Here is a 112520-nt window from a genome sequence, read left to right as displayed (position 1 = left end):
CCGAGTCCTTCGGCGACATCGACCCCAAGGTCGACGCCCGCGCGGACGGCCTGGAGGACGGTCAGAAGTGGACCGGCTGGCACCGGCTGGAGAAGTCCCTCTGGCAGGACGGGAAGATCGGCGCCGAGGACAAGAAGCTCGCCGCCGGCCTGGTCACCGACCTCAAGGACTGGCAGCACCGGGTCGGCGAGGCCGAGATCACCCCGACCTCCATGGCCAACGGCGCCAAGGAGCTGCTGGACGAGGTCGCCACCGGCAAGGTCACCGGCGAGGAGGACCGCTACGCGCACACCGACCTGGTCGACTTCAAGGGCAACGTCGAGGGCGCGCAGAAGGCGTACGAGCTGCTGAAGCCGGTCGCGGCCAAGAACGAACCGTCGCTCACCGGCGAGCTGGACAAGCAGTTCGCGGCGCTGGACAAGCTGCTGGACAAGTACCGTCCCGCGAAGGACTCCTACGACTTCGTCTCCTACGACAAGGTCGGCAAGGACCAGCGCAAGGAGCTGTCCGACGCGGTGAACGCCCTGGCCGAGCCGCTCTCCAAGCTCGCCGCCGCGGTCGTCAAGTAAGCACGGGAGCCAGGACGATGAGTGAGAAGGAGCGAGGCGCCCCCTCGCGGCGCGCGCTGATCGGCTGGGGTGGTGCCGGGCTCGCGCTCGGCGCCGCCGCGGCGGGTGGCGGTGTGGCGCTCTCCGACGGCGGCCTGAGCCCGGCGTCGGCGGCGCCGGACCGTGCCGTGGCGTTCCACGGCGCGCATCAGGCGGGCATCGCGACCCCGGTGCAGGACCGGCTGCACTTCGCCGCGTTCGACGTGAAGACGGACGACCGCGCCGAGTTCGTGCAGCTGCTCAAGGACTGGACGGCGGCGGCCCGGCTGATGACCGCGGGCAAGCCGGTCGGGGAGGGCGCGTACGGCGGGCTCGCCGAAGCGCCGCCGGACGACACCGGCGAGGCGCTGGGCCTCAGCCCCTCGCGGCTGACCCTCACCCTGGGCTTCGGGCCCTCCCTCTTCGAGCGGTTCGGCCTGGCCGGCCGGCGGCCGGACGCGCTCGCGGACCTGCCGAAGTTCCCCGGCGACAACCTGGACGCCTCCCGCACCGGGGGCGACCTCTGCGTGCAGGCGTGCGCGGACGATCCGCAGGTGGCGGTGCACGCCATCCGCAATCTCGCCCGCGTCGGCTTCGGCAAGGTCGCGGTGCGCTGGTCCCAGCTGGGGTTCGGCAAGACCTCCTCCACCACGCCGGACGCCCAGACCCCGCGCAACCTGATGGGCTTCAAGGACGGCACCCGCAACATCGCGGGCACCGAGACCGCCCGGCTGAACAAGCACGTCTGGGTGTCCGAGTCGGACGGTGACGCCAAGTCGGCCTGGATGACGGGGGGTTCGTATCTGGTCGCCCGCCGCATCCGGATGAACATCGAGACCTGGGACCGGGCTTCGCTCCAGGAGCAGGAGGACGTGTTCGGCCGGGACAAGGGCGAGGGAGCGCCCGCCGGGAAGGCGAAGGAGCACGACGCGCCGTTCCTCAAGGCGATGAAGCCGGACGCCCATGTGCGGCTGGCACACCCCGACTCCAACGGCGGGATCACCATCCTGCGCCGGGGCTACTCCTTCACCGACGGCACGGACGGCCTCGGCCGCCTGGACGCGGGGCTGTTCTTCCTGGCCTACCAGCGTGACGTGCGTGAGGGCTTCATCCCGCTCCAGCGGCGGCTCTCCGCGCACGACGCGCTCAACGATTACATCCAGCACGTGGGTTCGGCGGTCTTCGCGGTCCCGCCCGGTGTCCGTGACTCCCACGACTGGTGGGGCCGGACGCTGTTCTCCGAGGAGGCGTAGTCCGTGTTCTCCAACTATCTGATCGGTCTGCGCGAGGGCCTCGAGGCGTCGCTCGTCGTCTGCATCCTGATCGCCTACCTGGTCAAGACCGGCCGCCGCGAGGCGCTGCGGCCGATCTGGACCGGCATCGCCATCGCGGTCGCGCTGGCCCTGGGCTTCGGCTGCGCGCTCGAGTTCGGCTCGCAGGAGCTGACCTTCGAGGCGCAGGAGGCGCTGGGCGGCTCGCTGTCCATCATCGCGGTGGGCCTGGTGACGTGGATGGTGTTCTGGATGCGGCGCACCGCCCGGCACCTGAAGTCGGAGCTGCACGGCCGTCTCGACGCCGCCCTCGCGATGGGTACGGGGGCGCTGGTCGCCACCGCGTTCCTCGCCGTCGGCCGGGAGGGCCTGGAGACCGCTCTGTTCGTGTGGGCGTCGGTGCACGCGGCCAGCGACGGCACTCCGCGCCCGCTGATCGGCGTCGCCCTCGGTATCGCCACGGCGGTGCTGCTGGGGTGGCTGTTCTACCGGGGCGCGCTGCGCATCAACCTGGCGAAGTTCTTCACCTGGACCGGCGGGATGCTCGTCGTGGTCGCGGCGGGTGTCCTCGCGTACGGCGTCCACGACCTCCAGGAGGCGGGCTGGGTGCCGGGGCTGACGAACCTGGCCTTCGACATCAGCGACACGATTCCGCCGGACAGCTGGTACGGGACGCTGCTGAAGGGCGTCTTCAACTTCCAGCCCGACCCGACGGTGGTCCAGCTCACGGTGTGGCTGCTGTATCTGGTGCCGGTGCTGACGCTGTTCCTGCTCCCCTCCCGTGTCCCGCGCCGTACGGCCGGGCAGGTCGCCGGCGCGGCGAAGTAGGCGGCCCCTCGGGGGGCCTGGCGCTCCTCCCCTCCCGGTAGGGTTCGCCTCCGGGAAGGGGAAGGTGACATCGCCTGATGAGCACGAATCGCAGCGGTCGTGGTCCTCGCGGCCGGAACCGGAGGGCACGCATAGCGGCCTCACTGTCCGTCCTCGCACTGATGACCAGCGGGTGTGTCGTGGTGCACGGCGAGCGGGAGGTGCTGCCGGCGGCGAGCCGGGCGGAGGCGGCGCGCGCTCTGGACCGGTTCACGGACGCGTACAACGAGGCCGACCGGGCCTACGACTCCTCTCTCGACGCCGGGTACGTCACCGGGGCGTTCGCCGCGATCGACTCCGCGCGGCTGAAGGCCGCGCACACGAACAGTCCGGGCGGGAACCCCAGGCACACTCCGCTGACTCTGACCGACGCGAAGTTCACCATTCCGGCCAAGCCGGGCTGGCCTCGCTGGTTCGTCGCCGACGCCCGGGGCAACAAGGGGGGTTCCGCACGGTGGTTGATGGTGTTCGTGCGCAGCGGTCCGGGTGAGGCCTGGCGGGTGGCGTACCTGACGCTCGTCCCCGCCGAGCAGGTGCCCGGGTTCCGGGTGGGCGCGGACGGCTGGGCCGAGGCCGTGCCCGCCGAGGACCTCAGTTCGCGGTACGCGGAGTACCTGCGGGACGGGGGCAGCACGTTCGCCGACGGTCCGAGTACCAGTGGATGGCGGACGCTTCGCGCCCGGCAGGCCCGCAGACCGGGGCTGGTACGGCAGTACGTCGACGAGCCACTGACCCGCGACGCCTTCGCCCCCCTGGCCCTTCGGACGTCGGACGGCGGCACGCTCGTCTTCTTCGCCTCCCACCACTACGAGAAGCGCACGGCCGCCGCCGGCACGTCCGTGGCCGTACCCAACCGCGACGTCCAGGCCCTCACCAGGGGCGAGGTCAAACAGTCCCTGACCCTGGAGTTCGTCTCCAACCAGGCGGCGATCGACCCTGCGGACGGCGGGCCGGTGTCGGTGGTGGGACGAGTGCAGGGGCTGACCGCCGCGCAGGGCGAGTAGCGCCGGGCCCGTTCGGAGGCCTGGGGCCTCAGTGGCGGGAGGGCCAGGGTGCGGCCGCTTGGTGGTCGGGTTCCGTACCGATGTGGCGGGCACAGGCGTCCGTCAGGGATTCCAGCAGCGTCAGCGGCTCCGGCAGCGCATGTTCCGGGCCCCGGACCCAGCGCACCCCGCGGGACGGGGCGCCGGGGAGACGGGCCGGGGGGACCAGGACGTAGGAGCCGCGGCAGTGCCAGCGCAGACCGGGGTGCTCGTCCATCGTCTCGGGATGGCAGTCCAGCTCGCACGGCCACCACTCGTCCTCGTCCTCGGGCGTACCCCGGGTCAGGGTGAAGAAAAGCATGCGGCCTTCATCGCTCTCGGCGACGGGCCCGACCTCCACCCCCTCGCCGAGCAGCCGGTCGAGGGCGGCGCGTCCGGCGTCCAGCGGGACATCGAGCACGTCGTGGGTCATACCGGTCGCGGTGACGAAGTTGGCCTCGGGCTGATCACGCGCCCACCGCTCGATCTGGGCGCGGTCGGTCGTCGACTGGGTCTGCCAGGCGAAGGACACCGGGTGCCGGGCGGGGGTGGGACAGCCTACGCGGTCGCAGGAACAGCCGTAGCCGGGCGCGGGGTAGGCGGCGGGCGCCAGCGGCAGCCCCGCCCCGGCGGTGGCGAGCAGCATCGACTCGCGGCCACCGTCGTCGACGGTCTCGTCCTTGGGACGCCGTCCGCGCAGCCACTGGGAGATCCTGCTCTGCCGGCCGGACCGGCCGCCGAACGTCGCGCTCATCTGTCCCCTCGCCTCGCTGTGGTGCGGACAGCTTGCCTCATCGTCCCATCATCCTGCGCCACGGAGGGGCCGAGCGCGGATATGAAGGAAGCCAGCGAGACATACCTCACAATGAAGGGGTATGCACGATTTTCCCCCTTCTTTGCCAGGGAAAGCCGCGCGGTGGGGCTACTCGTCCCCCGGCGGTGGCCAGGCATCGCCCCAGTCGGCGTCACGGGCCGCCCGGTACAGCTCGCCGTGCCGCTTGGTGACGGTCGTCCGCCGCAACCGCTCGTCCGCCTCACAGAGATCGAGCAGAACCTGCCCCTTGCGGATCTGCGGCCGCCGGACGATGCGCGCGGGGGCCGGACCGGCGGGCAGCCGCGTCGCGGCGACGTAGCTGAACTTCTCGTCCTCGTACGCCAGTGAACCGCCCTTGACCTGCCGGTGCAGCGAGGAGCGGCTGACCCGCGCGGCGAAGTGGCACCAGTCGGCGCCGGGCACGATCGGGCAGGGCGCGCTGTGCGGGCAGGGCGCGGCGACCCGGAAACCGGCCGCGATCAGCCGGTCACGGGCCTCGATGACCCGCTCGTAGCCCGCCGGGGTCCCGGCCTCCACGATGACGACGGAATGCGCGGCAGCGGCGGCGGCCTCGACCAGGGCGGTCCGGTCGGGTGCGGACAGCTCGTTGAGGACGTAGGACACGGTGACCAGATCGGTCTCCGGCAGTTCGAGCGCCGCCCCGATCCGGGCCCGCCGCCACTCGGCGCCGCGCAGGGCGGGGTGCGAACCGGCGATCTCCCGCCCGAGGGCGAGTGCGGGCTCGGCCCAGTCCAGCACGGTCACCGGGCGCTCCCCGTCCCAGGTGGCGGCCACCGCCCAGGTCGCGGCACCGGTCCCGCCCCCGAGGTCCACGTGGCTCCCCGGCACCCACTGGGGCACCGCGTCGGCGAACGCCTCCAGCGCCGCCCGCACCGCCTCGAACGTCGCCGGCATCCGGTACGCGGCGTAGGCCGCCACATCGGCCCGGTCCCGCAGAATCGGCGCGTTCGTCGGGGTGTCCCCCCGGTAGTTGCTGATGAGCCGTTCGACGGCGGAGGCCGCCTGCCGGGGCGGCAACCCGTCCAGCATCCCGGCGAGGGTGGAGCGGAGCGTATCGGCGGCGGAGGCGGGGGCGTTCACCCGAGGATTCTCTCAGGTGCGGCGAGCCGCTCCTCAGGCGTCCCGTACCGCTTTCGCCAGGCGGGAGGCCAGGGCCGCTCGCGGGTGGCTGCCGGAGGGCCTGCGCACCGGGTGGACCGTGTTGGCCAGGAGGACGAGGAACGTGTCCGTCGACGGGTCGAGGACCAGGGACGTGCCCGTGAAGCCGGTGTGGCCGGCCGCGCCGTGGCCCGAGAGGGTGCCCATGAACCAGGGCTCGTCCAGGGCGAAGCCGAGGCCGGGCGGGGTGAGGAGGAGTTCGACGAAGTCGGGGCCGAGGATGCGCGCGGGCCCGTACGCGCCGCCCGTGAGGAGCGCGCGGCAGAAGACGGCGAGGTCGGGACCGGTGGAGAAGAGGCCCGCGTGGCCCGCGACCCCGCCGAGCGCCCAGGCGTTCTCGTCGTGCACGACGCCCCGCAGCATCCCCCGGTCGGCCTTCGCCCAGGGCCGCCGCTGGTCCTCGGTGGCCGCGGCGTCGGGGCGGGGCCCGTACGAGGTCGCCGTCATGCCCAGCGGGCGGGTGATGCCGTCGGCGATCAGCACGTCCAGGGGCCGCCCGGTGATCCGCTCCAGCACGAACTGCAGGAGCAGCATGCCGAGGTCGGAGTACAGGTACTCCCCCGGCTTCGACGTCGGCGGCTCCGCGCGGAGCCGGGCCAGGCGGGCGGTGAGGTCGGGGTGGTCGTACAGCGGGAGTTCGGGCGCGAGCCCGGCGGTGTGGGTGAGCAACTGCCGCACGGTGACACCGTGTTCGGCCGCCCCCGTGAACTCGGGCAGGTACGCGCCCACGCGGGCGTCGATCCCGAGGGTGCCCCGCTCTATCTGCTGGAGCGCCGCGACGGACGTGAACAGCTTGGTGAGCGAGGCGAGGTCGAAGGGGGTGTCGAGGATGACCGGCACCCGTTCGGCGGGCGGCAGTTCCACGCCGGCGCCGGCCGCGGGATCCCAGGCGGCGTACCGCACGGCCCACCCGGACGCCTCGGCGACCGCGATCACCGGCCCGCGCCCGGCCACCGCGACGGCCCCGGCCGCCCAGGGGTGGGCCCCGGCGGTGAGGGCGTGCAGGTCGTCGGTGAGGCGGGCCATGCCCGCGGGATCGAGCCCGGCCCGCTCGGGGGTTCCGCGACGGAGTCTCGGTGCGCTCAGCGGTCCGCTCCCTCCGGGTCCGCGCCCGCCTGCCAGGGACGGCACAGCCCTGTGAAGCAGACCCCCGCGACCAGCGCGGCCGCGAGCTGGACGAGGGCCATCGGGACGGCGGTGCGCTCCCCCGCGACGCCGACGAGCGGGGAGGCGACCGCGCCGATGAGGAAGGAGGTCGTACCGAGCAGCGCGGAGGCGGAACCGGCGGCGTGCCGGGTGCGCAGCAGGGCGAGCGCCTGGGTGTTGGGCAGGGTGAAGCCCATCGCGGACATCAGCACGAACAGGGCGGCGGCCACGGGCGCGAGCCCGGCCTCGCCGAACACCCCGGTGGCCATGAGCAGCAGCGCGGTCGCGGCCAGCACGATCACGGCGAGCCCGCAGGCGAGCACCCGGTCCAGCCGGACCCGGCCCACGAGCAGCTTGCCGTTGATCTGCCCCGCGACGACCAGCCCGACGGAGTTGAGCCCGAACAGCAGGCTGAAGGTCTGCGGGGAGGCGCCGTAGACCTCCTGGACGACGAACGGGGACGCCGAGACGTACGCGAACAGGGCCGCGAAGGCGAAGCCGCCCGCGAGGAGGTAGCCGGCGAAGGGCAGGTCGGCGAGGAGGCCGCGCATGGTGCGCAGGGACTCCTTCACCCCGCCCCGGTGCCGCTCGGCGGGGGGCAGCGTCTCGGGCAGCCGCAGCCAGACCAGCACGGTGAGCACGGCCCCGATAGCGGTGAGGACGGCGAACACGCCCCGCCAGTCGGTCACCCGCAGGATCTGCCCGCCGATCAGCGGGGCGACGATCGGGGCGACCCCGGATATCAGCATCAGGGTGGAGAAGAAGCGGGCCATCGCGACGCCGTCGTACAGGTCGCGTACGACGGCCCGCGCGATGACGATGCCGGCCGCGCCCGCGAGTCCCTGCGCCAGCCGGAAGGCGACCAGCGTCTCGACGGTGGGTGCGAACGCGCACAGGGCGGTGGCGACGAGGTACACCGCGAGCCCGGTCAGCAGCGGGCGGCGCCGACCCCACCGGTCGCTCATCGGGCCGACGACCAGTTGCCCGAGCGCCATGCCGGCCAGGCAGGCGGTGAGGGTGAGCTGCACGGTGGCGGCGGGCGCGTGCAGGGTGCGGGTGACCTCAGGCAGCGAGGGCAGGTACATGTCCATCGCCAGCGGTGTGGTGGCGGTCAGCGCCCCGAGCATGAAGGTGACGAGCACCCCGCGCGGCCGCTTCGCGACTCCGGCCGCCCCTCGTGCGGCCGCCACCCCCGGAGCCGTCACGACGTCCCGCTCACCCATACGACCCCTCCCAGCCGGAACCCCGGACGACGCCCACCATGGTCTCAGCTCCGCGGATGTGCGGGGGACGTGTGCGCGAAGGTAGCCGGCGGTTCGGCGGGGACGGCACGAGCGGCACCCCCGGTCCTGCCGGGGGCCGGCGTCAGCGGCGGTGACGGCCGCCCTGCTGCGGCACCGCCTCGGCGGGGGTGTCCGCCGTGCGGGCCCTGCGGCGGCGCAGCAGCGCCCAGGCACCGGCGCCGAGCAGCGCCGCCGTGCCCGCCGCGCCTTCGGCGAGACGGAGGGTGGAGGGGCCGGGCGGGGTGGCGGAGGCGTGGGCGGGGTGTGCGGAGGGAAGGGGGCTGACGGTCGGCCGGCTGCCGTTCGTCCCGCCGGGGGCGGCGAGCAGGCCGACCGGCCGGGCCGCGCGGCCCGCGCCGAAGCCCCAGTCGAGCAGTGCGGCGGCCTGCTCGTACACCGCGTTGCTGCCCTCGGCGGGGTGCATCACGGTGACCAGCAGCGTGCGCCCGCCCCGGGTGGCGGCGCCGGTGAAGGTGTTGCCCGCGTGGCTGGTGTAGCCGTTCTTGACCCCGAGCAGTCCCGCGTACGGCCGCAGCCCCCACGCACCGGTGAGCAGGCGGTCGGTGTTCTGGATCTGGAAGGTCCTCCTGCCGCCCGCCGGGAAGTCGGCGGTAGGCGTCCGGCAGTGGCGCCGGAAGTCGGGGTTGCGCAGCCCGGCGCGGGCGAACAGCGTGAGGTCGTACGCGGAGGAGGTCTGGCCCTTGTGGTCGAAGCCGTCCGGGCTGACCACGTGGGTGTCGAGGGCGTGCAGGTACTCGGCCCTGGCCTGCATCTCGGCGACCGTGCGGGTGATCCCGCCGTTCATGTGGGCCAGTACGTGCACGGCGTCGTTGCCGGAGCGCAGGAACACGCCCTGCCAGAGCTGCTCGACGGTGTACGTGGTTCCCGCCCGGACACCGACGAGGCTGGATCCGGACGGTATGTCGGCGAGGTCCGCCTCGGTGACCCGGTACCGCTGCCCGGGGGCGAACCTGGGCAGCACGGTGTCCGCGAACAGCATCTTCAGCGTGGACGCGGGCGCGAGCCGCCGGTGCGCGTCGTACGAGGCGAGCACCTCCCCGGTGTCCCGGTCGGCAACGAGCCACGCCCGCGCGGTGAGCTTTCCGGGCAGCCCGGCCGCCCGTACCTGGACCCCGCCGAGGCCGAGCCGCTCCCCGCCGACGACGCCCGTCCCCGCGGATCTCGCCCCGGCGGCGGAGGCGGGGGCGGTGACGGTCAGGGGGACGGCGGCCGCCGTGAGACCGAGAAGGGCACGTCGGCTGAGCGGGGAACATTCACGCACCCGGGGACCGTACACCGGCTCGGAACGGCCCTTGCCCGGGGGAGGTGTGTCCCCGGTCAGGACTTTGCCCCCTCATGAAGGTCCGATGGACCGATCGTGTGCAGGCCCCCGCCGAGCCCCCGTCCGGCTACGCCTGACCTGTCTCGAACCGCGAGATCCGCCCGTCGTCGGTCACGGTGAACGTCCACCGGGTCCGCATCTCGCCCCAGGTGTCGTTGCGGTACCGGGCGACGAGCGCGCGTCCGCCCCGGGACTCGTTGTCGACCTCCAGATGACCGTGGGTGGAGAAGATCTCCTGGTCGATCCAGACGGCGAGGTCGCGGTCGGCGCCGTCGTCGGCCATGGTCGCGCCGGGCGCGAGGAGGGACATGAAGCCTTCGCGGTCATGGGAGTTGACGGCGTGCACGAAGGCCCTGACGGCCGGGTCGCGCAGCTTGGCGGTCTGAATGGTCATGGCGTCAGGCTCACACCGCTGCCCGCGCCCTGCCACCGGGCGCACGCCCGCCCGCGCCACCCGGACGCCCGGTCCGGGAGGCCGGACGGGATACCCGGTGCGACGGTAGACGCGAGGGAAAGGGAGTCACCATGACCTGTTACGACCGACGTGACGTGGGCCTGCTGCTGCTCCGGCTGAGCACCGGCGGGGTACTGGCCGCGCACGGCGCGCAGAAGCTGTTCGGCTGGTTCGGCGGCCACGGGCTGGTCGGCACCGGCCAGTTCATGGAGTCCGTGGGCTTCGCTCCGGGCCGGGCGAGCGCGACGGCGGCGGGTGTGGCGGAGGCGGGCGGCGGTGTCCTGCTGGCCCTCGGCCTCGCCACCCCGGCCGCGGGCGCGGCGGCGGCCGGCGCGATGGCGGGCGCGGCGGCCCTGCACGTCCCCAACGGCTTCTTCGCCCAGGAGGGCGGTTACGAGTACGCCGCGAGCCTCGGCCTCGCCGCCGCGGGCCTCGCGGTGACCGGCCCCGGCCGCCTCTCCCTGGACCACGTCCTCGGCCACGTCCTCGACCGGAGCTGGATGGTCCCCACCGCCCTGGGCGTCACGGCGGCGGCCGCTGCCCTGGTCATCGGTGCCCGGAACCGCCGGCTGCGGGAGACGGCGGTCGCGGAGCAGGAAGTGCTGTTCGAGGAGTAGGGCACTCGCGGACTGGGGCCGGTCGTCGGGCCCCGGTCCGCGCGCGGGTGCCGAGGAGTGGCCACCCGCCTGTGCCGGTGCTGGGTGATCCGCAGCCGTTCCGTCCAGCGGGCCACGGACTCCTGGGCCTCGGCGTGGGACAGCCCGTGGAGCCCGCCGGGGCAGACCAGTTGCCGGGCGACGGTCATCTCGGGGTGGAGACCGCGCTCCTGAAGGCATGTGGCCGAACCGTGCGGACTCCTGCCGCCCGACCGGCGCCTCACCCCGGAGCACCTGTCCGCGGTCCGGGGCGGGCACCCCGACGCCGATGCGCACGGCGGTGGTCCGCCTGCTCCGTCGCCGCCCACGAAACCTGACATCTCCCCAGGTCGAACGGTCAACGTGTTTGACGCCAGAGCCTGTTGGGACACGAAACGCCTCGACACCTCCTCGAGTGCCAGAGGCTTCACGGGCCCTCCCCTTCCTTCTCCCGGCTGGTTGATCCGGGTGCAACCTCTACTTTTCCACCAGGAAAACACCTGCTACTTTCTCGATAGGAAAGTAGAAGTTGCACACAGGAGGTGCGAGACCCCGTGGCGCCTGACGACAAGCACGACAGGACCCCCTTGGACCGGCAGACCGTGACACCGTCCGCCGCCGGAGCCGCGCTCGAGGACATCCGCCGGCGCCAGGAGCAGTCGGGGGTGGCCGAGCTGCGGTTCGGCCTGTCCCGCCCGTCCCTGCTGCTCGCGGCGCTGCTGCTGTTCGCCTCCTTCGCCTCCTTCGACCTGCCCAATCCCTGGGGTGGCGCGGTGCTGGTTCCGGGACTGCTCCTGGTGGCGGCCATCGCGATCCGCCACACGTACGCCGCGCCGGTCCGCAACAGGCCGGGCACCAGGGCGGCGCTCGTGGGAGCGGTCTGCGGGATCGCCGCCTACCTGGTGTTCCGCGGTCTGGCCGCGGCTCTCTCCGCGGGCGGGGTGCCGGTCCCCCATGTCATCGCCGCCGCGGTGGTGGTGGGGGCCGCCCTGCTGGCGGCGCCCCGTGCCCGCGCCGCCGCCGAAGCCCGGCTGCGGCGCCGGGCGGAGCGGCGGTACTGATGGACGCGGACTTCGACGCCTTCCTCCACCCGGCGCCCCGGCTGACGATCGTCGCACTGCTGGCACCGGCGGGATGGACCGAGTTCGGGTTCATCCGCGACTCGGTCGGCACGAGCGACTCCGCCCTGTCCAAGCAGTTGTCGGCACTGGCGGCCGAGGAGTACGTCGAGGTGCGCAAGCAGGCGGGCGTGGGCGCCCGGCGCACCCTCGCGCGGCTCACGCCGAAGGGGCGCGAGGCGTTCGCGCGGCACGCGGCGGCGCTGGAGCGGATCGCGGCGATGGCGCGCGACGCCCGGCCGGCCGACTGAACGCCCGGCAGAAGCCGGCGGCCCCGGGGCACCGGCAACTCCACTCGCCGGGATGAGGCGGGCCCCGCGCGGTCCGGTCCGTCTCCTCCGCGCAGGTCCTCATCGACGGCAGGCGTGACGAGCAGCTGTCCCGCCCGCTCACCGCCGTGGGCGCGCTGCTCGACGGCCGGGCGGTGCACGGCGGCCGGAGCGTGCGGGGCCACCTGACGGATCCGGCCCGCACCATCCCGTTGCCACTGCGACGGGTCGACGAACTTCCGGAACTGGTCGGGCTCGCTCATAGCCTCACTTGAGGTAGGCGAGGACCGCGAGCACCCGCCGGTTGTCGGCCTGCGAGGGCGGCAGGTCGAGCTTGGTGAAGATGTTGGACGTGTGCTTGATCACGGCCCGCTCGGTGATCACCAGCTCCTGGGCGATCGCGGCGTTCGAGCGGCCCTCCGCCATCAGGCCCAGGACCTCGCGCTCGCGCGGGGTGAGCCGGGAGAGCGGGCCGTCGCGGTGGTACTCCTTCGCGAAGAGCTTGGCGACGACGTCGGGGTCCATCGCGGTGCCGCCGGCCGCGACGCGGCGCACCGCGTCCACGAAGCCGTCGGGGTCGAAGACCCGGTCCTTGAGGAGGTAGCCGATGCCGCCGCTGCCGTCGGCGAGGAGCTCCCGGGCGTAGAGCTGCTCGACGTACTGGGAGAGGACCAGGACCGGAAGGCCGGGTATACGCGACCGGGCCTTCAGAGCGGCCCGCAGACCCTCGTCGGTGAAGGTCGGCGGGAGCCGGACGTCGACGACCGCGACGTCCGGCTTGTGGTCGAGCAGGGCCTGGAGCAGTGCGGGCCCGGTGTCCACGGCGGCCACCACCTCGAACTCGTACGACTCCAGGAGCCGGACGAGGCCGTCCCGCAGCAGGAAGAGGTCTTCGGCTAGGACAACGCGCACGGCAGCTCCATGGTGAGGGTGGTCGGTCCGCCCGGCTTGCTGTGGACCGCCAGGAGGCCGTCGAAGGCGGCGAGCCGGCGCTCGATGCCGCGCAGACCGGTGCCGCGCGAGGGGTCGGCGCCGCCCCGGCCGTCGTCGACGACCTGCCCGCGCAGCGTGCCGGTCTCGTACCAGAGGTCGATGCTGACACGGTCCGGGTCGGCGTGCTTGGCGGCGTTGGTGAGGGCCTCCGCGACCGCGAAGTACATGGCGGACTCCACAGGCGCCTCGGGGCGGCCGGGCAGGTCGGCGTTGACGGTGACGTCGAGCGGGCTGTCCAGGGCGAGGGCGCGCACCGCGTCGGCCAGGCCGCGGTCGGCGAGCACCGGCGGGTGGATGCCGCGGACCAGGTCGCGCAGTTCGCTGAGGGCGGCCGCGGACGCCTTGCGGGTGTCGGCCAGGATGGCTCGGACGGCCTCCGGGTCCTTGCTGAGGAGCTGCTCGGCGACGCCCAGGTTCATGCCGAGGGCGACCAGCCGGGCCTGCGCCCCGTCGTGCAGGTCACGCTCGATGCGGCGCAGTTCGGCGGCGGAGCTGCTGACGGCGTCGCTGCGGCTGTCGGTGAGGCGGCGGACACGCTGGGCGTTGCGGCTGGGGGCGAGCAGGGTGCGGGCCAGCGAGGCGTGCGCGGAGAGCAGGGCGGGGCCGGTGGCGAGGCCGGCGGCGAGGACGAGGACGCCGAGGGCGGCGCAGTACCAGGCGGACGTGAGGTCGCTGACCTCGATCCACAGGTAGTAGTTGGTCCCCGCGTCGGCTATGGGGCCGTGGATCGCGGGCATCAGGATGCCGCCGATGCCGCAGGCGACCAGGGCGAGGGGCATCAGGGCGACGACCACGCCGACCACCGGGTTGACCAGCGTCCAGGCCAGGTCGCGCCAGGTCGCAGGGTCGGTGAGGACCCAGTGGGCGCGCTGCCAGTGGCCCTTGAGGCCGGGCTCGGCGGCGGGTGCGGGGAGGTAGGGCTGCTCGATCGCGCGGCCGGACCAGCGTTCGGCGGTCCGGCGGGAGGCGTTCACCACGCGGCGCAGGGCGACGGCGAGGGCCGGGACGAGGAGCACGCCCAGGCCGATGCCGACAAGGGAGACCGCCGTCACGAAGAGGCAGAAGAGGGCGAGTTCCGCGATCGCGAGGCCGAGGACGGGCAGTCCCCGGCCCACGGCGCGGAAACCGGCGCGGATGTTCAGGTTGGTCACGGTCGTCCTGTTCCCCTCGGTGCACGGCTCCCTGCCGTGATGATGTCCCGAGTCTGGCCGACCGGGGTGCGGTGCGCAGGGGACGTGAGTCCCGTCCGCGATGGTGTAGCCAGGTCCCCCTCGGGACGCCACCCAGGTGGCTGGGGGGCGCGGGCCGTGGCGCGTTGACTGAGGGCATGACGATGCGACTGCGCCTGCGGCACCTGCTCCTCCCGCTCTGCGTGCTGCTGCTGGCAGGTGGCACCGGCACCGCCTCGGCGGCGCCATCGGCCCACGCGGCGGCCGACCGACCCGCGCCGTCCGGTCTGGCCGGATCCGTCGACGCGCTGGTGCGCCGGCAGCTCGCCGCCCACCGCATCCCCGGGGCCTCCGTGGTGGTCGTGGAGAACGGCCGTCAGGTCCTGACGCGGGGTTACGGCGTCGCCGACGTCACCGCCGGGACCCCGGTGGACCCGGCCCGCACCGGCTTCTTCCTCGCCTCCGACGCCAAGCTGTTCACCGCGATCGCGGTCCTCCAGCAGGTCGAACGGGGCCGGCTCGACCTGGCGTCCGACGTCAACCGCTACCTCACGACCTTCAAGGTGAGGGACACGTATCCGGGGCACCCCGTGACGGTACGCGATCTCCTCACGCACACGGCGGGGTTCGACGACACCATCATCGGGCGCGCGGCGACCCGCCCCGAGGACGTGCGCCCGCTCGGCGAGAGCCTCGCCGCCCATCAGCCGCGCCGGGTGCGCCCGCCGGGCGAGGTCGCCAGCTACGACAACTACGGTGTGGCGTTGGCCGGTTACCTGGTCGAGGCGGTGACGGGCACCCCGTTCGCCGGCTATCTGGACCGCGAGGTGCTGCGACCGCTGGGCATGACGCGGACGAGCTTCGCGCAGCCGCACGCCCCCGCCGTCGCCGCCGGCCTGGCCCGCGGCTACCGGCCGGCGGGCGGGAGCCAGCGGGTCCAGGACGGGCAGTACGGCGACTGGTCGCCGACCGGCGCCGGGGCGGTCACCACCGCCACCGACATGGGGCGGCTGCTGCGCGCCCTGCTGGCGGGTGGCGGGCCGGTGCTGTCCGAGCGGTCCGTCCAGGCCCTGACGAAGCGGCAGTTCGGCAACGACGACCGGCTGCCGGGCCTCGGCTACATCCTGGAGGAGCGGGTGCGCGACGGCCGGCGGATGCTGGTCAAGGACGGCGACCTGCCCGGCTTCCACGGCAACCTGGCCCTGCTGCCCGACCGCGACGCCGCGGTGTACGTGGTCTACAACGGCGACGGCGAGGACGGCATCGCCGCCTGGGCGGGGCAGGAGGTCGTGGACCGCTTCGCCGACCACTTCGGGACCGCCTCCGTCGTGCGCCGCTCCGTCTCGCTCGTGGACGTCACCCCGTACCGGGGTGAGTACCGCTCCACCCGCACCAGTTCCACGGAGCTGACCCGGGTGAGCGCCCTCATCGGCTCGGTACGGGTGAGCGCGGGCGCCGGCGCGACGCTGACCACGACAGGCCTCTCGCGCGACCCGGAGGCCCCCGCCCGGCACTGGGTGCAGCTGAGCCCGGGGCTGTTCCAGGAGCGTGACGGGCAGGACCGGATCGCGTTCCGCGACGGGCGTCTCTCGGTCGCCTCCGACGCCTCCGTCTCGTACGAGCGGCTGCCCTGGTACCTCTCTCCCACTCTGCACCGGCGCGCGCTGCTCGGTTCGCTGGCCTACCTCGCCCTGACGGTGCTCGCGCTGCCGGTGCTGGCCCTCGTGCGGCGCCGCCGGCCCGGTGCTCCGGCCGGGGCGCGGGCCGCCAGGCTGCTGCTGTGGGCCTCGGGCGCTCTGATCAGCGCGGCGACAGTCTGCTTCGCGGTGCTGTCCGCCGACCCGAACGCCCTCAACCGCTCGGTCATCGTGGGCGATTCCCCGCTCCTGGAGGCGGTGCCTGCACTGATCGACGTCGCGCTCGCGACCACCGTCGCGACGGTGGTGTGCGCCGTCCTTTCCATGCGGCGGCGCTGGTGGCGGGTGACCGGCCGGGTGCACTACGCCTGCGGCGCGCTGGCGGCACTGGTCTTCCTCGGGGTGGCCGCCTCGTACCGGCTGGCGGGCTGAGGCCGCGGGCAGGACGCCTCGAAGTCGATCCGCTGGGCTTGCCGGGCGCGGGGAGCTCTCCCCACGCCCGGCAAACCGAGAGGAGCGGCAGACGAGTCGGGCTGTACGCCGGGTTCTGTTCCGGGGGCCCTCGCGGGCGTCCCGGTGACGGCCATCCATCTAGGGCCGGTGTTGCCACCGGCCTCGTGCGGTCTACCCGCGGACTCGGGCGGGCAGCCCTCGGTCGTCCGCGCAGAAGCACCGGGGTGCTTCCTTTTGACCTTGCTCCGGGTGGGGTTTACCTAGCTGCCCAGGTCACCCTGGGCACTGGTGGTCTCTTACACCACCGTTTCACCCTTACCCCGCGCCGAGGCGCGAGGCGGTCTGTTCTCTGTGGCACTGTCCCGCGAGTCGCCTCGGGTGGCCGTTAGCCACCACCCTGCCCTGTGGAGCCCGGACGTTCCTCGGGAAGCCCTGTCAAGGGGCTCCACGCGGCCGTCCGCCCGGCTCGTCTGCCGTGCCGACCATGGTACCGGGCCGGGCGGGCGGCACGGACCGGCGGGCGGGGCCCGTACGCTGGCGCGGAGGCCGAGAGAAGGAGTTGTCCGTGCTGGTCCTGCTGCCCCCGTCGGAGGGAAAGGCGTCCTCGGGCCGGGGCGCCCCACTGAAGCCCGGGTCGCTGTCCCTGCCCGGGCTCGCCGCCGCCCGGCGGGCCGTGCTCGCCGAGCTGGTCGAGCTGTGCGCCGGGGACGAGGAGAAGGCCCGCGAGGTGCTGGGACTGAGTGAGGGGCTGCGCGGCGAGGTCGCCAAGAACGCCGGCCTGCTCGACGCCGGCGCCCGCCCCGCGGGCGAGATCTACACCGGTGTCCTCTACGACGCCCTCGGCCTGGCCACCCTCGCCCCCGCCGCCAAGCGCCGCGCGGCCCGCTCGCTGCTGGTGTTCTCCGGTCTGTGGGGCGCGATCGGCGTCACCGACCGCATCCCCTCCTACCGCTGCTCTATGGGTGTCAAGCTGCCCGGTCTCGGCGCGCTGGCCGGGCACTGGCGGGCGCCGATGGCCGAGGTGCTGCCCGAGGCGGCCGGGGACGGGCTCGTGCTGGACCTGCGCTCGGCCGCGTACGCCGCCGCCTGGAAGCCCCGGGGCGAGGTCGCGGGGCGCACCGCGACCGTACGGGTGCTGCACGCGCCCACCCGCAAGGTGGTCAGCCACTTCAACAAGGCGACCAAGGGCCGTATCGTCCGCGCGCTGCTCACCGAGGGTGCCGCGCCGAAGGACCCCGCCGGGCTGGTCGTCGCGCTGCGGGACCTCGGGTACGAGGTGGAGGCGGCGGCGCCGGAGAAGGCCGGGAGACCGTGGGCGCTGGACGTGCTGGTGGACGACGTCCACTGAGCCTGCGTTGCATCATGCGCAACGCTCATTGCGCAGGCTGCCACCGCTGGGCACGATGGCGTCCATGACCTCACCCGCGCCCTCCTCCGCCTCCGTGCTGGACCTCGCGCCCGTCCTCCCCGTCGTCGTGCTGAGCGACGCCGCCGACGCCGTGCCGCTGGCGCGGGCGCTGGTCGCCGGGGGGCTGCCCGCGATCGAGGTCACGCTGCGCACACCGGCCGCGCTGGACGGCATCCGGGCCGTCGCCGGGCAGGTGCCCGAGGCGGTGGTGGGTGCCGGGACGGTGGTCACGCCGGAGCAGGTGGGCCGGTGTGTCGCGGCGGGGGCTCGGTTCCTGGTCTCCCCCGGCTGGACCGAGTCGCTGCTCGCCGCGATGCGGGAATCCGGAGTGCCGTTCCTGCCGGGGGTCTCGACCACCTCGGAGGTGGTGGCGCTGCTGGAGCGCGGGGTGCGCGAGATGAAGTTCTTCCCGGCCCAGGCGGCGGGCGGTACGGCGTATCTCAGGTCCCTGGCCGGGCCGTTGCCCGACGCCCGCTTCTGCCCCACGGGCGGGATCGCCGAGGCGAGTGCGCCGGAGTACCTGGCACTGCCCAACGTGGGCTGCGTGGGCGGCAGCTGGATGGTCCCGGCGGACGCGGTGGCCGCCGGGGACTGGGCCCGGATCGAGAGGCTGGCGCGGAGTGCGGCCGGGCTCAGGGACGCAGGTGGGACGTGTCGTTGAACAGCCGTACGCTCGCGTTGCCGTCGGCGTAGTACGCCACCGCCGACAGCGAGGCGGCCGACAGCTCCATCCGGAAGAGGGACTCGGGCGGGGCGCCCAGGGCGAGCCGCAGCAGGGTCTTGACCGGCGTGACGTGGGTGACCAGCAGGACCGTGCGCCCCGTGTACTCGGCGACCAGCCGGGCGCGGGTCTCCTCGATCCGCTCGGCGGTCTCCGCGAAGCTCTCGCCGCCGCCGGTGGGACGCGCCTCCGGGTCGCCGAGCCAGGCGGTCAGGTCGTCGGGGTGGCGCTCGCGGACCTCCCCGAAGGTCAGCCCCTCCCAGGCGCCGAAGTCCGTCTCCCGCAGTCCGTCGTCCACGCGCACGTCCAGCCCGAGCCGGGCCGCGACGATCCCGGCGGTCTCCCGCGTACGGGCCAGCGGCGAGGCGACGACCGCCTGCACGGTCCCCCGCCGCGCCAGCGCCCCCGCCGCCAGCCGCGCCTGCTCCCGCCCCACCTCGGACAGGGCGGGATCGCTCCCCCCGCTCCCGGAGAAGCGCTTCTGCGGAGTGAGCGGTGTCTCCCCGTGCCGCAGCAGCACGAAGGTCGCGGGCGCCCCGAGGTCGGGGGCCGCGCTCCAGCCGGGCGAGGAGACGGTGGCGGAGGCGACGGTACGGGCGGCACGGGCGTCGCTCCGGGCGGCGCCGGCCGGCTCCACCGGCTCAAAGCCGGGTCCGGGCCGCCCCTGGGCCAGGGCCGCCCGCGCGGCCGCCGCCCCCGCCCGGGCGTCCCCGGGAGGACCCTCGGGCTCGGGCACGGCGGGGGCGCGAGGCGTCCACGCCTCTCCCCTCGCCCCCGCGTCCATCGCCTCGTTCGCCAGCCGGTCGGCGTGCTTGTTCCGCTCGCGCGGAATCCACTCGTAGGTGACCCTGCCGGGCGGGAAGACGCTGCGGGCCTCGGCGGCCAGGGGTTTCATGTCGGGGTGCTTGATCTTCCAGCGGCCCGACATCTGCTCGACGACCAGCTTGGAGTCCATCCGGACGGCGACCCGCGCCTCCGGGTCGAGGGCGTGGGCGGCGCGCAGGCCGGCGAGGAGCCCCCGGTACTCGGCGACGTTGTTGGTGGCGACGCCGATGAACTCGGCGGCTTCGGCCAGGGTCTCCCCCGTGGCCGCGTCACTCACGGCGGCACCGTACCCGGCCGGGCCCGGGTTGCCCCGTGACCCGCCGTCGGCCTCGACCACGAACTCCCGCACGCCCAGCGCTCCTTGCCGCCCGACTACAGACCGGACTCGGCCGTGCGCACCAGGATGCGGTGGCAGTTCTCGCAGCGCACCACGGCGTTGCGCGCGGCCGCGCGGATCTCGCTCAGCTCGGTGATCGCCAGCTCCTGGCGGCAGCCCTGGCAGGTACGGGCGTACAGCCTGGCCGCGCCGACCCCGCCGCCCTGGGCGCGCAGGCGGTCGTACAGCTTCAGCAGGTCGTCCGGGACGGAGGCGGAGACGACCTCGCGCTCCTTGGTCACCGCGGCGGCCTCGTCGTCCAGCTCGCGGAACGCGGCGTCGCGGCGCGCGGTGGCGTCGTCGGACTTGGCCTGCACGGAGGCGACCCGCCCGGTCAGCTCGGCGACCCGCGCCTGGGCGGCCTCGCGGCGCTCCATGACCTCCAGGACGACGTCCTCCAGGTCGCCCTGGCGCTTGGCGAGGGAGGCGATCTCGTGCTGGAGGCCGGTGAGGTCCTTGGGCGAGGTGACCGCGCCGGAGTCCAGACGCTGCTGGTCACGGGTGGCACGGCGGCGCACCTGCTCCACGTCCTGCTCGGCCTTGGTCTGGTCGCGGGCGCAGTCGCTCTCCTCGGTCTGCGCCGCCACCAGCAGGTCGCGGAGCTGGACGAGGTCCTTGCCCAGCGTCTCGATCTCGGCGTGCTCGGGGAGCGACTTCCGCTTGTGCGCGAGCTGCTGGAGGCGGACGTCGAGGGCCTGGACGTCGAGGAGTCGGATCTGGTCGGCGGGCTCGGCGTTCAGTTGGGGGCTCCCATGGGGCTAGTGGTGACGGGGGACGCCGCGTGGGCGGTCCAGGGGTCGGTGACCGTCGTGGACACGTGGACCCTGAGGCCCCAGCCGTGACGGTCGGAGATCTGGTCGAGTTCGGTCGCCGCCAGCTCGCACCAGGGCCACTCGGTGGCCCAGTGGGCCGCGTCGAGGAGGGCGAGGGGACGCTCCGCGGCGGACGCGGTGGCCGCGACGAACTCCGAGGCCGGGTGGTGGCGCAGGTCGGCGGTGAGGAACGCGTCCACGCCGGCCGCGCGGACCTGGTCGAAGAGGCTGTCGCCGGAGCCGCCGCTGACGGCGACCCTGCGGACGACGGCGTCGGGGTCGCCGGCCACCCGGATGCCCTGCGCGGTGGCGGGCAGCCGCTCGGCGGCGCGCTCGGCCAGCTCGCGCACGCTCAGCGGGAGGTCCAGCTCGCAGATCCGGCCCAGGCCCCGGCGTCCGGCCGGGTCGTCGGGGTCGGGGACGAGCGGGCCGGTGACCCGGAGGTCCAGCGCGCCGGCGAGGGCGTCGGAGACTCCGGGGTCGGCCTTGTCGGCGTTGGTGTGCGCGACGTGCAGGGCGACGTCGTTCTTGATCAGGGTGTGCACGACCCGGCCCTTGGGGGTGCCGGCCGCCACCGTGGTCGTCCCGCGCAGATAGAGCGGGTGGTGGGTGACGAGCAGGTCCGCGCCGAGCCGTACGGCCTCGTCGACGACCTCCTGCACCGGGTCCACGGCGAACAGGACGCGGGTGACCTCCTGGCCGGGGTCGCCCGTGACCGTGCCGACCGCGTCCCAGGACTCGGCCCGCTCGGCGGGCCACAGGGTCTCCAGCGCGGCGATGACTTCAGACAGACGGGGCACGGGGAAAGGCTACCTGTCCGTCCAGCGGGGCCGTACCGCGTACGGCCGCCCCGAGCCGGTACGCCCACACCCGCTCTTTCCTCAGACGAATCGCTTCTGCGCCACCCGTATGTGTGAAGCGGTCCGGACCCGGCCCCCGCCCGTGCGTACGAAAACTAGCTTCGTCGCCGGAGGTGACCGAACCATGACGGCCTGTGCGATCGAATCCCCGTCGACCGGCGCGGAACACGAGGCGCCCACGACGCGGTACGCCATCACGGCGGACGGCGCGTACGCGGCCCGGCTCGCGCTGGACGGGGAGAGCTGGTTCCCGGAGCGCTGGACGCTGGACGGCCCGGAGCCGTACGCGGTGCCGCTGCCCGGCGGGCAGCCGGAGGAGCCGGGCACCGAGGTGCATCCGATGGGCGACGGGCGGGTGCTGATCCACCGGCTGGTGGAGCGGCGGCACGTCTTCTCCCTGCTGTACCCGACCGGGCCGGGTACCGGTGAGCTGGCGGTCGGGGCGGTGGAGTGCGGGACCGGTACCTACGTCACCCTGCTGCCGCCGGCGCCGGGGGGCGAGCGGGCGTACGCGCTGGCGGTGTGCGAGACGTCCACGGCGGTGTGGCTGGTCGCGGGGGGTGCCGCCGGGCCGGAGCGGGTGGCCGAGCTGCCGGGGCGGTGCTCGGGCGGGGTCTGGCTGGAGCGGGCCGGGCGGATGCTGGCGCTCGACCGGGAGCTGGACGGCCGGACCAAGACGGTCGTGGTGGACCTGGGGCGGGACGGGGAGGTGTCGCCACTGCTGGAGATCACGCCCGGCAGCGACGACCGGCTGCTGCTGGCCGACCCGGACAGCGGGCTGGTGGTGATCTCCTCGGACGCGGCCTCGCCGGGGCAGGAACGACTGGGCTGGGGTGTGCTGGGCGGCACCCTGCCGGTCCGCTTCCCCGGCGCGCTCCGGCCGGCGGACTGCACGGTCACCCCGTTCGCCGTCCAGCCGGGCCAGGTCCTGACCCCGGAGACCTGCGCGGTGGCCCTGCGGGTGGACGGTCCCCTGGGCACCTGGATCGCCGCCTGGCGTCCGGCCGACCGCCGGCTACGCCATCTTCCGGCCCCGGAGGGCTGGCTGGCGGGTTCCGGCGTGTGGACCCCGGAGGGCGTCCTGCGCCTTCCGTACTCGACGCCCTCGACACCGTGCGGGGTGGCCGAACCGGCCTCCTGGGCCCCGGACCCCGTCCCCGCGAGGCCCGCGGAGGCGGCGGGACCGGAGGCTCCCCGGCCGGTACCGCTGCGGGAGGCACCGCTCGCCAAGGCAGCCGCGGAGTAGCGCCACCGGGGGCGGCACGACCGCCTGGACCCCTGCCTCCGGGGGTTGGTTAGACTCTCCCGGCTGCAAGACGATCATGTTGACGGGGTGAATGCTTCCGATGGCCGAGACCAGCACGACGCAGCCGCTGTCCGCGTCCGCGGATTCCGGGGTCCATCCGCGGGAATCCGTCTCCGCCGAGGCGGACGGGCACGGGCGGCACCGGGGACCGGTCGCCGACCGGGACGGGGAGAGCGCCCCCAGCGGGCGCCATCGCCGCCCGGGTGGCGGGACGGCCGGAACGGCTGCCTGACCGATGCGGCGAGGGGCGGGGTACGGGCCACACGGCCCGTACCCCGCCCCTTCGTCATGGGGCCGGCCGTGACATTCGTACTGCCGGAGTCCGTACGTACGCCTCTGCCCGTGGCGGCGCCCCGCTCCTACCGTCGTAGGCATGACACAGACGCGATCGGCCCGGCGCGGGCAGCGGCTCTCCCCTCCTGCCGTGGAACGTCGTCCCGCCGACCGGCGGGGCGCGGTGCGACAGGAGAAGCCGAGGGGTACCGGCATGACGTGGTGGGCGCGGCAGCAGGCTTGCCCGGAGGGCATGAGACGGGGTGCCGGGCAGGCCGGGCCGCCGGCGAGCGGCTTCACCCTGCTCCCCTGGTTGCTGCTGGGCCTCGGCTCCTTCGCCAACCTGATCCAGGGTGAGGCGAACCCCTGGGTCGGCGGCCTGGGCATGCTCACGTTCAACTCGCTCTACGTCCACGTCGTCTTCCGCGCCTTCGACCGCGCCGCGCGCGAGGCCCTCACCACCCGCCTCGCGCTGCTGGGCATGGGGCTGGTGACCACGGGGCTGGCCGCGGTCTATGGCGGAAGCTGGCTGATGTTCTTCCCCCTGCTCGGTCTCGCCGTCGGTGCGATCCTGCGCGGACGCGGCCTGGGTCTCACCGCGCTGCTGCTCGCGGCCTACGCGGCCGTCATCGCCGGGACGCGCGGCGGGTGGTCGCACGCGGCGGACATCGGATACGCGACCTTCCTGTCCTGCATGGTGACGGCGGCGATCCTGGGTCTGTCGGAGGCGGTGCGCGAACTGCGGGCCGCGCGGGAGGAGCTGGCACGGCGGGCGGTGGAGAAGGAGCGGCTGCGCTTCTCCCGCGATCTGCACGACCTGCTGGGCCACACCCTGTCGGTGATCGTGGTGAAGTCGGAGGCCGCGCGGCGGCTGGCCGGCCGGGACCTGGACGCGGCGCTGGCCCAGATCGGGGACATCGAGTCGGTGGGCCGGCAGGCGCTGACCGAGATCCGGGAGGCGGTGACCGGTTACCGCGAGGGCAGCCTGTCCACCGAGCTGACCCGCGCCCGCTCGGCACTGGCGGCGGCGGGCGTGGAGCCGGTGGTCCGGCAGTCGGGGGCGCCGCTGGCCCCGCAGACCGAGGCGCTGCTCGGCTGGGTGGTGCGCGAGGCGGTGACCAACGTGGTCCGGCACAGCCACGCCACCCGCTGCGAGATCACCGTGGAGAGCGCGGGGGAACGCGTCCGCCTCACCGTCACCGACAACGGCACCCCGGCGGCACCCGCGGCAACCGCTGCCGCCGGCGGCACCGGCCTGACGGGCCTCACCGAGCGCCTGGCCGCGGCGGGCGGCTCCCTGACGGCGGGTCCGGCCCCCGCGGGCGGCTTCACGGTGACGGCGAAGCTGCCGGCCGCCTGTGCGGACCAGGGCACCGAGGACGTGGTCCCGGTCGCGCTGGAGTCCTGACGGCCGGGCGCGCCCTCGCTACTCTGGCGCGGTGAACGAGATCCGGCTCCTGCTGGCAGAGGACCAGGGCATGATGCGTGGCGCCCTGGCCCTGCTGCTGGGCATGGAGGACGACATCGAGGTGGTCGCGCAGGTGTCGGCGGGGGACGCGATCGTGCCGGCCGCCGTGGAGCACCGGCCGGACGTGGCGCTGCTGGACATCGAACTGCCGGGACTCAGCGGGCTGGACGCGGCCGTGCTGCTGCGGGAGCGGGTGCCCGGGTGCCGGGTGCTGATCCTGACCACGTTCGGGCGGCCCGGCTATCTGCGCCGGGCGATGGAGGCGGGGGCGGCCGGGTTCCTGGTCAAGGACGGCCCGGTGGAGGAACTGGCCCGGGCGGTGCGCCGGGTGCTGGCCGGGGAGACGGTGGTCGACCCCGTACTGGCGGCGGCGGCGCTGAGCGCCGGGCCGAATCCGCTGACCGGCCGGGAGTGCGAGGTGCTGTCGGCCTCCGTGGACGGCGCGACGGTGGCCGACATCGCCGCCCGGCTGCACCTCTCGGAGTCGACGGTGCGCAACTACCTCTCCTCGGCGATCGGCAAGACCGGCACCCGCAACCGCGCGGAGGCCGTACGCGAGGCCCGGCGGCAGGGCTGGCTCTGAGGCCGGCGCGGGGCAAGCACTGACACCCGGTCAGAAACCCATGTCCCGGTCAAGGATTCGTTAGCGTCCCGAAGCAACGGAATAGTTTCCCGCGCATACGAGGTTCACCCTGCACGTATTCACCCGGGAGGACCCATTTCCATGACCCACACCACGCCCGACCACGCCACCAGGCGAGCAGGCGGGGCCGTCGTCCCGGTGCTCGCCTTCGCGGGCATCGTGGTCGCGGTGATGCAGACCCTGCTCGTGCCGGTCATCAAGGACCTGCCGCAACTGCTCGGCACCTCGCCGAGCAACGCGACCTGGGTCCTCACCTCCACCCTGCTCTCCGGTGCCGTCGCCACCCCGATCATGGGCCGCCTCGGCGACCTGTACGGCAAGCGGCGGATGCTGGTCCTCAGCCTGTCCGTGATGGTGGTCGGCGCGCTGGTCAGCGCGGTCACCAGCCAGTTGCTCCTGATGATCGTGGGCCGCACCCTCCAGGGCTTCGCCATGGGCGCGATCCCGCTGGGCATCGGCCTGATGCGGGACATGCTCCCGCGTGAGCGGCTCGCCTCCGCGATGGCGCTGATGAGCTCCTCGATCGGCGTCGGCGGCGGTCTCGCGCTGCCCGCCGCGGCCCTGGTCGCCCAGCACACCGACTGGCACGCCCTGTTCTACGGCGCCGCCGGCCTCGGCGTTCTCGCCATCGGGCTGACCCTGCTGACCGTCCCGGAGTCCCCGGCCCGCGCCACGGGCTCCTTCGACTACCCGGGCGCCGCCGGCCTCTCCGCCGGTCTGGTGCTGCTCCTGCTGCCCATCACCAAAGGCAGCGACTGGGGCTGGTCCTCCGGCACCACCCTCGGCCTCTTCGGCGCCGCGCTCGCGGTGCTTCTGCTGTGGGGCGTCTACGAGCTGCGCGTACCGGCCCCGCTGGTCGACCTGCGCACCACCGCCCGCCGCGAGGTGCTGCTCACCAACCTCGCCTCGATCATGGTCGGCGTCAGCTTCTACGTCGTCTCGCTGGTCCTCCCGCAGCTGCTCCAGCTCCCCACCGCCACCGGCTACGGCCTGGGCCAGTCGATGGTGGTCGCCGGTCTTTGCGTGGCCCCGCTGGGCCTGACGATGATGTTCACCGCTCCGGTCTACGCCCGCCTCTCGGCCCGCTACGGACCCCGGACGACCCTGATCATCGGCCTGCTGATCATCGCGGCCGGCTATGCGGGCGGGCTCGGCCTGATGCACGCCGCCTGGCAGACGATCATCACCTCGATGGTCCTCGGCGCCGGCATCGGCCTGGCGTACTCCTCGCTGCCCGCGCTGATCGTGGGCGCGGTCCCGGCCTCGGAGACGGGTGCCGCGAACGGTCTCAACACCCTGATGCGCTCGATCGGCACCTCGGTCTCCAGTGCCGTCATCGGCATGGTGCTCGCCAACACGGCGCACGACCTGGGCGGCGGGATCGCGGTGCCGACGATGCACGGCTTCCGGGTGTCGTTCCTGATCGCCACGGCCGCCGTGCTGGTCGGCCTGGCCCTCGCGGTGTTCCTGCCCCGCACCCCGCGTCCGGCGGCCGAGCACACCCGGTTGCGGGCCAGCAGCGAGGAGGACGCGGTGCTGGAGCGCGCGGAGGAGGTGCTGCGCGGCTTCCGGGGCCGGGTGCTGGACGCCCAGGGCGCCCCGGTGGCCCGCGCCAAGGTGACGCTGATCGACCGCCGGGGCCGCCAGGCCGGCTCCACGGTCTCCGGCGCCGACGGCGACTACGCCCTGCCGGTCCCGTCCGAGGGCCCGTACGTCCTGGCCGCCCGCGCCGCCGGGCACGGCCCGCTGGCCTCGGCGGCGACGCACGCCGGGGACGCGCGCCCGGTCGAGCTGGACCTTCCGCTGCCGGGTGAGACCGTCACCGCGTAGCTCCTGCGGCTCCCCGCCACCGCACCCCCCGTCGCTGCCCGGCGGGGGGTGCGGCAGCATGAGGCGCCCAGAAGGACGCAGTACGACCGAGAGGAACCCCATGTCCGCCGCACCCTCCCCCAGGCTCTCGGCTCCGGTCGGGCAGGGGGTACCCCCGTCGAAGGTCCTGGCCGCGTTCGAGGCCGCGAAGGGGTTCATGCCCGTGGACGAGGGGCTGGCGCTGTACGCGGCGGCGGTGGAGGCCGGGCGGCTCGGGCTGCCGCTGCTGGAGGTCGGGACCTACTGCGGGCGTTCCACGGTGCTGCTCGCGGACGCGGCCCGCCGGGCGGGGGTCACCGCGCTCACCGTCGACCACCACCGGGGCAGCGAGGAGCAGCAGCCGGGCTGGGACTACCACGACCCGGAGACCGTCGACCCCGAGGTCGGCCTGATGGACACTCTCCCCGCCTTCCGCCGAACCCTGCACCGGGCGGGCCTGGAGGACCACGTGATCGCGCTGGTCGGCCGCTCCCCGCAGGTCGCGAGGGTGTGGAACTCTCCCGTGGCGCTGGTGTTCGTCGACGGCGGCCACACCGACGAGCACGCGAACGCCGACTACGAGGGCTGGGCCCCGCACGTCGCACCCGGCGGCCTGCTGGTCATCCACGACGTGTTCCCCGATCCGGAGGACGAGTTCACCGGCCAGGCGCCGTACCGGGTGTACCTGCGGGCACTGGCGTCGGGCGCCTTCACGGAGGTCTCCGCGACGGGCTCGCTGCGGGTGCTGAAGCGCATCGGCGACGGAATCTGACGGACCGTCAGGGAAGCTGGGGCCGGGTCGGGCCTGCCGTTAGGGTGGCTGCGTGTCGTACGAAGGCCCGGAAGACGAAGTCCCCCAGCCGCGCTCCCGGCGCGCGCTGACCATCACGTCCGCCGCGCTGGTGCCGGTCGCCCTGCTCGGCTGGCTGGGCTGGTCGGCGCTCGGCGAGGAGCCGGACCGCCCGGCGGCCGGCGCGAGACCGCCGGCGTCCGCCGCGCCGGGCGGCACGCGCGGTCCCTCGCCGGGTGCGGGTTCCCTCGCCGGCAAGGTCGTCGTCGTCGACCCCGGCCACAACACGGGCAACTTCCGGCACACGGCCGCGATCAGCGAGCAGGTCGACGTCGGCAACGGCAAGAAGGAGTGCGACACCACCGGTACCGCCACCGACGCCGGTTACCCGGAGGCCGAGTTCACCCTGGACCTCGCCCACCGGTTGCGCGCGCTGCTGGAGAAGCAGGGTGCCACGGTGAAGCTGACGCACGACGGCGACCGGACGTGGGGGCCGTGCGTGGACGAGCGGGCCCGGATCGGCAACGCCGCCCACGCGGACGCGGCGATCTCGCTGCACGCGGACGGCTCGGCCGAGGGCAACCGGGGCTTCCATGTGATCATGCCGGGCGCGGTCCACGCGGGCGCGGCTGACACCCGGCCCATCGTCGCCCCCTCCAAGGAGCTGGGCGCCCGGGTGGCGGGGGGCTACCGGCACGCCACGGGTGAGCCCTTCTCCAACTACCTGGGCGACGGCACCGGAACGGTCACGCGCACCGACCTCGGCGGTCTCAATCTGTCAACGGTTCCGAAGGTGTTCATCGAGTGCGGGAACATGCGGGACAAGTCCGACGCGGCCCTGCTGACCAGCGGTCCCTGGCGGCAGAAGGCCGCGCAGGGGATCTCCGGGGGAATCGTGAGTTTCCTGCACGAGTCGTGACCGCCGGGCGGAACCGTCCGCACGGTGGATCACGCGGACGGTACTGTCTACCGACGACGAGACGACCTACGAAGGACCTGATGAAGTGAATATCCGATCCCTCACCAGAGGCGACGGCGTGGTGATCGGAGCGGCGCTGCTGCTGCTCATCGCGTCGTTCTTCGACAACTTTTCGTACGACGACCTTCCCGGCGACGTCGACATGCCGAACCTCTGGGAGAGCGGCCCGGTCCTGCTCAGTGTCGTCCTGGCAGGTCTGATCGCCGCCGCGCTCGTCGTCACCGCCCGTGCGCTGCCGCAGCCCCGCAAGGTCGCCGGTCTCGAACTGGGCGCCTTCGGTGTGGCGTTCGCGGTGTTCGCCGCGTGGAGCGCGCTGGGCAATGTGATCGACCCGGTCGGCGGCCTGGACAACATCACCGCCGGCTCCAAGTCGCCGAGCGCGGGCACCGGTCTGATCCTCGCGATGGTCGCCACGCTGATCCTGGCGGGCGCCGCCGTCGCCACCCCGCTGGTCCCGGCGCTCCAGGCCCCGCTGATCCCGGCGCCCAAGCCGGCCGCCCCGCAGCCCTACGGCGCCCAGCCGCCCCAGGGTTACGGCTACCCCGGCGCCCCGGCCGCGTCCTTCGGCGGTGGCCAGCCGCAGCCGCCCCAGGCGTTCGGCCAGGGTGCCCAGCAGGGCGTTCCGGCGCCGCAGCAGCAGGCTCCCGCCGCCGACTTCTCGCCGTTCTGGTTCGCCGTGCCGGTGACCCGTCCGCTGTTCGCGGAGGACGGCTCGCCCACCCCGGTCGCCGAACTGGCCCCCGGCACCTGGTACCTGGCGGTCGAGCAGCGCGGTGCCGCGCTGGTCGCGCAGACCCAGGACGGCCGTCGCGGCGTCCTCCAGGACACCTCGGGCATCCAGCGCGGCTGAGCCCGGCAACCGTCGTGCGCGGCCCCTCGCCCCTTTCCGGGCGGGGGGCCGCGGCCGTGTCAGCCCTTGGAGAGGTCCGAGGAGGACGGCACCTGGTCCTTGACCGGTGCGCCCGCGCTCGCCCCCGCGCTCTTCACCTTGCCGATGGTGTCCTCGAACGCGCCCATCGCGTCCGTGTCGCCGTCGCGCAGCTTGGACGGCAGGCTCTTCAGGCTCTCGATGCCCGCGGTGAGCGGGGCCAGCGCCTTGCTCAGGGCGGGGTCGCCCTGGGCGTTCTTCTGGGCGGCCTTGAGCCGGTTGTAGGCGAAGGCACCGGCGAGGCCGGCCTTGACGAGGGCCACCTTGCGGCCGTCGGCGCCCTTCTTGAAGGTGCCGGCCCGCCAGGGCTTCACGATCCACTGGTAGGTCGCCCCGGCCGCCAGGCCCGCGTTGGCGACGAACCTGCTCTTCGCGAACTTCTGGCGTTCCGCGGAGGTGCTGGGGCTCGGGGAGGCCGCGGCGGGGGTCTTGGTGCTGGTCCTGTCGTCCCCGCCGCAGGCGGCGGCACCGGCCAGCAGGGCGCAGCACAGGATGAGCGCCACCCAGGTGCGGCGCAGCGGAACGGGCACGCGGTCCTCCGGACGTGATTCCCCGAGCGGGTGTCTCTGGTCCGAAGCCTGGCCCGCCCTCCCGGCCGCCGCCAGCCGGGAGGCCCGTACGGGTCGTCAGGCCCGGTATTGCGGGCCTGTGGCCGGTTTCAGCGGGCGTCCGGCGGCAATTCGAACACCATGTCTCGACACCACTCAGGCACCAACCAGGCCGGCCGTGTCATCGCCGTCATAGCGGACGTCATGGCCTTCATCCTCGGCCTCTGGATCTTGATGTACCTGTTGGACGCGAACCGGGCCAACACCCTGGTCGACTTCGTCCATGACGCCGCGGCGTTCCTGGCGGGCTGGTCGCACGACCTGTTCACCTTCGACGAGGCGTGGGCCCGGGTGGTCGCCGGGTACGGCCTGGCCGCCGTGGTCTACCTCTTCATCGGCCACTTCATCGCGGGCCGCCTGCACCGCTGACGCGGAGGGGAGCCGGGAGGGCGACCCCGCCTGCCGCCAGGGGATGTCCCGCCGGCCGTGCCGCGCTCGCGGCACGGGGTGATCCGGACGGGACGCCCGGGTGTTCTGCCCACGAGCGTTGCCGACACTGGCGGGCAGAACACCTACGCGCAGCAGTCGGGGTCCAGGCCGCGGGGCAGCAGGTCGCCGCCGAAGACGGCGCCGGTCGCGTCGTGGCCGCCGAGGGCGGCGACCGCGAGGAGCAGCGAGCCGGCGGTCCAACTGGTGAGTTCCCGGGGCCAGATGGCGTCGTCGTCGAAGACGTAGCCGGTCCAGTACAGGCCGGACTCGTCGTCGCGCAGGTGCCGGATGGACTGGAGTATCTCCAGCGCGCGGTCGGACTCGCCCATCGCCCACAGGGCCAGGGCGAGTTCGCAGGACTCGCCGCCGGTCACCCAGGGGTTGGGCACGACGCAGCGCACGCCGAGACCGGGCACGACGAAGCGGTCCCACTCGGCCTCGACGCGCTCCTTGGCCTCCGCCCCGGTGACGGCGCCGCCGAGGACCGGGTAGTACCAGTCCATCGAGTAATGGTTCTTGTCGAGGAACCTCTCGGGGTGCCTGCGGATCGCGTGCCGCAGCGTGCCCACCGCCAGCTCCCAGTCGGGCTGCGCCTCTTCGCGCTGCTCGGCGATGGCCAGCGCGCAGCGCAGGGCGTGGTGGACCGAGGAACTGCCGGTGAGCAGGGCGTCGGCGGTGGGGGTGCCGTCCTCGGCGCGCCGCCAGCCGATCTGACCGCCCGCCTGCTGGAGCCGGAGCACCCATTCGACCGCCGCGTACACCGTGGGCCACATCCGGTCCAGGAACGTGTCGTCCCCGGTGGAGAGGTAGTGGTGCCAGACGCCGACGGCTATGTAGGCGACGAAGTTGGACTCGCGGGCGCGGTCGGTGACGTCGTCGTGGGCGCCGTCGGCGTAGGCGGCGTACCAGGAGCCGTCCTCGTTCTGGTGGTCGGCGAGCCAGCGGTAGGCGCGCTCGGCGGCCGCGTGCTCCCCGGCCGCGTCGAGGGCCATGGCGGCCTCGGTGTGGTCCCAGGGGTCGAGGTGGTGGCCGCGGAACCAGGGGATCGCGCCGTCGGGGCGCTGCACCGCGAGGAGGCCCCGGACGGTGTCGGCGGCCTGCTCGGCGGTGAGGACCCCGGGCAGCACGAGGTGGTCGGTCCGGGGCGTGGTCACGGGGCGTCCGTCCCGGCCTCGTCGAGGCGGGGCAGGTGCGGCTTGGTCGCGTAGGCGACGAAGCTCTTGCCGATCAGCGGGTTGAGCGCCTGCTCGGCCACCCGTGTGGCCAGCGGCTTCTTCATGATGTCCCAGACCAGCAGCTTGTGGTACGCCCGCACCGGCAGCGCCTTGTCGTTGTCGACGCCGAAGGCGCACTTGAGCCACCAGTACGGCGAGTGCAGCGCGTGCGCGTGGTGGGTGCCGTACGGCCTGAGGCCGGCGCCGCGCATCTTGGCGAGGAGCTCCTCGGCCCGGTAGATGCGGATGTGGCCGCCCTCGACCTCGTGGTAGGCGTCGGAGAGCGCCCAGCAGACCTTCTCGGGACCGTAACGGGGCACGGTGACGGCTATCCGGCCGCCGGGCCTGAGGACGCGGACCATCTCGGCGAGGACGCCCTTGTCGTCGGGGATGTGCTCCATCACCTCGGAGATGATGACGACGTCGAAGGACTCGTCGGGGAAGGGCAGCGCGAGCGCGTCGCCCTCCATCGCGGTGGCGGTGGCGCCCTCGGGGGCCTCGCCCGCCTCCTTCATCGCCGCGAACCACTTGGCGACCTCGCGGATCTCCTCGGCGTTCTGGTCCAGGGCCACGACCTGGGCGCCGCGCCGGTAGCACTCGAAGGCGTGCCGGCCGGCGCCGCAGCCGAGGTCCAGGACACGGTCGCCGGGGGCGAGCGGGAACCGGGAGAAGTCGACGGTCAGCACGTGGCCCTGCTTTCGGAGGATGCGGTGGTCAGGCCGGTGGCGGCCGGGGCGGGGCGGTCGAGTGCGCGGGCCGGTGGCGTCACGACGGCCGACGGGCCGGTACGGGTCCGGTCGATCTCCTCGCGGTAGCGGGCCACGGTGCCCTCGGCCGCGCGGGCCCAGGTGAAGCGGGCGAGCACCCGCTCGCGGCCGGCCGCGCCGAGCCGGACGCGCAGTCCGGGGTCGCCGAGCAGCCGGGTGAGGGCGGCGGCGAGGGCGCCCGCGTCGCCGGGGGGTACGGCCAGGCAGGTCTCGCCGTCGGTCCCGGCGACCTCGGGGATCGCGCCGCCGGTGGTGGCGACCAGCGGGGTGGCGGTGGCCATGGCCTCGGCCGCGGGCAGCGAGAACCCCTCGTACAGCGAGGGCACGCAGGCGACTTCGGCGGAGCGGATGAGGTCGACCAGTTCGGCGTCGGAGATGCCCTTGACGAACCGGACGGCTTCCTCCAGGCCGTACCGCTCGATCGCCTGGGCGACCGGACCCTCCTCGGGGCGCTTGCCGACGACCACGAGGTGGGCGTGCGGCTGTTCGGCGCGCACCTTGGCGAGGGCCTCGACGAGGAACACCAGGCCCTTGAGGGGCACGTCGGCGCTGGAGGTGGTGACGATCCGGCCCGGTACCTCGGGCACGGCCGGATCCGGCGCGAACAGGGTGGTGTCGGCGCCGATGTGGACGACGTGCACCCGGTCCCGGCGCACGCCGAGGTGGTCGACGATCTCCTGGCGGGAGCTGCCGGAGACGGTGAGCACGGAGGGCAGGCGGCGGGCGACCCGCTTCTGCATCCGGGTGAAGGCGTACCAGCGACGCACCGAGAGGCGGCGCTTGAGGTCCTCGGCGGCGTCGAGTTCGAGTTGCCGGTCGACGGTGATGGGGTGGTGGATGGTGGTGACCAGGGGGGCGCCGAGGTCGCCGAGCAGGCCGTAGCCGAGCGTCTGGTTGTCGTGGACCACGTCGAAGTCACCCCTGCGGGCGCGCAGTAGGCGTCCGGCGCGCAGGGAGAAGGTGAGGGGCTCGGGGAAGCCGCCGGTCCACATGGTGGCCACCTCCAGTGCGTCGACCCAGTCCCGGTACTCGCCCCGCCCAGGGGTGCGGAAGGGGTCGGGCTGGCGGTAGAGGTCGAGGCTGGGCAGCTCGGTGAGGCTCAACCGGCCCGCCCAGGGGCCGTTTTCGTCGTGCTCGTCGAGCACGGGGTAGGGCTGGGAGCCGATGACCTCCACCCGGTGGCCCAGGCGGGCGAGTTCACGGGAGAGGTGGCGGACGTAGACGCCCTGGCCGCCGCAGAACGGGTTGCCCTTGTAGGTGAGGAGCGCGATACGGAGCGGTCGCTCGCCGTCGGCCGCGGTGCCCGGGAGAGCCGCCTGACTGGCCTCAGCGGTCACTCTGGGCCCCCTTCTGCCTGCACGGTCCCGCGAGACTACGACGGGACGACAATCCGGAACAAGTTTCAGACTTGATCATCCAAGAAGCTCTGAATCTACCGGCAGGTAGGGGCGCAGTGAGCAGTGGATCAGGTGATTCACGCCACGACCGGCGGCTTTGCGGCCCCCGGTAAAGTGGCCGGGTCGTCACACACCCGTACGGGGGGAAGCCGGTGCGATTCCGGCGCTGACCCGCAACCGTGATCCGTCGCCCCCTGGGCCCGGTGAGCCGGAACACCCCGGCGGGAGGTTGATAGGCCAACGTGCTGGGCGCTGTGCCCGGTACGGCACCGTCGAGGCATACGGGGCCGGGCCGCAGGGGTGTCTCCCGTGCGCGTCGGCTCCTCGCAGGAGAGGCAGTCGCCGACCATGAACGTCCGCCGCAGTGCCGCGGCTCTCGCCGCCATAGGCGTGCTGGCCGCAGCCGCGCCCGCCACGGCCGCCCCGTCCCCGAAGGTGACGGTCCCTGCCGGGCTGTTCGGCAAGGGCGACCCCACGTACGACGGCGTCTGGCGCCAGTCCCTCGCCCTGCTCGCTCAGCACACCGCCGGGGAGAAGCCCGCGGACCGGGCGGTCGGTTGGCTGACCGGCCAGCAGTGCGCCGACGGCGGTTTCGCGGCCTTCCGCGCCGACACCGGCACGGCGTGCGGCGGCAAGGGCGCGCAGGCGGACACCAACAGCACGGCCGCCGCCGTCCAGGCGCTCGCCGCGCTCGGCGGCCACGGCGACGTGACCGGCAAGGCCGTCGCCTGGCTGAAGGCCCAGCAGAACAAGGACGGCGGCTGGGGTTACTCCCCCGGCGGCCCGAGCGACACCAACTCCACGTCCGTCGTGGTCGGCGCGCTGGCAGCCGCCGGTGAGAAGCCGGCCGGACTGCGCGGCAAGGGCAAGGCCCCCGGTGAGGCGCTGGCCTCGCTGGCCGTGCCCTGCGGCGGCGAGGACGGCGGCGCGTTCGCCTTCCAGCCCGACAAGAAGGGCAAGCTGGCGGCCAACGCGGACGCGACGGCCGCCGGTGTGCTCGGCGCCCTCGGCAAGGGATTCGTCGTGGAGCCCGGCAAGGCCCGCGGCAAGGCGCCCGCCTGCTCCTCGGGCGGCGAGGCGGCCCCGGCCCGCCTCGCCGACAACGCCTCCGCCTTCCTCGTCGGCGCCGTCGGCGGGTCGGGCCACCTCAAGTCCGCGATGCCCGGCGCCGAGAACCAGCCCGACTTCGGCAACACCGCCGACACCGTGGTGGCGCTGGCCGCCGACGGCTGGACCGAGCAGGCCAGGGCCCCGTACGCCTGGCTGGAGAAGAACGCCGCGAAGTGGGCGGAGCAGAGCGGCCCGGCCGCCTACGCCCAGCTCGTCCTGAGCGCGCACGCGGTCGGCGCCGACCCGCACGACTTCGGCGGGACCGACCTGGTCCGCGCCCTGGACAAGCTGGGCCCGGCCCCGGCGAAGCAGGCCGCCGCGACGGAGAAGAAGGCCACCGAGAAGTCCGGCGACAGCGTGTGGTGGATCATCGGCGTCGGCCTGGTCGCCGGTATCGGCGTCGGCTTCCTGCTCAGCGGCCGGAAGAAGAACCGCCCGTGACCTCGGTCCGCCGTGCCGCGGCCCTGCTGGTCGCGTCCCTGATCGTCCTGGCCGCCGCAGCGCAGGCCGAGGCCGCCGGATACCGGTACTGGTCCTTCTGGGAGCGCTCCGGCGACCGGTGGACGTACGCCACCCAGGGCCCGGCCTCCGAGCGGCCCGACGACGGCTCGGTGCGGGGCTTCCGGTTCGCGGTCAGCGCGGACTCCTCGGACGCGAACCGGCCGCGCGGCGCGGCGGACTTCGGCTCGATCTGCGCGAGGACGCCCGCGAAGGCGGGCAGCAAGCGGGTCGCCCTGGTCCTCGACTTCGGCACCCGGGCCGACGCCCCCTCGGGCGAGATCCCGCCCGCGACGCGAACGGTGTGCGCCCGCCTCGCCCCCGACGCGAGCACCGCCGAGGCGCTGGCCGAGGCGGCCGGGCCGCTTCGCTACGACAGCAACGCCCTGCTGTGCGCCATCGCCGGTTACCCCGCGCGGGGCTGCGGGGAGCAGGTGGCGGCGGACGAGAAGCCGTCGGGCGAGCGGGCCGCCCCCGAGGACGACGGCGGCCCCTCGCTGGGCCTGCCCCTCGGCGTCGGGGTGGTCGCGGTGCTCGGCGGGACGGCGTTCTGGCAGGCGCGGCGGCGCCGGAATGCCTGACACCGGCGTCCGCGCCGCCCGTACCACCGTGCCCGTCCGCAGGCGGGCCCGCTTCGAACTGCACCCCGGTGCCTGGTGGTTGTGGTCACTGGGGCTCGGGACCGCCGCGACCCGCACCACCAACCCGCTGCTGCTCGCCGTGCTGGTGGCGGTGGCGGGCCATGTGGTGGCCGTCCACCGCTCGGACGCGCCGTGGGCCCGCTCGTACACCGCGTTCGCCAAGCTGGCCGTCGCCGTGCTGCTGGTCCGGCTCGCCTTCACGGCCGTGCTCGGCTCGCCGGTGCCGGGTACGCACGTGCTGTTCACGCTGCCCGAGATCCCGCTGCCCGCCTGGGCGCAGGGCATCCGGCTGGGCGGGCCGGTGTCGGTGGAGGCGCTGCTGTTCTCCGGGTACAACGGCCTGAAACTGGCCGCGCTCCTGGTCTGCGTCGGCGCCGCGAACGCCCTGGCCAGTCCGGCCAAGCTGCTCAAGTCGCTGCCGGGCGCGCTGTACGAGGCGGGAGTGGCGGTGGTGGTCGCCCTGACCTTCGCCCCGCATCTCATCGCCGACGTGCACCGGCTGCGCGCCGCCCGTCGCCTCAGGGGGCGTCCGGACCGGGGGGTGCGGGGACTGCTCCAGGTCGGCCTGCCGGTGCTGGAGGGCGCGCTGGAGCGTTCGGTGGCACTGGCGGCCGCGATGGACGCCCGCGGCTACGGCCGCACCGCCGAGGTGCCCGCGCCGGTGCGCCGCACGACCACCGCGCTCACCCTGGGCGGGCTGCTCGGGGTGTGCGCGGGCACGTACGGACTGCTGACCGCCGAGGGCGGGCTGTACGGCATGCCGGTGCTGCTCGCCGGGGCGCTGGCCGCGCTGGGCGGGCTGCGCCTGGGCGGGCGGCGTTCGCCGCGCACCCGGTACCGGCCGGCGCCGTGGGGGGTGCGGGCGTGGCTGGTGGCGGGGTCGGGCGCGGCCGTAGCCGCGCTGCTCGCGCTGGCCTCCGTACGCGATCCGGGCGCGCTGCATCCCGGTGTCGTCCCGCTGGCCGCGCCCGCGCTGCCGCTGTGGCCTGCCGCCGCCATCCTGCTGGGCCTGCTGCCCGTGCTCGTCGTACCCCAGGACCGCAAGGAGCCGTCGTGATCCGCTTCGAGGACGTCACCGTCACCTACGACGGGGCGGCCGAACCAACCGTACGGGGCGTGGACTTCGAGGTCCCCGAGGGTGAACTCGTGCTGCTCGTCGGACCGTCCGGGGTGGGGAAGTCGACGATCCTGAACGCGGTCAGCGGGCTGGTCCCGCACTTCACCGGGGGCACCCTGCGCGGCCGGGTCACGGTGGCGGGCCGCGACACCCGCGCCCACAAGCCGCGCGAACTGGCCGACGTGGTCGGCACGGTGGGCCAGGACCCGCTCGCGCACTTCGTCACGGACACGGTGGAGGACGAACTCGCCTACGGGATGGAGTCGCTGGGCCTGGCTCCGGAGGTGATGCGGCGCCGGGTGGAGGAGACGCTCGACCTGCTGGGCCTGGCCGATCTGCGGGACCGCTCCATCGGCACCCTCTCCGGCGGCCAGCGCCAGCGGGTCGCCATCGGCTCGGTGCTCACCCCGCATCCCCGCGTGCTGGTCCTGGACGAGCCGACCTCGGCGCTGGACCCGGCCGCGGCGGAGGAGGTCCTCGCGGTCCTCCAGCGCCTGGTGCACGACCTGGGCACCACGGTCCTCATGGCGGAGCACCGGCTGGAGCGCGTCGTCCAGTACGCCGACCAGGTCGCCCTGCTCCCCGCCCCCGGCACTCCCCCGGTGCTCGGCGCCCCGGCCGAGATGATGGCGGTCTCCCCGGTGATCCCCCCGGTGGTCGAGCTGGGCCGGCTGGCCGGCTGGAGCCCGCTGCCGCTGACCATCCGGGACGCGCGGCGCAGGGCGGGCCGGCTGCGGGAGAGCCTTGCCGGTGCCGAGCCGGAGCCCCAGGGTCGGCCCCCGGCCACCGCCGCGCCGTCCCGCCGCCGTTTCCGGCGCACCGCTCCCGCCGAGCCGCAGGTGGCCGAGGTCCGGGGCCTCGCCGTGCGGCGGGGCAGGGTCGACGCGCTGCGGGGCGTCGACCTGACCGTCGGCCCCGGTGAGACCGTCGCCCTCATGGGCCGCAACGGTGCCGGGAAGTCGACCCTGCTGGGCTCCCTGGTCGGGCTGGTCGCGCCCACCTCCGGTTCCGTCCGGGTCGGCGGGGCCGCCCCGCACCGGCTGAGGCCGGCCGAACTGGTGCGGCGGGTCGGCCTGGTGCCGCAGGAGCCGCGCGACCTGCTGTACGCCGACACGGTGGGCGCCGAGTGCGTCGCCGCGGACAAGGACGCGGCGGCGGACCCCGGCACCTGCCGGGCCCTGGTGTCGGAGCTGCTGCCGGGCATCACCGACGACACCCACCCCCGCGACCTCTCCGAGGGCCAGCGCCTCGCCCTCGCCCTCGCCGTCGTGCTGACGGCGCGCCCCCCGCTGCTCCTGCTGGACGAGCCGACACGCGGTCTGGACTACGCGGCGAAGGCCCGCCTGGCCGCCGTGCTGCGCGGGCTGGCGGCCGAGGGGCACGCCCTGGTGCTGGCCACGCACGACGTGGAACTGGCCGCCGAGATCGCGCACCGGGTGGTGCTGCTGGCGGACGGCGAGGTGATGGCGGACGGCGCCACGGCCGACATCGTGGTGTCATCGCCCTCCTTCGCACCCCAGGTCACCAAGATCCTGGCCCCGCAGCCCTGGCTGACGGTGTCCGAGATACGGGAGGCGCTGGCATGAGCTCCCCCGCCGTACGGGCCGTCCGGCTCGGTCCGCGTTCCGTCGCCGCGCTCGTCCTGGTCGGCGCGGTCGGGGTGGCCGCCTTCGGCTGGCCGTTCCTCGCACCGCCGAACTCGCGGGTCAGCGCCCACGCCGAGGACGCGCCCTGGCTGTTCGCGGGGTTGCTGGTGCTGCTGGTCGCGGTGGTGGCGGCGACCATCTCGGAGTCGGGGCTCGGCCCCAAGGCCGTCGCCATGCTGGGGGTGCTCGCGGCGACGGGGGCGGCCCTGCGGCCGATCGGCGCGGGTACGGCAGGCATCGAGCCGATGTTCTTCCTGCTGGTGCTCAGCGGGCGCGTGCTCGGGCCCGGCTTCGGGTTCGTGCTGGGCTCGGTGACGATGTTCGCGTCCGCACTGCTGACCGGCGGGGTCGGGCCGTGGATGCCGTTCCAGATGCTGTCGATGGGCTGGTTCACCATGGGCGCGGGCCTGCTGCCGGGTGCCGTCCGCCTGCGCGGCCGGGCCGAACTGGCGCTGCTCGCCTGCTACGGCTTCCTCGCGGCCTTCGCCTACGGCACGCTCATGAATCTGGCCGGCTGGCCGTTCATGGGCACCATGGCGTCGAGCATCTCCTTCGACCCGCACGCGGCGGTCCCCGCCAACCTGGCCCGCTTCCTCGCGTACTGCCTGGCCACGTCCATGGGCTGGGACCTCGGGCGGGCCGTCTGCACGGTCGTCCTCACCCTGACGCTCGGCCCGGCCGTCCTGCGCGCCCTGCGCCGGGCCACCCGCCGGGCCGCCTTCGAGGCGCCGGTCGCCTTCGACGCGCCCGGCGCGTGAGGCACCCCATATGACCGAGGTCACCCACGACCTCGGGTAGTAGACCTGTGCGCCCTTTATGCACCTTCTTGCAACGCCTCCGACCTGCACATTGAGAGCCAGGTCACACGACGGGGCGTTCCCGGCGGTCCGGCCGCAACTAGTAAAAGGGGGGATTGCGGACGTTTCGGAAGCTTGCTTCTGTGGACGCCGTCGCCTGGCGCCACGGTCCTCGAAGGTCGCGGCGCCGACGCCTGCGGCCATCACGCGGAGCGTGCTGGAACGCGAACGGCGACCCGTCGTCCCCTACGTAAGAGGTTCTCGTGTCGTTCTCCGCCATCCGCCGCGTCGTCTCCCCGAAGAAGGCCGTCACCGTGGCCGCGCTGGCCGCCGGTGTCGCCGGTGTGGCCCTCGGCACCGCCCCCGCCCAGGCCGCGGCGGACCCGTCGCCGTCCTCGGCGCGGTCCGTCGCGCACAAGATGATCCCGGACGCCGCGCAGTACAACGCGTTCAGCAAGATCGTCGAGCACGAGAGCGGCTGGAACGTCTCCGCCAGGAACAGCTCCTCCGGGGCGTACGGTCTGGTGCAGGCCCTCCCCGCCTCCAAGATGTCCTCGGCCGGCTCCGACTGGAAGTCCAACCCCGCCACCCAGATCAAGTGGGGCCTGGACTACATGAACTCCCGCTACGGCAGCCCCGTCCAGGCGTGGAACTTCTGGCAGGCCAACGGCTGGTACTGAGCCGGCCCCGCGCGCGGGCCGCTCCCCCACCGGGCCGTGCCGCGGCCACCGGCGGCCGACGGCCCGCCTCCCTCTCCTTCCCGCACCCTCGCCACCGCTCGGCGAGGGTGCGCGCGCATGTCCGCACCCCCGTGGTCCACTGGTCCGGCCCCGCCCGCCCGACCGGAGGACGCCATGCCGACGACGATGCGGCTCCCGTGGGTCCTGCTCGTGCTGACCGTGGTGAGCGGACTGATCGACGCGGTCGGCTATCTGGGCCTCGGCCGCGTCTTCACGGCCAACATGACCGGCAACGTGGTCGTCCTCGGCCTCGCCACCGCCGGCGCCCCGGGTTTCTCCGTACCCCTCACGGCCACCTCGCTGGGCTGCTTCCTGGCCGGCGCGGCGGCGGGCGGCCGGCTCACCTCCCGCGTCCGGCGCGCGACCCGGCCGACGCTCGTCGCGGAAGCGGTGCTGGTCGCCGCCGCGGCGGCCATCGCCCTGGCCTGGCCCGGGCACCCCGGCACCCGCTACGCCCTGATCGCCCTCACCGCGCTGGCCATGGGCCTGCGCAACGCCACCGTCCGCGCCCTGGGCGTCCCCGACCTCACCACCACCGTCGTGACCATGACCCTGACCGGTCTGGCCGCCGAGTCCCGCCTGGGCAGCGGCACCGCCGGCCGCTCGCCCCGCCGGGCGGCCGCGGTCCTCAGCATGTTCGCCGGTGCCTGCCTGGGCGCCTGGCTGGTCCTCCACCACGGCCTGGGCATCCCACTGCTCCTCGCCGCCCTGGCCTCGGCAGTGCTGGCGGCCCTCGCGCCGGCCGGCGACTGAGCCGCGCCCGGCACACGGCCGCGGGCCGTCGGGGAGGCCCGGCCGGCCGCCCTCAGCCACCCCGGCAGCCCGCGCCCCGGACCGCGACCGCGCCGGGGTCCGGCTTCCGTACGTAGAGGACCACCTGGGCGCCCCACACCCGCACCCGCTCGCACTCCCGGAAGTACTCCCTCAGCGTGCGGCGCTTGACCTCCTCCCGGGGGAAGGGGTCCAGCGGCCGGCCGTCGGGGTCGGCCAGGGCGAGGACGCGGTGCGTGGACAGCAGGCGGGACCGGATGGCGGCCGGGGGCAGCTCCGTGCCCTGGAGGGTGCGGGAGGCGGCCGGTGAGCGGGCCAGGGCCAGGTCGTCCAGACGGGCGTGGAGGCCGGGGCGGGACATCAGCCACTCGCGGCGGCGGGACGGGAGGAACAGCACGCCGTCGCCGGGGTGGGACAGCTTCCCTACGGTCCGGGCGACCGCCACCACGTCGTCCTCGCGGCTCTCCGGGGCGCGCACCGCCAGGGAGGCGGGCAGCAGAGCCACGGCCAGCAGGCAGACGCCAGCCCGTCCCAGGTGCGCCGGCAGGCGGTCCAGCGCGAGACCGGCGAGCAGGGCCGGCCCGGCCAGTGCGTACAGGACGTAGCGGTCGACGTACCACGGCTGGATCAGGGAGGCGGTCATCAGAAGGCCGGGCGGGACGGTCAGCAGGGGCACGGCGAGTGCGGTCACCGTGCGGTCGGACAGGGACGGGACGCGGCTCAGCAGCACGCCCGCGGCGGATACGGCGAGGAACGCCAGCCACACGGCGGGGCCGGGGCGGCCCAGCCAGCCGAGCTGCCGGCCGGCCTGCGGGGCGCTGATCACCGCGAGGGGCGCCACCGCGACCAGGACCCCCGCCGCCGCCACTCCCCATCTGCGCCACGGCGCCCCCAGCAGCCGCAGCGTCACCGCGTGGGCGAACAGCACCAGCGCGGCGAACTCGTGCACCCAGCACGCGACCGCCAGCAGCACCCCGTACCCCACCCACCAGCCGCGCGCGGTGGAGCCGAGCCCGCGCAGGAAGAGGTAGGTCGCCCACACGACACCTGCGGTGACGAGGGCGTACGACCGCCCCTCCTGCGCGTAGTGCTGGGTCGCGGGGAGGAGGGCGAACAGCACGCCCGCCAGGACGCCGGTCCGGGGTCCCGCGAGCCGGGTGCCCAGTGCCCCGACCCCGGCGGCGGCGAGGGCGGTGGCCGGCACCGAGGGCAGGCGCAGGGCGAGGAGGCCGCCGTCCCAGAGAGCGAAGACACCGTGTATGAGCAGGTAGTAGAGGCCGTGCACGGCGTCGATGCGGTCCAGCAGCGCGAGGAGGTCGCCGAGCGACCGGTGCGCGACCTGGTAGGTGACGGACTCGTCGCGCCACATGCTGCCGTGCCGGGTGATCCCCCACAGCCCGAGGGCCGTGGCGAGCGAGGCGGGGACGAGCGGCGGCGCCCAGGTGCGCCCCGTCGGCACGCGGGGCGGCGCGGGCGGGCGCTCGAGGTCCCGCGTCGGGGTGTCCATCCGCCCGCCCCCGCTCAGCGGGAGGTGACCGGCCGGGGCCGCTCCTGCGGCCTGCGCTGTCCCGGCGGCCGTCCGACCTCGCCGGCGAGGACGGCCCCCCGGGGCCCGGTCAGCACGTGGGTGAGGGCGAGGCCCCCGCCCACCACCAGCGCCCCGCCGACCGCGTCGAGCACCCAGTGGTTGGCCGTGGCCACGATCGCCGTGACGGTGAACAGCGGATGCAGCAGTCCGACTGCCTTCGTCCATCGGCGCGGCGCCAGCACCGCGATCACCACCCCGCACCACAGCGACCACCCGAAGTGCAGCGAGGGCATCGCCGCGTACTGGTTGGTGATCGCGGTCATCGCGCCGTAGTCGGGGTCGGCGAGGTCCTGCGCGCCGTGCACGGTGTCGACGAAGCCGAGCCCCGGCATCAGACGCGGCGGCGCCAGGGGGAACAGCCAGAAGCCGGTCAGCGCGAGCAGGGTGGCGAAGCCGAGCGAGGCGCGGGCCCACCGGTAGTCGGCCGGGCGGCGCCAGTAGAGGACGGCGAGCACGGTCAGCGGCAGGACGAAGTGGAAGGACTCGTAGTAGAAGTCGAGGAACCCACGCAGCCATCCGACCCGGACGACCGCGTGGTTGACGGTGCGTTCGATGTCGATGTGCAGGAACCGCTCGGCGTCGAGCACCATCCGCCCGTGCCGCTCGGCGCTCTCGCGCCCGAGTTCGTTGCTGCCCCCGGTCGCCGCGAGCCGCACCCGGGCGTACGCGGCGTAGGTGACGCGGATGAGCAGCAGCTCCAGCAGCAGGTTGGGCCGGGTGAGCGAGCGCCGCAGGGCGGGCAGCAGCGGCACGCGTCCGGACCGGGCCGGGCCCTGGGGTGCGTACACGGTGGGCGCCGGGGTGCCGAAGTACGGGGAGCTGCGGGCCAGGAAGGGGACGGCGGTGGCGGCGGCGAGCGCGGTGAGGAGGACGAGGTTGTCCCGCAGCGGGTACATCACCGGCGTGTTCGGCAGCATCATCGTCGCCGGGAGCGTGGTCACCAGGACCACCGCGACCGGCCAGACCGTACGGTCGGCGGCCCGCTTCCCGACCCGGCCCACCGCGGCGAGGAGCACCCAGACGAGCTGGTGCCGCCAGGTCGTCGGGGAGACGGCGACGGCCGCGCACCCGGTGACGGCCACGGCGAGCAGGAGCTGCCCGTCCCGGGCGCAGCCCACGGCCCGGCGCAGTGCGAGGACGGCGACGGCCGCGCCGAGCAGCAGGAAGAGCGCGATCTCCGGCGGGCCGCTGAGCCCGAACCGGAGCAGGGCGCCGTGCAGGGACTGGTTGGCGAGCGCGTCGGCGCTGCCGCCGAGGCCGGCCCCGGCGATGTGGTGCACCCAGTAGGTGAAGGAGTCGCCCGGCATCGCGGCCCAGGCGAGCAGGGTGCCGCCGGAGAAGGTGGCGGCGGCGCCGAGGGCGGCCCGGCGGCGGCCGGTGAACCAGAGCAGCGGGACGAAGAGCAGGACCGTCGGCTGGAGGGCGGCGGCCAGGCCGACCAGCACGCCCGACGTGCGCCGGCCGCGCACGGTGAGGCAGCCCAGCAGGACCAGCAGCACCGGGATGACACTGGTCTGCCCGAGCCGGAGGGTGTTGCGGACCGGCAGCGACACCATGAGCAGACTGATGGCGACGGGGGCGGCGAGCAGGGCGGTGCGGCGCCCCACGGGCCGGGGCAGCGCGCGGGCGGCGACCAGTCCGAGGGCGACGACCAGGAGCAGGGTGCCGAAGGTCCAGCCCCAGCCGAGGGCCTGTTCGGCGGCGCGGGTGAGCGGCTTGAGGACCAGGCCGGCGAAGGGGGTGCCGGTGAACCGGGTGGAGTCGTAGAGGGAGCCGTCGACGTGCAGGACGCCCTCCGGGCCGGTCCAGGTCTCCAGGTCGGTGAGGCGCTGCCCGCCCGGGGTGGTGGGGACGAGGGCCATCTGCCGGGCCGCGAGGACCGCGGCCACCGCCCACAGGGCGAGCCGGGTGGCGCGCAGCCGCGCTCCGGGGCCGGGTCCGGCCGTCGTCGTGGTGTCCGCCGACCGTCCGCCGCGCTCCACGTCCACCACGCCTCGTGGCCTCCCGCCCCATCACGTCATCGGATGCCATTCACCCATTTGTCCGGATGACGATAGCCCGAAGGAGGTCCGGTTTCCGCTTCGGAGCGCGACATGGATCACATTTCTGTCGCGGATCACGCGCGGCGAACAGGGCAGACGTACCAGGGTAGAAGCGGTTTCTTTGCAGAAAGCAACGGTCCGCACACAAGACGTAAAGGGCCGAACCTCCCCTATCGTCTTATTTCTGCCTGACGCACGCCACCGCCGCCGTCCGTCCGGCGCTGCCCGTGTCCCCGTCGAAAGGCAGGCGAGTTCCGTTTTGGCCGCCACCGCTGTCAGTCCCCGCCCGAAGTCTCTTCGGACCTCGAAGGCCCAGGCAGAGCCCACGGTCACCGACCCCGCGCTCGTCAAGCGCGCCGTCAAGGCGGCGGCGCTCGGCAACGCCATGGAGTGGTTCGACTTCGGCGTCTACAGCTACATCGCCGTGACGCTGGGCAAAGTCTTCTTCCCTTCCGGGAACGCGACTGCACAGCTCCTCTCGACGTTCGGCGCCTTTGCCGCGGCCTTCCTGGTCCGCCCCCTCGGCGGTATGGTCTTCGGCCCGCTGGGCGACCGGGTGGGCCGCCAGAAGGTCCTCGCCGTCACGATGATCATGATGGCGGCGGGCACGTTCGCCATCGGCCTGATCCCGTCGTACGCCTCCATCGGCGTCGGCGCGCCGCTGCTGCTGCTCGCGGCCCGTCTGGTGCAGGGCTTCTCCACCGGCGGTGAGTACGCCGGCGCCTCGACCTTCATCGCCGAGTACGCCCCCGACAAGAAGCGCGGCTTCCTCGGGAGCTGGCTGGAGTTCGGCACGCTGGCCGGCTACATCGGCGGCGCGGGCCTGGTCACGCTGATGACGGCCCTGCTCTCCACCGACGACCTGCTCTCCTGGGGCTGGCGCGTCCCCTTCCTGATCGCCGGCCCGATGGGCATCATCGGCCTGTACCTGCGGATGCGGCTGGAGGAGACCCCGGCGTTCGCCGCCGAGGTCGAGAAGGCCGAGAACAGCCGGCCGAAGGTGCCGCTGCGCGAGATGCTCGCTGGTCAGTGGCACTCGCTGCTGCTCTGTGTCGGCCTGGTGCTGGTCTTCAACGTCACCGACTACATGCTGCTGTCGTACATGCCGAGCTTCCTCACCAGTGAGCTGAAGTACGACGAGACGCACGGTCTGCTGGTCGTCCTCGGTGTGATGGCCCTGATGATGATCGTCCAGCCGTTCGCGGGCGCCCTGACCGACCGTGTCGGCCGCCGTCCGGTGATCGCCGCCGGCTGTGCGGGCTTCCTGTTCCTGTCGATCCCGGCCCTGCTGCTGATCCGCCAGGGCAGCCTGCTGGCCGTCGCGCTCGGCATGGGCGCGCTGGGTCTGCTGCTGGTCTGCTTCACCGCCGCCATGCCGGCCGCGCTCCCGGCGCTGTTCCCGACCCGCGTCCGCTACGGCTCGCTGTCGATCGGCTTCAACGTCTCGGTGTCCCTGTTCGGCGGTACGACCCCGCTGGTGGTCACCGCGCTGATCGGGGCGACCGGCAACCTGATGATGCCCGCGTACTACATGATGGCGGCCGCCGTCATCGGTGGCTTCGCGGTGTGGCGCATGAGCGAGTCCGCGGGCCGTCCGCTGCCGGGCTCGCCGCCCGCGGTGGAGGCGAAGCAGTAGGAGTCCCTCTCCTGGCGAGGTGGGCGCGGGAACCGTACGCACGGTTCCCGCGCCCACTTCCGTCGTTCCGGGGGGCACCATGGACCCTGGCAGAGGCTTCGCGCAGACACTCGGGAAAGGCAGCACACGCATGAGCGAGTCGCAGCGGTGGGACGACGTCGACCTCTACTTCACCAGCCGGCTCGCACCGGACGACGACGTCCTGCGGGCCGCGCTGCGCGACTCGGACGCGGCCGGGCTGCCGTCCATCGCGGTGACCCCCACCCAGGGCAAGTTCCTCCAGCTCCTCGCGCAGATCCAGGGCGCCCGCACGGTGCTGGAGATCGGCACCCTCGGCGGGTACAGCACCATCTGGCTGGCCCGCGCCCTCCCCGGGGACGGGCGCGTCGTCACGCTGGAGCACAGCCCGGAACACGCCGACGTGGCCGTCCGCAACATCGCTCGCGCGGGCCTGGACCGGATGGTGGAGGTGCGGGTCGGCCCGGCCCTGGAGTCCCTCCCCCAACTGGCCGACGAGAACCCGGCCCCCTTCGACCTGGTCTTCATCGACGCCGACAAGGCGAACAACCCGCACTACGTCGAGTGGGCCCTCCGCCTCACCCGCACCGGCAGCCTCATCATCCTGGACAACGTGGTCCGCGACGGCCAGGTGGCCGACCCCGACAGCACCGACCCCGCCGTCACCGGCACGCGCACCGCGATCGACCTGATCGCCGACCACCCCCGCCTGACGGGCACGGCCCTCCAGACGGTGGGCGGCAAGGGCTACGACGGCTTCGCCCTGGCGCGGGTAGTGGGCTGACCCGGATCCCGCGGCGCACCCCGCCCGCCGGTCGCCGCCGGCGGACGGGGTGCCGGCCCGCCGGTGGGCCCGGCGGCTACACCTCGTGGTAGAAGCCCACGTTCACACCGCGGGGAGCCGTGCGGTCCTGGATGACGACCTCGCCGGAGGCTCCCCGGGGGAGTCGGACCGAGCCGCCGTAGGGGACGGTCTGGGCGTATTCGCCCACGGTGAGGCGGACCTCGGAGGAGGGGTCGGGCTGGGAGCCGCGGAGCCAGGAGAGCTGCCAGCCGCCGTCGGGGCCGCAGAGGAACTCCAGGTGGACGCGGGAGACGAAGAGCCAGTCCTCCGGGGTGACCAGCCGGCACACCGCGCCGTCGCGGCCCACGCGGAGCGCGGCGCCCGGTTCGCTGGGCGCCTCGGCCATCGTCATGCCGGCCGTGGCACCCGCTTCCTCGCTGGAGACGGCGGCCATGGTGAGTTCGAGCACGCGTGTTCCCCCTGAAGCCTCCTGGCGCGGCCCTGGTCGCCGCACCGCCGCCGCATGATAGAACGCCCGGCTCGTCCACGTCCGGCACAATGGGGGGCATGACCGAGCGAAAGCCACCGGGTGTCCCGTTCGAGTCCTGGGTCGACCACCAGATCGACGCGGCCCGGCGCCGCGGCGAGTTCGACGGTCTGCCCGGCACCGGCGAGCCCCTGCCCGCCGGACTGGAGAGCGGCTACGACGAACTCTGGTGGGTCAAACGGAAGATGGCCCGCGAGGGCCTGACCGTCCTGCCCCCGTCACTCGCCCTGCGCAAGGAGGCGGAGGACGCGCTCGCGGCGGCGTACGCGGCGCCCTCGGAGCGTGCCGTCCGGGAGATCATCACCGCGGTCAACGTCAAGATCCGGGACATGATGTTCCGTCCGCCGCCGGGTCCGCCGCTGGGCAGGAAGCCGTACGACGTGGACGAGGTCGTGGCCGAGTGGCGGCGCCTGAAGGGCACCGGAGCCTGAAACCCGCTTGCCCGCGCCCGGCGCACCCCGCTGGGATGTCCCGCATGACGACGTGGACCATCGCCCCGGAACCGTACGACTCCCCGGTGGCCGCGGCCCTGTGGCGGGCCTACTACACCGAGGTCAGCGACCGCTGGTACCTCCTGCGGGAGGGGCACCGCACCGACCCGGCCGAGCTGGAACGGGGGATCGCCGCCCACACCGGCACCGAACTCACCCCGCCGGCAGGCGAGTTGCTGGTGGCGCGGTACGCCGGTGAACCGGCCGGCTCGGCCGGCGTGCGCCTGCTCGCCCCGGACACCGCGGAACTGACCCGTGTCTTCCTGTACGGGCACCTGCGCGGCCGGGGCGGGGCCGCCCGGCTGGTGAACGCCGCCGAGGAGGCCGCGCGCGACCTCGGCGCGGCCCGGATGGTCCTGGACACCCGCACCGATCTCGTGGAGGCCCGCACCCTCTATGCCCGGCTCGGCTACACCGAGACGGAAGCGCACAACGAGGACCCGTACGCCGAGCACTGGTTCACCAAGGACCTCAGCCAGGCTTGCGCAGCTGGGGCTGCTCCCGCTCGGAGCCGCACAGCTCGGCGGTGAGTTCCTTCACCAACTGCACCAGGTCCGTGGGCCGTCCGGGGCCCCACCAGTCCCCCAGCAGTTCGGACAGCGAGTCCTCGCGGGCCCTCGCCAGCCGCTCGGCGACCTCCGCGCCGGCCGGGGTGAGCGTCAGCTCCAGCCCGTCGCGCGCGGCGAGCCGCCGTTCCTCGACCTGCCGGGCGGCGGCCAGCACCGTGCCGAGCGGCACGGGAACGCGCTCGGCGAGCACGTACGGTTCCACGGACCCGTACCTGCGCATGCGCAGCAGCATCCAGCTCGCGGCGGGCAACAGGTCGTACCCGGCGCGCGCGGTGATCTCCTCGTAGATCTCCCGCCGCCCCTCGCGGGTGCCGAGCGTGGACAGCGCGCGGCACACCTCCTCGTAGGAGGAGCGGTGGACCGGGTTGGGCGGGATGGTCTCGGAGGCGTCCGGCGCGGTGACCGAGCCGCGCAGCCGGTCCTCCTTCAGGAACCAGGCCAGGACGAAGCCGAGGAACGCCACCGGGGCCGCGTAGAGGAAGACGTCGGTGATGGACGAGGAGAAGGCGTGCAGCGCGGCCGGCCGCAGCGGGGGCGGCAGCGCGCCGATGCCGCGCGGGTCGGACTCCAGCGCGCCGGGCGAGATGCCGGCCGGCAGCCGGACGCCCCGGAATGCCTCCTCGAGCCTGTCGCCGAGGCGGCCCGAGAAGACGGTGCCGAAGACGGCGACGCCGAAGGACGCGCCGATGGAGCGGAAGAAGGTCGCGCCGGAGGTGGCGACGCCGAGGTCCTCGTAGGACACCGCGTTCTGGACGATGAGGACGAGCACCTGGAGGACGAGGCCCAGCCCGAGGCCGAGGACGAAGAAGTACAGGCTCATCTCCGGCGTGGAGCTGCGCTCGTCGAGCTGGTGCAGCAGGAGCAGGCCGAGGGCGGTGACGGCGGTGCCCGAGACCGGGAACACCTTCCAGCGGCCGGTGCGGCTGACGATCTGCCCGGAGACGGTGGAGGTCAGCAGCAGCCCGAACACCATCGGCAGCATGTGCACGCCGGACATGGTGGGCGAGATGCCGTGCACGACCTGGAGGAAGGTCGGCAGGTAGGTCATCGCGCCGAACATCGCGAAGCCGACGATGAAGCTGATCGCGGCGGCGAGGGTGAAGGTGCGGATGCCGAACAGCTTCAGCGGCAGCACCGGTTCGGCGGCCCGCCGCTCCACCGCGACGAACGCGAGGGCGAGCAGGACCCCCAGCACGGCGAGCCCGACGATCCGGCCGGACGCCCACGGCCAGGTCGTCCCGCCGAGCGAGGCGACCAGCACCAGACAGGTCGCGACGGAGGCGATCAGCAGGGTGCCGAGGTAGTCGATGGTGTGCCGGGAGGTGCGGCGCGGGATGTGCAGGGCGAGGGCGATGACGACGAGAGCGACGATCCCGACGGGCAGGTTGACGTAGAACACCCAGCGCCAGCTCAGGTGCTCGGTGAGCAACCCGCCGAGCAGCGGCCCGAGCACGCTGGTCGCGCCGAACACGGCCCCGAAGAGCCCCTGGTACCGGCCGCGTTCCCGGGGCGGGACGATGTCGCCGACGATCGCCATCGACAACACCATCAGCCCGCCTCCGCCGAGCCCCTGCAACGCCCGGAACCCGATGAGCTGCGGCATGTCCTGCGCCATGCCGCACAGCGCGGACCCGATCAGGAAGATCACGACGGCGAGCTGGAACAGCCGCTTCCGCCCGTACTGGTCCCCGAGCTTCCCCCACAGCGGCGTCGCCGCGGTGGACGCCAGCAGGTAGGCGGTGACGACCCAGGACAGATGCTCCAGGCCGCCCAGATCGCTCACGATCGTCGGCAGCGCCGTCGACACGATCGTCTGGTCCAGAGCGGCCAGCAACAGCCCGAGCAACAGGGCCCCGATGGAGACGAGCACGTTTCCGCTCACGTGCCCGTCCCGCCGTATCTCCTCGGCGGCGCCGTGCGTGTCCAAGGCCATGAAGACCTCCCAGCCGTCGGTTGCCTGCTCCCATGTTCGGCGGTCGTGGGGGGCACGGCCTGTCGAGGGCGGGGAGAGCCAGGCCCGGCTTGCGCGGGCGGTCAGCCGATGAGAAGGCGGATCGTGCCGTCCTCCCGGTGCTCCACACGCAGCTCGGTGAGGTCCTTCACCAGCGCGTCCGGCCCGTGCTGCCCGGCTCGCGGGCCGACACCCACCACGCGCATCCCGGCCGCGCGGCCCGCCGCGATGCCCGCGCCGGAGTCCTCGAAGACCACGCAGTCGGCGGGATCGACACCGAGTTCCGCGGCGCCCTTGAGGAAGCCCTCGGGGTCGGGCTTGCTGGCGCCGACCGACTCGGCGGTCACGCGGACCTCGGGGAGGGGCAGGCCGGCGGCGGCCATGCGGGCGGTGGAGAGGGCCACGTCGGCGGAGGTCACCAGGGCGTGCGGGGTGCCGTTGAGGGCGGCGAGGAAGGCGGTCGCGCCGGGGACCTCGACCACGCCGTCCATGTCGGCGGTCTCCTCGGCGAGCATGCGGGCGTTGTCCGCGAGATTCTCCTCCACGGGGCGCCCGGGCAGCAGCAGCGCCATGGAGGCGTGGCCCTGCCTGCCGTGCACGACGCTCATCGCCTGGTCGCCGTCGATCCCCCGGGCGGCGGCCCAGCGCCGCCAGATGCGCTCGACCACGGCGTCGGAGTTGACGAGGGTGCCGTCCATGTCGAGCAGGAGGGCGCGGGCGGTGAGAACGGCGGGCTCGGTGGCCATCGGCAGCTCCGGAGACGGGAGGGCCCCGGTCGAGGGGCCCTGGGGGGACCGGGCGCCCGGTGAGGGCCCCTGTGAGGGACAAGGCGGCCCCGCCCGCCGGTCAGGGGAAGCGGGCGGGAGCCACTTTGTTCCTCCACGGTACAAAACGCGGACGGCATCACGCCACCACGCCACGGGGAAGGGCCTTCAGAAGGAGCCCGGGGGACGTCCCGCAGGGGCCGTGCGGGGAGCGGGGGCCGGTGCCGCCCCTCGCCGCGTTGTCGCATCGCCCGGGTACATCCGGTACGCGGGCGATGCTCCGCCTTGCGATGCACCGCACCGGACGCCGCGAGCCTTCCGGCAGACCCTTCCAGTCACAGCACTAGCCGGCGATCGCCTCGTACAGGCTCCACACGCCGAGGCCGATCATCAGCAGCGCCGCGATCTGGGTGATCAGCCGCAGCGGCACGCGCTTCATCAGGGCCTTTCCACCGACGATGCCGAGTCCGGCGACCGCCCAGAGGCCGAGCACCGCACCGAGGCCGACGGAGAGCGGGTCGTCGTAGCGGGCGGCCAGGTTGGCGGTCATGATCTGGGTGAGGTCGCCGAACTCGGCGACCAGGATGAGCGTGAAGCCCGTACCCGCGACCTTCCAGAAGGACTGGTCGGCGGGCTTCTTGATCTCCTCCTCGTCGTCGTCCTTCTTCAGCAGCAGGACGGCCGCGCCACCGAGGAAGAGGACACCGGTGAGGGCGTGCACGATCTGCTGCGGCAGCAGGGTCAGTACGCTGCCCGCCGCGACGGCGAGCACGACGTGCACCAGGAAGGCCGCGGCGACACCGGCGAAGACGTACGACGCGCGGTACCGGGCGCCGAGGACGAGGCCGGCGAGCGCGGTCTTGTCCGGCAGTTCGGCGAGGAAGATGACGCCGAAGACGAGCGCCGTCACGGTAATACTGATCAAGGTTCCTCAATCGGTCGGGGCCGCCCCGCCGAGAGTGCGCGTTCCACGCGTGGGACACCTCGGCACGGCAGCACACTGGCACCCGCGCCTTGGGGCACGGGCGTGCACTGCTTGCCGAAGGTCTCGCTGGCGGGTCCCACGGGATTCCGCCTCCGGGCGCCGGCTCAGGCTCGCTGAGCAGTATGTCGACGGTCCGGCGAAGAGCTACTCCCCTTCTGCACCGCCCATCGTACGGGACGTGAAAGTTCCGTCGTGAACCTTGTCGTGTCATGGACGCGTCACTAGCTTCTTACCGGGCGCTCACCCCACCGCAACTCCGCCCGACGAGCATTCCCCTGCTCGTGCGCTCAACACCCCTACCCCACAAGGGAGTTCAGATGTTCCGCATGTCCCGATCGTCCCGGTTCTACGCGCGTCGACGACTCGGAGTCGTCGCCGCCGCCACCGGCCTGCTCGCCTCCGCCGCCCTGTTCAACTCGCCCAGCGCCTCGGCCGCCCTCCCCACCCCGGTCAGCGGCGCCACCGCCCGGAGCTACCTCTCGCAGCTCACCGTGGCCACCGAGAACCGCACCGGCTACAGCCGGGACCTGTTCCCGACCTGGATCACGATCAGCGGCACCTGCAACACCCGCGAGTACATACTCAAGCGCGACGGCACGAACGTCACCACCGACTCCGCCTGCGTGGCGACCGGCGGCAGCTGGTACTCCCCGTACGACGGCGCGACCTGGAGTGCGGCCTCCGACGTCGACATCGACCACCTCGTGCCGCTGGCCGAGGCGTGGGACTCCGGCGCGAGCAAGTGGACGACGGCGCAGCGGCAGGGCTTCGCCAACGACGTCACCCGGCCGCAGCTCCTCGCGGTCACGGACAACGTGAACCAGGCCAAGAGCGACCAGGACCCGGCGACCTGGATGCCGAGCCTCACGTCGTACCGGTGCACGTACGTCCGGGCGTGGGTGCAGGTGAAGTACTACTACAACCTCTCCGTGGACTCGGCGGAGAAGAGCGCGCTGACGAACTACCTCTCGGGCTGCTGACGGCGACCCGGCCTCCACGGCTCCGCGTCGGCGGCTCCCCGCGCACGGCTCGTCCCGGCCTCCCGGCCGGGGCGGGCCGTCGCCGTTTTCCGGCCATGCCTGAATGTTGAACTTGCAAGTAAGAGTGAGGCATACCTAACCTGGGCTCTCACTCGGCACCCGCCGCCCCACGTCCGGCCCCGAAAGAGGAGACCTCCCCCACATGTCCGCTCGTCTCGACGCCGCCCAGCCCTACGCGCTCGGGCTCTTCCGCATCGTCATCGGCCTGCTGTTCACCGCGCACGGCGCCGCCTCGCTCTTCGGCGTCCTCGGCGGCGCCGCGGGCACCCACGGCGGCACGATCGCCGCGGGCACCTGGCCGGGGTGGTACGCGGCGGTCATCCAGCTCGCCGCCGGCGCCCTGGTCCTCCTGGGCCTCGGGACCCGCGGCGCCGCCCTCATCGCCTCCGGCTCCATGGCGTTCGCCTACTTCGACGTCCACCAGCAGGCTGCCCTCTGGCCCATCCAGAACGGCGGCGAACTGCCGGTCCTGTTCTGCTGGGCCTTCCTCCTGCTGGTCTTCACGGGGTCGGGTGCGTTCGGCCTGGACCGGGTGGTGGCGTCCCGGCGGGCGGCCGCGCCCGAGGAGGGTGAGCGGGCGCGGGAGCCGATAGCGGCCTGAGGGACCGCCTCACGAGCGGCACCCGGATGCCCGGGGCGACGCTCCCGCGGCAGCGCGGGCGGATGCGCGAGGAGTCCGCGTGCCGCCCGCGCACCCGCGCCGGGCCGCCTGCCCCGTCACCCGGCCGAAAGGCACCGCGGAGCACGCGACGCGGGTCGCGCCGTCGCCCGGTCGGTCCTGGATCACCACCGAGGCGGCCTCGCCGCGCCGCAGCCCCCGGCCGTTCCGGTCGCTCGCGGCACCCCGGCCCCGGGCGTCGGTGGTGAAGTCGAGGCGGGCCTCGGTACGGCGGGACAGGGGTTCCGGCCGCCCCGTGCGCGTGCCGCACGGGTGAAAGGCGGCGTACGGGGCGTTGCGACCCGGCCGCCGTGAACATGTTGTGATGATCACTTGATCCCCCCATGAACCTCCTGCCACCGGCCAGGCGTACGCTGTACGGCTGTATTCGGGGGAACGACGGGGAGTAATCGTGCTGGAGAGCGTGGGGTCGCTTGCGGCCGGACCATGGATCTACGCCGTGGTGGTCGTCTCGGTCCTGCTCGACGTCTTCCTGCCGGTACTGCCGAGCGGCGTCCTGGTCGTCGCGGCGGCCACCGCGGCGGCGGCCGGTACGGGTGCGGCGGCCGGACAGGTCCCGCACGACGTGCCGGACGTCCTGGTACTGATCCTGCTGGCGACGACGGCCTCCGTGCTGGGCGACCTGGTCGCGTACCGGCTGGCCTGGCGCGGCGGCGAGCGGCTGGACCGGGCCATCGCCCGCTCCCGGCGCCTGACCAAGGCGCAGGAACGTCTCGGTGAGGCGCTCTCGCGCGGCGGCGGCGCCCTGGTCGTCCTCGCCCGCTTCGCCCCCGCCGGCCGCTCGGTCGTCTCCTTCTGCGCGGGCGCCGCCCACCGCCGCGCCCGCGACTTCGTCCCCTGGTCCGCCCTGGCCGGCCTCTCCTGGGCCGCCTACAGCGCCGCTCTCGGCTACTACGGCACCCGCTGGCTCGGCACGGCCTGGCTGGCCACGGCCGTCTCGATCGCCGCCCTCACCGGGACGGGCGCCGCTGCGGCCTATCTGATGCGCCGGCGGCCCGCGGAGTCCTGAACCCGCGTTCCCCGGCACGGCGCCGCCCGCGGAGCCGTGCCCGGGCCGGAGCTACTCCCGCTCGTGCGCGTGCTTCAGCTCGGCACGGGCCCGGACGCGGTCGGGTGCCGCCACCTCGGTCCAGTGGCGGTGGCCCGTGACGAAGACGGCCAGTTCGTGTTCGCGGCGGCGGAGTTTCTCCACCTCGGCCTGCTCGTCGGCGGTCCAGCCGGGGGACGCGGGGCGTTCGATCCTGCGCCAGCCGGTGTCGTCGGTGAAGCCGTCCAGCGGCTCGACCGACCAGGGCAGCCGCTTGAGCAGGGCCGACAGCTCGGCCCTGATCTGATGCAGCTCCTCCTGCCCGGCGAGCAGGTCACTGGGGAATTCATGGGACGCAGACACACGGCAATGGTACGCCTGTTCGATTTTTGGTGGCGAGCTTCGCCGGGCAGTTCATTCGAACGAGTGGCCTCGGCGGCCGGCGCCGCTCAGCTCCTTCACCAACCGCGCCGTCACCGGCACGGCCACCCCGTGCCGCTCCGCCGCGCGCAGCAACGCCCCTCCGATCGCGTCGAGTTCAAGGGCCCGGCCCGCCTCCGCGTCCCGCTGCATCGAGGACCTCGCGGCCGCCGGGAACAGGTCGTAGCGGGCGAGGGAGCCGACCGGGTCGGTCGGGGCGCCGCAGGCGCGGCCGACCTCCGCCGTCTCGGCGACCAGGGCCTCCAGCTGAGAGCGGTACCGCGTACGGGCCTCGCCGATCGGCACCCCGTACCGCGTCGTGAGCAGGGCGAACGGGGCCAGGAACGCCATCTTGGCCCAGAGGGCCGCCGTCTCGTCGTCCACCACGCGCGCCGTCGCGCCGGCCGCCGTGAGGGCCGAGGCCAGGGCGTCGAGGCGGGGCCGTACCGCCGCCGCGCCCGCGAGGTCGACCTCGGCGAAGGGGCTGCCGTGTTCGATCACCACGCCCTCCCCGTCCCCGGCCTGGACGCGGGTGGACTCCACCCGGATCGTCGCGGGGGCGACCAGCCCGGGCGCGTACCGCCTGCGCAGCGAGGCGGGGTGTTCGAGGCCGTTCAGCAGCGGCACCACCAGGGCGTCACCGAGCACGGCGGGCGGCACGCGGGTGAGGGCCGCGTCCAGCGTGGTGTGCTTGACGGTGATCAGGCAGGCGCCGACCGGCTCGCGCAGCTCGGTGTCCGCCTCCACGGCCGCGTGGAAGTCCCCGAACCGCCCGCTGTGCACCTGGATGCCGTTCCGGCGCAGCGCCTGAACCGTGCCGTCCCGCGCCAGGCAGATCACCCGGTGCCCGGACCGGGACAGCAGGGCGGCGAGCAGTCCGCCGACGCCGCCGGGGCCGAGTACCGCCACCGTGGGGGCGTTCGTCATGGACGTGTCCTCTCCAGCGGTCGGCCCCGACATCCGGTGGCCGCCTGCCGCAGATCATCGTCCACCCGGGGCCCCGGCGGAGGAGACTTGGGACATGTGCCGAAGCATCAAGACGTTGCGGCCGCCCGTGTTGCCCGGTGAGGCCACCGAGGACGACATCCGCGCCGCCGCGCTGCAGTACGTACGCAAGGTCTCGGGCTTCCGTGCCCCCGCCGCCCACAACCGGGAGGCGTTCGACCGCGCCGTGGACGCCGTCACGCGGGCCACGGCGGAACTGCTGGGCAGCCTGGAGGTGCGGGGGCGGCCTGCGAGAGAGGAGCCGGCCGGCGGGTGAACGCGGAAAACGGCCCCCCGGACACTCCCGGAGGGCCGTCGCAAGCCTTTGGCCCGCTCGTTCTCACTGTGGGCGCGGACGGTTTCGAACCGCCGACATCCTGCTTGTAAGGCAGGCGCTCTACCCCTGAGCTACGCACCCCTGGCCCGGGCACGGAGCCGGGACGAGTGGACAGCCTACCTTGCCTCGGGCGGTGCCCCGCAAACCCTGCAGGAGGGGCGGGCGGGAGTGAACTGACCGGGCCGTGTCTTCGTCCTGAGCGGGTGGGACAATGAACACCACCCAGGGCCAACCGCAGCACGGGAGAGGGATGTGACGGCGACACCGGGCACGTCAGCAGCGCAGACCCACCCGCACCCGCCGTCCCCCGTGCGCGACGTCCTCGCCCTGCTGGGCCTGCCCGTGCTGGCCGCGCTCACGCTGGCCGCCGCGTTCACCGGCGGTGGTACCCGGCGCTGGTTCGGCGGCCGGGCCGAGAGCCAGCGGGCCGGGGCGCAGGCGGCGAAGGACGCCGCGGCGGCCGCGTTCTACGAGCTGGACACCGCCCAGCGCGACCTGCGCATCTCCATCGAGACCATCTCCGCCGTCGACGACTCCCCCGCGGCCCGCCGCGCCGTGGCCGGCTTCGAGGCGCTCGGCCGGCGCATAGACGAGGCGAGCCAGAGGTACATCCAGGCCGTCGACGCCCAGGACCTCGACCGCGACGACCTCGACGCGGCCACCGCCGACCGGGCCCGCACCGAGCTGACCGCGGCCAAGGACGAGCTGGTCCGGGTCAAGGGTGAGCTGGACCGTTTCTCCAGTTCCCTCGGCCCCCTCCTCGACAGCGCCGAGACCAGGCTCGCCCGGCTCGCGCCCGCCGTGGAGCGCGCCCGGCAGGCCTTGCTCGGCGCTAGCAACGCCCTGGACGCCGTGCGCGGGAAGCGGCTGAGCGCCGACGATCTGGCCGCCCGCCTCGCCGCCCTCTCCCCCGAGCTGACCCGGCTGAACCAGGGCGCCGGACAGCACGGTGTCGCGGCCACGCTGGAGCGGGCCGAGCGGGTGCAGCGGGAGGCCGGGGCGATCCGGGCCGAGGCCGAGCGGCTGCCGGAGCGCGCCGCCGAGATCGACCGCCGCCTGGTCAGCCTCGGCACCCGCGCCCAGGCCCTGACCACCCGCAGCGGCCAGATCGAGCCGGTGCTGAGCGAACTGCGGCGCCGGTTCGCGGCCGCCTGCTGGCAGGACCTCCAGCACGTGCCCGAGCAGGCCGCCGAGAACGTCCGCCAGGCCGAGCGCAAACTGTCCGAGGCCCGTGCCGCGCGGGAGGCCCAGCGCTGGCCGGACGCCACCTCCCTGCTCTCGACCGTACGGGCCCTGCTGAACACGACGGACGAGGCCGTGTCGGCCGCCGGAGACCGGCTGATCCGGCTGAACGCCGTGCAGAAGGACCCCCGGCAGGAGATCGAGCGGACCCGGTTCGCGCTCCGGGACGCCCAGCGGCTCGCCATGACCGGCCGTACGGCGCCCGACCCCCGGCACGCCCGTCCGCTGGACGAGGCGGTGGACCGGCTGGACCGCGCGGTCGCCGCGCTGGACAGCGGCCGGCACCCCGACTACTGGCACTTCCTCACCGAGACCGAGGCGGTACGCGACACGGTCGCCCGGGTGGTCGCCCGGATCCGGGAGGAGCGCGGCGGCCCCGCGCGGTGAGCCCGGCCGGCGGCGTCCCTGTTGCCGGTGCGCGGGGTGCTGGTGAGTATGGAGGGGTACGGGACGGCCTCCGCACGCGCCCCCAAGGAGGCGACATGGCCGCACACGCAGTGCACTCACGCGACAAGCAGTCCACCCGGCACCGCACCGTGTTCGACGAGCACCTGCCCGTCGACCACAAGCTGAACCTGGTCTACCGGATAGGCGCGGGCCTGATCGGGCTGTTCCTGCTGATCTTCGGCATCCTCGGCCTGATCGGCCACATCGGCGCCTTCAACGTCGGCAGCGACACGGTCGCGGGCCTGAACACCAACGGCGCGCTGAGCGTGCTCTCCATCTGCGTCGGTCTGGTCCTGCTGACGGGGATGGTGGTCGGCGGCAACTTCGCCTCGACGCTGAACATGACCTTCGGTGTGCTGTTCATCCTGAGCGGCTTCCTCAACCTGGGTCTGCTGGACACCACGCACAACTTCCTGGCGTTCAGGATCCAGAACGTGTTCTTCACCTTCATCGTCGGCCTGCTGCTGATGACCTTCGGCATGTACGGCCGCGTCGGCTCGTCCCTCCCGCACGACAACCCCTACTGGCGATCCCGGCACCCCGATGCCGTGCGGCAGGAGCCGGCCCTCACCGCGCCGGACAAGCGTGCCGTCACCGGGCCGGACACGAAGCCCGAGTGACTCCCCCGCCCGCGGGGTCCGGCCGCTAACCTGAGCACATGCCTCGCTACGAGTACCGCTGCCGGACCTGCGGCGACACCTTCGAACTCAGCCGCCCCATGGCGGAGTCCGCCGCACCCGCCACCTGCCCCGAGGGCCACGACGACACGGTGAAGCTGCTGTCGGCGGTGGCCGTGGGCGGCTCCGTCGCCGCCCCGGCCCCCTCGGGCGGTGGCGGCGGTGGCTGCTGCGGGGGCGGCTGCTGCGGCTGAGCGTTCTGCTCCTCACGCCTCGTCAAAGACCCTGAGCAGGCGCTCGTACGCCGGCTTCGGCCGCAGGGCCGCGTCCCACGGCAGGGAATCGGCCGTGCGCGGAGGATAGATCGTGGTGTCGGCGGTGGAACCGTACCGGTCGGTGAATCCCCATGTGGAGAACGACGTGCAGTTCGGCTCCTCCAGGCAGACCCGCAGCTTGCCCGCCATCTCGTCAGCCTGGGTCTGCCGTCCGTCCTCCTCGTCCTCCCCTATGGGGACGTCCATCTCCGACACCCGCGCCTGAACCCCGAGCTCCGCCAGATCCCGCACATGGCTGCGGAAGGTCTCCGGGTCGACGCGGTCGCCGGGTGCGTACTCATGGTTCTGGAAACCCACGCCGTCGATCGGTACGCCGCGTTCCCTGAGCCGCTTGACCAGATCGTGAAGGGCGTCCCACCGCTCGCCTTCCTCCTCGACCCCGTACTCGTTGAGGAACAGCCGTGCCTTCGGATCGGCCCGGTGGGCGGCCCTGAACGCCTCGTCGATGTACTTCTCGCCCATGGCCTCGAACCACGGGCTCTGCTCGGAGCGCAGACCGAGATCCCCGTTGGTGTAGCTCTTCTCGTCGTCGGACATGGGCTCGTTGACCACATCCCATTCCGCGACTTCTCCCTTGAAGTGCCCAGCGACCACGGCGATGTGCCGGAGCATGGTCCGGCACACCTCCGCGGGGTCGTCGTCCTCCCGCATCCAGCGGGGCAGAGCCTCGTGCCAGACGAGGGTGTGCGCGTGCACCTTCATGTCGTTCGCGCGGGCGAAGCGTACGAGCAGGTCCGCGTCGCGGAAGTCGTAAACGCCCCGGCGCGGGTGGAGGAACTGCGGCTTGAACGCGTTCTCCGGAGTGAGCACGGAGAACTGGCTCCCCGCGAGCGCCCGGTAGCGTGAGTCGGTGAGCAGCGGGTTCTCGGCCAGGGCGGCGCCGACGTCGAACGGCCGGCCCACGTCTGCGGCCCGCGCACGCAGCGAGTCGTCGGACTGCTCCTGACGTAGCTGCGGCGCCTTGATCACTCGGAGCGGGTCACCGCTCTCCGCCCGCGCGACCAGCCGCGTCAGACGCCATCCCTCGCGGCGCTCGTCCTCACCCGGGTCCGCCTCCAGACCGAACCAGACAGTGCCCTCGGCGAACACCCCCGGGTCCTGCACGGTTCCCAGCCGCCGCCCGTCGGCTTCTACGCGAAATGTGTCCCCGATGCTCGACACGGCGAGCGTCACCGTTCCGGAGCAGCCGCAGTCGAAATCCTCGGAGATGGCCGGCTCATCGCCCTCGCCGTCCCATATCTGCACCTTCACTTGTCCGTCGGCGGTCACGCCGACGCGGAGTGAGGGCCGCTCCTGCCGCCACTCGTCGTAGATGACCGGTACCCGTCCGTACAGCCGCAGCCATGAGTCGCCGTCATCGTCACCCACACCGGACATGCGCGCGGTGACGGTGAAGTCGCCGTCGGACCTCAGATGCGGGCCGGCCAGGTTCAGCGGGGGGTTGGGCCGGCCGCCGGAGGAGTCCTGCTCCACGATGCGCCGATCCAATGCGCTGACCCGCAGGACGCCGTTCCGCGCGGTGATGCCGGGCATCTGCGTCCAGTCGTGGTTCCGCAGCAGGTCTTCGTCGTTTCCGCCGCCCGCGCCTTCGCCCTGCCCCGTACACCCGGCCGCCACCGCCATGACGAGCACCGCGGCGGTCAGCCGCTGCCACGTCCCCCCGCCAAGGTGCACGGTGCCTCCCACTCTCCTGTTCCGGACCGGATCAACGTCTCGAAGCCGGGCCACAGTTCATCACGCACAGGTACGGCGGCCTCGTGCGGCACGTCCCAGTTCGTGTGGCGGAGCGGGCCAGGATCGTTGCGGCCTGCGCGGAAGGCGCGTCGAACACGCCCGTGCCGGTGAACTTCAGGGTCTCCACGGAGACGGTACGCACGTGCGCTCACTGTTCGCCGGCCAACGGATGGCGGAACCGGCGGACGAGCGGCGACCGGGCCGCCACAGGTCAGCACCGGTACTCAGCGAGGCTGAGCGTACGGAGTCGACGCGCTGGTCGTGACAGGCGATGACGACCGGGCCGGGATCGGCGCCGGGGCTGTCGGGGCCGACGCAGGTGATGCACTGCCCGCGCCGCGCGCCGCCCGGAGGAACTCACGGGTGATCCGCTCCCCGGCCAGCACTCCCCGCTCGGCCACCGCACCGACCGTGGGCGCGGCCCAGTCGCTGTCGGCCAGCTCGCCGTGGCCGGGCCGCCAGCCGCGGTCGGCGGCCAGCAGCAGATCGGCGTCCAGGTGCGAGTCCCCGGCCGCGAGCGTCAGCTCCGCCCCGGTGCGCCGGGCCACCTCGCGCACCGCCGCGCCCTTGGTGAGCGGCTGCGGGACGGCGTAGATCTTGCGGCCCTGGAGCGACACCGTCCAGCCCCGTTCCCCGGCCCACCCGGCGAGCTCGCCCACCCAGTCGCCGGGCAGCAGCTCCCGCTCGACCACCAGGTAGGCGAACAGGTCCTCGGCCACCCGCTGCTTGCGCAGCCAGACCGGGTCGGAGGCCCGGCGCAGATGGTCGGTGATCTCGGCAAGCGGCGCGCACTCGTCGGCCAGCCGGCGCAGCACCGACGCGTGCCAGTCCCGGTCGGTGGCGCCGTCGACCAGGAGGTGGCCGCCGTTGGCGCAGATCGCGTACCGGGCGGGCGGCCCGGGCAGGTTGATCCGCCCGTACTGGGTGCGGGTGCGGGTGGTCGTCGGCACGAACACCGCGGCGTCCGCCAGCTCGGTCAGCAGGGAGGCCGCCGTCTCCGTCATGAAGGACAGCGGACTCGCCTCGTGCACCTCCACGCAGAGCAGCCGGGGTGCCCGCGCGTCCGGCATGGTGAGCGCGAGGGCGCCCGCCGAGTAGATCAGCGTGCGGTCGAGATCGCTGGCCACCAGTACCGTCATCGGACGCTCACCGCCCGGCCGTCGGCGCCGGTGGCTCCGCGCGTGTACCGGGGGTGGATCAGGCCGACGCAGGTGTACGGCAGGTCGTCGACCTCCTCGACCGGCACCCCGCGCTGTTCGGCGAGCAGCCGGACGTGGTCGAGGTCGGCGCCCGCTCCCGCCTTGGCGAGGATCTTCCAGGGCACCCGGCGCAGCAGCACCCGAGTGGTCTCGCCGACACCGGGCTTGACCAGGTTCACGTCGCGGATGCCGTACTCCTCGCTGATCCGCTCCACGGCCCGCCAGCCCTCCCAGGTCGGCGTGCGGTCCTCGGCGATCAGCTCCTTGACTGCCGCGTCCACCTCGTCGCGGACCTCGGTGAAGCGGGCGGAGACGGCGTCGAGGAAGTCCACCGAGACGTCGGCGTCGGCGAGTTCACGGTAGAACTTCGCGCCGTGGAAGTCGTCCCGGCCGACCAGGTCGGCACGGAGCACGGTGCGCGATATCAGCCCGGAGACCGTGGAGTTGAGACAGGCGGAGGGTATGAGGAAGTCGTCGCGGGTGCCGTAGGTGCGCACGCAGGAGCCGGGGTCGGCGAGGACGGCGATCTCCGGATCGAAGCCGGTGACGCCCTCGGCGCGCTCGAACTCCGCAACGGCGGTCGCGAGTTCACGGGTGATGGCGCCCTTGCCGGTCCAGCCGTCCACGAAGACGACGTCGCGCGGGTCGTGGTGCGCGGCCAGCCAGCGCAGGGCATTGGCGTCGATGCCCCGGCCCCGGACGATCGAGACGGCGTAGTGCGGGAGTTCGGACCCGTACCGCTGCTCGGCCCAGCGGCGCATGAGCACGCCGACCGGTGTTCCGGCGCGGGCGAGCGAGACCAGGACCGGGGTGCCGCCGCGCTCGGTGAGCACGGTCTCGGTGACCACGCCCACGGCACGGGCGATCCGGTCGGCCGAGGTCTCCAGGGCGGCGTGGAACAGGGCCTGGTAGCGCTCGCTGGGCTGGTACTCGACCGGCAGCGACTCCGCGTAGTGCGCGCCGCCGTTCTGCACGGCCTCCTCGCGCTCCTCGGTCGGCGCCTCCAGGCTGACCGCGGAGAGGTCCTGGAGCAGCCAGCCGACCTCGTCGGGCGCGTACGAGGAGAAGGCGGGGCCGCGGAGGGGTTCGGGCAGCATGGCCGGCCTTTCGGGGAGAGGGGGTTCGTGGGCGGGCACGACCGCGAGCAGGACGTGCGGGGCGTGCTCGGCCAGCCGGGCGAGCAGGCCGTCCGGGGCGTGCAGGGCGGGGGTGTCGGCGACGGAGTCCACCACGGCGACCACGGTGTCGAAACCCGCGCCCGCGACGTTGTACGCGTACCGCTCGCCGGGGCCGTCCGCCGGGTCGTCGTGGGCGGGGAAGGCCAGCCGGGTGCGTATCGCGTAGCCGGGGTCGTCCACGGCGAGGACGGGTGAGCGGGTGGTGGTGGAGTAGCGCACCTCGGCCGGAACGGTCCGCTCCAGCTCGGCGGCGAGCCGCAGCGGGGCGTACATCAGCTCCTCGAAGCCCAGCACCAGCACCCGGCGGGAGCCCTCGGGCAGCGCGTCGGCGATCCGGGCGGCCATGCCGGGCAGCGCGGCCTCCAGCCGGGCGCGGTGGGCCGGGGTGAAGCCGTGCCGTCCGCCGTCCGGCAGCCCGGCGGGCCAGTCCAGCGCGACCCGGCTCACCCTGCCGTCCGGCACCGGGCCGGGCGCGGCCTCGGCCCGCTCGTGCTCCGCGACCAGCGCCTGGCCCTTCTCCAGCACGCCCTCGGGCAGCCGTACGGTCCCCGAGGCGGCCGCCACCAGGTCGACGCGGGCTCCGATCTCGGCGGCGAACCGGTCCAGCCGGGCGGCGTCCTCGGCGGAGCGCATGTCGACCAGGGCGACGACCACGTACCGGCGCCGGGGGTGGCGGGCGTGCAGCTCGCGGATGGTGTTCAGGACGGTGTTGCCGGTGGAGAACTCGTCGTCCACCAGCACCAGCGGGCCGTCCCCGGCCAGCAGCGCCGGGTCCCCGGGGAGCAGCAGGTGGGAGGTGGCGTGGGAGTGGGACTCCTCGAAACCGCCGGCCGGGGTGACCCCGGCGACCGGGCGGCGGGTGGAGTGCAGGTACGGGGCGAGGGCGAGCCCGTCCGCGACCGAGTGGCCGAGGCCGGTGGCGGTCTCCGCGTACCCGAGGACGACCGCGCGGGCCGCCTCCGCGTCCCCGAGCAGGGCGCGGACCCGGTGGCCGAGGCGGACCCCGTGGCCGTGGACCGCGGCGGGCGACTGCGGGACGTGCTTGCCGAGCACGTTCGAGACCAGCAGATGGGCCCGCTTGGGGTTGCGGCGCAATGCCATCCCCAGCAGGTCGGTCAGGTGCTCGTCGCCCTCCAGCTCGACACCGAGTCGCCGTGCGACCCAGGTGCCGGACCAGACGCCGTCGTTCACTGCGTTCTTCATGCGTTCCTTGCGGCTCGGAGAGGTGAGATCAGGCTGTGTGCCGGGAGAGGCTTCCGGGCGGGGAGGGCTCAGCCGGTGAAGCCGGCGGTGAGCAGGTCCACGAAGCCGACGTCCTCGTTGGCCACCCCGAAGACCTCCGCGCGCAGCAGGGTCCGCTCGGCCCAGGCGCGGTGCGGCTTCACCTCGTTCATCTTGTTCGTGTACGCGGACCTGAGGACTCCGCCGCCGTCGCTGTCCGGCCGGAGGATGTCCACCGCGTCGCTGAACTCCTCGTGGCTGACGACGGAGAGCGCGTGCACGGGAAGCACGTGGGAGGGGTGGATGCAGGTCTTGCCGAGCAGACCGTTGGCCTGGTCCAGGGAGATCTCCCGCAGCAGGCCGTCCATGGCGTGTTCGATCAGCTTCTCGCGCAGTCCCACGGCGCGCACCTCCAGGAAGGGGCTGGTGCGCAGCTGCGGCTTGAAGACCCGCTCGGGGACCCGGAAGTACTCCCACACCGGCCCGGTCACGGTGAACCCGCTGCCGTCGGCCCGGCCCAGCATGTTGACCACGTCGCCGATGACGGAGGCGACGATCTGGACGTCGTACGCGGTCATGTCGGGGGCGCGGCGCAGACCGTAGGAGGAGCAGAAGTCGGTGACGCCCAGGCGCAGCGCCAGGACCCGGTCGCGGTACTTGCCGACCGCGCGGGCGATGCCCTCCAGGGTCTCCACGCGGGACTCGCGGTACAGCAGCTCGGGCGACTCCAGCACCGGCATGGCGAAGAGCCGACGTCCGCAGGCGGTCTCGGCCGCGCTCAGCGCCTCCAGGAAGGGGACTCCGCGCTCCTCGGTGAACTTGGGCAGCACGAAACCGGACAGCAGCCGGACGCCGGGGCCGAGGCGCCGCACGAGGTCGGGGATCTGGTCGGGCGTGCGCACCCGGACGAACAGCAGCGGCGGCTCGGTGCCGGTCCGGGCGCCGAGCGCGTCCAGCTCGGCGAACTGCCGGACCAGGTTCTCCTCACCGGCGGCCACGTCCTCGTCCGCGATGGAGTCCTCCAGGCACAGCACCATCGAGACGACTCCGCCGGCGGTCTGCTTGACGATGTCGGCGGCGAGCCGGGGCCGGGTCGCCGGGCTGTAGAGGGTGGCCCCGAGGGCCGCCGAGAGCAGCCTGGCCGGGGAGTCGGCGGTGAAGGCGCGCGGCTCCTGGTGGAAGAGACGCTCCCGCGCTTCGGGGGCGATGTGCCCGAAATGACGCATAGGACTCCCTCATGGCGCGCCGAGTCTGTGATTTCCGCAAAGGGTGGCCGGTAATAGTACGTAGAGACGCGTGTCCGGGGTTCCCGGCCGGCGTGAACTTCCGGTTACCCGCCCGTGTCGGGCGGAACACCCCCCGCATTGTCGTGGCCAGGACCGAGAAGGCAGGATGACCGCATGACGCACGCGATGCTGAAGGGGTCGAACGTCCCGCTGGACGCCGCCGCGGTACGGGCGGTGCTGCGCTGGACACCGGGGCAGGACGTCCCCGAGGTCGACGCCTCCGCGCTGCTGCTGGGCCCGGACGGCCGGGTGCGCTCGGACGAGGACTTCGTCTTCTACAACCAGCCCCGCCACCCTTCCGGCGCGGTGCGGGGGCTCGGCCGCAAACCGGTCCCCGGGGGCCTGACCGACTCGGTCCGGGTGGACCTGGCCGGGGTCGAGTCCGAGGTCGGCCGCATCCTGCTGGTGGCCTCCGCCGACGACGTCCCCTTCGACCGGGTCCCGGCACTGTGCGTGCTGGTGTACGACGCCTCGGTGAGCGACGCCGAGCCGCTGGCCCGGTTCGAGGTGAAACCGGAGACCGGCGCGGAGACGGCGCTGATCTGCGGCGAGCTGTACCGGCGCGGGGACGGCTGGAAGTTCCGCGCGCTGGGCGAGGGCTACTCCAACGGCCTGGAGGGACTCGCCACCGACTTCGGTATCTCGGTGGACGAGTCGGAGGCGCCGGACGAGGAGCCCGGCCGCCCCGAGTCCCGGTCGGTGCCGCTCCCCCCGGAGCAGCCCGCGCCGCTGCCGCCGCTGCCCGCCCAGCCGCCGGCCTACGGCTATCCGCAGCCCGTCTCCGCCCCGCAGCCCGCCTACGGCTACCCGCAGCCCGCCTCCGCGAGCCAGGCGACCTACGGCTACCCCCAGTCCGTCCAGACGCAGGCGCCGCCGGCCTACGGCTACCCCCAGTCCCAGCCGGCGCCCGCCGCGGCCCCGCTGGACCCGGACTTCCGGCTGCCGCCGCAGGGGCCGCAGTTCCTCGGACGCTGAGGGCCGTCCCGCAATCCTCAGCGGGCGCGCGGCGACAGCCACGGCGCCTCGCGGCGCTGTCGGGTCGTCCGGATACGCCCAGTACGCGGACGGCCCTCCGCCCTGCGATGCACCGCATCCGACGCCGCGCCCTGATCCGCCGGGGATCACGGGACAGCCCTCGGCGCTCAGCTCACCGCTCCGCCTTTGACTTGTAGCCCCGGCCCCAGGTCAGGCCCCAGCCGTAGAGCCGGTCCAGTTCGCCCTGGAAGCCGTAGACGAACTTCACCTCGCGGCGCACGACGAGTTCGCCCTTCACGTTCTCCATCAGCACCACCGCGCACGAGCGGGCCTGCGGATGGCGTTCGTCGAGGCTGATCTCGATGCGAGGGCCGTTGCTCGGGTAGAGGGTGACCACGGCGTGGGTGCGGTCGAAGGCCGGTGTCTGGTCGTAGATGTACACGAAGACCAGCAGGCGTTTGATGGCGTCCCGGTGGTCCAGGTTGACGTACATCGTCTCGCCCGAGGCGGAGCCGAACCGGTCGTCGCCGCTGAGCTTGACGTACGGCGGGGCGTTGACGTCCCCCAGGTAGCCCCCGAGGGGCTGGACGACGCCCTTGGTGCCGTCGGCGAGTTCGTAGAGGCAGCCGAGGTCCAGGTCGACGTTGACCATGCTCTGGCCGTGGCCCGTCACTTCCGGTGGTTTCAGTGCCTTGAAGGGATGCCGGAAGAGGCTGTCGCGCTGGGGGCCGCCGAAGTCGGAGGTGCGCATCCGCCAGGTCAGGTTGACCCGGAGGTTGCCGGTGGCCGCGCCCTGTCTGGTCAGGGACACCTGCTGGTGCCGTTTGGTCAGTTCGATCGCGTTGGACCCGGAGCTGCCCGAGTCGAAGTCGGCGGTGCGGCCGCCCAGCAGTCCGTCGAGAAATCCCATGTCCGCCCCCCTGGAAAAGTCGTCGGGGCGGCCGACCCGAGTCGGCCGCCCCATTCGAAGCGTTCCTCACCGAGCGGGATGCCACACCCCGCCGCGTCCCCGATCCTGCCCCGGGGAGATCCCCCAGGGGGTTGTCAGACCCCGGAGGTGATCTCCGTCTTCTCGCTCGACCCGGCGTCTCCCCCGGCCGCCGCGAGGGCTCGGTTGCGGCGGACCGAGGACCAGAAGGACCAGGCGATCAGGACGACGCCGACCAGTCCCGTGACGACCTCGTTGATCTCGTACTGGATGGTGACCATGAGGATCACGGCCAGGGCGCCGATCGCGTAGTGGGCGCCGTGCTCCAGGTAGACGTAGTCGTCGAGGGTGCCCTGGCGGACCAGGTAGACGGTCAGCGAACGGACGTACATCGCGCCGATGCCGAGGCCCAGCGCCATCAGGACGATGTCGTTGGTGATGGCGAAGGCGCCGATCACACCGTCGAAGGAGAAGGACGCGTCCAGGACCTCCAGGTAGAGGAACATGAAGAACGCGGCCTGGCCGGCCAGCTTCACCGCCGAGCGCGGCTTGCCGGAGCGGGCGGCCTCCTCCTCGGCCTCGTGCTCGGCCTCCTCCTCCGCCTCCAGCTTGTCCTCGAAGTACCCGGAGAGGCCGCCGACGACCATGTACGTGATCAGACCCGCGATGCCGGCGATCAGGACCGTCTGGGCCTTGTCGACGTGGGCGCCGCCGTGCTGATGGGCGTGGGTGGCGAAGGTGAAGGAGGTGATCAGCAGGACGATCATGGCGATGCAGACCGACAGCATGTCGACCTTGCCGAGCTTGGCCAGCGGCCGCTCGATCCAGCGCAGCCACTGGATGTCGCGGTCCTCGAAGATGAAGTCGAGGAAGATCATCAGAAGGAACATGCCACCGAACGCGGCGATGGCCGGGTGGGCGTCGGTGACGAGCTCCTGATACCGGTCCTTGTTGTTCAGCGCGAGATTGACGGCCTCGATCGGACCCATCTTGGCGCTGACGGCGACGATGACGACGGGGAAGACCAGCCGCATGCCGAAGACCGCGATGAGCACGCCGACGGTGAGGAAGATCTTCTGCCAGAAGGCATTCATCTTCTTCAGGATTCCGGCGTTGACCACCGCGTTGTCGAAGGACAGCGAGATCTCGAGGACGGAGAGGATCGCCACGATGCCGAAGCCCTGCCACCCCCCGTAGAAGACCGCCGCGACCAGGCCGATCGCGGTGATCACGAAAGACCAGCCGAAGGTTTTCAGAAGCACTGGCTACCCCATCATCTTCTGGGGGCCCCTCCCAGACCGCTGTCTGGGGGAGGTCTCCCCCCGCCGCCGTACCCGGCTTTACGAAACGTTGACTCCGAAGTCTAGAGCGATGCCCCGAAGTCCGGACGCGTACCCCTGTCCGACCGCGCGGAACTTCCACTCGCCCTGGTACCGGTAGAGCTCGCCGAAGATCATGGCCGTTTCCGTGGAGGCGTCCTCGCTGAGGTCGTAGCGTGCGAGTTCCTGGTCGTCGGACCGGTTGACCACCCGGATGAAAGCGTTGGCGACCTGTCCGAAGGACTGGTTTCGCTCGTCCGCCATATGGATCGAGACCGGGAAAATGATCTTCTCGCACTGCGGCGGAACCTTGGAAAGGTCCACCAGAATCGATTCGTCGTCGCCCTCGCCCTCACCGGTGAGGTTGTCACCGGTGTGCTCGACCGAGCCCTCGGGGCTGGTGAGCTGGTTGTAGAAGACGAAGTACTCGTCACCGAGCACCCGGTTCCCGGCGCCGCACAGCAGGGCGCTGGCGTCCAGGTCGAAGGGGGCGCCGGTGGTGGAGCGGGCGTCCCAGCCGAGTCCGATCGTGACGTTCGTGAGATTCGGCGCGGCCTTGGAGAGGGAGACATTGCCTCCCTTGGCGAGCGTGACACCCATGCTGATCCTCCCCTGTGGTGTTCTTGGTTCTCCTGCGCCACCGGCGCCGTCCGCAAACGCGGAACGGCGCCGGAGGAGGTGCGAGGCGTACGGCGTCAGACGTTGACGCCGAAGTCCTGGGCGATGCCGCGCAGACCCGAGGCGTACCCCTGGCCGATGGCGCGGAACTTCCACTCCGGCCCGTTGCGGTACAGCTCGCCGAAGACCATGGCGGTCTCGGTGGAGGCGTCCTCGCTGAGGTCGTAGCGCGCGAGTTCCTGGCCGCCGGCCTGGTTGACGACGCGGATGAAGGCGTTGCGGACCTGGCCGAAGGACTGCTGGCGGTTCTCGGCCTCGTAGATCGAGACCGGGAAGACGATCTTCTCCACGTCGGCCGGGACGGCGGCGAGGTCGACCTTGATCTGCTCGTCGTCGCCCTCGCCCTCACCGGTGAGGTTGTCGCCGGTGTGCTCGACCGAGCCGTCGGGGCTCTTGAGGTTGTTGAAGAAGACGAAGTTCTGGTCGCTGCCGACCTTGCCGGCGTTGTTCAGCAGCAGTGCGCTGGCATCGAGGTCGAAGTCGGTGCCGGTCGTGGTGCGCACGTCCCAGCCGAGACCGACGATGACGGCGGTCAGGCCGGGAGCCTCCTTGGTCAGCGAGACGTTGCCACCCTTGCTGAGGCTGACTCCCACGGGTCCTCCATGTGGTGTCCAGGGGCCGACAGCCCCGTAGTGCATCGGATACGGGATCAACGAGCCGATCCTAGTGACGGGTTCCCGCGGAGCGGGGGGCCGTTCACAGGGTGTCGAGCGCCTTGACGTACTCGGTCAGGTCACGGGCGTCGGGCAGGCCGTTGACGACGGTCCAGCGCACGGTGCCCGTCTTGTCCAGGATGAAGGTGCCGCGCACGGCGCACCCCTTGTCCTCGTCGAAGACGCCGTAGGCGCGGCTGACGTCGCCGTGCGGCCAGAAGTCGCTGAGCAGCGGGTACTCCAGGCCCTCCTGCTCGCCGAAGACGCGCAGGGTGTGCATGGAGTCGTTGGAGACGGCGAGCAACTGGGTCTCGCGGTCGGTGAACTGCGGAAGGTTGTCACGCAGTTCGCACAGCTCACCGGTGCAGACGCCGGTGAAGGCGAAGGGGTAGAAGAGCAGCACCACGTTCTTCTCGCCCCGGAAATCGGAGAGCCGCACGGTGCGGCCGTGGTTGTCCTTCAGTTCGAAGTCGGGTGCCTCGTCGCCGACCTGGAGCGCCATCGTCCTGCATCCCTTCGCTGAGCCGTACGGGTGAGCGGGTCACCCACCCGGTCCCACCCTACGCAGCGATCACGCCGGGACCGCCGGGCGGACCGGGGAGTCCCGGTCCGCCCGGCGCGGCGATGATGACGCGTTCTCTCTAACGCTTGCCGGACTTGGCGGCCTTCGGCGTCGCCAGACGCGAGCCGCTCCAGTCCTTGCCGACGCTGACGCTCTTCGAAGCGGTCAGCCCTGCGGTGGTTGCGGCCTCCGAGATGTCGCTCGGCTCCACGTACCCCGTACGGCCGGTCTTCGGCGTCAGAAGCAGGATGGCGCCGCCCTCTTCGATGTACGTGGTGGCATCCACGAGCACATCGGTGAGGTCTCCGTCGTCATCACGGAACCACAGCACAACGGCGTCGGCCACGTCGTCGTATTCCTCGTCCATCAGGTCGCCTTCGACGGCTTCCTCGATGGCCTCGCGGAGCTCCTGATCGACGTCCTCGTCGTAGCCGATCTCCTGGACCACCTGTCCGGGCTGGAACCCCAGCCTGGCGGCAGGGTTCGTCCGCTCCTCCGCGTGGTCCGCGGTCGCGCTCACGGGTTGCCTCCTGATCATGTCTTGGTGAATATCTGAGCCACGCGCGTGCGCGAAGCATTGGCCGTAGTCCACACGGGCGGGACGGATCGCGCAAGTACCCGGCCCTCCAGACCGCCGAAACGGTGACGTTCCGGGCCGCTTCGCCGCCACTCCTGGCACCGTATCCCGTTTCCCCGGGAACCACATCACACCGGTGTGCCCCATATGTGCACTTCGGAATCATCCGTCGTTACGCCCATCGGACAACTTTGCCATGCCCGTCACACCCCGGGCGTATCGTTGCGGTTTGACCGGGCGGCGATCCGGGTGGCCGACCGGGTGGCGAGCGGGAGGCGCGGGGGAACGGGCGCAGCCAGTGGATGACGTACCACGTTCCCCAGGTACACGATGGGGAACGTGGTAGGCAGGTCCCTCCGACAGGTAAGGAACAGCGTGGCTTCCGGTTCCGATCGCAATCCGATCATCATTGGCGGCCTTCCGAGTCAGGTTCCTGACTTCGATCCCGAGGAAACGCAGGAGTGGCTCGACTCCCTCGACGCCGCCGTCGACGAGCGTGGCCGGGAGCGGGCCAGGTATCTCATGCTGCGGCTGATCGAACGGGCGCGCGAGCGGCGCGTGGCCGTGCCCGAGATGCGCAGCACGGACTACGTCAACACGATCCCCACCAAGAGCGAGCCGTTCTTCCCCGGCAACGAGGAGATCGAGCGCCGCATCCTCAACGCCACCCGCTGGAACGCGGCCGTGATGGTCTCGCGGGCCCAGCGGCCCGGCATCGGCGTGGGCGGCCACATCGCCACCTTCGCGTCCTCCGCGTCCCTGTACGACGTGGGCTTCAACCACTTCTTCCGGGGCAAGGACGGCGGTGACGGCGGCGACCAGGTCTTCTTCCAGGGCCACGCCTCGCCGGGCATCTACGCCCGCGCGTACCTGCTGGACCGGCTCTCGGAGAAACAGCTCGACGGGTTCCGTCAGGAGCACTCGAAGTTCCCCGACGGGCTGTCCAGCTACCCCCACCCGCGCTCGATGCCGGACTTCTGGGAGTTCCCGACCGTCTCCATGGGCCTCGGCCCCCTCGGCGCGATCTACCAGGCCCGGATGAACCGGTACATGGAGGCTCGCGGCATCGCCGACACCTCCGGCTCGCACGTGTGGGCGTTCCTCGGCGACGGCGAGATGGACGAGCCGGAGTCGCTGGGCCAGCTCTCCATCGCCGCCCGCGAGGGGCTGGACAACCTGACCTTCGTGGTCAACTGCAACCTCCAGCGCCTCGACGGCCCGGTGCGCGGCAACGGCAAGATCATCCAGGAGCTGGAGTCGCAGTTCCGGGGCGCCGGCTGGAACGTGATCAAGCTGGTGTGGGACCGGAGCTGGGACCCGCTGCTGGCCCAGGACCGGGACGGCGTGCTGGTCAACCGGATGAACACCACCCCGGACGGCCAGTTCCAGACGTACGCCACCGAGTCCGGCGCCTACATCCGGGACCACTTCTTCGGCGACGACCACCGGCTGCGCGCCATGGTCGAGAACATGACCGACGACCAGATCCTGCACCTGGGCCGCGGCGGCCACGACCACCGCAAGATCTACGCGGCGTTCAAGGCGGCCAAGGAGCACAGGGGCCAGCCGACGGTGATCCTGGCCAAGACGGTCAAGGGCTGGACGCTGGGCCCCAACTTCGAGGGCCGCAACGCCACCCACCAGATGAAGAAGCTGACGGTCGACGACCTCAAGGGCTTCCGCGACCGGCTGCACCTGCCGATCTCCGACAAGGAGCTGGAGTCGGGCGCCCCGCCGTACTACCACCCGGGCCGGAACTCGGAGGAGATGCAGTACATGCACGACCGGCGCAAGTCGCTCGGGGGCTACGTGCCCACGCGCGTCGTGCGCTCCGAGCCGCTCGCACTCCCCGACGACAAGGCCTACGCGAGTGTGAAGAAGGGGTCGGGTCAGCAGTCCATCGCCACCACCATGGCGTTCGTGCGACTGCTGAAGGACCTCATGCGGGACAAGGAGATCGGCAAGCGGTTCGTGCTGATCGCACCGGACGAGTACCGCACCTTCGGCATGGACTCGTTCTTCCCGAGCGCGAAGATCTACAACCCGCTCGGCCAGCAGTACGAGTCGGTGGACCGCGAGCTGCTGCTCGCCTACAAGGAGTCCCCGACCGGCCAGATGCTGCACGACGGCATCTCCGAGGCGGGCTGCACGGCCTCCCTGATCGCGGCCGGCTCGGCCTACGCCACGCACGGCGAACCGCTGATCCCGGTCTACGTCTTCTACTCGATGTTCGGGTTCCAGCGCACCGGCGACCAGTTCTGGCAGATGGCCGACCAGCTCTCGCGCGGCTTCGTCCTGGGGGCGACCGCCGGGCGTACGACCCTGACCGGTGAGGGCCTCCAGCACGCGGACGGCCACTCCCAGCTCCTCGCCTCCACGAACCCGGCCTGCGTGGCCTACGACCCGGCGTACGGGTACGAGATCGCGCACATCGTCCAAGACGGGCTGCGGCGGATGTACGGCGGGGACGGCGAACACCCGCACGGCGAGGACGTCTTCTACTACCTCACCGTCTACAACGAGCCCATCCGGCACCCGGCCGAGCCGGCCGGCGTGGACGTCGAGGGCATCCTCAAGGGCATCCACCGGCTCAAGGAGGGCAACGGCGGCTCGGTCCCGGCGCAGATCATGGCGTCCGGCGTGGCGGTGCCGTGGGCGCTGGAGGCGCAGCAGATCCTCGCCGACGAGTGGGACGTGCGGGCGGACGTCTGGTCGGCGACCTCCTGGAGCGAGCTGCGCCGGGAGGCGGTGGCCTGCGAGGAGCACAACATGCTGCATCCCGAGGAGGAGCAGCGGGTGCCGTTCATGACGCGGAAGCTCGGTGACGCCGAGGGGCCGTTCGTCGCGGTGTCCGACTGGATGCGGTCGGTGCCGGACCAGATCGCGCGCTGGGTGCCGGGGCCCTACCAGTCGCTCGGGGCGGACGGGTTCGGCTTCGCGGACACGCGCGGGGCGGCTCGGCGGTTCTTCCACATCGACGCGCAGTCGATCGTGGTGGGAGTGCTGACGGAGCTGGCCAAGGAGGGGAAGGTCGACCGGTCGGTGCTGAAGCAGGCCATCGACCGCTACCAGCTGCTGGACGTGAAGGCCGCCGCGCCGGGAACCGCCGGCGGAGACGCGTAAGCGACCGGGAAGGGCCGGGCAGCCGTGCTGCCCTGCCCGGCCCTTCCCGGATGCGTCAGATGTGGCCCACCGCGGCGCCTGCCTCGGCGTTGACGCCTCGGCGGGTCATCAGGGCCACCAGGATCGCCAGCGCCGCCACGCCCGCCGCCACCAGCGACGCGAGGCTCATGCCGGAGATGAAGGTGTCGTGGGCGACGCCGGTGACCTTGGCGACGATCGCCGGGGGCATCTGCTTCGTCACCGGGGCGACTCCCACCTGGACGGCCTGGGACGCCTGGTCGAGCTGGGTGGGGGTCAGCGGGGGAAGGCCCGCGCCGGTCCAGTTGCCCGCCAGGTCGTTGTCGACCTTGGAGGCCATGACGGCGCCGAGCACGGCGGTGCCGAGGCTGCCGCCGATCTGCATGGCCGCCTGCTGGAGACCGCCCGCCACACCGGAGAGGGCCATCGGGGCGTTGCCGACGATGACCTCGGTGGCGCCCACCATGACCGGGGCGAGACCGAGACCGAGCAGTGCGAACCAGATCGACATGGTCGCGCTGCCGGTGTCCGCCTCCAGGGTGGACATGCCGTACATGGCGACCGCGGTGAGCGTCATGCCGCCCGCGAGCGGGAGGCGCGGGCCCAGCTTGGTGATGGCGAAGCCCGCCAGCGGGGAGCCGACGATCATCATGCCGGTGAGCGGGAGCAGGTGCAGACCTGCGTCGACCGGGCTGAGCCCGTGCACGTTCTGCAGGTAGAAGGTCACGAAGAACAGGCCGCCCATGAAGGCGATGGCCATCATGACCATCAGCACCACACCCGCCGACAGCGGGACCGAGCGGAACAGGGTGAGCGGGATCAGCGGTTCCGCGACCCGCGTCTCCCACCAGGCGAAGACCACGAAGAGCAGCACCGAGGCGCCGATGAAGCCCCAGGTGCGGCCGTCGCCCCAGCCCCAGGCCGGAGCCTTGATCAGCGCCCAGACCAGGCAGAACATGGCACCGGACAGCAGCGCGATGCCGAGCAGGTCGAAGGAGCGCGGAGCGTTCTCCGCGCGGTGGTCGAGCAGGATCAGCGTGCCGAGCAGCAGGGCGAGCAGGCCGACGGGCACGTTGATGAAGAACACCGACTGCCAGTTGACGTGCTGGACCAGCACACCGCCCAGGATCGGGCCGCCGGCGGTGGAGGCGCCGATGACCATGCCCCAGATGCCGATCGCCATGTTGAGCTTCTCGGCCGGGAAGGTGGCCCGCAGCAGGCCGAGCGCGGCCGGCATCAGCAGCGCGCCGAACAGGCCCTGCAGGACCCTGAAGGTGACGACCATCGGGATGCTGTCGGACAGCCCGATGGCGCCGGAGGCCAGCGCGAAACCGGTCACGCCGATGAGGAAGGTCTGCCGGTGCCCGAAGCGGTCGCCGAGCTTGCCCGCGGTGATCAGGGCCACGGCGAGGGCGAGGAAGTAGGCATTGGTGATCCACTGCACGTCGGAGAAGCTCGCGTGCAGGTCCTTGGCGATGGCCGGGTTGGCGATGGCCACGATGGTGCCGTCCAGGGCCACCATCATGACGCCCACGGCGACGGTGATCAGGGTGAACCAGGGGTGCCCGCGCAGTCCCGATGAGGGCCGCGGCGACGCATCGGCGGGTGCCCCGTCCCCCGATCCCGGCTTGTCGATGGTGGTCTGACTAGTCATGTAATGAGGCTAGTGACAGTCACTGACAGTTGACAAACGCATTCACAAGTCAGCGGCTGACATGTGACCGGCGTTCACCCGACCGCTTACTGTGATCTGGAAGGACGTAGAGGGAGAGGCCATGGAGACGCTGCGCGAGCGCAAGAAGCGGCGTACCCGCGAGGCTCTGGCGCGCGCCGCCCTCGAACTGTTCACCACCCGGGGCTACGAGCGGACGACGGTCGACGAGATCGCCGAGGCCGTCGACGTCTCGCAGCGGACCTTCTTCCGCTACTTCGCGGGCAAGGAGGACGCGGCCTTCGCGGTGCAGGAGATGACGGAGGCCCACTTCGTCGCGGCCGTCCGCGCCCGCCCGCCGCACGAGCCGCCGATGGAGGCGCTCAGGCAGGCCGTGCTGGAGGGCTGGGACGACATACGGGAGACCGTGGAGTCGGTCGTACCGGTCGAGCTGTACCTGCGGATGTACCGCACGATCGAGTCGACACCCGCGCTGCTCGCCGCGCATCTGCGCCGGTCGGCGGCGACCGAGCAGACCATCGCCGGGCTGCTCGCGGAGCGCGAGGGCGTCGACGTGGACGCCGACCCCCGGCCGCGGCTGGCGGTGGCGGTGTTCGCCGGGGTGATCCGGGTCACCGAACGGCAGTGGAGCACCGGGGACGATTTCAGCCTGGCCGCCATCCGGGGGCTCACGGCGGCGTACCTCGACCAGGTGGGCCCGGCGCTGACGGGGAACTGGCGCGCGGCCTGAAATCGTTGGCGGAGCGGACGAGATCGTTTGGAGAGATCGTTCCCGTCCCCCGCTCCGGCACACGAAACGTGATCCCCGCCACTCGTTTGACCCGAGACCCTTCCGTCCTCCTAGTGTGTCCTCCCAGTGACTTCCTTCGGCATCTCCCCCCAGCTCAGCGTTTGGCGCACCCTGCTCGCCCTGGCCGTCGTGCTCGTGATGCTCGCGACCACCGGCTGGACGGCGCAGCACACCCACCGTGAGTCGACCGCGCTGCGGTCCTCCCTGTCCGCGTGGGTGCGCGACAGCGTGCACGGCAAGCCCCTGCCGGATCCGGCCAAGACCGCCCCGGCGGGGCTGGCCCGCTTCTTCGGCTCGCTCACCCCCTACGACCGCCACGACCTGGCGACGCGCTACCCGCTGGCGGTGGGCAACATGAACGGTGCTCCCGTCACACTGCGCTACGAGGCCAACCGGGTGGCGCTGGAGCGGGAGCGGGACGTGGAAGCGCGCCGCGTGCACGACAACCGGCTCAGCACCGCCGGGCAGCAGGACGCGGCCCGCCGGATGCACCGGTACGAGGCGCTGCTGCGGCCCGAGCGGCACGTCCTCGCCTTCGACCCCGAGGGTTCGGGCCGGATCGCCGAGGTCTTCGGCGACCTGCGCCGGGCCGAACGGATCTCCGTGGTGGTGCCCGGTGTCGACACCGACCTGCTGACCTTCGAGAAGTCGTACCGCCCCTACAGCGCCCCGGTCGGCATGGCCAAGTCGCTGTACTCGGCCGAGCGGCAGGCCGCGCCCGAGGCCCGTACCGCCGTGATCGCCTGGGCCGACTACACCGCGCCCGCGGGGCTCGGAGTGGACGCGGCGACCGCGATGCGCGCGGTGGACGGTGCCGTACGGCTGAACGCGCTGCTGCGCGCGCTGCCCGGCCGGGCCGAGGTGTCGATGTTCTGCCACAGCTACGGCTCGGTGGTCTGCGGGGTCGCCGCGCCGGACATGCCCCGCCGGGTGAGCGACATCGCGGTGGCCGCGAGCCCCGGCATGCGGGCGGCCAGCGCGGCGCACCTGAACCGCACCGCGCGGGTGTGGGCGATGCGGGACGCCACCGACTGGGTGCAGGACGTGCCCTACCTGGAGGTCGGCGGACTCGGGCACGGCGCCGACCCGGTGTCCCGCGCCTTCGGCGCGCGGGTGCTGTCCTCGCGCGACGCGCAGGGTCACGCCGGTTACTTCCAGCCGGGCACCGACAGCCTGCGCAACCTCGCCGAGGTCGGCGTGGGGGCGTACGGCTCGGTGACGTGCGCCCGCGGGGACGACGCGTGCCGGGCCGGCGTGCCGGACGCGCCTGCCGCGGGACGCGCGTAGAAACAGCAGGAAGTGCGGTCCGCGCGGGTGGCGACGGAGGGACAAGTGCCGCATACGATGAGCCGCATGGGTGACGTGCTGGCGGGTTTTCATGCCGTCTGGGAGTTCGGGTCAGACTCCGTGCTCATCCGCTACGAACGGGGGATTCGCACACCGAAGCTCTTCCAGGCGCTCGGCGAACGGCGGGTGCCGCTCGCCGCGCTGGAGGGCGTGAGCCTGGCCGAGGGCAAGCGGGGCACGGTGGTGCTGCGGCTCCAGCCGCGGGCCGGAGCCGACCCCTTGCTGGAGGCCGCGGCCGGTCAGCTCCCCGAGGGCCTGGACCCGTACCGGCTGGTGATGCCCGCCGAGCGGGAGACGCTGGCCGAGTACTACGCCGACGAGCTGAGGGAGGCGCTGACCGCTTCCGGCCCCGCCGACCGGTACCTGATCGGCTCCCCCGGAGCACCGCTCCGTTTCAAGGCCTACGACGGGAAGGCGTCCTTCGACGGGACCTCGGTGCGTTTCCGCTGGTCGTGGACGGGGGCCTCGTCCGCGAAGTGGAAGGCGGGCGACCAGCGGTTCGCCGTCGCGGACCTCGGCGGGGTGGAGTGGCGCTCGCCCGAGGCGTTCGAGGGGTACCTCCGGCTGCTGCCGAAGGAACCGGCGGGCGCCGCGGAGGCGGTGCCGCCGGATCAGGACGCGGCGACCGTGGTCTTCGGGCTCGGCTACGGACCGGTGCACGAGTCCCTGCCGTTCGCGGCGGCGGTCCTCGCTGCGGTGCGGACGAGGGGCGCCGTGCCCGCGGTTCCGGCCGCCGCGACCCGGCGGGACCCGGCCGACATCGCCGAGCGCATCCGCCACCTGGGCGAGCTGCACCAGGCCGGTCTGGTGACGGACGAGGAGTTCTCGGCGAAGAAGGCCGAACTGCTGGCGGAGCTGTAGCCGTTACTCCTCCCGGCCCGCCGAGGTGAACGTCATGTCCGCGTACCGGTCCCCCGCCACCCGAGCGGCGATCGGCTCCAGCAGGGCCAGCTCCTCCTCGGTGAGGACGAGGTGCGCGGCTGCGGCGTTCTCGGTGACCCGGTCCGCCTTGCGGGTGCCCGGGATCGGGACCACGGCGAGGCCGTGCACCGCCGCCCGCTGGTGCACCCAGGCCAGCGCGACCTGGCCGAGGGTCGCCCCGTGCGCCTCGGCCACCCGGCGCACCGGCTCCAGCAGGGCCGCGTTGGCGGTCGCGTTGTCACCGGTGAAGCGGGGCTGGGAGCGGCGGAAGTCGCCGTCGGTCAGGTCCTTGGCGGCGTCCCGGAAGGCGCCGGTGAGGAATCCCCGGCCCAGCGGGGAGTAGGGCACCAGGCCGACGCCCAGCTCGCGGGCGGCCGGGACCACCTGCGCCTCGATGTCCCGGCTGAACAGGGACCACTCCGACTGCACGGCCGCGATCGGGTGGACGGCGTGCGCGGTGCGCAGTTCCCCGGCGGTGACCTCGCTCAGCCCCAGGTGCTTGACCTTGCCCTCGCGCACGAGGTCGGCCATGACGCCGACGGTCTCCTCGATCGGCACGTTCACATCGCGGCGGTGCATGTAGTAGAGGTCGATCAGGTCGACGTCGAGCCGCCTGAGGCTGTCCTCGACGGCCTGGCGGATGTAGGGGGCGTCGTTGCGGATGATCCGCCTGGCCGGGTCCTCGGGCGGGATGGACAGGGCGAACTTGGTGGCGACGACCACGTCGTCACGGTGCGCCTTGAAGAAGGGGGCCAGGAACCGCTCGTTGTCCCCCGCGCCGTAGGCGTCCGCCGTGTCGTACAGCGTCACGCCCAGGTCGAAGGCGCGCTCCAGCGCCGCCCGCGACTGCTCGGCGTCGGCCGGGCCGTAGCCGAAGCTCATGCCCATGCAGCCGAGGCCCTGCACGCTCGTCCTGGGGCCGGTCTCGCCGAGGCGTACGGAAGGCGTCGTGCGGTCGGTCATCGGGTGGTCCCCTCCGTGGCGTAGAAACCGATCTTCAGGTCGAGCACGGCGAGCGTCTCGCGCAGCTCGTCGATCCGGGTGAGCACGTCCCGGCGGGTCGACTCCAGCAGCTCGCGCCGCTCGTCGTAGGTGCCCTCGCCCTGCCGCACCAGCTCGGCGTACCGGACCATGTCGGCGACCGGCATGCCGGTGAGCCGCAGCTTGGTGACGAAGACCAGCCAGTCCAGGTCGCGGTTGGTGTAGCGGCGCTGGCCGGTGTGCGAGCGGTCGACGTGCGGCATCAGGCCGATCCGCTCGTACCAGCGCAGGGTGTGTGCGGTCAGTCCGGTGAAGGCGACGACCTCACTGATCGTGTACCGGTCCTGGCCGTCGGGCCGGGGATGGCGCGGCGGGGGGCCGGAGCAGATGTCCCGGCCGGCCGCCACCGCTTGCGTGGTCTGCATCACCGTCATGCCCTCAACGCTATGACCTTCGAGCACACTCCAGGCAAGCGGTATCCGGCAGAAATGGCCAGGCCCGGCAGCTCCGGCTCACCGCCCGGGCCTTCGCCCGGCCGCTGTACGAGCGCGGGGGCTCAGGCCCGAGCCGGACCCCTGGACGGAGCTGTGGCTGTGAGCCGCATAGGGTCGCCGGTATGTCGTTGCAGAGTCTGGCGCTGATCGAGAACTGGCCCGTCCCCACCGCCGCAGCGGGGGTGGTCCGAGCCGACGGGACCGTGCTGGGTACGCACGGCCCGGCGGACCACCGCTTCCCGCTGGCCTCGGTGACCAAGCCGCTGGCCGCCTACGCGGCGCTGGTGGCGTACGAGGAGGGGGCCGTGGAGCTGGACGAGCCCGCGGGGCCGCCCGGAGCCACGGTCCGCCATCTGCTGGCGCACACCTCGGGGCTCGCCTTCGACGAGCACCGCACGATGTCCGCGCCCGGCGAGCGGCGGCTGTACTCCAACGCCGGGTTCGAACAGCTCGGCGACCACATCGCCGAGGCCACCGGCATCCCCTTCGCCGAGTACCTGCGCCAGGCGGTACTGGAACCGCTGGGCATGACCTCGACCTCGCTCGAGGGCTCGCCCGCCAGGGACGGCGTCTCCACGGTGGCGGACCTGCTGCGCTTCGCGGCCGAGCTCCAGGCACCGCGCCTGCTGGATCCCAGGACGGTCGCGGAGGCGATGACCGTGCAGTACCCGGGTACCAAGGGCGTTCTACCGGGATACGGGCACCAGAATCCCAACGACTGGGGCCTCGGCTTCGAGATCCGGGACAACAAGTCCCCGCACTGGACCGGGAGTTCTTCCTCCCCCCGCACCTTCGGCCACTTCGGCCAGTCCGGCACCTTCCTCTGGACCGACCCGGACGCCCGCGTGGCCTCCGTCGCCCTCACCGACCGCGCCTTCGGACCCTGGGCCGTCGAGGTGTGGCCGGTGTTCACCGACGCGGTACTGGCGGAGGTCCGCGGCTGATCCCCCGAAGGACCGTCCCGCGTTCCCCTGCGGGCGCCCGGGACGGCTCTCAGGGACCCATCTCCCACACCAGCAGCTCGGCCGCCGTCACCCCCACCGCCGCGAGCCCCTCGGCACCGGTGACGCGGGCCGAGTCGCCGGGGCCCAGCACCTCCCCCGCGAGGCCGACCTCGCCGCGCACCACGTGGACGTAGAGGTGCGCGGCGTCCGGCACCGCCGTCCACTCCCCCGCCGCCGGCCGCCGCACGTGCAGCATCGCCCCCGCGCCGGGCAGGGCGTACGGCGTGGAGTCGGCGATGCCCGGCACCACCGCGTACGACGGCTCCCCGCCGGGCTCCAGCGGGGCCAGCCACATCTGCACGAAGGTGAGCGGGACCGTGCCGTCGTTGCGTTCCACGTGCCGGACGCCCGCGGCGGCGCTGAGGTGCTGCACGTCACCGGGGCGTACCACGCTCTCTTGGCCGGCCGAGTCCCGGTGGGTCAGCTCGCCCTCCACGACCCAGGTGACGATCTCGGTGTGGCTGTGCGGGTGCTCGTCGAACCCGGCGCCGGGTTCGAGCCGTTCCTCGTTGCAGGCGATCACCGCGCCGAAGCGCAGGTTCGCCGGGTCGTAGTGCGGCCCGAAGGACAGGGCGTGGCGGGAGTCGATGCCCGCCTGCGGGTCTCCTCCGTGGTAACGCTCGGCGGCGCGCCGTACCTCGATCACGCCCCCACGGTAGTGCGCCCGGCGCCCGTGCCGCAGGCATGTACCGGACGGTGCCAAAGGGCGGGAGGGACCCGGCGGCACATGCGCGCGTCCCGATAAGGCAGTCTTGTCCACGTGCCCGAACCCGAATCCCACCCCGCCGACCCCGCGGTACACGTCGTCCATCCGCACACCGCGACCCTGCGGCGGCTGGAGAAGTCCTCCGGCAGTCTCGCCGCGCAGGCCATCGCGCGGATGGACGACACCCTGCCGTGGTACCGGGCCATGCCCCCGGAGAACCGGTCCTGGATCGGGCTCGTGGCGCAGGCCGGCATCGCCGCCTTCACCGAGTGGTTCCGGCACCCGGAGGCACCCCAGGCCATCTCGACCGACGTCTTCGGCACCGCCCCCCGTGAGCTGACCCGCGCGATCACGCTGCGCCAGACCGTGGAGATGGTGCGCACCACCATCGAGGTCATGGAGAGCGCCATCGACGAGGTGGCGGCGCCCGGCGACGAGCGCGTGCTCCGCGAGGCGCTGCTGGTCTACGCCCGCGAGATCGCCTTCGCCACCGCCCAGGTCTACGCCCAGGCCGCCGAGGCACGCGGTGCCTGGGACGCCCGGCTGGAGTCGCTGGTGGTGAACGCGGTGCTCAGCGGCGAGGCCGACGAGGGAGCGGTGAGCCGCGCGGCCGCGCTGGGCTGGAACTCGCCGGAGCACGTCTGCGTGGTGCTCGGCACCGCGCCGGAGGGGGACAGCGAGCTGACCGTGGAGGCGATCCGGCGGGCCGCCAGGCACGCCAAGCTCCAGGTGCTCACCGGCGTGCTCGGGGACCGGCTGGTGGTGATCGCGGGGGGCAGCTCGGTGCAGCCGCTGAGCGTGGCCAAGTCGCTGATCGGGCCGTTCGCGCCGGGGCCGGTGGTGGCGGGGCCGGTCATGCACGACCTCCAGGCCGCGACCCGGTCCGCGCAGGCCGCGGCGGCCGGGCTGAAGGCGTGCACCGCCTGGCAGGACGCGCCCCGGCCGGTGCTGGCGGACGACCTGCTTCCGGAGCGCGCCATCGCGGGTGACCCCGGTGCGCGCGAGCAGTTGGTGGAGGAGATCTACAGACCGCTGGAGGAGGCGGGCTCGGCGCTGCTGGAGACCCTGAGTGTCTACCTGGAGCAGGCGAGCAGTCTCGAGGGCGCGGCGAGGATGCTCTTCGTTCACCCGAACACCGTGCGCTACCGCCTCCGACGTGTGACTGACGTCACCGGCTGGTCGCCCTCCGATGTACGATCCGCCTTCACGTTGCGGATCGCCCTGATCCTGGGGCGGCTCACCGATGGGGAGTTCCAGCCCTAGCCTTTTGTCGGGGGCCCACAAAAGCCTTCCGAGTTATTCGTCCCTGTCCCCACGGGCGGCTTCGGCCGTCGACAAGAGAGAGTGTGAGAGTGCTCGTACTCGTCGCTCCCGGCCAGGGCGCCCAGACGCCCGGCTTCCTGACCCCCTGGCTCGAACTCCCCGGTGCCGCCGACCGCGTCGCCGCGTGGTCCGACGCCATCGGACTGGACCTCGTCCACTACGGGACGCAAGGCGACGCGGACGCGATCCGCGACACCGCCGTGGCGCAGCCGCTGCTGGTCGCGGCCGGACTGCTGTCCGCCGCGGCACTGGGTGACATCGCGTCGGGCGCGGTCGCCGGCCACAGCGTCGGCGAGATCACCGCCGCCGCCTTCGCGGGCGTGCTGGACGACGTCGCCGCCCTGGACCTGGTGCGCAAGCGGGGTCTGGCCATGGCCGACGCCGCCGCGATCACGGAGACCGGCATGTCGGCGCTGCTCGGCGGCGACCCGGAGGTCTCCGTCGCGCACCTGGAGAAGCTGGGCCTGACCCCGGCCAACATCAACGGCGCAGGCCAGATCGTCGCGGCGGGCACGCTGGAGCAGCTGGCCGCGCTGAGCGAGGACAAGCCGGAGGGCGTCCGCAAGGTCGTCCCGCTGAAGGTGGCCGGTGCCTTCCACACCCGTCACATGGCGCCCGCCGTCGAGACGCTGGCCAAGGCCGCGGCCGAGCTGGCCCCGGCGGACCCGAAGCTGACCTACGTCTCCAACAAGGACGGCCGCACGGTCGCCTCCGGCGCCGAGGTGCTGGAGCGGCTGGTCGGCCAGGTCGCCAACCCGGTCCGGTGGGACCTGTGCATGGAGACCTTCAAGGAACTGGGCGTCACCGCGCTGATCGAGGTGTGCCCCGGCGGCACGCTGACCGGCCTGGCCAAGCGAGCTCTGCCCGGTGTACGGACGCTGGCCCTGAAGACCCCCGAGGACCTCGACGCGGCGCGCGCGCTCATCGCCGAGACCGCGACTCCTGCCGCTGACGCGGCGGGCGCCTGACAAGGAGCCCATGCAAATGGCGAAGATCAAGCCCAGCAAGGGCGCCCCGTACGCGCGCATCCTCGGGGTCGGCGGCTACCGCCCGACCCGGGTGGTGCCCAACGAGGTGATCCTGGAGACGATCGACTCCTCCGACGAGTGGATCCGCTCCCGCTCCGGGATCGAGACCCGGCACTGGGCGGGCCCGGACGAGACGGTCGCCGCGATGTCGATCGAGGCGGCGGGCAAGGCGATCGCCGACGCGGGCATCGCCGCCGACCGGATCGGCGCCGTGGTGGTCTCCACCGTCTCGCACTTCACCCAGACCCCGGCCGTGGCCACGGAGATCGCGGACAAGCTGGGCACCGACAAGGCCGCCGCGTTCGACATCTCGGCGGGCTGCGCGGGCTTCGGCTACGGCCTGACCCTCGCCAAGGGCATGGTGGTGGAAGGTTCCGCCGAGTACGTGCTCGTCATCGGCGTGGAGCGGCTCAGCGACCTGACCGACCTGGAGGACCGCGCGACGGCCTTCCTGTTCGGCGACGGTGCGGGCGCGGTCGTGGTCGGCCCGTCCCAGGAGCCGGCCATCGGTCCCACGGTGTGGGGCTCGGAGGGCGACAAGGCCGGCACCATCAAGCAGACCGTGACCTGGGACCGCTTCGCCACCGGCGACGTCTCCCAGCTCCCCCTGGACAGCGCGGGCAATGTCAAGTTCCCCGCGATCACGCAGGAGGGCCAGGCGGTGTTCCGCTGGGCCGTGTTCGAGATGGCGAAGGTCGCACAGCAGGCGCTGGACGCGGCCGGGATCTCCTCGGACGACCTGGACGTCTTCATCCCGCACCAGGCCAACGTGCGGATCATCGACTCGATGGTGAAGACTCTCAAGCTGCCGGAGCATGTCACGGTCGCCCGTGACATCCGCACCACCGGCAACACCTCGGCCGCGTCGATCCCGCTCGCGATGGAGCGGCTTCTGGCGACCGGCGAGGCCAAGAGCGGCGACACGGCGCTCGTCATCGGATTCGGGGCGGGTCTGGTCTACGCCGCCACGGTCGTTACCCTCCCTTAGGCACTCCGTGCCGGACCGTCCGGTCCGACGCGGGGACGAATGCCACCTCATTGTCTGAACATCGAAGAAGGAGAGCGCCTGACATGGCCGCCACCCAGGAAGAGATCGTCGCGGGCCTTGCCGAGATCGTGAACGAGATCGCCGGCATCCCCACCGAGGACGTCCAGCTCGACAAGTCCTTCACGGACGACCTCGACGTCGACTCCCTGTCCATGGTCGAGGTCGTCGTCGCCGCCGAGGAGCGCTTCGACGTGAAGATCCCCGACGAGGACGTCAAGAACCTGAAGACCGTCGGTGACGCCACCGACTACATCCTCAAGCACCAGGCCTGAGCAACCCCTCGGTCCTAGGCTGCTAGGCCCCGCCACCCGGCGGTGGCGCCGTAGATCCCGCATCTGTTGGAGAAAGAATTCCCGTGAGCCCGACCAATCGCACCGTGGTCGTCACCGGTATCGGCGCAACCACACCGCTGGGTGGCGACGCAGCTTCCACCTGGGAGGCCATGCTGGCCGGCCGGTCCGGCGTCAGCCGCCTCGAGCAGGAGTGGGCGGCTGAGCTGCCGGTCCAGATCGCCGCGCAGATCGCCGTCGAGCCGGGCGAGGTCCTCCCCCGGCCCCAGGCCCGCAAGCTGGACCGTTCCGCGCAGTTCGCGCTGATCGCCGCCAAGGAAGCCTGGGCGGACGCCGGTTTCACCGCCAAGGCCGGTGAGGACCAGTCCGTGAACCCCGACCGCCTCGGCGCGGTCATCGCCTCCGGCATCGGCGGCGTGACGACCCTCCTGGACCAGTACGACGTGCTGAAGGAGAAGGGCGTCCGGCGGGTCTCCCCGCACACCGTGCCGATGCTGATGCCCAACTCCCCGGCGGCCAACGTCGGTATCGAGCTGGGCGCGCGCGCCGGTGTGCACACCCCCGTCTCGGCCTGCGCCTCCGGCGCCGAGGCCATCGGGTACGCGATCGAGATGATCCGCACCGGGCGTGCGGACGTGGTCGTGGCCGGTGGTACCGAGGCCGCCATCCACCCGCTTCCCATCGTCGCCTTCGGCAACATGATGGCGATGTCCAAGAACAACGACGACCCCGAGGGCGCGTCCCGCCCCTACGACTCCGGCCGTGACGGCTTCGTGCTCGGCGAGGGCGCCGGTGTGATCGTGCTGGAGTCCGAGGAGCACGCCAGGGCGCGCGGCGCCCGGGTCTACGCCGAGGCGATCGGCCAGGGCATCTCCGCCGACGCGCACCACATCACGCAGCCTGAGCCCTCGGGCAACGGCATCGCCCAGGCGCTGCAGAACCTGCTGGATGCCACCGACCTGAAGCCGGCGGAGATCGTGCACGTCAACGCGCACGCCACGTCGACACCGCAGGGCGACGTGGCCGAGGTCAAGGCGCTGCGCAAGGTCTTCGGCGACGACGTCGACCACATGGCCGTCTCCGCGACCAAGTCGATGACGGGTCACCTGCTGGGCGGCGCGGGCGGTATCGAGACCGTCGCGTCCATCCTGGCGCTGGTGAACCGCACGGCCCCGCCGACGATCAACGTCTCCGAGCTGGACCCGGAGGTGAACGCGGACGTCGTCGTGGGCGAGCCGCGTCAGCTCCCCGAGGGCCGCATCGCGGCGCTGAACGACTCGTTCGGCTTCGGCGGTCACAACGTGGTGCTGGCCTTCCGCACCGTCTGACCCGTCGCACCGGAAAAGGCCCCCACCGACCGGTGGGGGCCTTTTCCGCGTACCGGCGCCCCGGCGGCTCAGACCACCTGGTGGAGCCAGCGGACCGGGGCGCCCTCGCCCGCGTGGCGGAAGGTCTCGAGCTCGTCGTCCCAGGGCTTGCCGAGGAGCTTGGAGAGTTCGGCCTCCAGGTCGCTCTCGCCCTGGCGGCTGCGCTGGAGGGCGGCGCGCAGGCGGTCCTCGGGGATGAGGATGTCGCCGTGGATGCCGGTGACGGCGTGGAAGATGCCGAGCTCGGGGGTGCAGCTGTAGCGCTCGCCCTCGGCCGCGGCGGACGGCTCGGCGGTGACCTCGAAGCGGAGCAGCTGCCAGCCGCGCAGCGCGGAGGCGAGCTTGGAGGCGGTGGCCGCCTCGCCCTGCCAGGAGAACTCCGAGCGCCAGGTGCCGGACGCGGCGGGCTGCCTGATCCAGTCCAGGCTGACGCGCGTGCCCAGCACCCCGGCGATGGCCCACTCGACATGCGGGCACAGCGCGCGCGGCGCGGAGTGCACGTACAGAACTCCACGTGTCGTCACCGGAACCTCCGGGCTGAGCGGGACATCTTGCGGGCTGGTCGAGCGGCCATGACGCGACGGCCGCGTTGATGGCGAGGCTACCTTGCGGGGATGCAAGGAGTGTGACGTACCGTCGGTCCCGGTGCCAGGAAACCTTCGCCATTCACCCAGGGGGACGCTTGTACGGGGGTGTGCCGTTCCAGCGGGGGCGGACGGGAACCCTCGCACGTTGTGATGGGTGGGCGCACCGGCGGTCGGTGCCCGAAGGAGCGAGGAGACCTGCGGGAATGCGGAAACCAGGCCACCGGGCGCGGGCCGTCCTCGCCGTGCTGACGGCGGCCGTGCTGGCGAGCGGATGTGACTCCGCCGGGGGCGGCGACGGAGGTACGGGCGTGTCCCGGTCCTCGGCGAAGCCCTCCCCGGCGTGGAACGCGCACCCGGACTCGGTCGCGGCGGTGGGCGACTCCATCACCCGCGGCTTCGACGCCTGCCAGGTGCTCGCGGACTGCCCCGAGGTGTCCTGGGCGACGGGCGCGGACACCGGCGTGGACAGCCTCGCGGTCCGGCTGCTGGGACGGCGGGGCGCGGCCGAGCGGGGCTGGAACTATGCGGTCACCGGCGCCCGGATGGCCGACCTGCCCGGACAGGTGGCCCAGGCGGTGCGGCGGCGCCCGGAGCTGGTGACGGTGATGGTGGGCGCCAACGACGCCTGCCGGTCCTCGGTGTCGGCGATGACCCCGGTGGCGGACTTCCGCGCGGACTTCGAGCGCTCGATGGCGAGGCTGCGCGAGGAGCTGCCGAGGACGCAGGTGTACGTGGCGAGCGTGCCCGACCTGCTGCGGCTGTGGTCGGAGGGGCGGGCCGACCCGCTGGGCAAAGAGGTGTGGAAGCTGGGCATCTGCCCGTCCATGCTGCGTGGCGCGGACGACCTGACCGAGGCGGCGGCGGCGCGCCGGCAGGCGGTCCAGCACCGGGTGGAGGAGTACAACACGGTGCTGGCGGAGGTGTGCGCCAAGGACGAGCGCTGCCGCTCCGACGGCAACGCGGTCTTCGACTACCGCTTCGGCACCGGGCAGTTGAGCCAGTGGGACTGGTTCCACCCGAGCCGGGACGGCCAGGCCCGGCTCGCCGAGATCGCGTACCGGACGGTCACGGAGCGCAGACCGTGACCTGGGGTCTTTCGTTCGGATCAGGCCGGATCAGGCACCGGAGTCCGCGAGCCCGGCATGATCCGGACGAGAGGCCCTAAGGTTTCCCACATGGGCGAACTTTTCGGCACACTTTCCGACGGGACCCCGGTGCACCGCTGGACTCTCGAGCGCGCCGGGGTACGGGTCCGGGTGCTGTCGTACGGCGGGATCGTGCAGTCGGCCGAGGTGCCGGACCGGGACGGGCGCGCGGCGGACGTGGTGCTCGGGTTCCCCTCCCTCCGGGGCTACACGGACCATCCGGGTCCGTACCTGGGCGCCCTGGTGGGCCGGTACGCCAACCGGATCGCCGGTGGCCGCTTCCCGCTGGACGGGCGGACGTACGCGCTGGCCCGGAACAACGGGCCCAACTCGCTGCACGGCGGTGACCGGGGCTTCGACCGGTACGTGTGGGACGCGGAGCCGGTCGCGCACGGGGTGCGGCTGGGCCGGGTCAGTCCGCACGGCGAGGAGGGCTTTCCGGGGCGCCTGGAGGTCTCGGCGACGTACACCCTGGACCAGTCGGGTGCGCTGCGGATCGCCTACGAGGCGGTGACGGACGCGCCGACCGTCGTGAACCTCACCAACCACTCGTACTGGAACCTCGGCGGCTCGGGGCACGCGGGCGGTCACGAGCTGCGGCTCGACGCCTCGCGGTACACGCCGGTGGACGAGGACCTGATCCCGGTGGGCGAGCCGGTGGACGTGACGGACTCGCGCTTCGACTTCCGCGCCTCCCGCAAGGTCGGCTCTGGGTACGACCACAACTACGTGCTGGACAAGGGCGTCACGCCGGCCGCCGAGGAGGTGGCCGAGCTGTACGACCCGGCGTCCGGGCGGGTGCTGACGGTGGCCACCACCGAGCCGGGCGTCCAGCTCTACACGGCCGACCACCTGGGCGCCCCGTTCGCGCCGGGCGAGGGGATCGCGCTGGAGACCCAGCACTTCCCGGACTCCCCCAACCGCCCGGACTTCCCCACCACCCGGCTGGAGCCGGGTGAGGTGTACCACTCCGCGACGGTGTACGGCTTCGGGACGCGCTGAGCCGCCCCGGACGGCATTCAGCCCCGGTCCGGGTGTCAGGTTCCGGGACCGGGGCTGGTGTTCGACCGTAATCCGCGCCGGGCGGGCGGCGGCGCCCGATCGGGGGTCCGCGCGGCTTCTCCCACGAACCCTTCACGCCCGTGTCACGACTTCGCCTTCTCGGCAGCCGGGGTGCGGGCTCAGGCGGTGACCTGCTCCTCGCTCTCCGGCTCCTCCTCGGCGAGGGGTTCGCCGAGGAGGTCGCGGGTGAGGAGGGTGGCGCCGGCGACCGCGCCGGGCATCAGGAACACCGCGACCACGGGGACGAGGAAGGCGAGGCCCAGCGGGACGCCGAAGCCCCAGGCGAGCGTCTTGCGGGAACGCAGCAGGGCGAGGCGGGCACGCAGGTCGACGCCCCGGCGCTGGAGGGCGACCGAGGCGAGTTCCTCGGTGAGGAAGAACCCGGTGACGAAGAAGCCGAGGACGGGTACGACGGTCTGGCCGACCACGGGCAGGAAGCCGAGCGCGAAGAGCAGCACGCCCCAGACGCAGGCCCGCACCAGGATGCGCAGGCTGTCGCGGGCGGAGATCCACAGCTCGCGCCACATGGGCCGGTCGGAGCTGGGCGCGGTCCCGTCGGGCGAGACGTCGGCGTCGGTGCGCTCGGAGAGGCTCTCGTAGAAGGGCTGGCCTATCAGCAGGGTGGCCGCGGTGAAGGTGAGCACGGCCAGCAGCAGCCCGAGGGCGAACAGCACGACGGTCAGAAAGCCCCGGAACAGGCCCTGCCAGGGGCCGGCCCAGTCGTCGGCGAACGGAGTGGCCCAGGTGACGGCGTCCGAGCCCCAGAGGGCGAGTGCGACGAGCACCATCACGTAGAGGACGAGGGTGATCAGGCCGGGCAGCAGGCCGAAGCCGTACTGCCGTCCGTGCCGTGCCACCCACCGCTGGCCGTTGAGGAGATGACGGAACCCCACCCCTAGATCGCGCATGGCGGGGACTTTACCCGCAGCCGCGTGGTTCAGGCGTCGAGCATGCGGCGGAGCAGGTCGCGCAGGGAGGAGCGTTCACCGGTGGACAGGCCGGCGAGCGGTTCGCGCGCGAAGTGCAGGCCGTCGCGGAGATCGCGGGCGACCCGCAGGCCCTCGTCGGTGGCGGCGGCCAGCTTGACCCGTCGGTCGGCGCTGTCGGGGCGGCGCTCGACCAGCCCGCGCGTCTCCAGCCGGTCCACGATCCCGGTCACGTTGGACGGCTCGCACTTCAGCCGCTGGGCGAGCTTGCGCATGGGCAGCGGCTCCAGGGCGAGAAGACTGAGCAGCCGGGCCTGCGGTCCGGTGAGCGCGTGGCTCGCCGCGGCCTCCTCGTAGTCCGCGTAGAAGCGGGCCACGACGTCGCCGATCAGCTCGACGACCTCCATGGTGAGGGGGTCGGCGGTGCGGTGACGGGCGGCGGGACGCGGCGGCTGGGTGGACATGCCGTCCAGGATACCGGGTTACTTGACATCATGAAATATTCAGGAGCATGGTTGTTTCAGGTACTGAAGTAGTTTGAGGAAGAAGGTCGCCCCAGATGTCCGACTCCCCCGCCCTTCCCGCAGTCAGCCGCGAGTGGCACCTGCTCGAGCGCCCCGTGGGCTGGCCGAAGCCCGAGGACTTCGCCCTAGTCGAGGTGCCGATGCCGGTGCCCGGCGAAGGCCAGGTGCTGGTAAGGAACGAATACCTCTCGGTGGACCCGTACATGCGGGGCCGGATGAGTGCCGCGAAGTCCTACTCCGCCCCGTTCGAGCTGGGCGAGCCGATGGAGGGCGGCGCGGTGGGCGTGGTCGTCGCCTCCGACGTCGACGGCATCGAGCCCGGCGACCACCTGCTGCACTTCCTCGGCTGGCGCGAGTACGCGGCCGTGGACGCCAAGAAGGCCGTCAAGGTCGACGCGGACGCCGCACCGCTCTCCACCTACCTCGGCGTGCTCGGCATGACCGGTCTGACCGCGTACGCCGGTCTGCTGCGCACCGCCGGGTTCAAGGAGGGCGACGTCGTCTTCGTCTCCGGCGCGGCCGGCGCGGTGGGCAGCCAGGTCGGCCAGCTCGCCAAGCTCAAGGGCGCCTCGCGGGTCATCGGCTCGGCCGGGTCCGACGAGAAGGTGCGGCTGCTGGTCGACGAGTACGGGTTCGACGCCGCGTTCAACTACAAGGACGGCCCGGTGGCCGAGCAGCTCCACGAGGCCGCGCCGGACGGCGTCGACGTGTACTTCGACAACGTCGGCGGCGACCACCTCCAGGCCGCCATCGCCGAGCTGAACCTGAACGGCCGGATCGCCGTCTGCGGCGCGATCTCGGTCTACAACAACACCGAGCCCGCCCCCGGTCCGAACAACCTCACCCGGCTGATCCAGACCCGCGGCCGGATCGAGGGCTTCCTGGTCGGCGACCACTACGACCTCCAGCCGGAGTTCGTCCGCGAGGTCGCCCCCCTGGTGGCCTCGGGCAAGCTGAAGTACCGCGAGACGGTTGTGGACGGCGTCGAGAACACGCTGGAGGCGTTCCTCGGGGTGCTGCGTGGCGACAACACCGGGAAGATGATCGTCAAGCTCTGACGGTGTCCCGCGCCGGCCGCCGGACCTGGGGTCTTTCGTCTGGATCAGGCCGGATCGCGAGCCCGGCATGAACCCGACGAGAGGCCCGGAGGCCGCATCCCTGGAAGTGGGGTGCGGCCTCCGCCATGTCCGGGCTCAGGCCCGCAGCGCCGCCTCGTGCACGGCGGCGGCCAGCCGGTCGTTCTCCGGGGCCGCCCCGCCGGGGTGGGCGAAGCGGCGGCGGGTGTAGCCGTAGGCCAGGCCGGCGCGCGGGTCGGCGAACGCCTGCGAGCCGGCCGCGCCGCAGTGGCCGACGGCGCCCGCGCCGAGGAAGGGATGCCAGGTCTCGGCCGTGCACTCGAAGCCCAGGCCGAACACCGCGTGGGAGCGGCACACCAGGTCGTGGCCGGCCGAGTGCGGCTGGCCGAACTCGGCGAGGGTGTCGCCCTTGAGCAGGGGCGCCTTCCCGTCCACCTCGCTGATCATCGCCGCGTACATCCCGGCCAGGCCGCGCGCCGAGGCGACGCCGCCGACGGAGGCGGGGCCGTTCGCGCGCACGGCGCGGTCGTTGGGCAGCGACTCCAGGTCGGTCGGGGTGGGGGCGTGCTGGTTCCGGGCGATGGAGGGCAGCGTGTGCGGGCCCGTGCGGCGCAGTTCGGCCTCCGCCTGCTGGGCGGGGGTCGGCATCATCGGCTGGGCGGTGCGGAAGCGGGGCTCGCGGGAGGCGGGCAGGCCGAGGTGGAAGTCCAGCCCGTAGGGGGTGCGGACGCGCTCCTCGTACAGTTCCTGGACGGTGTGGCCGGTGGCCCGGCGGACCACCTCGCCGGTGAGGGCGCCCATGGTCAGCGCGTGGTAGCCGAAGGCGGTGCCGGGGCGCCAGAAGGGGCGCTGGTCGGCGAGGCGTTCGGCGAGCGCGCGGTCGTCGGCCAGCTCGGCCGGGCTGAAGCCGGTGTCGGTGCCGACGAGTCCGGCGCGGTGGGCGAGGAGGTCGCGCAGGGTGAGGGCGCCCTTGCCCTCGACGCCGAACTCGGGCCAGTAGTAGGTGACCTTGCGGTCCAGTTCGAGGGTGCCGTCCTGCACCAGGAGGGCGGTGACCAGGTGGGCGGCGCCCTTGGTGCAGGAGAGGACGCCGTACAGCGAGCCCGCGTCGACGCCCTCGCCCGCCCACAGGTCGACGACCCGGCGGCCGTCCACATAGGCGCACAACTGGCCTTCGTAGTCCGGCTGTTCACCGGCGACGAGGGCGGCGAACTCCTCGTGCACCGCCTCGTACCCCTCGGCGACCGTGCCCTGGACGGTGCTGTCCTGTGTCATCCGGTTCTCCTCAACTGAGCCGCTGCTCGCTGCTCCTCCTCGCACGGCGCCGGGTCCGGCCGGCGCATTCCGAGGTCGTGTACGGCGAGATGTACCTGTTCGACTCAACCGCCGCGGAACCCGGTTGGTGTCACCGTTGCCTCGGATGGCGTAGTGCGCGGTTTCGTATGACCGGTGAGAGGACGCGGGCGGCCTGGTCGTCGGGTCCGTCTGCCCGGGACGGGGCGGGTCATCACACGTCGTGGCCGGGTGGGCCGCGCGTCCCTCAGCCGCACCACCACAGGAAGCGGTCGCAGGTCCTGGTGGGGGTCGGCTCCGGGGCCGGCGCGGAGGTCGTGGGGGCCGCCGTGGGCGTGGGAGTGGGTTTCTGCGGGACCGGGTCGCCGGGGGCGGGGGCCTCGGAGTGCCGGGGGGCGGTGGCGGGGCCGCCGGTGGTGGGGTTCGCCGCCGGGGACGCGGACGCCTTCTTCGTGGTGGACGCGGAAGGGGAGGCGGAGGCGGAGCCCGATGCGGAGGCGGAGGCGCTGGGGGCGTCGGCCGCACCCGCCGCGGTGCCGGTGGACGGGGCCCCGGTTCCGGCCGGGGAGACCGACGCGGAACCGCCGTCCGGGGAGGCGTCGGCGGAGGCTGCCGGGCGGTCGAAGGAGAAGGGGGTGTCGGCGCCGAGTTCGGCGAGGCTCAGGGCGGCCGCCGCGAGGACGAAGCCGCCGGCGACGAGGAGGGTACGGCGCCTGCGGCGGCGGTGGGCCGCGGCCTTGCGGTCACGGCGGCTGCCGTCGGGGGCCGGGTCCGGGTCCGGGCCGCCGTAGGGGTCCTCGGGGTCCGAGGAGTCCGCGGGGGCCGTAAGGTCCGCGGGGTCCGCAGGGGACTCGTGGGCGGCGCGCCGGTCGGCCTGTCGGGGGACCTTCGGGGGATCGGGAGTGGCGGGAGGTCCGGGGGTGGGGGCCGGGGTGTCGTGCCCGTAGGGGGACTCCTGCCCATGGGGGACGTCCTGCCCGTAGGGGGCCGGTGGGGGGCTCTGCCCGTAAGGGTCCGCCACCGCGCCAGAGGGGACGGCGGCGGCCGGCGCGACGGCTGTCAGAGCGGGCGCGCCGCAGCCTGGGCAGACCAGGGCGCCGTTGAGGTGCCGTCGGCACGGGTGGCAGTAGTCCATGACGCGGGAAGACTAGATTCCACTCGGGTCACGTTCCTAGGTGCCACTGTGAAGGTTTGGTGCGGGAGAGACACCTGCGCCCACGCCTTTGCCGGAACCGTTACGTGTTCGCCCCATTGACACCCCCGGCGCCCCCTGCCTACTGTCACGCCGCCATTTCGAACGCATGACGAAATTTCTCCCGCTGCCGGCGCCTGCCCTGGGCCTCCTGTGCCGCAACTCAGGCTGTTCGCGCTGAAGCCGGCCGCGCTGATGGCGGCGATCCTCGTCCTGGCACTGCTGCCGGCGGTCGGCTTCGACGTGTGGAACAAGCGCAGGTCGGGGGCTTGAGGGACGTACGCCGGGTGATAGAGGTCACAGCGGCGGCGAGTTGAACACCACCCCGGAGTCCTCCGTATGCATGGGTGGCCCGCGCCCCCCGCGCGGGCCACCCATCGACGGAGGTCCCCTTGCCCGACAACGTCACCTCGTTGTTCCGCAGCGCCGCCGCGCACAGCCCTTCGACGGCGGCGCCGGCACGGGAGAGCGACGGAACGGGTCCGGTGGACTTCTGCACCCCCTGCAACCCCTACTTCCCGACACCGGCGATGTTCGAGGAGATGGCGTCCCGGCTGCGCGAGATCATCACGTCCTGCCCGAGCAGTGCCGACGCCGTCACCGCCGAGCTGTGCGAGTTGCTCCAGCTGCCGCCGCAGTGCGTGGCGATGGGGAACGGCGCGACCGAGCTGATCACCTGGATCGACCATCTGCTGGTCCGCGAGTCGCTGGCGGTGCCGGTGCCGGCCTTCGGCCGCTGGACCGACCAGCCGATGGAGACGGGCAAGCGGGTCGACATGTTCCCGCTCCAGGAGTCCAACGGGTTCGCGCTGGACCTCGGCCGGTACGCCGAGTTCATCCGGGCGCGCGGGACGCGGGTGGCGGTCATCTGCAACCCCGGCGACCCCGACGGCGGTTTCCTGCCCCGGCAGTCGGTGGTGCAGTTCATGGACGCCATGGCCGACCTGGACCTGATCGTGATCGACGAGTCGTTCCTGGAGTTCGCGGACGCCGAGGCGGAACCGAGTGTGGTGCAGGAGGCGATGCTGCGGCCCAACGTGGTCGTGCTGCGCAGCCTCGGCAAGAGCTTCGGGCTGCACGGCATCCGGTTCGGGTATCTGGTGGCCAACCCGGGGCTGGCGCACAAGGTCCGCTCGATGCTGCCCAAGGGAAACCTCAGCTCCTTCGCGGAATACGTGGTGTTCATGCTGAGGCAGCAGGGCGCCGAGTACACGCAGAGCCTGCTCCAGGTGCGGCGCGACCGGCTGGAGATGGCCGGCCGGCTGTCGGGGCTGCCGGGCCTCACCGTCTATCCCTCGCAGGGCAACTTCCTCTTCGTACGCCTCCCCGTGGGCGCCGAGGGCACCGTGGTCCAGGACCGGCTGCTCACCGAGCACCGGATCCTGGTCCGCGAGTGCGGCGACACGATCGGTTCGTCCAGCCGCTTCCTGCGGCTCGCGGTGCGTCCCGAGACCGACGTCCACCGCCTGGTGGCCGGCCTCGAGCAGGTCCTCTACGACCCCGCCGTGCCCGAACCGGGCTACAGCTCGGGCACGGCGGCGGTGGACCGCCTGGTCGGCGGGACGAACGGAGCGGGAACCCGTCTTACGGCCTCCTCCGGCTCCCCCGTCATCGCCGCGGCCCTGGCCGCCGGTGCCGGCATGCCGCTCCCCGCCGCCCCACCCCCACCGGGCGCCGGGATGCCGGTACCGGCCACCCCCGCGCCCCGGCAGGCGCCCCCTGAGCAGTCCCCCCGGCCACCGGCACCGCAACCGGCACCCGTGGCGCCCCCGCCCCCGATGGCACCCCCGCCCATCCCGGCACCCGCATCCCCGTACCCGGCACCGGCGGCGGCCGCAGCCGGTGCCCCCGTGGCCGTCCCCACCCCGATGGCCGCCCCGGCCGCCACTGTGGGCCCCACCCCACCCGGCGTCCCGGCGCGCGGCGGTCTCACGGCCGCCCAGGTACGCGGAATGACCGCGCCGGGCACCCCGGCCACCCCCGAGTTCGCCCCCGCCGCCGCCTCCGGCTGGCCCAACGCCCAGAGCTGGCCGAACGCGGCGGGCGCGGTGGCACCCGCGCCGACGGGCTGAGTCCGGCGCGGCGGAGCGGGGCACGGACACCGGGTCCGCTCGGCGCTCCCCGCCCGCGCCGCGACCCGGTACACGCGTACGCACACCCGTACCTCCCGCGATTCGCGCCCGCGTCACCAGCGCGCCACGCCCGCGTACCGGGTGATTCACCCGCGCCGGGCCCCCCGTGGTCCGCCACGAGCTGACGGGCCGTGGAGAATGGCCCTGCCACGCTACTCATGGGGGCCGACCGGAGGACGACCTTGGCGCTCAGCAGACGTACTTTCAGTGCCCTGACCGGGTGTGCCGCTCTCGGGTTCGCCATGGGCGGGAGCGGCGGGCCGGGCGCGCCCTCGGCGTTCGCGGCGAGAGGGGTGCCGACCGGACCGGCGCCCGCGCCCCCGCGGGTGGACGGGCGGCGGCACACCATCGGGTACGACCCGTACTCGCTGCTCGTGGACGGGCGGCGGCTGGTGGTGTGGTCGGGCGAGATGCACCCGTTCCGGCTGCCGAGCCCGTCGCTGTGGCGGGACGTGCTGCAGAAGATGCGGGCCCACGGCTTCAACGCGGTCAGCGTCTACGTCTCCTGGAACTACCACTCCCCCGCCCCCGGCCGCTTCGACTTCACCGGCGTCCGTGACCTGGACCTGTTCCTGCGCACGGCCGCCGAGACCGGTCTGTACGTCGTCCTGCGCCCCGGCCCGTACATCAACGCCGAGGTCGACGGCGGGGGTTTCCCCGGCTGGCTGACGGTGACCAGGGGCACCGCGCGCACCGCCGACCCCACCTACCTGCGGCACGTCGACGCGTGGCTCACGCAGGTGAACCGGATCGCCCGACGGCACCTGTACACCCGTGGCCGGGGCACGGTCCTGCTGTACCAGCTGGAGAACGAGTACGACTCCCACGTCACCGAGCCGACCGGCCGGGCGTACATGTCCCATCTGTACAAGAAGGTGCGGGCGGACGGCATCGACGTGCCCCTCTTCCACAACGACAAGGGACGCAACGGCCACTGGACGCCGGGCTCCTTCGACACCGGTGGCGAGAAGCGGGGTTACCTGTACGGCTTCGACGGCTACCCCTCGCCCTCCCAGACCCCGCCGGACTGGGGGAGGTTCGGAAAGGGCGGGCCTACCGGGGGCTCCACCGCCTCGCCCGGCACGCCGGGATTCGTGCCGGAGTTCGGCGGCGGCTGGTTCGACCCGTGGGGCGGCGCGTGGTTCGACGGCAAGGGGTACCCGGAGGCGCGGCGCACCCGTGACTCGGCCTACGAGCGCCGTTTCTACCTGACCAACCTGGCCAACGGCCTCACCCTGCACAACGTCTACATGACGTTCGGCGGCACCAGTTGGGGCTGGCTGCCCGCGCCGGTGGTCTACACCTCGTACGACTACGGCGCGGCCATCGACGAGGCCCGCAACGTCACCCCGAAGATGGCGCCGATGCACCAGCTCGGCCATCTCTTCCAGCGGGTACCGGACTTCGCGCGGCTGGACCGGGCCCCGGACGTGAAGGTGGCCGGGCTGAAGGTCTACCACCTGGCCAACCCGGACACCGGTGCGCACGTGTACGTCACGCGCAACGACGGCACCGAGCCGGTCACCGCCGAGCTGCCGGCCGACACCGGGAAGCTGCGGATCACCGTTCCCGCCCGCGACGCCCGCATGCTGGTCACCGGGCTGCGTCTCGGCAGGCGGAGGATGCGGCACAGCACCGCCCAGCCCGTCATGAGCGTGACGGCCGGCGCGCGGGACGTCGCCGTGTTCGCCGGCCGCCGGGGCGACATGGCCGACCTGGTGCTGGACTGCCCCGAGGAGCCGAACGTCACCCGGCTCGACCCGGAGGCCGGCTGGGCCTATGAGCGTGGGGAACTCCACGTCAGCGCCCCGCTCGGCGAGGCCGGGCTGAGCCGGGTGCTGGTCAGCGGCGGCGAGACCGAGACCCCGCTGGTCCTGCTCTTCGCGGACGACGACACCTCGCTGCGGATCTTCCCGTACGACACCGCCGCCGGAACCCTCGTGGTGTACGGCCCCGCGCTGCTGCGCCACGCCGAGGTGCACGGCTCGGAGGTCCGGCTCACCGGCGATCTGGACGGAGAGTCGGTGATGGAGGTGTGGGGCCCGCGCGGCGTCGACACCGTGGTGTGGAACGGGCGCCGGGTACCGACCCGGACCACCCTCTCCGGCAGCCTGATGACCACCGCCCCGCTGCCCGGGGTGCCCGAGATCCGCCTCCCGGAGCTGACCGGCTGGCGCATGCGCACCGAGAACCCGGAGGCGGGACCGGGGTTCGACGACTCCGGGTGGCGCCGGGCGGACCGCGCGACGTCGTACAGCACCACCCCGGTGCCCGAGGGCGGCCCGGTGCTGTTCGCGGACGACTACGGCTTCCACTACGGGGATGTCTGGTACCGGGGTACGTTCACCGGGAGTACCGGGATCGAGTCGGTCCGGCTGGCCTACAGTTCCGGTACCCAGGGGCTGCTGATGGCCTGGCTGGACGGGGAGCCGCTGGGCACCCACCGGCTGCCGGTGCCGGACGGCACGGCCACCATCCGCAAGGGCACCTGGGAGGCCACGGCCGCCTTCCCGGTCCGGCCCCAGCTGCGCTCCCCCGGTCGGCACGTGCTGTCGGTGCTGGTGCGGCGCATGCAGCACGACCAGGACGGCAAGGGCGACGACACCCACAAGGCGGCACGCGGTCTGACCTCGGTGTCCTTCACGGGAGCGGCGCCGAGGGTGTCCTGGCGGCTCCAGGGCGAGCGCGCCGTGGACCCGGTGCGCGGACCGCTGAACACCGGCGGGCTGTACGGGGAGCGGGAGGGCTGGCACCTGCCCGGCCTCCACGACGGGGACTGGAAGCCGGTGGCCTTCCCGAGAAAGGAGCGGCGGCAGGGCGTCACCTGGTACCGCACCACCTTCCGGCTGTCGGTGCCGGGCGATGTGGACGCCTCCGTCGGGCTGCGCCTAGAGGACGATCCGTACCGGGCCTACCGGGCGCAGATCTTCCTCAACGGCTGGAACATGGGGCAGTACATCAACAACGTGGGTCCGCAGCACACCTTCGTGCTGCCGAACGGGATTCTGCGCACACGTGGCACCAACACACTGGCGCTGGCGGTGCTGTCGGAGTTCACCACCCTGTCCGGGCCGGGCAAGGTGAGCCTGACCCTCATGGGCGCGGCCGCGGGCGGTGTCCCGGTGACTCCGGTGCCCTCCCCCGGTCACTGAACGGCCTTACGCGCACGGGTTGTTCTCGGTTGAACCACTCCCGCTGATCCGCATGACGTGGACACACCCGTGCGCGTACGCTCGGACGGTCCGGCGACGGCGTCGGGGCGAAGGAGGAGAGTGCGGCACATGGTCAGCGCGGACGCACGGCCGCGAGCGGTACGACTGGCCGCCCGGCTGCGCCCCTCCCGTCCGGCCCGTGCGATGCGTGCCCTGGCCGGGGAACTCGCCGCCGCGGTGGCCGGGTTGCCGGAACCACCGACCGAGGTGCGCGGGGTGTGCCGCGCCCTGTGCGCGGCGATGAGCGCGCGGCGCGGCGGACGGCCGGTGGAGCTGCGGTTCGAGCGCTTCCCGGACGAGATCGAGGTCACCGGGCTGTGGGTGGAGTTCCAGGACTTCGACCTGGTCATCGTCGAGGAACGGGCCGAGGCCGTGCAGCAGCTGGTCATCCTGGGACACGAGCTGTGGCATCTGCACGCCGGGCACCGCCACCAACCGCCGCTCGGCCCCGCCACCCTGGCGCTGGCGGACGGGTCCGGCTGGGAGGGGACCGCGCTGACGGTGGCCGCCCGTGACGGCTCCCGCGAGGCCGACGAGGCCGCCGCCGAGGACTTCGGCCACCGGCTGGCGACCCTGTTCCGCTCCCGGCTGGAGCGGTCCGCGGAGCCCCTGGACCTCGTGCAGCGTTCCCTCGGCTACCGAGGCCGGGGCGGGGCGGCACGGTGAGCGCGGCGGTCATGGAGCCCGCCGCCACCCTGCGGGACTTCTCGATCTCCTTCTGGATTCCCACGGCGGTGCTGGGCATCGCCCTGGTGATCAAGCTGCCCACGATCATCCGGCTGTGGCGGGACCCGCTGCTGCGCGCGGTCGGCGGGCTGCTGCTCCTGGCCTGCGCCGTCTTCGTGTTCTGCTCGCCGTCCACCATCGCCCGGGTGAACCGGCTGACCGGGGTGCCCAACATCTCGGCGCCGTGGTGCTACTCGCTGCTCACCGCGTTCTGCGGTTCCTGTCTGCTGCTGATCATCACCTGGCGCAACGGCCCCGGCCGCTCGGCGGTCACCCGGCGGGCCCGGCGCTGGGTGGTCTCGGTGTACAGCGGGGTGATCGCCGTGCTGTGGCTGCTGTTCCTGCTGGCCGACGTGCCGGTGGAGCGGCTGCGGGACCTGGACACCTACTACGCGACCACCCCGTTCATGCGCGAGGAGATCCTGCTCTACCTCTGCGCGCACGCCCTGGCCTGTCTGATCACCGCGCGCCTGCTGTGGAACTGGGTGCGCGCCGAGGGGCTGGACGCGTGGCTGCGCTGGGGGCTGAAGCTGCTCGGTGCGGGCTACGTGCTCAACCTGATCTTCGACGCGGTCAAGCTGGTCGCGGTCGGCGCCCGCTGGGCCGGCGGCGACCTGGACTGGCTGAGCACCGACCTCGCGCCGCCGGTCGCCGCGCTGTCGGCCATCCTGATCGCGGTCGGCTTCATCCTGCCGCACGCCGGCCAGTACGCGAGCGACCGCTGGCGCGTCCGCGTCGCCCACCGCCGGCTGCGCCCGCTGTACGTGCTGATGCGGGCGTCGGCCGGTGAAGGCGTGCCGTTGGTGCTGCGGGCGGCCCCGGAGCTGCGCCTGACCCGGCGCGAGACGTTCATCCGGGACGTGCTCCTGCCGCTGGCCCGGCACCTCGACACCGCCCTCGGCGCCCGCGCGTACGAGGCCGCGCTCGGCCTCGGCCATCCGCCGGACCGGGCGCGGGCGCTGGCGTCGGCGGTCACCATCCTGGACGCGGTCGAGGCGAAGGCCCGGATGCCGGAGCCGCCCGCGACGGTGGCCGCGCCGGACACCACCGACCTGCTCCAGGAGATCGGGGCCGTCTCCCGTGCCCTCCGCCGTCCCGACGAGATCGCGGCGGTCCGTGCCCGTGCGGCCGCCGACCCAGCAGGGAGCGTTGCCGTACATGAGTGAAGTGAAGCCCACGGCCGTCGTCCTCGGCGGCTCCCTGGCCGGCATGCTCGCGGCTCGCGCCCTGGCGGGCACGGGCGCCCGTGTCACGGTGGTGGAGCGGGACGCGCTGCCCGCCGGACCCGAGCCGCGCAGGGGACTGCCGCAGGCCCGGCACGTCCACCAGTTGTGGTCGGGCGGTGCCCGCGCGCTGGAGGAACTGGTGCCGGGCGCGCTGGAGGAGCTGAGCGCGGCCGGGGTGCGCCGGGTGCCGATGACCACGGACATGGTGGCGCTGTCGGCGCACGGCTGGTACCGGCGCTGGCAGGAGTCGGCGTTCATGCTGCCGGCCGGGCGGGACCTGCTGGACTGGGTGGTACGGGACCTGGTGCGGGCGGACGGCGCGATCGAGCTGCTGGACCGCACCGAGGCCCTCGGCCCCACCGGCACCGGCCGCGCGGTGACCGGGGTGCGGGTGCGGGCCGACGGCGCCGAACGCACTCTGGACGCCGGCCTGGTGGTGGACGCCACCGGGCGCGGCTCCCGTGCCGCGCACTGGCTGGCGGGGCTGGGCCTGCCCGAGCCGGAGCGCCGGGAGGTCGACCCGGGACTGACGTACGCCAGCCGGCTGTTCCGGGCGCCGGAGGGGGCACGGGACGGCTTCCCGGTGGTCAACATCGAGCCCGACCAACGGGGTGCGCGGATCGGGCGCGGCGGCGTACTGCTGCCGGTGGAGGACGGCGGGTGGCTCGTCACCCTGATCGGCGCCCGCACCGACCACCCGCCGTCCTTCGGAGCCGGGTTCCTGCGCTACGCGCGGGAGGAACTGCGGCATCCGCTGATCGGGGAGCTGCTGGCCGGCGCCGAACCGCTGACGGATGTCACGGTCACCCGCACGACCGCCAACCGGCGCCTGTTCTACGAGCGGTTGTCGCAGTGGCCCGAGGGGTTCGTCGTCCTCGGTGACGCCGTGTGCGCCCTCAACCCGGTGTACGGGCACGGCATGTCGGTGGCGGCCCTGTCGGCGCTGGCCCTGCGGGACACGGTGCTCCGGCGGGGCGGGCTCGGCGCGCCCGGTCTGGCCCGGCGGGCGCAGCGAGCGGTGGGCCGTACGGTGCGGGCCGCCTGGGACCTGGCGATCGGCGCCGACGTGTTCTACCCCGGCGCCACTCCGGCCGGCCCCACGGTCCGGGACCGGCTGGTCGCCGCGTACGTCGGCCGGCTGCTGCTCACCGCCACGGGCAACGGCCGGGTCGCGCGCCGGGTGACCGACGTGACCTCGCTGGAGGCGGGCGCCGAGGCGCTGCTCGCCCCGCGCATGCTGCTGGCGGCCGCCGTGGGCCCGCTGCGCCCACCGCTGTCGGGACCCCCGCTGACGGCTGAGGAGCGGAAGGCGGCGGGGCTTCTCTGAGAGCGCTCCCGTGGTCCTCGGCGGACCGGCGCGCGGACCGGACGCGGTGCGTCGCGAGGCCGAGGGCCGGTCCTTGCGCCGGGTGTGTGCGGACGGTCCGGGGACGCGGCGAGGCGCCGCGGCCGTCGTCGCGCGCCCGCCGAGGACCGCGGGGCGGTGCTCAGCCCGCGAACGGCGGCTGCGGCAGCCCCTCTCCCGCGCCCGGTACCACCAGCACCGAGCCCGACAGCGGGGTGGGCGCGGTGAGGCCCACGCGGGCGGTGGTGACGTACAGGTCGGTCAGGCCGGGGCCGCCGAAGGCGCAGGCGGTGGTGCGCGGGACGGGCAGCCGGATCTCGCGGTCCAGGACACCGGAGGGCGTGTAGCGGCGGACCGCCCCGCCGTCCCACAGGGCAACCCAGACGCAGCCGGCCGCGTCGACCGTCAGCCCGTCCGGGAAGCCCGCGCCGTCCTCGACGACGGCCAGGGTGCGCCGGTTGCGGACGCCTTCGCCGTCGTGGTCGAAGACGTCGACGCGGCGGGTGGGGCTGTCGACGTAGTACATCAGCGTGCCGTCCGGACTCCAGCCGACGCCGTTGCTCACGGTGGCGTCGGTCAGGACCGGGGTGGCGGTGCCGTCGCCGGTCAGGCGGGTCAGGGTGCCGCCGCCGGCGGCCTCGTCGTAGCGCATGGTGCCGGCCCAGAGGGAGCCGTCGGGGGCGACGGCGGCGTCGTTGGCGCGGCGGCCGGGCACCGGGTCGCGGTGCAGCCAGCGGAAGGCCCCGTCGGGGTCGAGGAGGGCGACGCCGTCGCGCAGGTTGAGCACCAGGCCGCCGTGGGCCCGGGGTCTGGCGGCGCCGACGTGCTGGCCGGTGGTGCGGACGGTGCGGCGGCCGGTGGCGGGGTCGAGGGTGTGGACGCGCCCGCCCAGCACGTCGACCCAGAGCAGGCGGGCGGTGGCCGGGTCCCAGGTCGGGCCCTCGCCCAGTTCGGCCCGCGCCGCGACCGCGACCTCGCAGCCGCTCACGCCGCCTCCCGGCGACCGAGCCGCCCGGAGAGTTCGGCGGCGCCCGGGGCGGCGAGTGCCTCCAGCCCGGGACGGCGTTCCTCGCTCCAGCGGGTCGTCGGCACCGAGATGGACAGCGCGGCCACCACCCGCCCGGTGCGGTCGCGGACCGGGGCGGCGACGCAGCTCAGGTCCGGGCTGGACTCCCGGCGCTCCACCGCGACGCCCCGGCGCCGGATCTCCGCGAGCGCGCCGCGCAGTTCGCCGGGGTCGGTGAGGCTGTCCGGTGTCATCGCGGCGAGCTCGACGCCGTCGGGTACCCGTGCGGCCGGCTCCGGCGCGGGCAGCGAGGCCAGCAGCATCTTGCCGACGGCCGTGCAGTGCGCGGGCAGCCGGCGCCCGGCGGCGGAGACCATGCGGACGGCGTGCGTGGAGTCGACCTTGGTGATGTGGATGACGTCGGTGTCCTCCAGCAGTGCCACGTGGACCGTCTCGTCACAGGTCTCGGCGACGGTACGGGCCACCTACCGGCCCTCCGCTGCGAGGTCGAGCTGCTCGGCGTACCGGCCGCCCGGCTGGTACGGGCGCACGCCGAGCCGGCAGCGGCCGGGCTGTCCGGGTACCGGTACCAGGTAGGAGCGGGCGGCGAGGGTGGTGACCAGTTCGTGCACGGTGGTGCGCGGGAGGCCGAGTCTGCGCACGATGTCCGGCGCGGAGAGCGTGCCGTCCCCGTCGAGGAACAGCTCCAGGATGTCGAAAGCCCGCGTCACGGCGGGCACGAGGCGTCCCACGTCCGGCCTCCTTGCCTGCTCGACGGGCGCGACGCCCGTGTTCGACACCCCGACCGGCGACCGGCGGGGCGAACAGGCTAGCCACCGCGGGTCGGACGGGCAATGGCCGCCCGCGTGCCGGGCACCATGGGCGGCATGGCTCTCGACTTCTCCCTGGTGCTGCTGCGCCGCATGGCCGACCACAACCCGGAGCTGGCCGAGGACGCCCGCAGGCGGCTGGGCGCGTCCGCGAGCGAGATACGGGAGGCGAACAAGCACTGGCAGGCGATGGCCCGTTCGCCCAGGTCACGCCCGGCCGTCTCCCGGTACCGCGCGGTGCTGGGCGAGCCGGAGTCGGTGGAGCCGCGCCGCGTCGGCGACCTTCAGTGCGAGGCGTGGCGGTGGCCGCTGCCGCTCTGGCCGGACCTGCGCTTCGAGCTGGTGACCGGCCCCGGCGGGGCGGTCCTCACCGAGTGGCTGGTACGTGCCCCCGGCGCCCCGGCACCCGGGCTGCGCACGCTGGAGGACCTCACTCCGTGGTCCTGCACCCTAGAGGAGGTGGCCCGCGCCTTCGCCCCGGCCCGCCCGGTCCAGGGCACCGCCCCGACCCGCCAGGCCCTGGTCTTCACCGCGCCGGACCGCGACGGGGTGCGGCACCAGACGGCCGCCGAGTTCACCTGGGGTCTGCTCCAGCGGACCGCGCTGCGGGACTGAGCCTCAGCCGCGCTGCGCGGCCGCGATGACGAGCCGGGACACGCGGGGCGTCGACTCGGGATGCAGATCGAGGAAGAGATGGGGCTCGATGAGTTCCAGCTCCAGCACGCAGGGCTGCCCGTCCTCGCCGTCGACGAGGTCGACCCGGCCGTAGAGCAGTTGCTCGGCGCCACCGGGTACGGCCGCCAGCGCCTTTTCCGCCACGTCGAGTTCGGCGGCGGTCGGCTGCCACTTCTCCCGCCCCGGATGAGGGGTCTTGACGGCGTCGAAGGGCGTGCCGGCGACGAGGACGGCACCCTTGCGGCTGGCGTGCAGCGGACGCCCGTCGAAGAAGTGGAGGGCCCGCTCGCCGTGCCGGTCGACGCCCCGCATGTACGGCTGCACCATCGCGGTCAGGCCTTCGGCGTGCATGTGCGCCAACTGCCTCACTGCTTGGTCGCGTTCGTCCGGCGTGTACCGGGCCGCGTACCGGGCCCCGGCACCCGAGGCGGGCTTGATCACGTACTCGTGCCCGCTCGGCAGGTCCGGCTCGGCGCCGGGCGGGAGGTAGCGGGTGGGGACCGTCGGCACACCGGCCGACGCCAGCTGGCCGAGGTAGCGCTTGTCGGCGTTCCAGTGGACCACTGCGGCCGGGTTGAGCAGCCGGGTGGCCGCGTCGACCCGGTCCACCCAGGCGAGGAACTCGGCGGGGCGCCAGGTGTAGTCCCAGGTGGAGCGGATGAGGACGAGGTCGTAGCCGGCCCAGTCGGCGTCCGGGTCGTCCCAGAACCGGGCCTCCGCGTCGGCGCCCGCCGCCCGCAACTCCGCGACCAGACCGGCCAGGTCGGGGTCTCTGGTGGGCGCGGCGCCGGGGTCGTAGGTGGCGAGGGCTATACGCGGCACGGCGGGCTCCCTGGGCGTCTGCGTCGGCTCGGTGATCGCGAGGCTAGCAAGCACCCCGGAACCGGCACACCCTGGTCGGCCTTCCCCTACGGTCAGGCCCCCGCATCGGTGGCGAAGCGCGGAACCGGATTTTCCAGCAAGTCCGGACGGACATGGATCTGCTGGCCATCGGCGCGTTCGCCAAGGCGTCCGGGCTCTCACCGAAGGCCCTGCGGCTCTACGAGCGGGTGGCTCTCGGCCTCCGCCGGGTCAGGCGCCGCTCGTCCAGCAGGGACTGGACCAGGCTGTGGTCGTGGGTGATGCGGAACAGGCCGCCCTCGCGCAGCAGACAGGCCCGGCTGTCCCCGATGTGCGCCGGCGCCAGCCGCGACCCGGATCGTCCCCGAGGGCCGGATCAGGGAGCTGCTCGCCGCGGCGGCGGACCCGGAGACGGCCGTGAGGCCGCTCGTCGACGCGGCGGACACGGCGGGCGGTCCGGACCACGTGAGCTGTGTGGTCGGGGACATGGTGCCGCCCGTGGGGTAGGAAGGGGCTGTCGAGCCCCGGCAGCGAAGGAGTCCCGCGTGTCCTCCCTGTTCCCCGCCCTCACGGACCCACGGACGGCCGGAAGGACGGCCCTGCGCTTCGGCGCCCGGTCGCTGTCGTACGCGGAACTCGCCTCCGCCGCCGGGGCGGTGGCCGGGCGGTTGCGGGGCCTCGGCCGGGTGGCGGTGTGGGCGACGCCCGAGCTGGAGACCGCCGTGGCGGTCACCGGGGCGCTCCTCGCCGGAACGGCCGCCGTTCCGCTCAACCCGAGGTCGGGAGAAGGGGAGTTGGCGCACATCCTCGCCGACAGCGACCCGGCGCTGGTGCTCACCGCGCCCGGCGCCGAACTCCCGCCCGTCCTCGCGGATCTGCCCCGGCTGGAGGTCTCCGGCACCGGGCCGGTCCCCGAGGACACCAGCGGGGAAGAGGACCCGGCACTGATCGTCTACACCTCCGGCACCACCGGCCCGCCCAAGGGTGCCGTCGTCCCCCGCCGGGCGCTCGCGGCGACCCTGGACGCGCTGGCCGACGCCTGGCACTGGACCGGGGACGACGTGCTGGTGCACGGGCTGCCCCTGTTCCATGTCCACGGGCTGGTACTGGGCGTCCTCGGCCCGCTCCGGCGCGGCGGTTCGGTCCGCCACCTGGGCCGCTTCTCCCCCGAGGGCGTGACCCGCGAGCTGAACGACGGCGCGACCATGGTCTTCGGCGTGCCCACGATGTACCACCGGCTGGCCGAGGTCCTGCCGGGCGACCCGGAGCTGGCCGAGGCGCTCGGCCGGGCCCGCCTCCTGGTGTCGGGCTCGGCCGCGCTCCCCGTGCACGACCACGAGCGGATCGCGGCGGCGACCGGGCGCCGGGTGATCGAGCGGTACGGCATGACGGAGACCCTGATGAACACCTCCGTACGTGTCGACGGCGAGGCCCGCGCGGGTACCGTCGGCGTGCCGCTGCCCGGTGTGGAGCTGCGGCTGGTGGAGGAGGACGGCACCGAACTGACCGCGTGGGACGGGGAGGGCGTGGGCGAGATCCAGGTGCGCGGCCCGAACCTGTTCACCGGGTACCTGAACCGGCCGGACGCGACCGAGGCCGCGTTCACGGCCGACGGCTGGTTCCGCACGGGGGACGTGGCGGTGCGGGAGGCCGGCGGGTACGTGCGGATCGTCGGCCGGAAGGCCACCGACCTGATCAAGAGCGGGGGGTACAAGATCGGGGCGGGCGAGATCGAGAACGCCCTGCTGGAACACCCGGCGGTCGCGGAGGCGGCCGTCACCGGTGAGCCGGACGCGGACCTGGGCGAGTCGGTGGTGGCCTGGGTCGTACCCTCCGACCCCGAAACCCCGCCCACGCTCGCGGAGTTGGCCGGCCACGTGGCCACCCGTCTGGCCCCGCACAAGCGGCCCCGCGTGCTCCGCCTGCTCCCGGCGCTCCCCCGCAACGACATGGGAAAGATCATGAAGCGGGCGCTGACACCCCCGGCCGCCGAGGGCCAGCCCGACACGGCATAGCCGCGCGGAAACCCCCCATTCAGCGGCGCCCCACCCGGCCCCCTCCAGAAGGCACCCGCGCCGGTGCCCGCGCAGGATTCCAGTGAGGCCCGCCGAAGCCGGCGGCCCGCCCATGGTCAGCGCACTCGGGAGGAACTGCCGTGACCGTCAGCCTGGAGCAGTTGAGCCGCTGCCACTTCGCCGTCGATCTGGGCGCGGCCCGCGCCCGCGTGTGGGTGAAGGGCGCCGGGCTCGTCGTCGACCAGCCCTCGGTGGCGGCCGTGAACACCCGTACCGGCGCGCTCATCGCGGTCGGCGACTTCGCGGAGCAGATGACCGGGCGCACCCCGCAGTACATCCGGGTGGTGCGGCCGGTGTCGGGTGGCACGGTGGTCGACATCGAGATGGCGCAGCGCATGCTGCGGCACCTGATCGGCGACCCGATGCGCCGGGCCCTGCGCCGCAAGCCCCGGCTCCGCGCGGCGGCCTGCACCCCGCACGAGGCCGATCCGCTGGCCCGCCGGGCGACGATCGAGACTCTGGTCGGGCTGGGCGCGCGCCGGGTGGAGCTGGTGGACACGCTGATCGCGGCGGCCGTCGGCTGCGGGCTCCCGGTGGAGCGTCCGGAGGCCACCATGGTCATGGTGTGCGGGGCGGCGGCCACGCAGGTCGCGGTGCTGTCGCTGGGCTCGATCGTCACCGCCGAGCGCATTCCGGTCGGCGGCGAGGCGGTGGACCGGGCCATCGTGCAACACCTGCGGCACGAGCACGATTTGATGCTGCCCAGCCAGTCGGTGCGCCCGCTCCAGATCGCTCTGTCGGACAACGGCCTGACCTCGCAGGGCCCGCCGTCCACCGAGATCCACGGCCGGGACGTGGCCACGGGCCTCGCCCGCAGCGTGCGGGTGGACACGGCCGCGATGCGCGAGGCGATCCACACCCCGCTGCTGGCCGTCCTCGACGGCATCGGCAAGGTGCTGCGGGAATGCCCCCCGGACCTGGTGGCCGACCTGGTGGACCGGGGCATCATGATGGTCGGCGGCACCGCGCTGCTGCCGGGCCTGGACAAGATGCTCCAGGAGGCCATCGGCATCCCGGCGCACATCGCGGAACGCCCCGACATCTGTGCCGTACAGGGCCTGGGCGCCATGCTGGAGGGACGGATCGCCCCGCTGGTCCTGACCCCGCTGGCCGCCTGAAGCCCCTCCCGGCCGCCACGGCGGCCCTGGTCTCAGTACGGCAGGACCCGCCCCGACGGCGTCCTGCGGTCGATCTCCTGGCCCCGCGGAGCCGCTGGCCGACGACTGACCCGCACTCGAATCTGACGCTCCACGTCACCCTCCTCCCCACCGACACCGAACACCGGTAGGAGGACGGTGCCCAGAACGCGACCGCCCCAAGCCCGCCCGGCCGAAGGAATGCGATCACCCCGTTCCCCGGCCGCACCGCCGGGGAGCCGGCGCAACCGGCCCGCAACACCCGCCCGCACCCGTTGCATTGGAGTGCTCTCACCTCGTACGCCCGCCGTCCCGGAACCGGACGGCCGCCGCACGGGAAGTCACATCGTTCACCTCGCGCCGCGCCGTCCGCGCGCCGTGGGGCATGAGTATCCGGGGTGGGGATGTCCAGCCATCGGCTATCCAGGAAGAGTCGTCACCTCGCCTGGGCCACCGCCGGCGTCGCGGTCGTCGCGGGGGCCGGCATCGCGGCGCAGGCGTCCAGCGCGGCCACCGTCTGGCCCGCGCAGAGGACCTTCACCGGCCGCGCCTTCGACACCTGCACCGCGCCGTCCGCCGCGGCGATGAAGGCGTGGAAGACCGGCTTCTACGGCGCCGCCGCCGTCTACATCGGCGGCAAGAACCGCGGCTGCGCCCAGCCGAACCTCACCGCGTCCTGGGTGAAGACGGTCAACTCCCAGGGCTGGAAGCTCGTCCCCCTCTACGTCGGCGCCCAGCCGCCCTGCCAGAAGAGCGCCAACCCGGAGAGGATGACCACCACCAACGCGACGTCGCTCGGGGCCACGGACGCCGTGGACGCGGTGGCCAAGGCGTCCGCGCTCGGCATGAAGCCGGGCAGCGCGGTCTACCTCGACATGGAGCCGTACGACATCACGGACAAGGCGTGCAACAACGCCGTGCTGTCCTACGTCCGTTCCTTCACCAGGACGCTGCGCGGCAAGGTCTACCGGGCGGGCTACTACGGCTTCACCAGCTCCAGCGCGAAGGCCGTGGCGACCGCCACCGACAGGACGGACCTGCCGGGCAACCTCTGGTACGCCCTGTGGGACCAGCAGAACACCACCACGACCGACTGGCCCTGGGACCCCAAGACCTTCACCAACCACAGCCGCGCCCACCAGTACATGGTCAACAGCAAGGAGTCACGCGGCGGTTACACGATCACCGTGGACCGCAGCGCGTGGGACGCACCGGTCGCGATCGTCGGCTGACGGGGCGCGCTGCCTGGTGCTGTGACTGGAAGGGTCCGCCGGAAGGCTCGCGGCGTCCGGTGCGGTGCATCGCAAGGCGGAGCATCGCCCGCGTACGGGACGTACTCGGGCGATGCGGCAACGCGGCGAGGTGCCGTGCCGGAC

Annotated in this window: 102 protein-coding genes, 1 tRNA gene, 1 other RNA gene, 3 pseudogenes and 1 riboswitch (1 of these 108 running past the window's edge); of the genes and pseudogenes, 59 read left to right on the top strand and 48 right to left on the bottom strand. The window is 73.2% G+C overall.

Going from position 1 to position 112520, the window contains the following annotated elements; genetic code table 11:
* The 4 genes from efeO to ACWCV3_RS14145 all read left to right on the top strand — a co-directional run.
* Positions 1-569 carry the 3' portion of an iron uptake system protein EfeO gene (efeO, locus tag ACWCV3_RS14160; protein ID WP_451222873.1) on the top strand. 568 nt of this gene lie to the left of the window's left edge, so the window shows 569 of its 1137 coding nt (coding positions 569-1137); its start codon lies off the left edge, out of view; it ends in the stop codon at positions 567-569.
* A gap of 17 nt (positions 570-586) precedes the next feature.
* Positions 587-1840: an iron uptake transporter deferrochelatase/peroxidase subunit gene (gene efeB / locus ACWCV3_RS14155; RefSeq protein ID WP_451222871.1), complete on the top strand. Its 1254-nt coding sequence runs from the start codon at positions 587-589 to the stop codon at positions 1838-1840.
* A 3-nt stretch (positions 1841-1843) separates the two neighbouring features.
* A complete protein-coding gene (gene efeU, locus ACWCV3_RS14150; protein WP_451222869.1) occupies positions 1844-2686 on the top strand; it encodes an iron uptake transporter permease EfeU in 843 nt (280 codons plus the stop codon).
* 77 nt (positions 2687-2763) lie between these two features.
* On the top strand, positions 2764-3729 hold the full coding sequence (locus ACWCV3_RS14145) for a hypothetical protein (protein ID WP_451222867.1): 966 nt from the start codon (positions 2764-2766) through the stop codon (positions 3727-3729).
* 28 nt (positions 3730-3757) lie between these two features.
* Here the strand turns inward: ACWCV3_RS14145 and ACWCV3_RS14140 are convergent, their stop codons facing one another.
* The 6 genes from ACWCV3_RS14140 to ACWCV3_RS14115 form a co-directional block, all read right to left on the bottom strand.
* Positions 3758-4501 carry a bifunctional DNA primase/polymerase gene (locus ACWCV3_RS14140; RefSeq protein ID WP_451222865.1) on the bottom strand — a complete coding sequence of 248 codons (744 nt, stop codon included), beginning with the start codon at positions 4499-4501 and terminating at the stop codon, positions 3758-3760.
* A 168-nt stretch (positions 4502-4669) separates the two neighbouring features.
* A complete protein-coding gene (locus ACWCV3_RS14135) occupies positions 4670-5662 on the bottom strand; it encodes a small ribosomal subunit Rsm22 family protein (RefSeq protein ID WP_451222863.1) in 993 nt (330 codons plus the stop codon).
* Between the two features lie 33 nt (positions 5663-5695).
* On the bottom strand, positions 5696-6766 hold the full coding sequence (locus ACWCV3_RS14130; protein ID WP_451222861.1) for a serine hydrolase domain-containing protein: 1071 nt from the start codon (positions 6764-6766) through the stop codon (positions 5696-5698).
* Between the two features lie 56 nt (positions 6767-6822).
* Complete coding sequence (locus tag ACWCV3_RS14125) at positions 6823-8109, bottom strand: multidrug effflux MFS transporter (protein WP_451222859.1); 1287 nt, start codon at positions 8107-8109, stop codon at positions 6823-6825.
* 142 nt (positions 8110-8251) lie between these two features.
* Positions 8252-9451, bottom strand: coding sequence for a D-alanyl-D-alanine carboxypeptidase family protein (locus ACWCV3_RS14120; RefSeq protein ID WP_451222857.1), 1200 nt, complete (start codon positions 9449-9451; stop codon positions 8252-8254).
* Positions 9452-9578: 127 nt separating this feature from the next.
* Positions 9579-9905, bottom strand: a complete 327-nt coding sequence (locus ACWCV3_RS14115) for a nuclear transport factor 2 family protein (RefSeq protein ID WP_451222855.1) — start codon at positions 9903-9905, stop codon at positions 9579-9581.
* A gap of 131 nt (positions 9906-10036) precedes the next feature.
* Here ACWCV3_RS14115 and ACWCV3_RS14110 point away from each other — a divergent pair, with 131 nt between their 5' ends.
* From ACWCV3_RS14110 to ACWCV3_RS14100, 3 genes are all read left to right on the top strand, one after another.
* Positions 10037-10582: a DoxX family protein gene (locus ACWCV3_RS14110; RefSeq protein ID WP_451222853.1), complete on the top strand. Its 546-nt coding sequence runs from the start codon at positions 10037-10039 to the stop codon at positions 10580-10582.
* A gap of 572 nt (positions 10583-11154) precedes the next feature.
* On the top strand, positions 11155-11661 hold the full coding sequence (locus tag ACWCV3_RS14105) for a hypothetical protein (RefSeq protein WP_451222851.1): 507 nt from the start codon (positions 11155-11157) through the stop codon (positions 11659-11661).
* A complete protein-coding gene (locus tag ACWCV3_RS14100; RefSeq protein ID WP_451222849.1) occupies positions 11661-11969 on the top strand; it encodes a transcriptional regulator in 309 nt (102 codons plus the stop codon). The genes ACWCV3_RS14105 and ACWCV3_RS14100 overlap by 1 nt, the downstream gene beginning before the upstream one ends.
* A 285-nt stretch (positions 11970-12254) precedes the next feature.
* On the opposite strand, the gene ACWCV3_RS14095 is transcribed toward ACWCV3_RS14100, so the two are convergent.
* Both ACWCV3_RS14095 and ACWCV3_RS14090 read right to left on the bottom strand, forming a co-directional pair.
* Complete coding sequence (locus ACWCV3_RS14095; RefSeq protein WP_451222847.1) at positions 12255-12899, bottom strand: LuxR C-terminal-related transcriptional regulator; 645 nt, start codon at positions 12897-12899, stop codon at positions 12255-12257.
* Positions 12884-14131, bottom strand: coding sequence for a sensor histidine kinase (locus ACWCV3_RS14090; protein WP_451222845.1), 1248 nt, complete (start codon positions 14129-14131; stop codon positions 12884-12886). Before ACWCV3_RS14090 ends, ACWCV3_RS14095 begins: the two co-directional genes overlap by 16 nt.
* 176 nt (positions 14132-14307) lie before the next feature.
* On the opposite strand from ACWCV3_RS14090, the gene ACWCV3_RS14085 reads away from it, so the two are divergent.
* Entirely contained in the window at positions 14308-16218 is a 1911-nt protein-coding gene (locus ACWCV3_RS14085) for a serine hydrolase domain-containing protein (protein WP_451222843.1), read from the top strand.
* 88 nt (positions 16219-16306) lie between these two features.
* On the opposite strand, the gene rnpB is transcribed toward ACWCV3_RS14085, so the two are convergent.
* An RNA gene (gene rnpB / locus ACWCV3_RS14080) (RNase P RNA component class A) lies at positions 16307-16708 on the bottom strand.
* Positions 16709-16804: 96 nt separating this feature from the next.
* Here rnpB and yaaA point away from each other — a divergent pair.
* Positions 16805-17587, top strand: a complete 783-nt coding sequence (gene yaaA, locus ACWCV3_RS14075; RefSeq protein WP_451222841.1) for a peroxide stress protein YaaA — start codon at positions 16805-16807, stop codon at positions 17585-17587.
* A 64-nt stretch (positions 17588-17651) separates the two neighbouring features.
* A complete protein-coding gene (locus ACWCV3_RS14070; protein WP_451222839.1) occupies positions 17652-18308 on the top strand; it encodes a bifunctional 4-hydroxy-2-oxoglutarate aldolase/2-dehydro-3-deoxy-phosphogluconate aldolase in 657 nt (218 codons plus the stop codon).
* Here the strand turns inward: ACWCV3_RS14070 and ACWCV3_RS14065 are convergent.
* Genes ACWCV3_RS14065 through ACWCV3_RS14055 form a run of 3 tightly spaced genes read right to left on the bottom strand, consistent with a single transcriptional unit; the run spans position 18280 to position 21181 of the window.
* Positions 18280-19542, bottom strand: coding sequence for a bifunctional RNase H/acid phosphatase (locus ACWCV3_RS14065; RefSeq protein ID WP_451222837.1), 1263 nt, complete (start codon positions 19540-19542; stop codon positions 18280-18282). The genes ACWCV3_RS14070 and ACWCV3_RS14065 overlap by 29 nt on opposite strands.
* 23 nt (positions 19543-19565) lie before the next feature.
* Entirely contained in the window at positions 19566-20309 is a 744-nt protein-coding gene (locus ACWCV3_RS14060; RefSeq protein ID WP_451222992.1) for a zinc ribbon domain-containing protein, read from the bottom strand.
* Positions 20306-21181: a Nif3-like dinuclear metal center hexameric protein gene (locus ACWCV3_RS14055; protein WP_451222835.1), complete on the bottom strand. Its 876-nt coding sequence runs from the start codon at positions 21179-21181 to the stop codon at positions 20306-20308. The genes ACWCV3_RS14060 and ACWCV3_RS14055 overlap by 4 nt, the downstream gene beginning before the upstream one ends.
* A 184-nt stretch (positions 21182-21365) precedes the next feature.
* On the opposite strand from ACWCV3_RS14055, the gene ACWCV3_RS14050 reads away from it, so the two are divergent.
* The 7 genes from ACWCV3_RS14050 to ACWCV3_RS14020 all read left to right on the top strand — a co-directional run bounded on the left by ACWCV3_RS14050 (position 21366) and on the right by ACWCV3_RS14020 (position 29398).
* A complete protein-coding gene (locus ACWCV3_RS14050; protein ID WP_451222833.1) occupies positions 21366-22487 on the top strand; it encodes a hypothetical protein in 1122 nt (373 codons plus the stop codon).
* A 586-nt stretch (positions 22488-23073) separates the two neighbouring features.
* Positions 23074-24228, top strand: a complete 1155-nt coding sequence (locus tag ACWCV3_RS14045; protein WP_451222990.1) for a sensor histidine kinase — start codon at positions 23074-23076, stop codon at positions 24226-24228.
* Between the two features lie 31 nt (positions 24229-24259).
* Complete coding sequence (locus ACWCV3_RS14040; RefSeq protein WP_451222831.1) at positions 24260-24871, top strand: response regulator; 612 nt, start codon at positions 24260-24262, stop codon at positions 24869-24871.
* A gap of 141 nt (positions 24872-25012) precedes the next feature.
* Positions 25013-26761, top strand: coding sequence for an MFS transporter (locus tag ACWCV3_RS14035; protein ID WP_451222829.1), 1749 nt, complete (start codon positions 25013-25015; stop codon positions 26759-26761).
* Between the two features lie 100 nt (positions 26762-26861).
* Positions 26862-27551 carry a class I SAM-dependent methyltransferase gene (locus ACWCV3_RS14030; protein WP_451222827.1) on the top strand — a complete coding sequence of 230 codons (690 nt, stop codon included), beginning with the start codon at positions 26862-26864 and terminating at the stop codon, positions 27549-27551.
* A 52-nt stretch (positions 27552-27603) separates the two neighbouring features.
* On the top strand, positions 27604-28488 hold the full coding sequence (locus ACWCV3_RS14025; protein ID WP_451222825.1) for an N-acetylmuramoyl-L-alanine amidase: 885 nt from the start codon (positions 27604-27606) through the stop codon (positions 28486-28488).
* 85 nt (positions 28489-28573) lie between these two features.
* Complete coding sequence (locus ACWCV3_RS14020) at positions 28574-29398, top strand: hypothetical protein (protein WP_451222823.1); 825 nt, start codon at positions 28574-28576, stop codon at positions 29396-29398.
* A gap of 59 nt (positions 29399-29457) precedes the next feature.
* Here the strand turns inward: ACWCV3_RS14020 and ACWCV3_RS14015 are convergent, their stop codons facing one another.
* On the bottom strand, positions 29458-30006 hold the full coding sequence (locus ACWCV3_RS14015) for a hypothetical protein (protein WP_451222821.1): 549 nt from the start codon (positions 30004-30006) through the stop codon (positions 29458-29460).
* 159 nt (positions 30007-30165) lie between these two features.
* Between ACWCV3_RS14015 and ACWCV3_RS14010 the strand changes: the two genes are divergently transcribed.
* Positions 30166-30453, top strand: coding sequence for a hypothetical protein (locus ACWCV3_RS14010; RefSeq protein WP_451222819.1), 288 nt, complete (start codon positions 30166-30168; stop codon positions 30451-30453).
* Positions 30454-30596: 143 nt separating this feature from the next.
* Here the strand turns inward: ACWCV3_RS14010 and ACWCV3_RS14005 are convergent, their stop codons facing one another.
* From ACWCV3_RS14005 to ACWCV3_RS13995, 3 genes are read right to left on the bottom strand one after another with little or no spacing between them, the layout of a single operon-like run.
* Positions 30597-31667 (bottom strand): prenyltransferase, encoded by a 1071-nt coding sequence (locus tag ACWCV3_RS14005; RefSeq protein WP_451222817.1) that lies wholly within the window; start codon positions 31665-31667, stop codon positions 30597-30599.
* Positions 31664-32413, bottom strand: coding sequence for a class I SAM-dependent methyltransferase (locus tag ACWCV3_RS14000; protein WP_451222815.1), 750 nt, complete (start codon positions 32411-32413; stop codon positions 31664-31666). The genes ACWCV3_RS14005 and ACWCV3_RS14000 overlap by 4 nt, the downstream gene beginning before the upstream one ends.
* The gene (locus ACWCV3_RS13995; RefSeq protein ID WP_451222813.1) at positions 32407-33831 is read right to left on the bottom strand and encodes a glycosyltransferase family 4 protein; all 1425 of its coding nucleotides are present in this window, start codon (positions 33829-33831) and stop codon (positions 32407-32409) included. Before ACWCV3_RS13995 ends, ACWCV3_RS14000 begins: the two co-directional genes overlap by 7 nt.
* A gap of 202 nt (positions 33832-34033) precedes the next feature.
* Positions 34034-34110: riboswitch (cobalamin riboswitch) on the top strand.
* 129 nt (positions 34111-34239) lie between these two features.
* Between ACWCV3_RS13995 and ACWCV3_RS13990 the strand changes: the two genes are divergently transcribed.
* From ACWCV3_RS13990 to ACWCV3_RS13960, 7 genes are all read left to right on the top strand, one after another.
* On the top strand, positions 34240-35442 hold the full coding sequence (locus tag ACWCV3_RS13990; protein ID WP_451222988.1) for a prenyltransferase/squalene oxidase repeat-containing protein: 1203 nt from the start codon (positions 34240-34242) through the stop codon (positions 35440-35442).
* A complete protein-coding gene (locus tag ACWCV3_RS13985) occupies positions 35439-36080 on the top strand; it encodes an SCO2322 family protein (RefSeq protein WP_451222811.1) in 642 nt (213 codons plus the stop codon). The genes ACWCV3_RS13990 and ACWCV3_RS13985 overlap by 4 nt, the downstream gene beginning before the upstream one ends.
* Complete coding sequence (locus ACWCV3_RS13980; protein ID WP_451222809.1) at positions 36073-37197, top strand: CbiQ family ECF transporter T component; 1125 nt, start codon at positions 36073-36075, stop codon at positions 37195-37197. Before ACWCV3_RS13985 ends, ACWCV3_RS13980 begins: the two co-directional genes overlap by 8 nt.
* Positions 37194-38843, top strand: a complete 1650-nt coding sequence (locus ACWCV3_RS13975; protein ID WP_451222807.1) for an ABC transporter ATP-binding protein — start codon at positions 37194-37196, stop codon at positions 38841-38843. The genes ACWCV3_RS13980 and ACWCV3_RS13975 overlap by 4 nt, the downstream gene beginning before the upstream one ends.
* Complete coding sequence (locus tag ACWCV3_RS13970; RefSeq protein WP_451222805.1) at positions 38840-39661, top strand: ECF transporter S component; 822 nt, start codon at positions 38840-38842, stop codon at positions 39659-39661. Before ACWCV3_RS13975 ends, ACWCV3_RS13970 begins: the two co-directional genes overlap by 4 nt.
* A gap of 302 nt (positions 39662-39963) precedes the next feature.
* Complete coding sequence (locus ACWCV3_RS13965; RefSeq protein ID WP_451222803.1) at positions 39964-40380, top strand: aggregation-promoting factor C-terminal-like domain-containing protein; 417 nt, start codon at positions 39964-39966, stop codon at positions 40378-40380.
* Positions 40381-40497: 117 nt separating this feature from the next.
* Entirely contained in the window at positions 40498-41193 is a 696-nt protein-coding gene (locus tag ACWCV3_RS13960; RefSeq protein WP_451222801.1) for a YoaK family protein, read from the top strand.
* Between the two features lie 52 nt (positions 41194-41245).
* Here the strand turns inward: ACWCV3_RS13960 and ACWCV3_RS13955 are convergent, their stop codons facing one another.
* Positions 41246-42718 carry a glycosyltransferase family 39 protein gene (locus ACWCV3_RS13955; RefSeq protein ID WP_451222799.1) on the bottom strand — a complete coding sequence of 491 codons (1473 nt, stop codon included), beginning with the start codon at positions 42716-42718 and terminating at the stop codon, positions 41246-41248.
* 14 nt (positions 42719-42732) lie between these two features.
* Positions 42733-44790: a bifunctional glycosyltransferase 87/phosphatase PAP2 family protein gene (locus ACWCV3_RS13950; RefSeq protein ID WP_451222797.1), complete on the bottom strand. Its 2058-nt coding sequence runs from the start codon at positions 44788-44790 to the stop codon at positions 42733-42735.
* A 310-nt stretch (positions 44791-45100) separates the two neighbouring features.
* Between ACWCV3_RS13950 and proP the strand changes: the two genes are divergently transcribed.
* The gene (gene proP, locus ACWCV3_RS13945; protein ID WP_451222795.1) at positions 45101-46477 is read left to right on the top strand and encodes a glycine betaine/L-proline transporter ProP; all 1377 of its coding nucleotides are present in this window, start codon (positions 45101-45103) and stop codon (positions 46475-46477) included.
* 130 nt (positions 46478-46607) lie between these two features.
* The gene (locus tag ACWCV3_RS13940) at positions 46608-47279 is read left to right on the top strand and encodes an O-methyltransferase (protein ID WP_451222793.1); all 672 of its coding nucleotides are present in this window, start codon (positions 46608-46610) and stop codon (positions 47277-47279) included.
* A 76-nt stretch (positions 47280-47355) separates the two neighbouring features.
* On the opposite strand, the gene ACWCV3_RS13935 is transcribed toward ACWCV3_RS13940, so the two are convergent.
* The gene (locus ACWCV3_RS13935; RefSeq protein ID WP_451222791.1) at positions 47356-47748 is read right to left on the bottom strand and encodes a hypothetical protein; all 393 of its coding nucleotides are present in this window, start codon (positions 47746-47748) and stop codon (positions 47356-47358) included.
* Positions 47749-47846: 98 nt separating this feature from the next.
* Here ACWCV3_RS13935 and ACWCV3_RS13930 point away from each other — a divergent pair, with 98 nt between their 5' ends.
* On the top strand, positions 47847-48257 hold the full coding sequence (locus ACWCV3_RS13930) for a DnaJ family domain-containing protein (protein ID WP_451222789.1): 411 nt from the start codon (positions 47847-47849) through the stop codon (positions 48255-48257).
* Positions 48258-48301: 44 nt separating this feature from the next.
* Positions 48302-48847: a GNAT family N-acetyltransferase gene (locus ACWCV3_RS13925; RefSeq protein ID WP_451222787.1), complete on the top strand. Its 546-nt coding sequence runs from the start codon at positions 48302-48304 to the stop codon at positions 48845-48847.
* Here the strand turns inward: ACWCV3_RS13925 and ACWCV3_RS13920 are convergent.
* The 3 genes from ACWCV3_RS13920 to ACWCV3_RS13910 form a co-directional block, all read right to left on the bottom strand.
* Positions 48789-50819: a DHA2 family efflux MFS transporter permease subunit gene (locus ACWCV3_RS13920; protein ID WP_451222785.1), complete on the bottom strand. Its 2031-nt coding sequence runs from the start codon at positions 50817-50819 to the stop codon at positions 48789-48791. The two genes, ACWCV3_RS13925 and ACWCV3_RS13920, sit on opposite strands and share 59 nt — an antisense overlap.
* A gap of 101 nt (positions 50820-50920) precedes the next feature.
* A complete protein-coding gene (locus ACWCV3_RS13915; RefSeq protein ID WP_451222783.1) occupies positions 50921-51583 on the bottom strand; it encodes an HAD-IA family hydrolase in 663 nt (220 codons plus the stop codon).
* Positions 51584-51944: 361 nt separating this feature from the next.
* On the bottom strand, positions 51945-52526 hold the full coding sequence (locus ACWCV3_RS13910; RefSeq protein ID WP_451222781.1) for a TMEM165/GDT1 family protein: 582 nt from the start codon (positions 52524-52526) through the stop codon (positions 51945-51947).
* A gap of 386 nt (positions 52527-52912) precedes the next feature.
* Here ACWCV3_RS13910 and ACWCV3_RS13905 point away from each other — a divergent pair, with 386 nt between their 5' ends.
* From ACWCV3_RS13905 to ACWCV3_RS13895, 3 genes are all read left to right on the top strand, one after another.
* Entirely contained in the window at positions 52913-53566 is a 654-nt protein-coding gene (locus ACWCV3_RS13905) for an HNH endonuclease family protein (protein WP_451222779.1), read from the top strand.
* A 202-nt stretch (positions 53567-53768) separates the two neighbouring features.
* Entirely contained in the window at positions 53769-54227 is a 459-nt protein-coding gene (locus ACWCV3_RS13900) for a DoxX family protein (protein WP_451222777.1), read from the top strand.
* Positions 54228-54696: 469 nt separating this feature from the next.
* On the top strand, positions 54697-55314 hold the full coding sequence (locus ACWCV3_RS13895) for a DedA family protein (protein ID WP_451222775.1): 618 nt from the start codon (positions 54697-54699) through the stop codon (positions 55312-55314).
* Positions 55315-55365: 51 nt separating this feature from the next.
* On the opposite strand, the gene ACWCV3_RS13890 is transcribed toward ACWCV3_RS13895, so the two are convergent.
* Together ACWCV3_RS13890 and ACWCV3_RS13885 are read right to left on the bottom strand one after the other, a co-directional pair.
* Positions 55366-55695, bottom strand: coding sequence for a hypothetical protein (locus ACWCV3_RS13890; RefSeq protein WP_451222773.1), 330 nt, complete (start codon positions 55693-55695; stop codon positions 55366-55368).
* Positions 55696-55746: 51 nt separating this feature from the next.
* Positions 55747-56679 (bottom strand): ketopantoate reductase family protein, encoded by a 933-nt coding sequence (locus ACWCV3_RS13885; RefSeq protein WP_451222771.1) that lies wholly within the window; start codon positions 56677-56679, stop codon positions 55747-55749.
* A gap of 94 nt (positions 56680-56773) precedes the next feature.
* Between ACWCV3_RS13885 and ACWCV3_RS13880 the strand changes: the two genes are divergently transcribed.
* Positions 56774-57013, top strand: a complete 240-nt coding sequence (locus ACWCV3_RS13880) for a DUF2277 domain-containing protein (protein ID WP_451222769.1) — start codon at positions 56774-56776, stop codon at positions 57011-57013.
* A 69-nt stretch (positions 57014-57082) separates the two neighbouring features.
* On the opposite strand, the gene ACWCV3_RS13875 is transcribed toward ACWCV3_RS13880, so the two are convergent.
* Positions 57083-57154, bottom strand: a tRNA-Val gene (locus ACWCV3_RS13875).
* Positions 57155-57325: 171 nt separating this feature from the next.
* Between ACWCV3_RS13875 and ACWCV3_RS13870 the strand changes: the two genes are divergently transcribed.
* The 3 genes from ACWCV3_RS13870 (at position 57326) to ACWCV3_RS13860 (ending at position 59633) form a co-directional block, all read left to right on the top strand.
* Positions 57326-58702 carry a hypothetical protein gene (locus ACWCV3_RS13870; RefSeq protein WP_451222767.1) on the top strand — a complete coding sequence of 459 codons (1377 nt, stop codon included), beginning with the start codon at positions 57326-57328 and terminating at the stop codon, positions 58700-58702.
* 95 nt (positions 58703-58797) lie between these two features.
* Positions 58798-59382 (top strand): DUF4383 domain-containing protein, encoded by a 585-nt coding sequence (locus ACWCV3_RS13865; protein ID WP_451222765.1) that lies wholly within the window; start codon positions 58798-58800, stop codon positions 59380-59382.
* 38 nt (positions 59383-59420) lie between these two features.
* The gene (locus ACWCV3_RS13860; RefSeq protein WP_451222763.1) at positions 59421-59633 is read left to right on the top strand and encodes an FmdB family zinc ribbon protein; all 213 of its coding nucleotides are present in this window, start codon (positions 59421-59423) and stop codon (positions 59631-59633) included.
* A 12-nt stretch (positions 59634-59645) separates the two neighbouring features.
* Here ACWCV3_RS13860 and ACWCV3_RS13855 read toward each other — a convergent pair whose 3' ends face one another.
* The 4 genes from ACWCV3_RS13855 to ACWCV3_RS13840 all read right to left on the bottom strand — a co-directional run bounded on the left by ACWCV3_RS13855 (position 59646) and on the right by ACWCV3_RS13840 (position 66272).
* Positions 59646-61388: an endo-1,4-beta-xylanase gene (locus ACWCV3_RS13855; RefSeq protein ID WP_451222761.1), complete on the bottom strand. Its 1743-nt coding sequence runs from the start codon at positions 61386-61388 to the stop codon at positions 59646-59648.
* Positions 61389-61672: 284 nt separating this feature from the next.
* Positions 61673-62587, bottom strand: a complete 915-nt coding sequence (locus ACWCV3_RS13850; protein ID WP_451222759.1) for an HAD family hydrolase — start codon at positions 62585-62587, stop codon at positions 61673-61675.
* Positions 62584-65028 (bottom strand): phosphoribosyltransferase, encoded by a 2445-nt coding sequence (locus ACWCV3_RS13845; protein WP_451222757.1) that lies wholly within the window; start codon positions 65026-65028, stop codon positions 62584-62586. The genes ACWCV3_RS13850 and ACWCV3_RS13845 overlap by 4 nt, the downstream gene beginning before the upstream one ends.
* A gap of 68 nt (positions 65029-65096) precedes the next feature.
* Entirely contained in the window at positions 65097-66272 is a 1176-nt protein-coding gene (locus ACWCV3_RS13840; RefSeq protein WP_451222755.1) for an HpcH/HpaI aldolase/citrate lyase family protein, read from the bottom strand.
* A gap of 174 nt (positions 66273-66446) precedes the next feature.
* Here ACWCV3_RS13840 and ACWCV3_RS13835 point away from each other — a divergent pair, with 174 nt between their 5' ends.
* Entirely contained in the window at positions 66447-67307 is an 861-nt protein-coding gene (locus ACWCV3_RS13835; RefSeq protein ID WP_451222753.1) for a TerD family protein, read from the top strand.
* 172 nt (positions 67308-67479) lie between these two features.
* Here the strand turns inward: ACWCV3_RS13835 and ACWCV3_RS13830 are convergent, their stop codons facing one another.
* From ACWCV3_RS13830 to ACWCV3_RS13805, 6 genes are all read right to left on the bottom strand, one after another.
* The gene (locus ACWCV3_RS13830) at positions 67480-68217 is read right to left on the bottom strand and encodes a TerD family protein (protein WP_451222751.1); all 738 of its coding nucleotides are present in this window, start codon (positions 68215-68217) and stop codon (positions 67480-67482) included.
* 134 nt (positions 68218-68351) lie between these two features.
* Positions 68352-69497: a DUF475 domain-containing protein gene (locus tag ACWCV3_RS13825; RefSeq protein WP_451222749.1), complete on the bottom strand. Its 1146-nt coding sequence runs from the start codon at positions 69495-69497 to the stop codon at positions 68352-68354.
* A 78-nt stretch (positions 69498-69575) separates the two neighbouring features.
* The gene (locus ACWCV3_RS13820; protein WP_451222747.1) at positions 69576-70154 is read right to left on the bottom strand and encodes a TerD family protein; all 579 of its coding nucleotides are present in this window, start codon (positions 70152-70154) and stop codon (positions 69576-69578) included.
* Between the two features lie 95 nt (positions 70155-70249).
* On the bottom strand, positions 70250-70825 hold the full coding sequence (locus ACWCV3_RS13815; protein WP_086695838.1) for a TerD family protein: 576 nt from the start codon (positions 70823-70825) through the stop codon (positions 70250-70252).
* Positions 70826-70928: 103 nt separating this feature from the next.
* Complete coding sequence (locus ACWCV3_RS13810) at positions 70929-71387, bottom strand: peroxiredoxin (RefSeq protein WP_451222745.1); 459 nt, start codon at positions 71385-71387, stop codon at positions 70929-70931.
* 139 nt (positions 71388-71526) lie between these two features.
* Positions 71527-71967: a DUF3052 domain-containing protein gene (locus ACWCV3_RS13805; RefSeq protein ID WP_018545328.1), complete on the bottom strand. Its 441-nt coding sequence runs from the start codon at positions 71965-71967 to the stop codon at positions 71527-71529.
* A gap of 432 nt (positions 71968-72399) precedes the next feature.
* Here ACWCV3_RS13805 and aceE point away from each other — a divergent pair, with 432 nt between their 5' ends.
* Positions 72400-75147 carry a pyruvate dehydrogenase (acetyl-transferring), homodimeric type gene (gene aceE / locus ACWCV3_RS13800; RefSeq protein ID WP_451222743.1) on the top strand — a complete coding sequence of 916 codons (2748 nt, stop codon included), beginning with the start codon at positions 72400-72402 and terminating at the stop codon, positions 75145-75147.
* Positions 75148-75180: 33 nt separating this feature from the next.
* On the opposite strand, the pseudogene ACWCV3_RS13795 reads toward aceE, so the two are convergent.
* A pseudogene (locus ACWCV3_RS13795) lies at positions 75181-76819 on the bottom strand (MFS transporter); the annotation flags it as partial.
* A gap of 121 nt (positions 76820-76940) precedes the next feature.
* Here ACWCV3_RS13795 and ACWCV3_RS13790 point away from each other — a divergent pair.
* From ACWCV3_RS13790 to ACWCV3_RS13780, 3 genes are all read left to right on the top strand, one after another.
* A complete protein-coding gene (locus ACWCV3_RS13790; RefSeq protein WP_451222742.1) occupies positions 76941-77567 on the top strand; it encodes a TetR family transcriptional regulator in 627 nt (208 codons plus the stop codon).
* 126 nt (positions 77568-77693) lie between these two features.
* Positions 77694-78914, top strand: coding sequence for an alpha/beta hydrolase (locus ACWCV3_RS13785; protein ID WP_451222740.1), 1221 nt, complete (start codon positions 77694-77696; stop codon positions 78912-78914).
* Between the two features lie 66 nt (positions 78915-78980).
* Positions 78981-79835, top strand: a complete 855-nt coding sequence (locus ACWCV3_RS13780) for a DUF4429 domain-containing protein (protein ID WP_451222738.1) — start codon at positions 78981-78983, stop codon at positions 79833-79835.
* 3 nt (positions 79836-79838) lie between these two features.
* Here the strand turns inward: ACWCV3_RS13780 and ACWCV3_RS13775 are convergent, their stop codons facing one another.
* Entirely contained in the window at positions 79839-80858 is a 1020-nt protein-coding gene (locus ACWCV3_RS13775; protein ID WP_451222736.1) for an aldo/keto reductase, read from the bottom strand.
* Complete coding sequence (locus ACWCV3_RS13770) at positions 80855-81310, bottom strand: MerR family transcriptional regulator (protein ID WP_451222734.1); 456 nt, start codon at positions 81308-81310, stop codon at positions 80855-80857. The genes ACWCV3_RS13775 and ACWCV3_RS13770 overlap by 4 nt, the downstream gene beginning before the upstream one ends.
* A 182-nt stretch (positions 81311-81492) precedes the next feature.
* Between ACWCV3_RS13770 and ACWCV3_RS13765 the strand changes: the two genes are divergently transcribed.
* Entirely contained in the window at positions 81493-82314 is an 822-nt protein-coding gene (locus tag ACWCV3_RS13765; protein WP_451222732.1) for a serine hydrolase domain-containing protein, read from the top strand.
* Positions 82315-82363: 49 nt separating this feature from the next.
* On the opposite strand, the gene ACWCV3_RS13760 is transcribed toward ACWCV3_RS13765, so the two are convergent.
* A complete protein-coding gene (locus ACWCV3_RS13760; protein ID WP_451222730.1) occupies positions 82364-83020 on the bottom strand; it encodes a pirin family protein in 657 nt (218 codons plus the stop codon).
* Positions 83021-83134: 114 nt separating this feature from the next.
* On the opposite strand from ACWCV3_RS13760, the gene ACWCV3_RS13755 reads away from it, so the two are divergent.
* The 5 genes from ACWCV3_RS13755 (at position 83135) to fabF (ending at position 88097) form a co-directional block, all read left to right on the top strand.
* On the top strand, positions 83135-84343 hold the full coding sequence (locus tag ACWCV3_RS13755; RefSeq protein WP_451222728.1) for a PucR family transcriptional regulator: 1209 nt from the start codon (positions 83135-83137) through the stop codon (positions 84341-84343).
* Positions 84344-84432: 89 nt separating this feature from the next.
* Positions 84433-85371: an ACP S-malonyltransferase gene (locus ACWCV3_RS13750; protein WP_451222726.1), complete on the top strand. Its 939-nt coding sequence runs from the start codon at positions 84433-84435 to the stop codon at positions 85369-85371.
* Between the two features lie 16 nt (positions 85372-85387).
* A complete protein-coding gene (locus ACWCV3_RS13745) occupies positions 85388-86419 on the top strand; it encodes a beta-ketoacyl-ACP synthase 3 (protein ID WP_451222724.1) in 1032 nt (343 codons plus the stop codon).
* Between the two features lie 83 nt (positions 86420-86502).
* Entirely contained in the window at positions 86503-86751 is a 249-nt protein-coding gene (locus ACWCV3_RS13740; RefSeq protein WP_018545314.1) for an acyl carrier protein, read from the top strand.
* Between the two features lie 83 nt (positions 86752-86834).
* On the top strand, positions 86835-88097 hold the full coding sequence (fabF, locus tag ACWCV3_RS13735) for a beta-ketoacyl-ACP synthase II (RefSeq protein WP_451222722.1): 1263 nt from the start codon (positions 86835-86837) through the stop codon (positions 88095-88097).
* 68 nt (positions 88098-88165) lie between these two features.
* Here the strand turns inward: fabF and ACWCV3_RS13730 are convergent, their stop codons facing one another.
* Positions 88166-88660, bottom strand: coding sequence for a DUF3145 domain-containing protein (locus ACWCV3_RS13730; protein ID WP_451222720.1), 495 nt, complete (start codon positions 88658-88660; stop codon positions 88166-88168).
* A gap of 266 nt (positions 88661-88926) precedes the next feature.
* Here ACWCV3_RS13730 and ACWCV3_RS13725 point away from each other — a divergent pair, with 266 nt between their 5' ends.
* Positions 88927-89808 carry an SGNH/GDSL hydrolase family protein gene (locus ACWCV3_RS13725; RefSeq protein ID WP_451222718.1) on the top strand — a complete coding sequence of 294 codons (882 nt, stop codon included), beginning with the start codon at positions 88927-88929 and terminating at the stop codon, positions 89806-89808.
* Positions 89809-89898: 90 nt separating this feature from the next.
* Positions 89899-90870, top strand: coding sequence for an aldose epimerase family protein (locus ACWCV3_RS13720; protein WP_451222716.1), 972 nt, complete (start codon positions 89899-89901; stop codon positions 90868-90870).
* Positions 90871-91049: 179 nt separating this feature from the next.
* On the opposite strand, the gene ACWCV3_RS13715 is transcribed toward ACWCV3_RS13720, so the two are convergent.
* The gene (locus tag ACWCV3_RS13715) at positions 91050-91838 is read right to left on the bottom strand and encodes an EI24 domain-containing protein (protein WP_451222714.1); all 789 of its coding nucleotides are present in this window, start codon (positions 91836-91838) and stop codon (positions 91050-91052) included.
* A 29-nt stretch (positions 91839-91867) separates the two neighbouring features.
* Positions 91868-92320 carry a MarR family winged helix-turn-helix transcriptional regulator gene (locus tag ACWCV3_RS13710; RefSeq protein WP_451222712.1) on the bottom strand — a complete coding sequence of 151 codons (453 nt, stop codon included), beginning with the start codon at positions 92318-92320 and terminating at the stop codon, positions 91868-91870.
* Between the two features lie 95 nt (positions 92321-92415).
* Between ACWCV3_RS13710 and ACWCV3_RS13705 the strand changes: the two genes are divergently transcribed.
* The gene (locus tag ACWCV3_RS13705; RefSeq protein ID WP_451222710.1) at positions 92416-93438 is read left to right on the top strand and encodes an NADP-dependent oxidoreductase; all 1023 of its coding nucleotides are present in this window, start codon (positions 92416-92418) and stop codon (positions 93436-93438) included.
* 135 nt (positions 93439-93573) lie between these two features.
* On the opposite strand, the gene ACWCV3_RS13700 is transcribed toward ACWCV3_RS13705, so the two are convergent.
* Together ACWCV3_RS13700 and ACWCV3_RS13695 are read right to left on the bottom strand one after the other, a co-directional pair.
* Positions 93574-94731: a serine hydrolase domain-containing protein gene (locus ACWCV3_RS13700; protein WP_451222708.1), complete on the bottom strand. Its 1158-nt coding sequence runs from the start codon at positions 94729-94731 to the stop codon at positions 93574-93576.
* A 265-nt stretch (positions 94732-94996) separates the two neighbouring features.
* A complete protein-coding gene (locus tag ACWCV3_RS13695) occupies positions 94997-95884 on the bottom strand; it encodes an SCO2400 family protein (RefSeq protein ID WP_451222707.1) in 888 nt (295 codons plus the stop codon).
* A 449-nt stretch (positions 95885-96333) separates the two neighbouring features.
* Between ACWCV3_RS13695 and ACWCV3_RS13690 the strand changes: the two genes are divergently transcribed.
* From ACWCV3_RS13690 to ACWCV3_RS13670, 5 genes are all read left to right on the top strand, one after another.
* Positions 96334-98013 (top strand): pyridoxal phosphate-dependent aminotransferase, encoded by a 1680-nt coding sequence (locus ACWCV3_RS13690; protein ID WP_451222705.1) that lies wholly within the window; start codon positions 96334-96336, stop codon positions 98011-98013.
* Between the two features lie 242 nt (positions 98014-98255).
* The gene (locus tag ACWCV3_RS13685) at positions 98256-101225 is read left to right on the top strand and encodes a beta-galactosidase (RefSeq protein WP_451222703.1); all 2970 of its coding nucleotides are present in this window, start codon (positions 98256-98258) and stop codon (positions 101223-101225) included.
* Between the two features lie 129 nt (positions 101226-101354).
* Positions 101355-101951 (top strand): toxin-antitoxin system, toxin component family protein, encoded by a 597-nt coding sequence (locus tag ACWCV3_RS13680; protein WP_451222701.1) that lies wholly within the window; start codon positions 101355-101357, stop codon positions 101949-101951.
* Positions 101952-101962: 11 nt separating this feature from the next.
* A complete protein-coding gene (locus tag ACWCV3_RS13675) occupies positions 101963-103177 on the top strand; it encodes an MAB_1171c family putative transporter (protein ID WP_451222986.1) in 1215 nt (404 codons plus the stop codon).
* Entirely contained in the window at positions 103170-104564 is a 1395-nt protein-coding gene (locus ACWCV3_RS13670; RefSeq protein ID WP_451222699.1) for an NAD(P)/FAD-dependent oxidoreductase, read from the top strand. Before ACWCV3_RS13675 ends, ACWCV3_RS13670 begins: the two co-directional genes overlap by 8 nt.
* 160 nt (positions 104565-104724) lie before the next feature.
* On the opposite strand, the gene ACWCV3_RS13665 is transcribed toward ACWCV3_RS13670, so the two are convergent.
* Positions 104725-105570 carry an SMP-30/gluconolactonase/LRE family protein gene (locus ACWCV3_RS13665; RefSeq protein WP_451222697.1) on the bottom strand — a complete coding sequence of 282 codons (846 nt, stop codon included), beginning with the start codon at positions 105568-105570 and terminating at the stop codon, positions 104725-104727.
* Positions 105567-106340 (bottom strand): annotated as a pseudogene (locus tag ACWCV3_RS13660) (IclR family transcriptional regulator). The gene ACWCV3_RS13665 and the pseudogene ACWCV3_RS13660 overlap by 4 nt, the downstream one beginning before the upstream one ends.
* Positions 106341-106475: 135 nt before the next feature.
* Here ACWCV3_RS13660 and ACWCV3_RS13655 point away from each other — a divergent pair.
* On the top strand, positions 106476-107033 hold the full coding sequence (locus ACWCV3_RS13655) for a hypothetical protein (RefSeq protein ID WP_451222695.1): 558 nt from the start codon (positions 106476-106478) through the stop codon (positions 107031-107033).
* A 3-nt stretch (positions 107034-107036) separates the two neighbouring features.
* On the opposite strand, the gene ACWCV3_RS13650 is transcribed toward ACWCV3_RS13655, so the two are convergent.
* Both ACWCV3_RS13650 and ACWCV3_RS13645 read right to left on the bottom strand, forming a co-directional pair.
* A complete protein-coding gene (locus ACWCV3_RS13650) occupies positions 107037-107915 on the bottom strand; it encodes an ATP-grasp domain-containing protein (RefSeq protein WP_451222693.1) in 879 nt (292 codons plus the stop codon).
* A 224-nt stretch (positions 107916-108139) separates the two neighbouring features.
* Positions 108140-108291 (bottom strand): annotated as a pseudogene (locus tag ACWCV3_RS13645) (PP2C family protein-serine/threonine phosphatase); the annotation flags it as partial.
* Between the two features lie 187 nt (positions 108292-108478).
* Between ACWCV3_RS13645 and ACWCV3_RS13640 the strand changes: the two are divergent.
* The 3 genes from ACWCV3_RS13640 to ACWCV3_RS13630 all read left to right on the top strand — a co-directional run bounded on the left by ACWCV3_RS13640 (position 108479) and on the right by ACWCV3_RS13630 (position 112376).
* Positions 108479-109948 carry an acyl-CoA synthetase gene (locus ACWCV3_RS13640; RefSeq protein WP_451222691.1) on the top strand — a complete coding sequence of 490 codons (1470 nt, stop codon included), beginning with the start codon at positions 108479-108481 and terminating at the stop codon, positions 109946-109948.
* Between the two features lie 140 nt (positions 109949-110088).
* Positions 110089-111126: a rod shape-determining protein gene (locus ACWCV3_RS13635; protein ID WP_451222690.1), complete on the top strand. Its 1038-nt coding sequence runs from the start codon at positions 110089-110091 to the stop codon at positions 111124-111126.
* Between the two features lie 422 nt (positions 111127-111548).
* Positions 111549-112376, top strand: a complete 828-nt coding sequence (locus tag ACWCV3_RS13630; RefSeq protein WP_451222688.1) for a glycoside hydrolase domain-containing protein — start codon at positions 111549-111551, stop codon at positions 112374-112376.
* The last annotated feature ends 144 nt before the right edge of the window (positions 112377-112520 follow it).

It is taken from the genome of Streptomyces sp. NPDC001781 (genome assembly GCF_053596035.1).
This window is presented reverse-complemented; position numbering and strand designations above follow the sequence as displayed.

Excerpts from the sequence above, each read along its gene's own strand:
- ACWCV3_RS13740 (WP_018545314.1), top strand. The coding sequence starts at position 86,503 with ATGGCCGCCACCCAGGAAGAGATCGTCGCGGGCCTTGCCGAGATCGTG.
- ACWCV3_RS13775 (WP_451222736.1), bottom strand. The coding sequence starts at position 80,858 with ATGACCGACCGCACGACGCCTTCCGTACGCCTCGGCGAGACCGGCCCC.
- ACWCV3_RS13990 (WP_451222988.1), top strand. The coding sequence starts at position 34,240 with ATGAACGTCCGCCGCAGTGCCGCGGCTCTCGCCGCCATAGGCGTGCTG.
- ACWCV3_RS13715 (WP_451222714.1), bottom strand. The coding sequence starts at position 91,838 with ATGCGCGATCTAGGGGTGGGGTTCCGTCATCTCCTCAACGGCCAGCGG.
- ACWCV3_RS13865 (WP_451222765.1), top strand. The coding sequence starts at position 58,798 with ATGGCCGCACACGCAGTGCACTCACGCGACAAGCAGTCCACCCGGCAC.
- ACWCV3_RS13630 (WP_451222688.1), top strand. The coding sequence starts at position 111,549 with ATGTCCAGCCATCGGCTATCCAGGAAGAGTCGTCACCTCGCCTGGGCC.
- efeB (WP_451222871.1), top strand. The coding sequence starts at position 587 with ATGAGTGAGAAGGAGCGAGGCGCCCCCTCGCGGCGCGCGCTGATCGGC.
- ACWCV3_RS14045 (WP_451222990.1), top strand. The coding sequence starts at position 23,074 with ATGAGACGGGGTGCCGGGCAGGCCGGGCCGCCGGCGAGCGGCTTCACC.
- ACWCV3_RS13810 (WP_451222745.1), bottom strand. The coding sequence starts at position 71,387 with ATGGCGCTCCAGGTCGGCGACGAGGCACCCGACTTCGAACTGAAGGAC.
- ACWCV3_RS13720 (WP_451222716.1), top strand. The coding sequence starts at position 89,899 with ATGGGCGAACTTTTCGGCACACTTTCCGACGGGACCCCGGTGCACCGC.
- ACWCV3_RS14035 (WP_451222829.1), top strand. The coding sequence starts at position 25,013 with ATGACCCACACCACGCCCGACCACGCCACCAGGCGAGCAGGCGGGGCC.
- ACWCV3_RS13940 (WP_451222793.1), top strand. The coding sequence starts at position 46,608 with ATGAGCGAGTCGCAGCGGTGGGACGACGTCGACCTCTACTTCACCAGC.
- ACWCV3_RS13860 (WP_451222763.1), top strand. The coding sequence starts at position 59,421 with ATGCCTCGCTACGAGTACCGCTGCCGGACCTGCGGCGACACCTTCGAA.
- ACWCV3_RS14070 (WP_451222839.1), top strand. The coding sequence starts at position 17,652 with ATGACCTCACCCGCGCCCTCCTCCGCCTCCGTGCTGGACCTCGCGCCC.
- ACWCV3_RS13850 (WP_451222759.1), bottom strand. The coding sequence starts at position 62,587 with ATGACGGTACTGGTGGCCAGCGATCTCGACCGCACGCTGATCTACTCG.
- ACWCV3_RS13830 (WP_451222751.1), bottom strand. The coding sequence starts at position 68,217 with ATGGGATTTCTCGACGGACTGCTGGGCGGCCGCACCGCCGACTTCGAC.
- ACWCV3_RS14100 (WP_451222849.1), top strand. The coding sequence starts at position 11,661 with ATGGACGCGGACTTCGACGCCTTCCTCCACCCGGCGCCCCGGCTGACG.
- ACWCV3_RS13770 (WP_451222734.1), bottom strand. The coding sequence starts at position 81,310 with ATGACGGTGATGCAGACCACGCAAGCGGTGGCGGCCGGCCGGGACATC.
- ACWCV3_RS13680 (WP_451222701.1), top strand. The coding sequence starts at position 101,355 with ATGGTCAGCGCGGACGCACGGCCGCGAGCGGTACGACTGGCCGCCCGG.
- ACWCV3_RS13925 (WP_451222787.1), top strand. The coding sequence starts at position 48,302 with ATGACGACGTGGACCATCGCCCCGGAACCGTACGACTCCCCGGTGGCC.
- ACWCV3_RS13840 (WP_451222755.1), bottom strand. The coding sequence starts at position 66,272 with ATGCGTCATTTCGGGCACATCGCCCCCGAAGCGCGGGAGCGTCTCTTC.
- ACWCV3_RS14030 (WP_451222827.1), top strand. The coding sequence starts at position 26,862 with ATGTCCGCCGCACCCTCCCCCAGGCTCTCGGCTCCGGTCGGGCAGGGG.
- ACWCV3_RS13970 (WP_451222805.1), top strand. The coding sequence starts at position 38,840 with ATGAGCTCCCCCGCCGTACGGGCCGTCCGGCTCGGTCCGCGTTCCGTC.
- ACWCV3_RS14130 (WP_451222861.1), bottom strand. The coding sequence starts at position 6,766 with ATGGCCCGCCTCACCGACGACCTGCACGCCCTCACCGCCGGGGCCCAC.
- ACWCV3_RS14110 (WP_451222853.1), top strand. The coding sequence starts at position 10,037 with ATGACCTGTTACGACCGACGTGACGTGGGCCTGCTGCTGCTCCGGCTG.
- ACWCV3_RS13705 (WP_451222710.1), top strand. The coding sequence starts at position 92,416 with ATGTCCGACTCCCCCGCCCTTCCCGCAGTCAGCCGCGAGTGGCACCTG.
- ACWCV3_RS13670 (WP_451222699.1), top strand. The coding sequence starts at position 103,170 with ATGAGTGAAGTGAAGCCCACGGCCGTCGTCCTCGGCGGCTCCCTGGCC.
- ACWCV3_RS13675 (WP_451222986.1), top strand. The coding sequence starts at position 101,963 with ATGGAGCCCGCCGCCACCCTGCGGGACTTCTCGATCTCCTTCTGGATT.
- ACWCV3_RS14115 (WP_451222855.1), bottom strand. The coding sequence starts at position 9,905 with ATGACCATTCAGACCGCCAAGCTGCGCGACCCGGCCGTCAGGGCCTTC.
- ACWCV3_RS13885 (WP_451222771.1), bottom strand. The coding sequence starts at position 56,679 with ATGACGAACGCCCCCACGGTGGCGGTACTCGGCCCCGGCGGCGTCGGC.
- ACWCV3_RS13710 (WP_451222712.1), bottom strand. The coding sequence starts at position 92,320 with ATGTCCACCCAGCCGCCGCGTCCCGCCGCCCGTCACCGCACCGCCGAC.
- ACWCV3_RS14050 (WP_451222833.1), top strand. The coding sequence starts at position 21,366 with ATGACGGCCTGTGCGATCGAATCCCCGTCGACCGGCGCGGAACACGAG.
- ACWCV3_RS14125 (WP_451222859.1), bottom strand. The coding sequence starts at position 8,109 with ATGGGTGAGCGGGACGTCGTGACGGCTCCGGGGGTGGCGGCCGCACGA.
- ACWCV3_RS13880 (WP_451222769.1), top strand. The coding sequence starts at position 56,774 with ATGTGCCGAAGCATCAAGACGTTGCGGCCGCCCGTGTTGCCCGGTGAG.
- ACWCV3_RS13900 (WP_451222777.1), top strand. The coding sequence starts at position 53,769 with ATGTCCGCTCGTCTCGACGCCGCCCAGCCCTACGCGCTCGGGCTCTTC.
- ACWCV3_RS13765 (WP_451222732.1), top strand. The coding sequence starts at position 81,493 with ATGTCGTTGCAGAGTCTGGCGCTGATCGAGAACTGGCCCGTCCCCACC.
- ACWCV3_RS13655 (WP_451222695.1), top strand. The coding sequence starts at position 106,476 with ATGGCTCTCGACTTCTCCCTGGTGCTGCTGCGCCGCATGGCCGACCAC.
- ACWCV3_RS13920 (WP_451222785.1), bottom strand. The coding sequence starts at position 50,819 with ATGGCCTTGGACACGCACGGCGCCGCCGAGGAGATACGGCGGGACGGG.
- ACWCV3_RS13835 (WP_451222753.1), top strand. The coding sequence starts at position 66,447 with ATGACGCACGCGATGCTGAAGGGGTCGAACGTCCCGCTGGACGCCGCC.
- ACWCV3_RS13980 (WP_451222809.1), top strand. The coding sequence starts at position 36,073 with ATGCCTGACACCGGCGTCCGCGCCGCCCGTACCACCGTGCCCGTCCGC.
- ACWCV3_RS13905 (WP_451222779.1), top strand. The coding sequence starts at position 52,913 with ATGTCCCGATCGTCCCGGTTCTACGCGCGTCGACGACTCGGAGTCGTC.
- ACWCV3_RS13700 (WP_451222708.1), bottom strand. The coding sequence starts at position 94,731 with ATGACACAGGACAGCACCGTCCAGGGCACGGTCGCCGAGGGGTACGAG.
- ACWCV3_RS13930 (WP_451222789.1), top strand. The coding sequence starts at position 47,847 with ATGACCGAGCGAAAGCCACCGGGTGTCCCGTTCGAGTCCTGGGTCGAC.
- ACWCV3_RS14145 (WP_451222867.1), top strand. The coding sequence starts at position 2,764 with ATGAGCACGAATCGCAGCGGTCGTGGTCCTCGCGGCCGGAACCGGAGG.
- ACWCV3_RS13845 (WP_451222757.1), bottom strand. The coding sequence starts at position 65,028 with ATGAAGAACGCAGTGAACGACGGCGTCTGGTCCGGCACCTGGGTCGCA.
- ACWCV3_RS14010 (WP_451222819.1), top strand. The coding sequence starts at position 30,166 with ATGTCTCGACACCACTCAGGCACCAACCAGGCCGGCCGTGTCATCGCC.
- ACWCV3_RS13725 (WP_451222718.1), top strand. The coding sequence starts at position 88,927 with ATGCGGAAACCAGGCCACCGGGCGCGGGCCGTCCTCGCCGTGCTGACG.
- ACWCV3_RS14140 (WP_451222865.1), bottom strand. The coding sequence starts at position 4,501 with ATGAGCGCGACGTTCGGCGGCCGGTCCGGCCGGCAGAGCAGGATCTCC.
- ACWCV3_RS13955 (WP_451222799.1), bottom strand. The coding sequence starts at position 42,718 with ATGGACACCCCGACGCGGGACCTCGAGCGCCCGCCCGCGCCGCCCCGC.
- ACWCV3_RS13915 (WP_451222783.1), bottom strand. The coding sequence starts at position 51,583 with ATGGCCACCGAGCCCGCCGTTCTCACCGCCCGCGCCCTCCTGCTCGAC.
- ACWCV3_RS13960 (WP_451222801.1), top strand. The coding sequence starts at position 40,498 with ATGTCCGCACCCCCGTGGTCCACTGGTCCGGCCCCGCCCGCCCGACCG.
- ACWCV3_RS13820 (WP_451222747.1), bottom strand. The coding sequence starts at position 70,154 with ATGGGTGTCACGCTCGCCAAGGGAGGCAATGTCTCCCTCTCCAAGGCC.
- ACWCV3_RS13695 (WP_451222707.1), bottom strand. The coding sequence starts at position 95,884 with ATGGACTACTGCCACCCGTGCCGACGGCACCTCAACGGCGCCCTGGTC.
- ACWCV3_RS13745 (WP_451222724.1), top strand. The coding sequence starts at position 85,388 with ATGGCGAAGATCAAGCCCAGCAAGGGCGCCCCGTACGCGCGCATCCTC.
- ACWCV3_RS14085 (WP_451222843.1), top strand. The coding sequence starts at position 14,308 with ATGACGATGCGACTGCGCCTGCGGCACCTGCTCCTCCCGCTCTGCGTG.
- ACWCV3_RS13790 (WP_451222742.1), top strand. The coding sequence starts at position 76,941 with ATGGAGACGCTGCGCGAGCGCAAGAAGCGGCGTACCCGCGAGGCTCTG.
- ACWCV3_RS13780 (WP_451222738.1), top strand. The coding sequence starts at position 78,981 with ATGGGTGACGTGCTGGCGGGTTTTCATGCCGTCTGGGAGTTCGGGTCA.